Genomic DNA, 115343 nt, shown 5'->3' with positions numbered 1-115343 from the left:
TCCCTGAAAATGAACGCATTTTGCAGGAAGCTATCAATCAAAAAAGCACCCGCTGCGAAAAGGGAATCCATCAGTATTTAGACAATTGACACTCTCAACCTACAAGGCAATGCGCAGCCTCCGCGATGCAGTAGTTATTCCCTATGTGCTGAAAGCCGTTCCCTGTATTTTCCTCTGGATAGCCCTGCAATGGGATTTGTGGAGCGGCAGGCAGACTGTTTAGCCTATCTTTGCCGCCAACACAAATCAATATCAATTTTCATTAGCTCATTTTACAAAATGTCATACCCCATTCTGCAACTGCAAGCCAAAAAGGAACGCGCCGTGCTGCTGCGCCACCCGTGGATTTTTTCGGGGGCGGTCAAAAAGCTACCCAAAGCTGCCAACGGCGACATTGTGGAAGTGCGCACCGCTGAGGGACAAACGCTTGCATGGGGTTTCTTTTCGCCTGAAAGTCAGATAGTTTGCCGCTTGTTTGCCTTCGTGGAAGGGCTGAACGGCACAGGCAAATGGGCAGGCTACGAACGCAATCCTGCCGCGCAGTTTGATGCTGCCTTTTGGGAAAGCAAAATCAGCCGCGCTGTGGCTTTGCGCCGCCGCCTGATTGACAGCCAAACCACCGACTGCTACCGATTGCTGCACGCTGAGGGCGACTTTCTGCCCGGCGTGATTGCCGATGTGTACGGCGATACAGTCGTGCTACAAATCCTCATCAAAGGAACAGAAAACCTGCTGCCCGCATTGGAGCAGGCGCTGCGCAACAATGGTTTCCGCTATATTTTCCTGAAGGGCAAAAGCAGTTCGCATCACTTAGAAGGGCTGCCACAGGAAAACCGCTGGCTCGGCGAACCGCGCCCTGCACTGCCGATTGAGGTAAAAGAACACGGAGTGAAATTTTTCGTCAATCCTGAAAAGGGACAGAAGACCGGCTTTTTCATAGACCAGCGCGAAAACCGCCAACTCCTGCGTGGTTTTTCACAAGGCAAGCGCGTACTCAATACCTTTGCTTATACGGGAGGATTCAGTGTTTATGCACTTGCAGGAGGCGCTACCGAAGTAGTTTCGGTGGATATTTCCAAAGAAGCAGTCACTTTGAGCGAGGAGAACGCTCGTCTGAATTTTGGAGCGCAGGCAGCCCACAAAGCCCTCGCGGCCGATTGTTTTGACTACCTGCGGCAGATGGAAGAAGATTTTGACATCATCGTATTAGATCCGCCCGCCTTTGCCAAAAACGCCCGCGCCGTACCTAATGCAGCGCGTGGATACAAAGATCTTAATTATTTGGCATTCAAGAAAATAAAGCCACAGAGTTTACTCTTTACTTTCTCTTGCTCGCAAAACATAGACAAAGTGCTGTTCCAAAAAATTATCTTCGGTGCGGCCGCTGATGCAGGCAGGGAAGTGCGGATTTTGCAACATTTGGAGCAGCCTGCTGACCATCCTGTCAATATTTACCACCCCGAAGGCGAATATTTGAAAGGCTTGATGCTTTGGGTGGAATAATACTAAAATGAATTTTGCCTCAGTACTCTCTGCGTAAAACTCGGCGTTCTTAGCGGTAAAAAAGACTCTACCGCAAAGAGCGCGATGATTTTTCGCAAAGTACGCGGAGAAGTATTACCTATTAGATTCACAATGGTATTATTAAGTATGGCAGCAAGCCTACAAACGCGCTGTGATCTGCGAGGGATCGAGCAAGCCCTTCACGTCATAAACTACTGTTTGTGGGTGCCGGTGTGCGGATATATCGAGTGCGAGGAACTCTCTATGCGCTACCGCCAGCACGATGGCATCGTATGTCCCTGTAGGCTGTGCGGTTAGTTGGATGCCATATTCGTGCTGTACTTCGGCAGGATCTGCCCAAGGGTCGTGTACGGCGACTACTGCCCCAAACTCCTCCAACTCCCGAATTACGTCTATCACCCGCGAGTTGCGAATATCGGGGCAGTTTTCCTTGAAGGTAACTCCCAGTACAAGTACTTTTGCATCCTTGATATTCAGGCTGTTATGAATCATCAGCTTGATGATTTTTTGTGCAATGAACGCGCCCATGTTGTCATTAATGCGCCTGCCTGCAAGGATCACCTGCGGGTGGTAGCCAATGCTTTCGGCTTTGTGCGTGAGGTAGTAAGGATCTACTCCGATGCAGTGTCCGCCAACTAATCCCGGGGTAAAGGGCAGAAAATTCCATTTGGTGCGGGCGCTTGTCAGTACGTCTTTCGTATCAATGCCTAAGCGGTCAAAAATCAGCGCCAGTTCATTGACAAAGGCGATGTTGATGTCGCGCTGTGCATTTTCGATTACTTTGGAAGCCTCTGCCACTTTGATAGAAGGCGCCAGATGCGTCCCTGCATCAATGATGCTGTCGTAAAGCGCTTGGACTAACTGCGCGGTTTCGGGGGTGCTGCCGCTGACAACTTTCTTAATTTTTCGGATCGTATGCTCTTTATCGCCCGGATTGATGCGTTCGGGAGAGTAGCCGCAAAAGAAATCAACATTGAACCGCAGCCCGCTGTACTGTTCAAGGATTGGCACACAATCCTCTTCGGTGCAGCCCGGGTAAACGGTGGATTCGTAAATTACTATGTCGCCTTTTTTGAGCGCTTTGCCTACGGTCGTGCTGGCAGCCATCAGGGGTTTGAGATCGGGTTTTTTATAGGCATCTATGGGTGTTGGCACGGTAACGATGAAAATGCGGGCATCCTGCAAATCGGCAGGATCGCTCGTATAGCGAAGAAAAATAGCGCTTTGCAAATCTTCCTTATCTACCTCCAGTGTGCTGTCTATGCCCTCATTGAGTTGCTTGATACGGTTTTTATTGATGTCGAAACCAATCACAGGCTGTTGCTTGCCAAACTCGACGGCTAAAGGTAAGCCTACATAGCCCAAGCCGATAACGGCGATCGTGGTTGTACAAGGGTTATCTATCTGCATATAGCTATTGCTGGTTATAAAATTGACAAATGGTTGAGCTTACATATTGCAACTGCGCCTCGCCCATTCCCGGCCAGAGTGGGAGGCTGAGGCAGGTGGCTGCCAGTTGCTCTGCGATTGGAAAGTCGCCTGCCCGAAAACCTAAATCGCGGTAAGCAGGCTGCAAATGCGGTGGGGTCGGGTAGTGGATGAGCGTCCCGATCCCGTGTGCGGCAAGATAATTTTGCAGGGCATCGCGTTGGGCAGTCCGCACCACATAGAGATGGTACACATGGCTTGCCAGAGGATGTACGGCAGGCAGTATCAGGTCGCCGATGCCTTGCAGGGCAGATTGATAGAAGGCTGCAATTGCCTGCCGCTGGGCCGTCCATTTGTGCAGCGAGCGGATTTTGACTGAAAGAAAAGCCGCTTGCAGCTCATCCAGCCGCATATTGTAGCCAATTTCTTGGTGGATGTACTTGCTTGGTGAACCGTAGTTGCGCAGGTTGCGTATTTTTTCGGCAATCGCCTCGTCATCGGTCGTTACAGCGCCTGCGTCGCCCAGCGCTCCCAGATTTTTGGCAGGGTAGAAGCTGCTTGCGTTGGCATGCCCCCAACTGCCTGTTGGTTTGCCGTCAAAGGTTGCCAGATGTGCCTGCGCGTTGTCTTCCACTACTTTGAGTTGATATTGTGCTGCAATATCTATCAAATCCTGCATGGCACAGGCTTGTCCGTAAAGATGCACGGGAATTATTGCCCGCGTAGCGGGAGTAATTGCCTGTGCGATCTGCTGCGGATCTATGTTGCAGGTAATCGGATCGGGTTCAACAGGTACAGGTATTGCACCGAGGTGGCTTACTGCCAACCATGTACCGATGTAGGTATGTGCAGGCACAATTACCTCGTCGCCTGCGCCAATACCGCAGGCTTTCAGTGCCAAAAAGAGCGCATCCAATCCGCTGCTCACACCGATGGCGTGCGAAACACCGCTCAACTGTGCATAGGCTGCTTCAAATGCAGTAAGCTCGCTGCCGAGCACAAATCGGTTGCGGTTGTACACCCGCTGAAATGCTTCGGTCATTTCGCTCTGTAAGGCGCTGTGCGCAGGTTGCAGATTGAGGAAAGGTACTTGCATCTATACAAAGCAGTTGTCTAAAAGCGGATAGTTTGCCGTCGCAATTTCGTAAAAGTCGTGTGTGATTGTCCTGCCGCCGAAGCCCTCTTTCCACTCGGTCAAACCTTTGTTGATGAGTAGCCCCTGATTTTCGTTGGAAATACCAAAGCTAAAGTAACGACAATAGCGATAAGTTTCGCGTATGAGCTTTTCAAACAGCAGATCTAAACAACCGGAGTTCATCTGTGAGGGGTTGTTGGCGATGTACTGCGCATGTGCTACCCGATCGTTGAGGAAGATAGTACAACCTGCTGCCGGCTCACTTGCTGTGAGGTAGATATTGTGCTGGATAATTTGTCTGGGAAAAAGGCGGGCCAAATGTTGAATCTCGTCTAATGTATGCACAGGCGAAAGCCCGTGCCTGATGCTTAGGTTAGGAATCAGGACTTGCTCCCAGAAGGGGGCAAGCTCTTCGTACCCTGAGCGGATAATCGCCTGCTTTTGGGCTGCTTTTTTGGCGGCGCGTACCCGACGCTGCTGCCAAGGCAGTTCGGCGACGCTGTTATCAACTACGGTAGCAAAATCTCTGCGGTAGAGTACTGCCTGCAACCGAAATAAGATCCAATCAATTTCATTGGCAGGGTAGCGGTGGTAGATCGTAGGAATTAGCTTGAGGTGGCACTTTTGAATGTTTTTTTCACAAAGAAAGGCAAGTATTTCGCGCATCATCGCTACTACTTGGGGCATAGTAGCGGCACGGTCAATGACCAAACCGCCGTAAGATAAGCCTTGATGACTGAACAAGCCCTCTGCTGTCAGGTTGGCAGGAAGCACTGCCCGCAGCGAATTGCCTTCAAAAACCATCAGGGAATAATCCTCAAAGCGGCTGCCGTGATAGGCAATAAAATCCCTGTGGAACAGGAAGGAAGTGTTTTTAGCTTGTGCTATAAAGTCATTCCACAGCTGCTGCTGGTCGGCATACTTGCACACTGTGTAAGGCATTGGCGAAACTAAGGCATATCGGGCACTACTTCCGCTTCGTCCAGAATGTAAATCAGGTAATCTACATCCGTTCCGTTGAGGCGGAGTTTTCCTTTGAAACTCACTGTTTTGCGGTTAATGCGCATCGGAGTTTTCATATAGACCTCCATTACCGATTCGGGGCCGCCCGCTCCGCCGCAGAAAAAGCAACTTTCGTAGGGGTAGCGCGAAAGCACAAGGCATTCGTTACCCACATCTACCGGCAACAAAAAACCTTTAATAACAACCTCCTTGCCTTCCAGTGCCTTCACAGCGTCGTCAAAGAGAGGATAGTTGAATTTTTGGTTGTATTTTTTGTTGAAGCGCTGCTCCCATTTGATTTTAGCTAGGGTTTCCCAAGTGAGCTTGATAGGCTGCATATTTTCCCCTGTGGAAGGCTTTTGCAAGGGCTTTGCCGAAGTCAGCAAAACAAGTGTCAGGGTTATGGAAAATGCTTTTACTATTTGGGTCATGCTTGTGTATAGATTAAGGATAACAAATTTACTAAGGTTGGCCGCTATTCGCCTTTGGCTAAAACCGATGAAATATCGGTTCGGTAAGCGCCAACAGCGGGGATCAGTGCAGTCAGCAGCCCGATGAGCAATGCTCCGCCCAAAACCAGCCATTCCTCTGCCAGAAAAATCAGTCCAGTAAACTCCGCCTGTTCTGCTTCCTCTCCCAAGTAGCCAATGCCTTCTGCCATTGCGTGTCCTAAAACAATGCCAAACAGGCTACCTGCCAGTGCGATCAGTAAACCTTCCAGTATAACCAGCGCAAAGAGAGTTTGTTGGGAAGCTCCCAGCGCTCGCATCACCGCCAGGTCGTAGCGGCGTTCTTTGAGTGCATTGTAAAGTGCAATAAAAATACTTAATCCTGCCACAGCGATAATGAGATACGAAAATCCCTGAGCAATAGTTACTCCTACTCCCAAAATGCGGAAGAGGCGTGCCACTTCTACAGCAGGCGAGGCGGCCTGTAAGCGACTTTGTGCGTTTACATAGCGCGGCAGCTGGATAGCTGCCATCGGATTCCGATACCTGATCAGCATGGCGGTCAGTTCTCGGCCTTCTTTGCCCGGAGGTAGCCCGTTGAGTGTATCGGGCTGATCGGTAATGATAGGCAAATGGGCGGTGCTGTCTGCCTCGCTGTGTTCTTCGTGTACGAGCCAAACGCTGCCGATGGTTGTCAGTATGAGGTTATCCAATACTGTACCCGAAGGTTGCATAATTCCTGTAACGACATACAAATGGTCGCTGTGCTCGTCGCCTACACTCTGGCCCATGCCATGCGCGCCTGCGAATCGGTCGCCAATTTTCAGCCCGCTTGCCCGCGCTACTTTGCTGCCTATTGTAGCCTCCATATCTTCTTTCCACCAGCGCCCTTCGGCTATTGCTGCCTTGTAATGCTCCGGATAGCGGCTGTCAGTACCGACAATGCGAAAGCCTTTGTAGCTGTCGCCCAGCGCCATAGGGATGCTGTGCTTCACCATCGGGTGGCGCACCAATGCGCGGGCTTCTTCCAATCCGATATTGCCCGTTGGATAGTCTATATGGAAAATAGCAGACAAAATCAGTTGCATGGGGCTGCCCTTCGAGCCAACTACCAGATCAATCCCCTTAGCGTTGCGGGTGAGCTTGTCCTCTAACTGATGACTTGCCAGCAACAAAAAGATGATAACGGCAATTCCCAGCGCTAAAATCAGTGTATTGAGCAAATTGCTCAGCGGTCGGGATTTAATGTATTGAAAGCTGATGAAAAACAGGTTCATAGCGGTGTTTGGTTAAAGGCTGCGATGGCGTGGGAAGAGGCTTTTGAGCCGCCCGTCATGCGTAGCGATAATGAGCGTGGCGTTATAGCGGGCGGCTTGCGAGCGGAGCAGATCTGCGACGGCGCGGCAGTTATCATCGTCCAGACTTGCCGTCGGTTCGTCTGCCAGTATCACTTTGGGTTGGTTAAGCATGGCGCGGGCAATGGCAGCGCGTTGCTGTTCACCTTGACTTAGTTGGTGCGGAAAGGCATCGGCGCGGTGGCTGAGGTTTAGCTCGGCAATGACTTCAACAATGCGCTTTCGGTCTGCGGGCAAGTCTGCAAAGTACTGCGCTGCTGCCAAGTTCTGCGTAAGCGTCAAGGACGGCAATAGGTGCGGTTGCTGAAATATCAAACCGATGGAGCGCCCTCTGAAGCGGTCTGCTTCGGCTTTGGACAGCTTGGAAAGGTCTGTACCTGCAATGCGGATTGTCCCCGAAGAGGGCTGTCTCAAACCTGCGAGCATATGGAGCAGCGTAGTTTTGCCGCTTCCCGATCCGCCAATCAGCAGGCTTGCCTCGCCTTGTTCTACCTGCCAGGGCGCAAATGTCAACTGCCTGCCCCCTTCGAAGATCATGGATAATTCGGTTGTTTCGATCATAGGTAAGCGCTTGCACGCAAAATTCATTCATAATCGCCATATTCCCTCCCGCAACATAGTTGCAAGCGCTTGTTTTCACACTTTTTAGTTCTTCAGGGCGCGGTTTTGCAACCCAAGTTGTTCTAAGGTTCGTGTATTTCGTAAATTTTTGAGCAAAAAACGGCATTATGAGTACTTTTAGTTATAAGAAATGCAAAAACAAACTTGTTTATTACATTAACTATTCAAGTGTTTATTGTATTTATACACTAAAAACACTGATTTTAGGTGAAAAATGTTTGTTTTTTATTAAAAATATTACGTAAACAAATTATTGTAATGATTTGCTATTAAAAGTTTCATTTTGTTACTTTGGGTCATCGCTAAACTAACTGAATACCTAACTGACTATGGATACTTTTACAGAAAATCATCGGGACGAATCAGTTTCTATGCATACTATCTTTGCTACTAGCCCTACTGATATCTACAAATTGTTAATTCCAAACCTGCTGTATGTTGGCGAGAATGCAATTCATATTTGCACAAAAATGGTACAGACAGGTTATGCAGGGCTGACATTTGAGTATTGGGTACGCGCCGTAGAATGGTTGATGCATCGGGCAGCAAATAACCTGTTTTTACCTGACGCGATTATTTGCGACTATACGATGAGTACAGAAGAGATCAGAGCTTTTCAGGAGCACCTCCGCCGGTCAGACTCGCTTCGCAGCATTCCTTTCATCTTATTGGCTGACAAGTTAGATAACCAAGCACGTCAGAAAGCAATCTTAGTCAGTGCAGACGATGTATATGGCTGGGATCTGGATCCTCAGAAATTGGATTTGCGCATTCGCTTCCTGAAAAAATACAAAAACATACAGGCAAAGGTAAAAGCAGCGGAAGAGTTGCCCGCAGAACCGAACCCATTGTTCAAAGATCGCTTCCGATGGTTTTTGAAGCGCACGTTTGATGTTCTGTTTGCAGGCACAGCGCTGCTGATCCTGTTGCCGTTTTTGGCGGTTGTAGCAGCCATCATCAAATTGCAAGAGCCAAATGCACCTGTTTTCTATATATCTAAGCGTGTAGGCACAGGCTACAAAATATTTGATTTTTACAAATTCAGAACGATGCGCGTTGGCGCAGACAAAGAACTTGACAAACTCAGCACCCTGAACCAATACGATGCAGACACTTCTAGCAAAAAAGCCAAGTTTGTTAAGATCAAAAACGATCCGCGCGTAACTCGCTTCGGTCAATGGCTGCGCAATACGAGTGTAGATGAGTTGCCACAACTCTGGAATATCCTCAAAGGCGATATGTCAGTTGTCGGTAATCGTCCACTGCCGCTGTACGAGGCAAAGACCCTCACACAAGACCGTTGGGCGATGCGTTTCAATGCACCTGCGGGACTGACCGGACTTTGGCAGGTAACCAAGCGCGGCAAAGGCGATATGTCGGTTGAAGAGCGCATCAACTTGGATGTGCGCTATGCCATCAACAATTCTTTTGCAGAAGACCTCAAGCTGATTTTAAAAACGATTCCTGCGCTGCGCCAAAAGGAAGACGTATAGCCAACAACTGCCAACTGAATCAACTAAACTTCATTCAATACGCACATGGAAAAATTCCCTTTGGTATCCATTATTGCACTTAACTACAACCAACTCGATCTGACGATGGATTTTATCCAATCCATGTCTTATCTGAGCTATCCCAATTATGAAATTATCATTGTGGACAATGGGTCAACGATAGACCCTACACAGCCAATTCACGATCGCTTTCCGCATGTGCGAGTGATTCGCTCGGCAAGTAATCTGGGCTTTACCGGTGGTCATAATTTGGGCATGCGCGAAGCTCGCGGCGATTTCTTTTTCAATGTCAATAACGACACTGAAATTTATCCCGATAATGCCGATCTGATCGAGCAACTGATAGCGCCGTTTCTGAACAATGAAAAAGTAGGGGCTGTATCGCCTAAGATCAAGTATTTTTCGCACCCCAATATAATTCAATATGCAGGCTATACGCCGATGAACCCTTTTACAGGGCGTGGCGGAGCTATCGGAGCTAACCAAGAGGACAAGGGACAATACGACCAAAGCGGGCCGACATGGTTTGCACACGGTGCTGCGATGATGGTCAGCCGCAAACTCGTTGAGCAGGTGGGTATGTTTTTTGAACCCTTTTTTATCTATTACGAGGAGTTGGACTGGAGCGCCCGCATCACCAAAGCAGGCTATCAGATCATTTACCAGCACAAGGCGGTTATCTACCACAAAGTTTCGATGACAGTTGGCAAGGACAGCCCTTTCAAAGCATATCTGATGACGCGCAACCGCATCTGGTACATGCGCCGCAATATTTCACAGGCACATTTGCTGCTCTTTCTGGCTTATTTTATTTTCCTCACCACACCTGTTACGGTGCTTAGGTATCTGAAAAACAGACAAACCGATCATCTAAAGTCTTTCTGGAAAGCAGTCGTATGGCATCTGGAAAGGATCAACCCCGCTAAACTACAGGCAGCCTAAAGGCTACAACACAACGATCATGTGTCTATTGACAACCCATCCACTTTCTTAACATACTTGCAAAAAAATGAATACATCACTCATAACCGGCGGAGCCGGATTTATCGGTTCACATGTTGCCCGCCATTGCCTTGCTTTAGGGCATCAAGTTGTTGTATTAGACGATTTGAGCGGAGGCTTTGAAGATCACATTCCACAGGGGGCTGTTTTCGTTAAAGGCTCTGTTACCGACCATGCGCTGATTGCGCGCCTTTTCGACGAGTATCGCTTTGATTACGTATATCACCTGGCAGCTTATGCAGCCGAGGGGCTGTCGCACTTCATCAGACGCTATAACTATACCACCAACCTGATTGGAACGGTGAACCTGATCAACGAATCGGTTAAGCACAAGGTGAAATGCTTTGTATTCACTTCGTCTATTGCTGTTTACGGTGCAGGACAGTTGCCGATGACGGAAGACATGATTCCCATACCTGAAGATCCTTACGGTGTTTCTAAATATGCCTGCGAGCTTGACCTGAAGGCTGCTCACGAAATGTTTGGTTTGAACTACGTGATCTTTCGCCCGCACAATGTGTATGGTGAAAACCAAAATATTGGCGATAAGTACCGCAACGTAATCGGTATTTTTATGAATCAGATCATGCAAAATGCGCCAATGACAATTTTTGGCGATGGCACACAGACCCGAGCGTTCAGCTACATTGACGACGTGGCAATTCCGATTGCACAATGTGTAAACGTTCCTGAAGCATACAACGAAGTTTTTAATATCGGGGCAGACAAACCTTATTCTGTCAATGAATTGGCGCATGTGGTTGCCCGTCAGTTTGGTGTACAGCCCGAAATCAAATATCTGCAGGCGCGTAACGAAGTGTTGCATGCGTATTCAGACCACAGCAAGGCGCATCGCATTTTCAAGCAAAGCACAGCCGTAACGCTCGAAGAAGGCATTGCACGCATGGCTGCCTGGGCCAAAGTAGTGGGCGCTCGCCAAACGAACGAATTTGGCAACATCGAAATCACTGAAAAACTACCTGAAGGCTGGGCGCAGCTCACCCGCCAGGTAAAAGCAGAGGCAATCGCCTGATCTGCCTGTTTCAAGCCCTTAGTTATAGATTTTATGCAAACTGTTTTCAGGCATACGTTCTCTATTGCTGCGCCCTTGCTATACAAACAGTCGCTCGTTTTGCTGCTGTTTATACTGATGGCGCATTTACCTGTTGCATGGCGCGCGCATCATACGGCAGACATCAATATGCACGTATTGCAAGCAGAAGCATGGTTAAACGGCAGAATGGATATTCCTTTCTACCAGCACGATATGGCCATCTATCAGGAAAGGTTTTACGTGGTTTATCCGCCGATACCTGCCCTGTTGTTGCTGCCGATGGTTGCGGTGGTAGGTGTATCTAATGTAACGGCGGTAGTGCTGGCTGCCCTTGCGCTATATCTGGCAATGATCTGGTTCGACAGACTTGCAACGGCACTTGGCGCAGACAGTAGCAGCAGGCAATGGTTGACGGTTGCGTTTTTTGCAGGCACTGCCGTTCCGCAAATGGTTTTGACAACGCACAATGTAATAGCACTTTCTCACATTGTTTGTGTTGCTTTTCTGCTGGGCGGTTTGCAAGAGTTTTTTGGTAAACAGCGCGTATGGTTAGTTGCCTGCTACTTTGGGGCAGCCTTCCTGTGCAGACAGCTGACAGCTTTTTACGGTTTATTTGTGCTGTTGGCGCTTTTTTCGAGCGCAGACAGGCAATGGTTCAGAACGGCACTTACGTATGCTGCTGTGAGTTTGCCCTTTATTGCGGTCTATCTGCTTTGCAATTATGCCCGCTTTGGTAATCCCTTAGATACCGGCTATCAGTACCTCAAATACGTAGGTATTCTTGGCGAACGCGTGCAGCAACACGGTGTATTCAGCTTTCACTACATGCCCTTCAATTTTTACTACCTGTTTCTCAAAGGACACGATGTGGTTTTTGGTGGGGCTGATGGGATGCAGCCGCAAGGCATGGATCTGTTTGGCACTTCGCTGACGGTTGCCAGTCCTTTCCTGTTTGCAGCTTTTTACCAACGCTTGCCGCGTATGCAGCTTATTGCTGCGCTAACGGCTGTAAGTATCATTACCTTTTTGTTGCTTGGCTACCACAACAACGGCTGGCATCAGGTGAATACCCAGCGTTTTACACTCGATTTCTTACCTTTGTTAATGATCCTTGTTATCAGCGGTTGGCATCGAATACCCGCTAAGATAGCTAAGGCACTGGTAGTTTACGCCGTTGTGCTTAATATAGGCTCTATTGTCTTTCACTACATCACCCGCAGTTGATTTTCAGCCAATTTCTTTTCTAAACGATGAACATTACTTCCATCATACAACAGCTTTTTCGCCCCCCCACATACAGCACGAAGTTGTCATTAGCTCCGAGCGAGGTGTTTTCGGATGAGGATAAGCGTAGCTTGCATATAGACTCGATTGATACAGTAGAAAAGCAGGCACAGACACAGGCTACGGCTGCTTCGCATCGGCCCGTGCGAGTACTCCATGCCATTCGGCAAGGGAGCATCGGCGGCGGCGAAAGCCATGTCATGGATTTGGTAACGCATTTGCAGCGTTCTGATTATCAGTCTGTTGTGCTTGCATTTACTCCCGGTGCAATGGTTGATCGCCTGCGGAGCTTAGGCCACAAGGTACACGTGATTGAAAGCACCCGTGCCTTCGATTTTTCGGTAGGCAGGCAGGTTAGCGAGTTGCTCAAATCTGAAGAGATAGACCTGATCCATATCCACGGAACCCGTGCATTTACCAATTTGCTGTTGCCAGCCAAGAAGTTGCAGATTCCGATTGTTTACACGATCCACGGTTGGTCGTTTCATCCCGATCAGCCGGCGCATATCTACTATGCACGGCGGTTTATAGAAGCATATCTGTGCAAGTCAGCCCGTCAGGTAATCACAGTTTCGGATTCAAATCATGAGACAGGAGTCCGGCTTTCACCGAATTTTCGCTCGGTTACTATTCGGCACGGCATTGATACCGTGCGATTTGATCGGAGGCAGGTCAAAAAAGATCTGCGCCCCGACCTTGGTATTCCTGCTGATGCGTTTTTGCTGGGCTTTATTGCCCGCATGACCAAGCAGAAGCAGCCGCTGCTGATGCTGAAAGCCTTTGAGAAAGCCTTGCAGCAAAGCGGAGGAGTCAACAGCCCTCTGCATCTGCTTTTTGTTGGGGACGGGGAGCTGCGCAGCGATGCAGAGGCACTTATCCGCAGTTCGGAATTGTTGCAGCAGAAAGTAAGTCTGCAAAGTTTCCGAACAGATATTCCCGAGTTGCTTGCCGCCTGCAATGTGTACTGTTTGCCATCCCTTTGGGAGGGCTTACCAATCGGTTTAGTAGAGGCGATGGCGATGAGTTTGCCTTGTATAGCTACGGCGGTAGACGGTACTTGCAATGCGATACAGCACGAGCAAAACGGGATACTGATTCAGCCCGGCTCTGAACAGGCTCTGACAGATGCTATTTTGCGCACTTCGGCAGACAGTACGTTGTGCGAAAGAATCGGCGCGGCAGCTCGCCAAACAGCAGAAGAGCAATTTAGTGTGTACAAAATGACGGCTCGCATTGCTGCGGTATACGAAAATATTCTTGTCAAAAAATCCTGATCTTGAAAAATACGCCAAAGGCTTTATCGGATACGTATCTTTTGAACTAACAACTACTACTATGGAACAGTTACTGCAAACTTTACCCACTACGCTGCCTTCCTATGAACGGGAGAGCGACCTAAAACGATTGAACTACATTTTGTGGCAAGCTGCCCGATTTGTGCCCAAAGACGGGCACATTCTCGATGTGGGCTGTGGCAACGGCATCGTCAGTATCAATCTGGGTGCAAAAGGCTACAACGTACTGGGAATAGACGTAAGCGATAAAACCATTGCTACGGCAGAAGCTCAAAATCCTTTTCCCAATGTTAGCTTTCGCGTACTGAGCGCCGAGCAACTGCGCGATGAAAATATCCGATACGATCTGATCGTTTGCAGCGAGGTGATCGAGCATCTGCACCAGCCTGAGAAACTGCTGACAGTGCTACATGACATCCTCAATCCGCAAGGTCGCTTGGTGGTAACTGTTCCCAACGGAAAGGGCCCGCGCGAGGTATTAGTTACACAGCCGATGCTAAAACTGCGCTCCAGTAATGGATTTCTGTGGAAAACTGTACAGCAGTTGAAAAAGGGTATGGGCTATCAGGGCTATACCATCCAGTCAGATGCCGATAACCTCGACCATGTGCAGTTCTTTTCCAAGCAGGATTTGCAGCGACTGGCGCATTCAACCGGGTTTACCGTAGAGGATTTTGGGGTTGCGAATTTCATAGCCGATGTTTTTCCCTTGTCTTTTATTGCCAATCGGGTGCGGGTGCTGCAAAAAATTGATTGTAACATCGCCGATCGTCTGCCCGACGTATGCTCCAGTGGTTTCTTTACGGTCTGGAAACGACAATAAGGAGGCAATGAATGGACATCATTCTTCAATGGTTGTTGTATTTGCTGCTGCCCGTACAGGCGCTGCTGGCGTTTTATCTCTTGCAGCCCCTTGTTGCAATGTTAGGCTACAAGGCTGCCCCTAAAAAAAATCTGCCACCTGCAACCGTACAGAAAAATTACCGCTTTGCTGCGATTGTTACGATCTATCAGGACAGTCGCTTTATCCTGCCCATCGTAGACTCACTGCTGAGGCAAACCTATCCGCATGTTGCTATTTACGTGGTAGCAGACGATTGCGCTGCCGACTTGCTGCCTGTTATCGCCGATTCGCGGGTGCGGCTGCTCGTGCCGCCTCAGCCGCTGCATTCCAAAGTGAAATCTATTGCCTATGCGCTTGCCAATTTTGGTACTACGCCCGATGCATTGGTGATTTTTGATGCGGACAATCTGGTACATCGCCGCTTTTTTGAGCGGATGAATACGTATTTCAACAAGGGTTATCGTGCCGTTATGGGGCATATCAAAGGCAAACAGCCTGAAGCTGCCTACGCCCGCATGGACGAGTTGGGCGAAATAATGAACAATTTTCTGTATCGAAAGGCTTCGATGGCGATGGGCTGCTCTTCTGCTATTGATGGTAAAGGTTTTGTTGTTGCCTATGAACTGTATCGGCAGATCAATTTTGGCAATATGCTTGGTGGCTTCGATAAAAAACTACAGTTGGAAGTAGTGCGCCAAACGCGCATTGCCTATGCCGACGAGGCAGTAGTTTACGATGAAAAAGTGAGCGACCCTGCGGCCTTTCAAAAACAACGGACGCGCTGGATCTACACTTATTTTCGCTATTGGGGCGAGGGGGCGCGTTTCCTGTGGGAGAGCCTGAGCCGCTTCAAGATTGGCAATATCTATTTTGGCTTGCTCATTTTGCGCCCTCCTGTTTTTATTTTGCTGGGTTGCTGGCTGATTATCAGTCTGTTGTACCTGCTTGGTGGCAGCTGGTTAGCTGTTGCTGGTTGGCTGTTGGCAATGGTGCTTTTTATGTTGGCGCACGTTGGCATTTTCGCCGTCGAAGGAGTGCTGCATGGCTTTTGGCAAGTTCTTGGGCACATTCCCAGCTTATTTCTCCGACAAGTGCGGGCGCTGCTCAAAATGGATCAGGCAAACCGCTCGTTTTTGGCTACAGACCATCATCAAGTACTTTTTATCGAGGATATAGAAAGGGTGCAGGGGAAAGAGTAGCCCTATACTTCCGAGAGTTTCGGAGAGAAAAGTTTTTCTAACCATGTGCCGCGGCTGATGCGGTAGAAGACAATCGGGAGAACAATTCCGCCAATTGTAATCAACACGAGCAACAATACGGGTTCTTTGATGCCCAGCAGCCGGCTTGCACCTACCCGCAGCGTAGAAATCACCAGAAAGTGCATCACATAAATATACAGCGAGTGGCTGCCGACATAGCGCAACCACTGCCAGAGGTTATGTTCTGCCAGCATAAAAGCTACCTGAAGAATAAGCGCTTCGCCAAATATTGAGACAACAAGAAAAACCGTGCGACCTGCCACGTCCATTTCTGCATGAACCATTGTTCCTGCATACAGTTCCAACCACAGGTATTGCGCTGCTATTGTTGCGGGCAGCAAAACCGCAAAACTTTTCCATGAGGCTATGCGTGCTGCAATTTCTTCGGTCAGTAGGTACTTACCGACTGCATCGCCGATGGCAAAGTAGATCAGGAAAAAGAAAATATCGTTTAGGGCAAACCAGCGCTGAACAAAAGTTGCACCTAGGTAGAAAAGCATCAGACCAATGGCAAGCATTTGTTTTTTGGACAGATTGCCTGCATAGATCAGGGCAGCATAAATCAGGTTGATTGCAAGCAGGGCATATAAAAACCAGAATTGCACCAGTTCGCGAGGCTGGTACAAAATATCGAGATAGCCCGACCAGTCTTGCTGAAAGTTGGTGTAAGGTGCAGCCAGTATCTGCACAGTTACCTGTATAGTTGTCCATATCAGGTAAGGATAGAGCAAGGTTTGCAACTTGTATCTTGTAAACGCAGTCCAGCCGCGTTTGGCGAGGCTGCTTCTCACAAAGATACCCGCCACGATGAAGAACATCGGCATTCGCAGATTGAAGGTGCTTTCCTGCAACAGATACGCTCCATAGGGCAAGTCGCTGCCGATGTCCATGTGCGACACACCTTCGTAGGCATGGCGGTAAACGACCATAATAATGGCTATCCCACGTGCGTAGTCTATCCAGTCTAATCGGCGCGTAGCAGTAGGCTTATTCATTGGGCACTTCGGGTTTTGCCGACGGGCGCACGTACACCTCGATATACGAAACCTGCGACTGTCGCGGTCCGGGGAAACTATCTATCCGTACATAATGCTGCCGCAAACAGCGCTGCACTTCCCATGGATAGAAGTTATTGAGTTTGGGGATGGCTTCAAACAATGCGATGTCGTAGTGTTGCTGTTGGATTTTACGGCAAAACTCATCTACCTGCTTGTTGAACATCCCAACCCCGAGATGATGCCACAGCGGAACGTTTCTTTCAGGCTCGTAGGGCATTTCATAGGCCAGCGGGGTGAGTTCGGTCATGTTGAGTACGCGCAGTTTTTTATTCTTCTCTCGTACTATCGGCAGTTGCATCAGGCGATTGATGCCTGCTGCGGTTGTCGGGTGCATCTTCATTTTTTCAAAAGCGCGGTAGCCTTTGATAGGCACCCATTCGGCCGCGGCCTTTGCCAGCGAATCTTCCACAGGGTCGGGGAGGATATAGGTGTTGCGCGAAATAATATTTTCACCCGTTACTACCGCCGTTTTGGGTGGGCTGATCAATGGCAGCAGGCGGTTGTTGATATGTCGCCAGTAGTAGTTGCCCCAGAAAAGCACTGTCATCAGGGCGATAATTGTGAAAGGAATCAGCCGATTGATATACGTACCAATATTCAGGTAAGAAAAGGCAAAGGCTACAGCAAAGCTGTGAAAGAAAATATGATTGTCCGGCGGAACATAGCTCGTAACCTGAAAAAGCAAAGCCTCTGTCAGGATGCCCATTGTCAGCAAGACGAAGACCATAAAGCGCTGATCGGATAACACTTCTGTCCACTTGGGCGCTTCTATGAGCTTATTGACTAATATGAGTAGAGTTACGAGCAGGTAGAATTTCTCCCACTTAGATCCGGTCAGAAACTCGGCTACAAAGTCGGGCAGCGCTACCCGCGAGTGATGAGGTGCTTGCCCGTAGTTGAACCAGTAGGTAAAGCCGCTTTCATAGAAAGGCAGGATAAAAAGACAGGCAAAGCCAATGTAGAAAAGGCTGAAGAAAAACAGCGAGCCAATCTGTTTATTGGCGATACTGTGGTACAAGAGCAGCGCCAGCGCGATGAGCAGCCCCATAGCCCCAGCATCTTGCTTGGTAAAAAACGACAGGAACAGGAAGAATGCGGCCGCTGCCAGATTCAGAAACGAAGGGCGCTGGAGCATATGCCGCAGCAGGAAGTACAGCCCTGCCAGTTGGAAAAAAATGACCGAATGGTTGTACCAGGGCCATATGTTGAGCAGGATATAGGAAAGACAGAAGGTCAGCACGGCAATAAAGCGCACCTGCGGCTGGATGCCCAGCGTATTGAGGATACCTCTGAAGATGATGCCGGACACGATATTGATAAAAACCTGCGTTTTTATCAGCGTTGTCATAAAAGGGCCGAAGATGAAAAAGAATGCGGCGGGCAGCAGCCAATAGCCAAAGCCGAGCGGCAATCCAAAGTCGCGATAAGGGATCTGCCCCAGATAAAGCCTGTAAGCACCCTCCCAAGAGAGGAAAATATTGATCCGATAGTTGTATTCGATCAATAGCGGGATGATAGAGAAAGCAATGATCAGCAGCAGTTCGGCAGTCAGGAAGAAGCCTTTGGTCAATCGTTGTTTATTCATTGGTCGGAGTGGTTTGTTTGTTGGTCAGGGTTAGCATTTTCAGGTAAATATTGCGGTAAGCAAGCCCAATTTTTCCGAGAATTGCCCGCAGGCGGACAGGCACTTGCTTTTGCAACACTTGGTAGGCAACCAAGGCTCCGCAGCTTGTTCCCGCGAGCAAACCAATAGCAGCTCCGCTTTTGCCCAGCAGCCGTATGAACAATATCTCAAAGCCAATGCAAAAAAAGGCGATGATGAGGTTGACGCGAAAGTTGAGTTCCGGCCTGCCTACGGCGTCGAGTGTATTGCCAAACTGCCGAAAGAAAGGAATAAAAAGCCCCGCGAGCAATATCCAGCGCAGGATTTCAGCCGCTTCGGTGTAGTCTTTGCCTGCTACAGCCCAAAGCAACATTTCAGGTATTAGCATAGCAAGCAGCGTAGCAGGCAGCAAAAAGACCATATTGGCTGCTACTGCCCACTCGAAAAGCTCAGCAACGCCCTGTTTGCCCTGTTCAGCCATTGCCTTTACCGTTTTTGGGAAAGAGATCTCGCTGATAGCGCCCGACGGCAGGTCAATCATATTAGTGATGCGCCCCGAAACGCCGTAGAGTGCCGTTCCGATAGGTCCGATAGCTGCTGCAATCAGGTAGCGATCGGCGCTGCGGTAGATCGTAGATGAGAGGTTGGTGCCGAATACATACTTGCCAAATTGCAACATCTGAACAATGGTCTGCTTGTCTAACAGCCTTGCAGCAGGCGGGCGGAGGTGTCTATGGGCAAGCCGGAAGCCCACAGCTGTTCCCCCGATAATACCAATCGTTTGTATCAGAATTAGCAGGCGAATGTCGGAAAGGGTGCTGTAGATGGCCAGTAGGGCTACGCAGAGCAAAACGGTAGCCTGACGGGTCAGGTGGATGAAGAAAATCGCCCGAAAATTTGCCTGTGTAAAGAAAAACACCTCGAAGTGGTTGAATACAACTAAGAGCAACATTGCGGGAATGTAGTAGATCAACAGACCGGAAAGCTCCGGTGCGTCCAACCATCGGCTTAGGGCAGGGGCAAATATGCAGATCAGCGCAATGGCAGTTGCCGAAAAGCCTGTATTGAGCCAAAAAGCTGCATCATATACCGATTGCTCGTTCATCTTCTTGCTGTTGATGAAAGCTACAGAGGCATTCTTAATCAGTGCAAGTTTGAGCAGTTCTATCATGCCCGCCGTTACCAGAAAAAGATCATAGATTCCTTGCTGCGCCTTGCTGAACAACCTGACTAATATAAGAAAAGACAGGATGGTGCAAAGTGCAACGGAGAGCCGCTGAGCCAGCGCAAATAAGCCGGACTTGATCCAGTAAGACTTGGACAGACGCATGAATAACGCAACGGGGTTATTTCACCTGTTCGATAGGTACACCTATGAGCTTTTCCAGATCGTATTTGGCCAAGAAGAATTCGCGTTCGGAGGTCAGCCTGCGGATCTGCTCGTTTTTGTAGCCGCGCAGCGCATTTTCATAATCCTCCAGCGAGCGTTCGCCGTTTTTGAACTGCTGTTCTATGCTCAGGTATTTGACATACGCATCTTCTGTAATTTCCTGTTGGAAGCGGAAAAGTTCGCGTGCGGTATAGTAGATCTGATACTTGCTCAAAGCGTCTGCCCGGATCTGGAGCTTGAGCAGGTTGTGGTCTTCCCGCGAAATCTCGCGCTCGGCTTTGGCGATTTTGACTTCATTCTTGTTGCGGCTGAAGTAATCCAGTCCGATAGCCACCCCAAAATTGTAGCGCGGAAAGAAGAAGTTTTGCGGCAGATCGGTATCTCGGCCAAAGGTTGGGCCGATGTTAAACTCGTTCAGGTTGCCAATGATGCGAAAAGCAGCCAGCCATCCGGAGCGCGCTATGCGCACGTTAGCGTCGCTTATTTCTTTGCGCAACATGCTGCGCCTAATGGCAGGGTTGTTCTGCCATGCAAGAAAAACAATCCGCTCTCTGATATTGGTTGTGTCCGAAATTTCAGGCAAAATGATTTTCTCGTAAACAACCTTAGGCGAGGAGACTGTCTGAGCGTAACTCAGCGATGTAAAAAGTGCGCTAATTGCATACAAGAGTAATCTGTTGTACCACATAGGGATAGAAGTTTGATTGTAAGAATAGGTTTAGGCTTGTGCAGGTTTCGGCGCTTGTTCAAGATAGCGCATTTTGGCAACTAACAGCAGCATGATGTGGAAGATGATAATATCTGATGACTGTGTAAGCTGCCCGATGGAGATACTGAAAATAATGGCAATAGCTACCCCATAGAAGGCGCGGGTCAGGCTTTTGCGGCATAAAAACAGTTGCCGGATGGCATAGATCATCACTGCAAGATAGGTTGCACAGCGCAGCAGTAAGCCGATCCAGCCGGTTTCAATAGCCGTCATGACGTAACCACTATCAGGCGGAAAGCCTGCCAGCGGGTGTTTGGGCTGTGTATCTTTGCCAAGGTCGCCGCTTGTACCAACGCCGCCGCCAATCGGATGACTCCAGATGTAGGGCTGTATGGCATGGCGATTGACTTCGCGCACGTTCATGGAAGCATCTTTTGTCGGCTTAAATACCGACCTGACACGGTTGATAATCAGGTTATTGTAGATCGGGACATAGAGGATGAATACCAGCATGCCCCCTGTCAGCACCATCATCGGCAGCACAATCTTCCGGTACAGATTGAGCAGCATCAACATAAAAATACTTACAAAAAAGATGGCGTAAGCTGTTCTGGTGCCGGAATAGAACAGGCACAGTACAAAAAATACAGCCATGACTAAAAGTATTGTTTTAACGCGCTTGCGGAGCGGAGCAAGCAGCAAGCCAAGGCAGGTAATAGCCGATACTGCCATCAAAATACCAAAAGACGAAGGATCGGTCAGGGTAGAAAAAATGCGGAATCGTCCGTCTATAAAATAAAGTTTCATTTCACGCGGGTGCGCTACCAGAAAGCGGTATTCGAAGTCCGGCAAGCCGAACCACTCGCAGTAGCAGCCGTACAAGCAGGCGATAAAAGCCGTTCCCAGCATGACTTTGAAAAGGGCGGTCAGTTTGCGCAGCGAGTCTATCTCGTAAAAAAGCACTGCTTGGAACAGAAACGTTATCACTGTGCGGCGCAAGCCGATCAGGTAGCCGGTATAGCTCATCAATTCGGGGTTCATCGCCTGAATGAATATATAGCCAATCCCTGCGCTAATCAGGACAGTAACCGGATTCCAAAAGGAGGCAAAAGGTTTGCCCGACTGCCGAATGCTGATAAAAGTACCCAGCGCCATGATAATGACAAGAGCGTCCGTAATGACTCCGTAGGGGATAGTTAAGCCCGTGTACCTGCTGATGACAGGGCTGTTGTAACTCACCAAAAAGCCGCAGGTAATGGCAAAAATGCGGTTGCGCAAACAAAAGAGCAGTACAAGTACGCCTATAGGCAGCGCTACGAGCGCCAGCGCTGCTGTCATACTGAGCCGATAAACAGCGGTCAAGCCCATCAGGACAATGCCTGTGGCTACAACCAGACCTAACCAGTTGTTGAGCTTTTCTACAATGATAAGCCTGTTAAAATACTGCTGAGACTGCCAAAGCCATGTTTTCCATAGGGGCGCTGTGGGCAAGTTTGCATTCATCTCTTAGAGAAAAATTATCTTGATAAAACTGTAAACCACAGCGAAAATAGCTGCTGCTATGGCTGCTGCCTGTGCCAGCAGTTCTCCTGCGCGTTTACTTTGATGATCTTGATCCATGCCGCTGATGCTTAATAGCCAATATTTTCAGGCGCTACCATATTGAGGACTGTCCCGAGGAAGGCCTCTTGTTTCTTGAGTTGCGCCAAGTGATTCATGTCGCGCTGGTCAGGTGCTTCTTCGGCAGAAATCACACAAACGATCATATCGACGTGCCGCTTAATTTCCCACAAGTCTGCGTGGTGTGCCATGTCTGCACACTCGATCAGAATAAAATCGTAGAGTTGTGCATAAAAACTGATCAGACGCTGTAGTTGTGCTGCCGAAGCAATTTCCCAGAGCGAATGATCGCCGCCCTGGCAGCCAATCACGCGGATCTGATTGCCATTGTCCGAAGAAGGGATGACGTTGTAGGAAAGGTTGATTTCTTTCAGAACATTCTCTATGCGTAGCTGTGCTTCATATATTTTGCTCAACTCGTTATTGGCAAAGTTGGCATCTATGATCAGCACCCTTTTTCCTGCCCGCACCAATGCGCCGGCAAGGGATCTGATGATTGTTGTTTTACCTTTGCCGCTTTGCAGGCTGCTAAACAGGCAGACCTTTTTTCCGGAAGATTCTATTTGGTAGCGCAGCAGGCGAATGTTTTCTTTGAACAACTTTTCAGTTGTTTGCTGCACAGCGTTGCGTCTTTTGAAATTGAGTCCTGCGGCAAGCACTTTGGCAGGTTCTTTTGTTGTTACCGAAGGTGATGCTTCTTTGGCTAATGGGAACTCAAACAAAGACTCAGGACTGTGTTGGCGCATGTTCAACACAGGCAACACGGCTATCAGCGGCACTTTGGTGCGCGAGGTAAATATAGAAGGCGTGCGGAGGCGGTTATCAATAAATTCAAGCAATACAATCACCATCAGCGCAATTAACAAAGCACCTGCCCCTGCAATGAGTGTGATGAGTAATCGCTTAGAACGTTGGGACTCCTGCGCGGGCTGCCCTACGATCACCTGCTTAATGCCGCTCATAAAGTTTTTGCCTTCCAGTACCTTATTGTAGCGTTGAAGGACTTCTTCGTATTCTTTGCTCGCCAGATCTAAATTTTCTTGTAAAAGTTTGATGCGGGCGCCCTTTTGGGCGAATGTAGATTTGGTGCCTGCAACAGCCTTAAGGCGATTATTGAGCGTTTCCAGCGTTTGTCTGCTGGTTGCTATCTGTGTTCGGTTCTCGCTCCGCTGATCGTAGAGTTCCTCTAAACGAGTTGTGGCATTGATCCCCGCGACAGGGCTTGCTCCAAGTCTGCTCAGTTCGGTATTGATCATAATGATCGAGTCTCTAATAGACTGGCTGTCAGGATTGCGTTTGCGGCGTTGCTCGAGTATCACCAGTGTCTGATTCAACTTGCGTATCGCCTGATTGCCGCTGGTAGAAGACTGGGCGTTTCCTTTGATATCTTCTTCCAACTTAGCAATTTTGGCTTCTACCTCAATCAGCGCCAACTCTGCCCGGCGGAGCTTGGTCTGTTCGTCGGTTATTTTTTCTTCTAAGCTGCTAATTTGTTTTAGTGCAGCATCCCCTTCAATATCTAAGTCAATCAAATTGGCAGTCCGCTGATATTCTTTGTAGGCCTCCATTGCCAGTTCTTTGGCTTGTTGCTTGGCTTTTAGTAAGCTATCTAAGCGCTCGACTGTTTCAGAGGCTTTGATGGTATTAACAGTATTGTTGTAGCGCGAAAATTCTTCGAAGATAGTATTTACGATAAAAGCGGACAGTTGCGGATTGTCTGTCGTAGCGGCAATGGTTACATAATCTGTAAAGCCATTGCGGTAAACCTGTATAACGTCCCTGAGCTGTTTTTCTGAGTAGCCATATTTTTCGAGGATTTCGAGCAGCTGCCGGTCTTCGGAGTCGCCCATATTTAGAATGCGCATGGCGGCTAAGCGGCTGCGGAATTGCTTTATCAAAACCTCTTTTTTAGCCGCATTGAGCAGCGGCTTGCCCTCTTTGGTCAGAGGGTTTTGGAAGGGAACAGGCTCGGTCAGATCGTTAATGATTAGCCGATAGCTCAACTGCCCGATAACGATGGGCGAGTTCAGGTTTTCGATCAGGTTGTTGAATTTCAGGTCGGTTTCGTAGAAGCCGCCGATCTTTTCTTCTTGCTCTAATTTATTGACAACAGTGAAGCCCGTAGCAATTTTGGTTGATGACTGATACAGCCTGTCGAAGCGCGCTGCCAAAAAGTAAGCCAAAGTCATTACCACCAGCGATAGTCCGATCAGCCAGAATTTCTTTCTGTAGAGCGCACGAAAAATGAGGTATAATTCCATAGGATAAGTACAATTTTTTATTGCTTAAATCAAAAATTGCAATATTTAAACCAAATATTACTTTGTATGCTCAAATGTAATAAAATAGCGATAAATATCAAGAAAAATATCGAAAAAAATATTCGTTTGCTAAGCCGAGCATTTGCTTATCGCCTTTGCTGTCGCCATAAGCATATATATAGGAGTATTTTGAGAGATCGAAAACTTGTTTGATTCGTGTAACCTTTTCCTCGCCATTGCAATTTTTTGATGCAAGTTTTCCGGTAATTTTATTGTTTTTTATAGCTAAAATGCTTCCTATAACTGAGATTCCCTCCAGATCTGCCCAAGGCTTAATCCAATTTTCGGCTGAAGCGCTGACGATTACTACAGTGTGTTTTTGTTCCAAGTGGCTGTAAATCCGCTCTTTTGCTTTGGGGCGGAGTAGCGCGGGCACGCGCTCTAAACTGTATTTAGTCGCCAGTTGCTCAAATGTTGCTACGGGCATTCCTCCAAAAAAGGCACTTAGAAAGGCCTCTTTTGCAGCCGTAGCCGATACCAAACCAATTTTATGTGCAGCAAGAAGTGGAGCAATTCGCAACAGGCGCTTCAAAAAGACGACCTCCCCGAAGGAATAGCGAGCAAAGTCGAAGAGTGTGTCTTTGCGAGTAATAGTACCATCGAAATCGAACAGCGCGAGCACTTTGCTGCCACCATCCGACCTGACTTGAGGGGTATTTACCTCCATAAATGTTATTTGTTTGTCAGTATCAGGGGTCAAGGTCGGAATTTTTCAGTAAAAACAAGGTGTGCTATCTTTTGTCACCTTGTTATATTGCCGCCTGATTTTGCGCTTATGATTGCTTTGTTCTGGTTTTGTCTCTTATTAATAGGCTATACGTATGTTGGCTATGGCGCTCTTTTGTGGCTGATAGTGAAGGTAAGGCGTTACTTGCATCCTGTGCGCCAAACGCCCTTGCTGCCCGATGCACAACTGCCGACTGTCAGTTTTATTGTCGCAGCTTACAACGAGCAAGACTATATTGTTGCAAAAGCCAATGATACTTTGTTGTTGGATTATCCGCAGGAGAAACTCCAGATCATTTTTGTAACAGACGGTTCAACAGACAACACGCCCACGCTGCTGCGGCAGTTTTCCGAACGGATCATGTGCCTGCACAAGCCTGAACGGGCAGGTAAAATAGCGGCAGTGCATCGTGCCATGCAGTTTGCTACAGGCGAAATCTGCATCTTTACCGATGCTAATACGATGCTCAATCGCGCAGCCATCCGCGAGATAGTGAAGCATTACCAACATGCCGATGTTGGTGCGGTAGCAGGCGAGAAAAGAGTTGCCGATGCGGGTGGGGCTACGGCAGGCGAGGGGATCTACTGGAAATATGAGAGTTTTCTCAAGTGCTTAGACTATGAGCTATACAGCGTGGTAGGCGCTGCGGGCGAACTTTTCTCCATCCGTCGAGAGCTGTACGAAGCCGTACCGCCCAATACCTTGCTGGACGATTTTATGATTTCAATGCGAGTGGCAGCCAAGGGCTATCGCGTAGCTTATGCGCCCGAAGCCTATGCGCTGGAGTCTGCCTCAGCTAATATCGGCGAGGAGATGAAGCGCAAAATCCGCATCAGTGCCGGTGGCATCCAGTCTATTGTATGGCTAGCTCCGCTGCTCAATATTTTCCGCTATGGCAGGCTCAGTTTCCAGTATATATCGCATCGGGTATTGCGCTGGTCGCTGACTCCGGTGGCGCTGCTGCTCGTACTGCCGCTCAATTGGTTGCTTTGGGATGCAGGGACTATTTATCAGTTGCTGCTTGCAGGTCAGGCGGCTTTTTATACTGCTGTAGTGATAGGCTGGCTGCTGGCTGCTCAAAATATCAAGATCAAAGCGTTTTTTATTCCTTTTTATTTTGCCATGATGAACTATTGCGTTTTTCTGGGGCTGCTGCGCTACCTGAGAGGTCGCCAGTCTGTCCTCTGGGAGAAGGCAAAACGGGGCTAACAAACAAGTGTGTTTATTGATTTTTGGCAATAGTTTTCTACACCTAAAATTTTTTAAATCTAATTTTTTATTTGAAAATTTATATTTTTGGGCAATATAGTTATATGTTTACCGTTCAAAAGTAAGGCAATAATGCGCCGGCAGACTTCACAAAGCTATGGTATGGCTCAAACGCACTTTGTCATGGTAACAACTTCTTTAGAGCAACAAATGGTAAAAAAAAGAATGTTTGAATGGAAATTACTTTTGCTTTCTATCCTGTTCATTGGAAATATTTTACCGGCGCTTTCCCAAAGATTAAGAGAGCAACGCACATCAGGCGGTATCGGATTTATGGAATTTCTACCTCCTGACTACAACAATGGTAATAAAAAACACCCGCTAATGATCTTCCTGCACGGCATAGGCGAACGTGGTAATGGCACTACAGACTTGCGCCGTGTGGTTACGAGAGGAACTCCTATAGGCTTGGCAGACAGCGGCAACGACATGACTTTTATGGTCAATGGGCAAACGTTCTCCTTTATTGTGCTTGCGCCGCAGCTATTGTCCCAGTACGGAAGTTGGCCCGCCTGGTATGTTGATCAGGTAGTAGAACATGCCAAGGCGACCTATCGGGTAGATGAGTCTCGAATCTATGTTACAGGACTTAGCCTCGGCGGCGGCGGCACATGGGACTACGTTGCCGCCTATCCGCAGAAAGTGGCGGCAATGGTTGCCGTCTGCGGCGCATCGGGCGCTAACACAACGAAAGTAAACGCTCTGGCAACCAATAATATCCCTATTTGGGCGACTCATGGTACAGCCGATAACGTGGTGCGCGTTGGGACGACACAGAACTGGATCAACAGCCTTAATAATCATCCGACTCCACCCAATCCCCGTCCCCGTCTAACACTTTATGAAGGTGCGGGACATAACATCTGGGGCATGACCTACAGCCTCAACCCTGCGGTAGTAGATCCTGTGGTAAAGGATATGCACGTGTACGAATGGATGCTGCGCCACAGTAAAGATAGGATTACTGCCAATGCAGGTCAGGATATGAAACTTAAGGCCCCTGTCAACAGCGTACAACTACGCGGTTCGGTAAGCGTACAAGGGACTCAATTATCAACCGTACAATGGACGCAGGTTGCAGGCAGTCCTGCTGTTGCAATTCAACAAGCCAATACACTCACGCCGACATTGTTGAATGTACCCGTGGGGACATTTACCTTCCGCCTGACGGTTACAGGTACCAACGGGAAAACTTCTTCGGATGAGGTAGTAGTAAGAGTTGAGCGAACCAATCTACTGCCAGTGGCTAACCCCGGTCCTAACAGAAGTGTTACTTTACCGGCCTTGCAAATCACTTTAGATGGCAGCCAGTCATACGATCCCGATGGCACAATTACAGCATTCCGATGGGAGCAGATCAATATCGGGACTCATCCAGAAGCCGTGTTGGTGAATTTTACAGGAAATAGCCAGCAAGGCGCTCCATGGAATAATACGCGTTCGGCTACGAGCAATGGTACTGTTATTAATAATTTGCTCAGCAGAAACGGACAGGCATCTCCCATCAATATTACGCTACAATCCAGCTGGGGCGGGTACAATGAGTTTGGAGCTACTGCCAATAACGCAGGTATCTTACCTGATAATGTCATGCGCTCGTGTTTCTGGTTTGAAACCGGTACGCATCCGCTGCAAGTCAGAGGTTTGAGAGCCGGCACGACTTATCGCTTCGGATTTTTTGCCAGCAGGGCAGGCAGCGGCGACAGAAATACCCGCTATACTATTGGTAATCAAAGTGTGGTACTTAATGCGAGCAATAATACCTCGCAGCTTGTATGGCTGAATAATATCCAGCCTAACAGCAACGGCGAGGTACAAATCGTGGTTGAAAAACTGTCAAGTGCGCTGTTTGGCTATCTGGGCGCATTGGTAATTGAGCCTGCACTGCAAGTACAAGGTAATCTGACCCCTGTTTTAACGCTTTCTAACCTTGTTCCGGGTACATTCAGATACAGACTCACCGTAACGGATAATGACGGCGCTACTAATGCAAGAGAGGTTGAGGTAGTAGTCGCAGGTACAAATCATCAGAATCGTCCCCCTGTAGTAAGCGCAGGTACTAATCGCAGTATCACGCTTCCCACCAACAGCACGACCTTAACAGGCACAGCATCCGATCCCGACGGTACAATAGCAACTACGCGCTGGACACAGGTATCCGGACCGAACACGGCGACGATTGCCAGCAACACAGCATTGAGTACAACAGTATCGGGCTTGGTACAAGGCACTTATGTTTTTCGATTGACAGCGACCGACAATGCAGGCGCAACGGCAAGTGCAGATGTAAGCGTTACGGTGAATCCTGCGCCTAATCGTCCCCCTGTAGTAAGCGCAGGTACTAATCGCAGTATCACGCTTCCCACCAACAGCACGACCTTAACAGGCACAGCATCAGATCCTGACGGGACAGTAGCATCGACTCGCTGGACACAGGTATCCGGACCGAACACGGCGACGATTGCCAGCAACACAGCATTGAGTACAACAGTATCGGGCTTGGTACAAGGCACCTACGTCTTCCGCCTGACCGCGACAGACAATGCAGGTGCGACAGCGAATGCAGATGTAACCATTACAGTCAATCCAGCGCCTAATCGCTCCCCGGTAGTGAGTGCAGGCAAGAACCGCACGATTAACACTAACAATGTAGTGCTCGGCGGTACTGTTTCCGATCCCGATAACAATATTACTTCGATCCTGTGGGTACAGGTTTCCGGTCCGTCTGGCGCAGTTATTACTACTCCAAACAGAGAAGAAACAACCGTTACAGGACTAACGCGTGGCGAGTACGTATTCCGCTTGTCAGCAACTGATGCGGGTGGTTTGTCGGCATCAGCAACAGTAACCATTACGGTCGATATTGTAATGGCTGCTAATCCCGACGACCCTACGCGCCTGCGCGACAAGCGTTATATTCAGAAAGTGCTGTCGCCTAACAACGATGGCATTGGCGATATATGGGTAATAAATGAAGAGGGCGAGCTTTCAGTTACCGTATTTGATCGCATGGGTAAAATTGTCTATCATGCGGACAGCTATAACAACGACTGGGATGGTGTATCCAAAGACGGAGTGCCACTGCCTTCCGGCACCTATTTTTATACGATTCGGGCAAAACGATCATCGAAGGTAATTAATGGCGCACTTAACATCGTGAGATAGTTTTTAGTGGATCATCGCACGCTTGAGAATAGTAGCAGCGCGGTAACACAGGTTTTCTACCTTTGCTAAATGTACAGCTATTTGTTCAGCACTGAATTGCTCCCATAGTTCTTTGCCGTTGCGGTGCGCAGCCAACTCTTGCGAGAGTGCGTGGAACTGTAGCAGCGAAATATTGGAGTGCATCCTATGCACAACACGTTTGAGCATACTAGGATCATGGCCTTCCACAGCCCTGCGATATTCGAGAGGGAACGTTTCTAAGGACTCCAGATTGAGGCGAATAAAATCGCGCATGAAATCCTCCTGCCCGATTTGAACAGTAAAAGGCGCAAGCGTAATCAGTTCGCTTTCAGCTTCGGCGCTTTGAGGCAAGTCGCCCGCCGGATCTTCGCTTGCCTGTCCGAAGTGTAAAGTGCTTACCCCCATATGATGCGCTAATTTATCAAACAACTCCTTGGGCTTGAAAGGCTTGGGAACGTATCCGTTCATGCCGCTGAGGTGCACTTTTTCCATTATGGCAGGCCCTGATTCGGCTGAAAAAGCCAGAATCGGTATGCGGGCGCTATACTTTCCTTCTTTTTTGCGGATGTTTTCAGCAATGGTATAGCCGTCTGTATCAGGTAGTTGCAAATCGAGCAGGATCAGGTCAAAAGTATCATTAGCGAGTTTTTCATAGAGTTGTGCGCCTGTTTCTGCAAAACTGTAATCAGCTTTCCAGTTTTGCAGGTACTGCCCTACGACCAACTGATTAACGTGATTGTCCTCTGCAATGAGAATTTTGCAGCCGCTCAAGTCGCGGGCAAAAATGTTATCTCTGTCTTCCGTAGGCGATAGTGGTATTTGCTGATCGGAAGCAAGCGGGAAGGTAAGTACAAAGCTAAAGGAAGAGCCTTTGCCTTCGCTGCTTTCTACTACCAGCCGACCGCCTTGTGCTTCTACCAGCAGTTTAGAGATAGATAGCCCCAGCCCTGTACCGCCATACTTTTTGCTGATTTCGGGTGAACCTTGTGCAAAGCGTTCAAAAATTCGTTTCTGTTGTTCACGCGGGATGCCGATGCCTGTATCGCTTACCTCAAAGCGGATAGTTACTGTGTCGTGTTGCAGGGTTAGCAATTGGGTTTTCAGGCAGACTGTTCCCTTTTCGGTAAATTTGATGGCATTGCTGAGCAGATTGCTGAGTACTTGCGAGAGCCGTACCGAATCGCCTATGACCTGCAAGGGAATACGCGGATCTAATTCCAGTTTCAGCGAGAGCGATTTTTCCTGTGCCTTCGCCTGAAAAAGTTGCTCCAGACCTATCAGCAGCTCCTTGAGGTTCATATGGAGCAGCTCCAGCTCCACTTTGCCCGATTCCAACTTATTGAAATCCAGTACATCGTTGAGAATCACCATCAGGTTATCGGCAGCAAACTTGAGGATTTTGATCTTGTCTAACTGCTGCGGGTCTGTTACTTCGTACATCAACAGGTTTGCCATCCCAATAACGGCATTCATTGGGGTGCGAATTTCGTGGCTCATGGTGGACAGGAACTGCGACTTGGCTGCAACTGCCTGTTCGGCTTCTTTTTTAGCCTGATTGAGTTCCATTTCGCGATGTTTGCGGTCGTTGATGTCCTGCAAAAGCCCCAGAATGCGCGTCACCCGTTCCTGATCTTTAGCGAAAACGGCGTGTCGGAGTTGTACCCACTTGTAGTCGCCTTGATCGGTTTGCAGACGAAACTCAACCTCTACGATGCCGACTCTGCCGCCTACTACTTGGCTGATTGCTCTTTCGACGCTGTCTCTGTCGTCTTTGTGTATTAGCTCAGCAATTTTTTCCAAGCGAAAAGGATTAAAAAAGCGTGCATTATTACCAAAAAAATCGCTTAGATGTTCATTTTGGAAGGTAAAAGAATTTGCTTTTACATCGTACAGAAATACCAGATCGGGAATGGCCTCAGCCACTTTGCGGATCAGCTTTTCCGTCTCTATCAGCGCTTGCTGTGCTTTCTTTACTTCTGTCAGATCTGTGATAACGGCAATAAAATAGGGTTCGCCCTGCGTACTGATGCGCGAAAGGGACAGTTTAGCCGGAAACTCTTCACCTTTGCTATTGCGCATCTGTACTTCCATAAAGCAAACCTGTGGGGATGATTTATTATCCCATGCAGGAATACGGTCGGACTGATGCCCTACAATAAACCCTGCAAGGTCTTTGCGGTGTTCGCGGACAAGAAAATTGACCAAATAGTGCAGCGGAACTTTGTGCGACGAGAGTTGTAGCAGGTTAAGCCCAGCGTGGTTCATCATGGTAAACCTGCCAAAACTGTCTAACGTACAGATGGCCTCCGATGCATTTTTGATAATAAACTCTAACTGATTTTTATTGAATTCTAACTGCTGGTTGGTTTCGCGCAACTCTTCCATGCTGGCCTTAAGCTCTTCCTGATAGTTGCTCAGATTTTCGTTCAGGTGGATGACCTGTTCGTACACATTGCGCGATTCTGCTTCTCTGGCAAACCACTCGCTCACATTGCGCACCCGCAGCATAATGCGATTGGTATTTGTGCGACGAGCACTTATCTCAACCCATATGATGTCAGTTTCATTGTTGGGAGGGCGTATCCGGCAAGTCTGTTTGAAAGGAATGCGGGTAGATAAGTTTTTTTGTAACTGTGTCAGGTCGTTTGGCTCAAAGCTATTCCAAAAAATATCGTTGTTATCTATGATAGCTGCCGCTGTCTGCTGCCAAATGCTTGTCACAGCACTATTTGCGTAAATAATTCGATTATCCTCAAATAGTAGGTAACTGTCGTCAGCAACATCCAAAATCTCCTGCTGTATGTTGAATGTCAATTCCATCGTCTGTTGGTATCTTGGAAAAGGCGGATATTAATCTACAAAAAATTTGAAAGTATTACCGGTTGGTTGATTTCATTTAAAAAAACATATGCTCTAATAACAAAAACTGACTGCTTATCAGCGCATTGGTGAATGTAATGATTTTAAGAGAAAACACGACGTTCTTATTTTTTTACAGCTATCTTTGTATGTTTTTATGCCGAAAGTGGCTGTAATTTATGCAATGCGCGACAAGTAAGCGCGATAATATTTATATGAAGAATAAAATTTTAGCAATCTATCGAAGCAATGAATTGTACCGTCAGGTACTGCTTTTTGGTATTGTTGGGGTGATCTCTGCGGCAAGTGAATTTGGGTTATTGATCCTTCTGGTAGAGAAGTTTGCATTGGGTTATATGCAGGCTAATTTTATAGCCTTTTCTTTGATTATTGTTGCCAATTACATAGCCAGCCGCTTGTGGATTTTTGGGGCAGGCTCTTTTTCCAAAGGGCTTGAGTTTATCAGTTTTTTTATTGTTGTACTGATCGGCTTGGGAATTAATCAACTGTCTATGTATTTCTGGGTGGAAAATTTTACATTGGACTACCGTCTTGCTAAGGTGCTTGCCCTTGCGCTGGTAGTTATCTGGAACTTTTTGGCAAAAAAGTACTTTGTTTTCAGAAGACGCAGATCCGGGGTAGCTGTTACCAAAGTAAGACCGTAGAACAAATCACAATTTTTTCATAACTTAAAGGCTCAATTTGATAATAGTTATGAAAATGGAAGCCAAAAGAATTAGTGTAACCCCTGAAGCTGTTGAGGTCATAGATCGGCTGCGCAAGGAGCACGGCCCGCTGATGTTTCATCAGAGCGGCGGCTGCTGCGATGGCTCCGCACCGATGTGTTTTCCGGTCGGCGAGTTCCGCGTCGGGGATAACGACGTGTACTTAGGCAGCATTGCCGGCTGCGAGTTCTACATGGCCGCCGATCAGTTTGAATACTGGCAGCATACACACCTGACTGTAGATGTAACGCCCGGTCGGGGGGCAAGTTTTTCACTCGAAATTCCGCTGGGGATTCGCTTTGTTATTAAGTCGCGCCTGTTCACCGAAGAGGAAGCTGCCAATCTGGAGCCGGTTCGCATGGGGGCAGCAGCGTAATCACATCTTCAATTTTTTGAAAAGACTTTCAGGTATCAGCTTGATAATGAGCATGATCCATCGCCACACCCAAAGGGTGTAGATGATGTTGGTTCGCTTTTGTAAAGCCTTGAAAATATCGTTGGCTACCTGCTGCGGCGAGGCTGTCAGCAGGGGAGGAAGCGTCAAATGTTCAGTCATTTTGGTGGCAATGAAGCCCGGCTTCACGGTGAGCACATGTACGCCGCTGTGTGCCAATCGGTTGCGCAAGCCCGAAAGATAGGCAGTAAAAGCTGCTTTAGCACTGCCGTAAATGTAGTTACTCTGTCTGCCGCGCTCGCCTGCCACCGAACTGATGCCGACAATACAGCCGCGTTTTGCCTGTTCCATGCTTTGGGCGACAAGGTTCAGGATAGAAACTGCGCCTGTGTAGTTTGTGTCTATGATCAGATGCGCTTCGGCAAAGTTTTGCGCGGCCTTCTCTTGGTTGCCCAGATAACCAAAAGCTGCAATGACAATCTGCGGCTGTGGATCTAACCGTGCCCAAAAGTCGGCGTGCGTGTCGTAGGCAATTGCATCAAAGTAAACCGCTTTTGCTGCTACGCCGTGGCGAATGACAATATCTGCCGCAAGGTTTTGCGCTGCCTCCAACTGCCGCGCAGCAACAATGACAGCATGTCCGCCTTGAGCAAAGCGGCGGGCGAGTGCTGTTCCTACATCGGAAAGCGCACCCAAAATCAGTACAGGGCTGTTCATAGTCCGACAAATAAACGCTTGGACTGCAAGGAAGCAAATTTTCCTTCAGGATTGTAAGTACGGACTATTCTGAGGAATTCTTCAATGTTCGGATAGCCTGCCTGAAAAACTTCAGGTTTCATGCGGGCATCTTTGGTCAGGTAAATACGTCCGCCAAAATCCAGTACAACGCGGTCTAATTCGTCCAGAAATTGGAACAGTCCTTTGCGCACAGGGAAATCCAGCGCAAGCGTATAACCCTCCATCGGAAAGGAAATGAGGCTTTCCTGCTTGCCGAACAGCTTCAGTACGGCTAAGAACGATCCCCAGCCTTTTTTGCTGATGCGCTGCAAAATTTCGGTCAAGCCGCGTTCCGATACCTCCAGCGGCAGTACAAACTGGTACTGTACAAAGCCACTGCGTCCGTACATGCGATTCCAATGGTGAATGGCATCCAGCGGATAGAAAAATCCGTCGTAAGGAATCATGCTATCCATCACACGGCGGTAGTTCTTGTGGTAATACAGAAAATTGAAGACGCGTACCGAGAAGTTGTTCAGCACAAATTCGGGGAAATGGAACGGCACGGTGAGTTTCATTTTGGGCGGCAGTTGCAGGTGCTTGTCTGCAGGAATGCTCTTTAGCTCATCGGCGGTGGCGTGTTCGCCCGACATCATAATGCTTCTGCCAAAGCCATCGCCGCTTTTGAGGCAGTCAATCCACGCCATTGAATAGGTAGCATGTTTGTATTGCTCAAATAAAGAAATGATTTCGCTAAGGTTGCGGGCTTTGATCTGTCGCTGACGGATGTAGGCTGTTTCTACTTTTTTGAGTTGGAAACATACGGTCAGGATTGCACCTGTCAGACCCATGCCGCCGCAGGTAGCAACAAAAAGGTCGGTGTGCTGTTCAGGCGAGCAGCGGATGATTTCGCCCTTGCCCGTAAATACGTCCATCCAGCGGACGTGCTGCCCGAAAGAGCCGTCCACATGGTGATTTTTGCCGTGTACATCGGAAGCTACTGCACCGCCGACGGTGATAAATTTAGTGCCGGGCGTAACAGGAAGAAACCAGCCCTGTGGTACGATAATGTCCAATAAGTCGGCAAGTGTAACACCCGCCTGACAGGTTATGATACCGTTTTTGACATCAAAGGCGGTAACCTTGTCAAACTTGAGCGCAGATACTATGCGGCGATCGGAAAGCGAAGAGTCGCCGTAGCAACGCCCGTTACCTCTGACAATGAGTTCGTCGCTGGTGTCAAAAGTCTGTTGCAAGGCTGCCACGTCTGCAAAGGAAGTTTCGGCGGTAGCTACCAGTGGGTAGTTGCCCCAGTTGGCTACTAAGTTTTTCATAGGGAAGTTTGTTTGTTGATGAGGTTTACACCAAAAGCGAGTCCAGCAGTCCGCGGTAGTAAATCAGCGCATAGAAGCTGAGCACCCAGCCGACCAAACAAGCCTGAATAAACCTGTCGCGATACAGAATTTTGACGGGAGAACCGGAATTGTTTTCCATGAAGGTAATCTGGAGATAGCGCAACATACCAGCCAACACAAAAACGAAAGTGTAGTATACCCGATGCGTGCCTAAGCGTTCTGTTACTTCCGGTGAAATGGTATAGGTCAGGTAGGCGACCAAAATAACGGCAGTAATCAGCCCTGTAGCAAGGTTGATAAACTCAAGGCTATACCCTTTAGAGGCTTTGCGAACATCAAGCCCTTTGGCGGCTTTGATTACCAGATCGTCGCGCCGTTTGGTAATAGCAAGGAATAGCGCCAACAGGAAGATCATAATAGTCAACCATTCGGACACATAAATATCTGTCAGTGCGCCACCTGCTTTTACGCGCAGTACAAAGCCCAGCGCAACAATAAAAATATCCAGAATAGAGATGTGCTTCAGCCCCATTGAATAGGCGACGTTCAATCCTACATATATCATAAGGATGAAAAGAAACTTGGTGTGCAGCCAAAATGCCAGCCCAAAACTGCCTGCTATCAGTAGGGCAAAGAGTACAAAAGCCATTGGCACTGAAACCGTACCTGCTGCCAACGGGCGTTTGCATTTTTCGGGGTGCTGCCGATCGGCAGCAATGTCCTGGTAGTCGTTCAGCACATAAATACTGCTCGCCGCCAGACTGAAAGCCAGCCAGCCCCAAAGCAAGGGTAACATTTTGTCTGTTTCATACAAACTACCCGCAAAAAATACAGGTAGGAACAAAAAAAGATTTTTGATCCAGTGCTTAGGTCTGAGCAGTTGCACATAAGCGCTTAGCGTTGCTGGATACCAATAGGGTTTTGCAGTGGCCTGAATCGCCGTCTTATGATTTAAGTCCATTTCTTTAAATAATAATAGTGAGACTTTACAAAGTACAATTGCGCAATATTGCAATTTTTTTTATGATTAATTGCTTATGTAATATATTAACCATATATTGCAAATATACGTAATAAAAATGAATCTTTAAAATTCGCAACACGTTTTTATACGCACTATAATGGCTTTTTTGCCTTTAATATGCTCAAATTAAAAAAATTAGTACACGTGTTGTTTTTTAATTTTTTTTTCATAATTTTACAATATGATTATTCTAATAGAGATAAATATCATGCCTATTAGGATAAAGTAATAGTAAATCGCAAAAAAGTGCAATTTGAAAATACAACTCTGATGAAACAGTTAATCTTCACACTAACGACATTCTTCGCTCTTGCACTCGGCAGTGTAGGTTTTGCGCAGACTACGGTATTTAATCCGGACGACCCGGTTGTTCGCTGTCCTTGTAACCCCTTGCCGCCGCAGCCTCCTAACGGACAGGTAGGTAAGTGGGTAGCTACGCGAGTTGTTAATTGGGCTAATGACGATTTCAAAGCTTATATCTATAAGGGTATGGCATTTCGCGTTAAGTTTCCGCGCAACTTCAAAACAGATCCGGCCGATAAACGCTACCCGATGATCGTATTCCTGCACGGTTTGGGCGAGCGCGGTCCTATCAGCGACAACGAGCGCCAGCTCCTGACCGGTGCTGCCCAGCGCCATCAGGCACAGATCAATAGCGGCGCGTTCGACGGTTTTGCTTTATTTCCTCAAAATACAAGTGGCAGATTTGGCAACGTTGCCATTATTGCTGAGTTAGTAGAAATTATGATTAATCAGGTGCGGATAGATCCTTTCCGTGTAACGGTGCACGGGCTTTCTGCCGGTGGTGCCGGTGTTTGGGACATTATTACCCGTCATTCGTTACAATTTGCAGGTGCAGCACCGATGAGTGCGGTAAATAACAATCCTGTTAATTTCCGTTTTTCGCCTATTTGGCATTTTCAAGGCGCTTTGGACAATAATCCGAAGTTGGCGGATGCATTGAACAAAGAAATTTCCATGAAGGCTGCCAATGCGAATTACAAACTGACTGTTTACCATGATCTGGGACACAATACGTGGAGCAGAGCTTACCAAGAGCCTGATTTTTTACCTTTCCTGAACAGGGCCAATAAAACAAATCCGCATGTGATTGCAGGACGACACCAGGTTTGTCCCGGTGAGCCTATCAATGTAACTATGGGCGTAACACCGGGCTTCAATGGCTATGAATGGCGCAGAAATGGAGTAGTGATTGCAGGGGCTACTACTAATACGCTGACAACAACCCAAGACGGCACGTACGATGTACGCGTTCTTCGCGGTACAGAGTGGTCTTACTTCTCACCTATTCCTGTTGTAGTTACGGTACGTCAGCCAACCCCTGCCGTTACGATCGGTGTTAGCAACAGTACTGTGTTGCCCGATGGCGCAGGTAGAACCAGAGCTACGCTTTCCGCACCGGAAGGCTACCAGTCTTACCTGTGGTCTAATGGTGCTACTACGCGTACCATAGAAGTAGGCGCGGGTACTTACACCGTGCGCGTTACCGAACCTGAAGGATGTATCAGCGCACCGTCTGCCCCTGTAGTGATCCGCTCGGCTAATGCTGCCGGCTCGCCTGCTGCTCCGACTAACTTTACAGCAACAACAACGAGCGAATCGGTAATTGAACTTAACTGGCAAGATGTAGCCGACAACGAGACAGGTTATGAACTGTATGTTTCTACAGGCCCCAACACAGGCTTTGAAATGGTTGGATTGCTTCCTGCCAACACGACGAGCTTTACACACACAGGACGCGAGGAAAACACAACTTATTTCTATCGCCTTCGCGCTATCAACGCCAATGGTTCACACCCTGTAGTAACAGCTTCTGCCACAACTTTTGCCGACAGACAGGCGCCAAGTACGCCGCAAAACCTGCGGGCAGGCTTGAAATCCCGCAACTTCATCACACTCCTTTGGGACGCCTCTACGGATAACGTAGGTGTAATGCTGTACGAAATTTTCCGCGACGGACAGTTGGTGGGCACTTCTACTAGTCCTTCCTTCACATCTGACAATCTGGTGGCATTTCAGACATATCGCTTTCAGGTACGCGCCCGCGATGTGGCAGGGAATCAATCGCCTATGAGTGCTTCTTTTGCTACCTCGGCAAGCAACGACGGTCTGTTTTGGTCTTACTATTCAGGGTTCTTTGGCAGCCTTCCACAAATCGAAGATGCTTTGCCACTCAAAACAGGTACTTCTCAAACCTTTGATCTTTCCTCGCGCGAAGAGCAGGAAGGCTTTGCTTTCAAGTTCGAAGGCTTTATTACAATCCCGACAACGGGCAGTTATACCTTCTTCACCCGCTCCAGCGATGGCAGTGATCTGTGGATAGATAACAGAAGGGTTGTCAATAACGATTTTAATCAGAATATGACTGAGCGCAGCGGTATGATCACACTAAATGCGGGTACTTATCCGCTGATGGTGCGCTTCAGAAAAAATACCGGCAACATTGGGCTGGAAGTGCGCTGGCAAGGCCCCGACATCAGCAAGCAGCTGATTCCTGCAAGTGCCCTGCGCGATAATTTCACCCCTACAGGCATTCCTGCAATGCCAACCAACGTTACAGCTACTGCCAACAGTCACAGCCAGATCACCGTCAACTGGACGGATAACAGCGACAACGAGTTAGGTTTTGAGATTTTCCGATCTACTAACAGTGTAGATGGTTTTATTTACGTAGGAAATGCTCCTGCTAATGCTACGTCCTATGTTGACACAGGTTTGGAGCCAAATACCACTTATTTCTACAGAGTCCGCTCGACTGCCACAACCGGCAACTCGGCTTTTGAAGTTGCTTCATTAGAATGGGCCTATTACGAGGGCGCTTTTACTAATTTGACGCAGGTGGCTGCTACATTACCACTGAGAACAGGCATTTCGACCAACTTCTCATTAGAACCACGTTCGGTTGCTACTAACTTTGCTTTTATTTGGACAGGCTTTCTGCAAGTGCCTGCGGCAGGTACATATACCCTGTTTACCCGTTCAGACGACGGCAGCGATTTCTGGGTTGGCACTACCCGAGTAGTCAACAACGACTTCAACCAAGGTATGACCGAGCGCAGTGGAACTTTTAATTTCCCTACAGCAGGTGCTTATCCGATCACATTGCGCTACCGTCAGGCAACAGGTGGCTTTGGGCTGGAAGTTCGCTGGCAGGGCCCGGGTATTGCCAAGCAACTGATTCCTGAGGCAAATCTGATTCGCGGTCTGAATCGCGCTACTACGCTGGCGCCCCCTGCTGCGCCGCCTGCCGCACCGGAAGGGCTGACAGCAAGGACGATCACCCCAACATCAATCGAGTTGATCTGGATGGATAACTCGACTAACGAAGAGCGATTCGACATCTTCCGTTCTACCGATCATGTGAACTTTACCAAAGTAGGACAGGTAAATGCCAACAATACAGAAGAGGCTTCTTATACCGATACAAATCTGGCAGGCAATACGCGCTATTATTATCAGGTAAAGGCAGTTAACATCGCAGGTGCTTCTGCGCCAACTACGGGCGACTTTGAAACAGGTAACAATGCGCCTGTGATAGAAGCCATACCTGCTCATGTGGCACGCACCGGACAGGCCTACAGCGTCTTCCTACGCGCTACCGATCCGGACGGCAACACAGTATCGTTCAGTGGTGTAGGTTTGCCTGCTTTTGCCTCGATCAGCAACACGGGCAACGGCAGAGCGACCCTGCAAATTGCGAGCAATAACACGGCTGGTGCATACACTATTCAGGTGCGCGCTACCGACAATCTGGGTGCGCAGAGCGATGCCTCTTTTGCATTGACAATCGGCGATAATCAACTGCCTGTGATAGCAGTTGCTCCTTCGGCAAATATTACAATGAACGAGGGCGATATTCGCACCATCACTATTGCTGCGAGCGATGCAGACGGCGATATACCTGCAATTTCAGCAGTAGATCTGCCTGCATTTGCAACCTTTACAGAGAGTGCGCCCGGCAGCGCTACGATGCGCCTTGCAACGCGATACATTGATCAGGGCAGCCATGCATTTCGCATTGTAGCAACGGATGCGGCAGGCTCACAGGTTTCACAAACGATCAGCGTTACGGTGAACGACGTGAACCCCAACTTCCGCGTGATGATCAATATTAACGGTGGCGGCGATGCACTGAACGTAGCGCCTGCGCCATGGAACAACCTGTCCAGAAATCCAACCACAGGCATGACCGTTAGCAATCTGCTGACAGATACAGGAGTAAATTCAGGCATCAGCCTGCATTTCCCTACAACATGGGGCGGAGCATTTAATGCAGGAGCAACGGGAACCGGCGATGTGCCTAACAGCGTATTGCGCGGCTACTATTGGTTCGGTATTTTCGGCGCACCTAATACGGCAACTATTCGCGTTACGGGCTTGCGCAGACAGCTGCCGCTTTCTTTCCGCTTTCTTGCCAGCAGCGTATTCAGAAATGGCGGCGTAACCGATAATGGCTCTACTGTATTTGCTATCGGTAACCGTTCGGTTTCTGTACGGGCAGAAGGCAATCCGGGCAACTTTGGTGCGCTGGACAACATCCTTGCAGACGACAACGGCGAGGTGTCTATCCAGTTGTCAAAAGATCCTAATAACTTGGAGCCAAGTGCAGGCTATATCAATGCCCTGATCATAGAATCTAACTACGACGGCAGCGTGCCTGATGTGCCATCCAACCTGCGTATAGCTGTTCGCCAGCAAACAAGCAGCCTGTTGGTTAGCTGGCAGGACAATGCCAACAACGAAGACGGCTACGAACTGTGGAGAGCAACTTCTGCCAACGGGCCCTTCGTCCTCATACACACCACAGCACCTAATCAAACTTCGTTTGATGACAGAACAGCCGTAGGCACTGCCTATTTCTACTACAAGGTGCGCGGCGTAAATATGAACGGGGCTTCCGCATTTACCAAAGTAGTTAGTATTGTTACGCCGAATTTTGCGCCGCGCTTCGACAATCTGAAAGATTTCCGCCTGCGCAATACCGAATCGGTTGCTTACGACCTCGTTGTGTTCGACAGTCCTGACGACAACGTTACTGTTACGATCGAAAACCTGCCTGCATTTGCTACCTTCAACGATTTGGGCGGTGGTAACGGGCAGCTGATTATCGCCCCTTCGCTCAGCGATATTGGTACTTACAAATCTATTACGGCAATTGCAACAGACAATAAAGGTGTGCAAACCCGTGAAACGTTTGAGATTGTTATCACCAATAGCAAACTGACGACTTACTACGTTAATATCAATGCCGTAATGCCGGCTCCTGCACCTTGGAATAATTTTACAAGGCTACCCCTGAACGGTGCAAGCCTGCAAAACCTCAAAGATGAATTTGGTAACAGCAGCCCGATAGATGTTACGCTGATCAATGGTTGGGTAGGTGCTAACAATGGCATGGAAGACCGGTTCTTGGGGGTTTCTTTCGGAGACAACTCAATGGAGCTGCCCGACGTGGTAATGAAAACTTACTATTTCGATCAGGTATGGGCACCTAACAGAGAGATTTCTATCAGCGATTTGCGTCCTGACAAGCGTTATAACCTTGCCTTCATGCTGAGCTGGAACACAGGCGGAGCTAACATAAACACGATTACGATCAACGGTGTTTCGCAAAGTGTGAATGCCACAGGCAACTATACCCGTTTCATTCGCTTCAACGATTTGCAGCCGGATGCCAACGGACGTATCCTGATCCAGTTCTCAAGAGCAAACATCACCACATGGAATGCCTTGATTATTGAGGAATTTGATGCGCAACCTGCCGTCCCTAATGTACCGACAAGACTTACAGCCGAAGCTGCTTCGCTGACAAGTGTACGCCTCAACTGGCGCAGCCATGGCGGCGGCCCTACGTTTTTCGAAGTATATCGCTCAGGACACCCAACAACAGGCTATGCGCTCATAGCTACAGTAGCTGGAAATACTACTACCTTCTTAGACAATAATTTGGTAAGCGGCCGCCGCTACTACTACCGCATCAGGGCGCTCAATGGCAACGGAAATTCCGATTACACAGGTGTGGTAAACGTAGTTACGCCTTCGCAGATCGTACACATCAACTTCAATCAAAACAACCAAAACAATGCTGCTGCACCTTGGCGAAACACAAACAATGTACCTGTAACAGGTATTTTGGGACGCGCCTTGCTGTCAAATATTTTGAATTCACAAAACGTAGCTTCAGGAATAAATATCCACTTAGACAACTACTTCGACGGATCTAATCCGTTTGGGCCTACGACGGGTAATAATAGCGGTATAGTTCCTGACAACGTCATGCGCACGTTCTACTTCACCGAAGTAGGCACCGAAGGTCGCCTGCGCCTGTCCGGCTTGGTTGATAACCAACGGTATAACCTGATTTTCTATGCAGGTACTACCTTCCAGAATTTCAACGGCAACACGATTTACACAGTACACGGCAATCGTCGGGTAGCGCTCAACCCGCAAAATAATACGACCGAAGTAGTGCGTATAGACGGCGTTGCACCTGTCAATGGTCAAATTCCGATTTCAGTAGTAGGCGCACCAACGATCCAGTACGGCTACATTAACGGACTGACTGTGCAGATATTCGACCCTAATGCACCCGATGCAAGCACCCCGATAGGTCGGCTAGAAGCCGAAGAAAACGCACCTGAAGGACGCAACAGCGGTGGCTTGGGCGACATGGGTGTAACACCGGAGGAACACGGAACGGTTTTTCCCAACCCCTTCACACAGGCGCTCAACGTTAAACTCAATATTGAGCAGGACCAAGAAGTTGCTTTCCACCTGTTAGATGGCGCAGGGCGTTTGATGATGACCGATACCCGCTACCTCTACAAAGGTTTGCAGGTAGCCCAGATAGATGTAGGCATGCTTGACCTGGCAAAGGGTATGTATTATCTGAAGGTAGAAACGACTGCCAACGGTAAAACTCGTACAGCCAAATTGGTAAGAGAATAGCTAAGGCCTCTTGCAGTAAATGACTCGCCGGGCAATCCTTAGAGATTGCCCGGATTTTTTTGTCTGCTCATTGTTTGTTTTATTGCCTCTCAATTCGATTTCGCCTGATATAGCCTAATAGATGAACTCATCCTATATTCCTGCATTAGACGGCACCCGTGCTTTGGCAGTGTTGTTGGTAATGCTGTTCCATTTCCACCACTATCCCTTCGGCGCTTTTGGGCTGGGAGTAGGCTGGGTAGGGGTACAGTTGTTCTTTGTACTCTCAGGCTTTCTGATTACGCGCATCCTGATCCATGAAAAGCAAAAACCGCTGGGAGCATACCTGAAGCGGTTCTACTGGCGGCGAACGCTGCGCATCTTTCCTGTCTATTTTGCTTATTTGCTGGGTGTTGCTGCGCTTTTCCTGCTGACAGGCGAGCCTGAGCCTTTTGGCAAATACGCTTTGTCGCTTTTTACTTATACCTATAATTTCAGCCGCCTTTTTACCGACTGGCAGCACAGCCCTATGCTGACGCATCTCTGGTCGCTTTGCGTAGAAGAACAATTTTATCTGATCTGGCCTTTTGTCGTCTATTTTTCTTCACAACAAAGCCTGAAGCAGATCGTAGTAGCGTTGTGGGTACTCTGTCCTGTATTGCGCTGGCTGCTCGCGGACTACCTGCAAACCTATCTTCCCGATGATGCGGCAGGAGAGGCCGTTTACTGGTTTACCTTCAGCCATTTCGATGCTTTTGCGACGGGTGCAGCCATACATCTGTTTGGCTGGCAGCAAAGCACACAAGCAGGTAGTTGTCTCATAGGCACGCTGTCTTTGCTGCTGGCAGCCGGGCTTTGCAATGATTACCTGACGGCAACGAATGCAGATCTAACCTCCTTAGGCTTTCCGATTGGTGGACTTGCCAATCTACAACATGTTTGGTCGTACACCTTGCTCAATTTTGCCTTTGCAGCATTTCTTGCCTGGCTAATGCAGCGTCAGGGGCGTACTTTGTTTGCACACCCTTTACTTGTCCGCGTCGGTCAGGTTTCCTACGGGATTTATCTCTTCCATTGGGCTATTCTCGGCATTTTTGCCAAAGTCTTAGCCGGTTTTTCAACAGGGGTGATCGCGAGCGCTGCTATGTTTACAGCCTACACAATCCTTGTTTATGTGGCTGCATGGCTGAGTTTTCGCTATTTCGAGTCATGGTTTCTGCGATTTAAGGGGCATTAATGCGGTAGTGCGCTTCTATTGGGTTGTGTTCCTGAGGGACAAAGGAAGGATGTGCCCGATAGTAAACAGGCTTCAGATCGGCACTGGCAAACTGGTAGTCAATCCTGATCGGGAGCGCCCATTTTCCATAGCGGAAAGACGTTCCCCAGCCGCTTCCTGCTTCGCAGAAGGCATCCGTCAAGCCGCTTTGCGAAAGTTGGCGGTAGGTGTAGGTCAACGCGGTCTCATTCAAATCGCCACAGAAAATGATAGGATAAGGGGAGCCACCCAAGAAGCGCGCTAAACTGTCCGCTTGCATTGCTCGTTCGCTTGCCAGATTAAAATATTGCTTGAAATGTATGCGTGTAAACTTATGCAAATCGAAACTGTGCGATGTCAAATGTGCATTGACAATGCGCAGCGTGTCTGCCTCAATCACGACATCAGCAAAAATAGCTATGTTGTCGCGTTTCTTTTTCAGTACAACTCCCTGTTTGACAATGGGATATTTGGAAAAAATCGCCATTCCGAAAAAGATAACGCCATTGTGCCGGTCGTTGGGTTCGGGAAATGCTATATGCGGATTATTACGGGAAATACTATAGCGGGTATTAAAAACTACTGACTTAGGATCATCATAAAATTCCTGCAAGCACTTGATGTCGGCTCGATGCGCTGCTACCCATTCTTTGATATATGCCGCATCTGCATTGGCCGCCTTGTCTGCATACGCGTCTGTATATAAAGTGTGATTATGAAAATGTCCGCTGTTAAATGATAGGACGTTAATACTTTTGTGAGCGTTCAATGCTACCTGAGCGGAAGGGATGCCGCTTTGCCAAAGCTTGGGCAGGTGAACGAACGAAAAATAAAGTAAAACCGTCAGCGGAAACCACGCCGTATGACTCTTGTAAAACGACGACAGTAACAGCCAACCTACATTAACAAACATCAGCGGAATGATTGTTAAGTTGAGCAGCGAAACCATCGGATAATTTACGGGCGAAATGTGGTTCGAATAGATCACGCAGATGCTGAAGACAAACAGCGCAATGGTTTTGAACCACCAGATGCGATGAATCCGATTTTTAAACGAACTTTTGGATGCGGTCGGCACAGAAGCAACAGGTTGCAAAGGATTTGAAGTTGGTTGAAGCGTTGGCGTAGTTCCTTATTTTGACCCAATTTAGCCATGTAATTTTTAATCCAAAAATTAACGTTTAAAAAATCTGAAAAATCTGATTTTGCCCTTTATCAAGTATTTACACGCAAGTAATACAGATAAAGACTCGAAAAAAACTTGTAAGATTATGGCGCTTTGGCAACTAATTTTAACCGAGCTGCGGCAGTTTTGGCGCGAGCCGGGCGCGCTTTTCTGGACGCTCGTATTCCCGCTGGGCTTGGCAGGTGCGCTGGGGCTTGGTTTCAGCAACCGCAGCGAGCCGATCTATGTCATTGCCATTGAGGTAGGGGAGATGCCGCCGCTGCTGCAAAGCCTTTACCAGTTGCCGCGCGAAGGTCAGCCACAGTTTGCTATCCGGCAGATGAGTGCAGAGGCAGCTATGACGGCGCTCAAACGCGGCGAAATACTGCTGCTCGTAGCCAAAGACAGCAGCGGCGATTTTACCTTTCGCTTCGATCCGGCCAACAGCGAAGCCCGGCAAGCCTTCAACGCGCTGGAAAATATGATACTCCGCCAAACTGCCACCACACCGCCGCTGACCATCGCCCCCGTAACTACACAAGGCTACCGCTACATAGATTTTCTCATACCCGGATTGCTGGCAATGAGTATTATGAATTCCTGTATCTGGGGTATCGGCTGGACGCTGGTCGAGTATCGCGTTAAGAAGTTGCTGCGCCGCATTGCTGCCACTCCTATGCGCAAAACCGATTTCCTACTGGCGCAAATGATTACACGCCTGCTGCTGCTGATGCTCGAACTGGGGCTGATGATTGGTTTTGCATACAGCTTTTTTGGGGTAGTCCTGCAAGGCTCGTGGGCGGCTTTTGCCCTGATTGTGCTGGCAGGTACGTGGGCTTTTTCGGGGCTGGCCTTCCTCATGTCCAGCCGAACGGCTAAGACTTCGATCGCCAACGGGCTGATCAACGCCATCACCCTGCCGATGACTGTTGTTTCAGGGATCTTTTTCAGCTATCAGGGTTTTCCCGAGCCACTGGTCAGCCTAATTAAGTGGCTGCCGCTGACGCTTCTGGCAGACTACCTCCGCAGCATTTTCAACGAAGGTTACGGATTGGCGCAGGTAGCCTTGCCCGCAACTGTTCTATTTGTTTTAGGCAGTATCTTGTTTACATTGGCCTTGCGCATCTACAAATGGCAATAGAGTACCGATTTTACCAACTTACTACATGATTAGGATTGATAAAAAACTGCTGAACGAACTAAGCAGACAGGCACGAGCCGCGCCGCGACTGCGGATGAACCACAATTTCCATACATCGCTTTCCGACCCGATCAATCGGATGCTCAATGCAATGGAGCCGGGAACTTATATCCGCCCACACAAACACGAAAACCCCGATAAACGCGAAGCATTTATCATCTTGAGCGGAAAAGTAGCCGTCATTACTTTCGATACAAAAGGAACGCCGCAGCAATGCAGCATACTAACAGCAGGCGGCGACTGCCTCGGGGTCGAAATTCCTGCGGGTACTTACCATACGCTGTTGGTCATGGAAAGCGGAACGGTTTGCTATGAACTCAAGGACGGGCCCTACGACGCAGCTACCGACAAACAGTTTGCCCCTTGGTCGCCTGCCGAGGGCAGCAGCGAATGTATCTCTTACCTCAACACGTTGGCAGATTGGGTACAAATTATCGCAGCACAGTAGTATTGTCCAATGTTCTTATTATACCATTATGAATCGCGTGATGGGTCAATCACCCCGACGGGGTTTAATATCGGTAGGATAACAATTGCCCTCTTTTCTCATTGCTCCATTGCACACATGGCTGTCCAAAAAGCAACACGGACTTTAGTTTGTGATTTGTTAATTACTTGATAATCAAATAGCTACAGACTAAAGTCATGCTGCATTCAGCCTTTTTAGGCAGCTTCGTATGCCAACTTCTTCGTTGCTCCGTTAAGAACTTCACAAATTACCTATTAGTCCATAAAAAAGTAGGGAGGCCATGGTCCTGAAAGTTCCAAATGAATGCCTTTGGGATGCAATTCGTGGCGAGCCTGTTGCAAAACAAGCCCTACTTTTTCGGTTTTTACCTGCGGCACGAGCATCGCAAAACGACCGATCATCTCGTTTGAACGCCCTGATAGCGCCCCGTGTACGAGCGGAATAGAGCGGATATAGCTAAATATTCCTTCGAGCCTGTTCACAAGTCCGGCAGTAATGGCAGTAGTTTCATAGGAAAGCAACCGACGGCAAATAGCTTCCCGCTTGCTTCGAAGTTCCTGCAACTGCGATGGAGGAGCGGTCAGGCTTTTCAGGTCTATCTGTTCCAGTTCAGGGTGTTTGATAGCCGTGTAAAAGGCAAATTCATCGGCCAAGTATAGGGCAAGATGCCAGCAATTGGTATTGCGAAAAAGATTGATCTTGTCGCTTATTTGCGGATATAGCGTTAGCAGATCTCTCAAAAAATGACCCGGGTCGCTCAGTGTAACGCCGGGAAAAACAGGTACTACACCCGTGTACTGCCCGGCACGCAACAGTACCTCCTGATGAAACGATGGATCAACCGCAGTGCCTGCTTTACTTACGATCAAATAAAGCGGCAAATTAACCTGGTTAGAAACAGCTATCAGATTAACCTTGCCACCGAAAGAGTCTAAGGGAAATGCAGCATCTGCAATTCCGTAAACATAAACAGAAGAGTAATGCAAAACCTGCTTGATTATCTGCTGTAAAAATAGCAGTTTGCGCTAAATATTGTGTACAGGTTTCCGATTATGGTCTGCCCCTGCGCATTTTTTGACAACCGGATTGTAACAAATTGATTTTTAGTAGCATCATGCCTATGTGAAACCATAAAAATGCCTTTAATGCCTTTCCGATTCCTCTTTCTCTTGGCGCTGATAATAAAGCTGTACTGTTCAGTTGCAGCGGCACAGCGCCTTGCAGTTTTATCTCGTAGGGATTGCATTGGGTAGCATTGAAATCATCCCTGTTCCTTTTTTTCTGCTTTGTGAGGCTGTCCAAAAAGCAACACGGACTTTAGTTTGTGATTTGTTAATTACTTGATAATCAAATAGCTACAGACTAAAGTCATGCTGCATTCAGCCTTTTTAGGCAGCCTTGATTGACCTATTATGCAATTCACAATGGCATAATCCCGATTTTGAAGACATAAGCAATCCCAAATCCTTTGCCTGCATCTTTTCCAGCCTTGGACAGTCTGGCAGATTAGTTGCAGCTATATTTACAAATAGAAGTTTATACCGACAAAAATGGTATATAAGACTACAAACGGCGACTTTCTACGAGCCGCGCACAGCGCGTTGCCAATTATTTAGTCAGTTGCGGCATCACAGTTAATCGCCTGCACGTCAAAGGCCTCGGCGATACGGCAACAGTCCGCCAACCTAGCCGAAGGGTTGTTTTCCGCCTTGCAGAGGAGTAAATGGACGACTTAGTTAGTACCCGAAAGGGTATATTCAGCTAATTATGCAACAAAATAGTACCCGAAAAGGTACGAAATAGTAAAAAATTGCTATTTTAGTACCCGAAAGGGTATCAATCAGACAGTTATGCAAATTCACGAACTGGTACGTCAAAAGCGCAAACAGGTAGGTCTTACACAGCCCGAACTGGCAATCAAGGCAGGCGTTGGTCTGCGCTTCATTCGCGAACTGGAGCGCGGCAAATCAACGCTACGATTAGATAAAGTCAATCAGGTGTTGCAACTTTTTGGCTATGAGGTAGGTGCGGTACTGCAAAAACGGGGCTAATCATCATGAGAACAGCACAGGTAAAGATATACGACCGCACAGCAGGCAGACTGATTGAAGATGAGGATGGTTATCATTTTCAATATGATGCAGATTATTTACAACTATCTGATGCGGTATCAATTAGTTTGACACTGCCTTTGCAGTCTGAGGCATTTCACAGCAAGGTACTCTTTCCTTTTTTTGACGGACTGATACCGGAGGGCTGGTTGCTGCACATTGTTGAAAAAAATTGGAAGTTGAATCCTCGCGACCGCATGGGGCTGTTGTTAGCATGTTGTCGGGATTGTATCGGAGCCGTAAGTATTGAAAATGATTCAATAGAAATTGCATGAAAAAATGTCTTTTTTGTTATCAGACAATAGTGGAAGAAACCGACAGTATATATCACAAATCCTGTTGCAAAAAAATTTTCCAACAACCACTGCCGCCTGTTTTGCCTTACACACTTGATGATATGGAGCAGATGGCTGTACAGTCAATAGCACGTCATATTGCCCTTAGCGGTGTACAGCCCAAATTGTCTTTAGAGCTGGAGAAGAAAACGCAGCCCGGTCGTCTGACTATTGTAGGTCTCTGGGGAAATTATATCCTGAAACCCCCGCATCAGATTTATCCACAACTTCCTGAAATAGAGGATTTAACAATGAAAATGGCAGCTGCGGCAGGTATCAGTACTGTGCCGCACAGTCTCATTTATCTTCAATCAGGTGAGCTTGCCTACATTACCCGCAGGATAGACCGCACTCGGGCAGGTAAACAACACATGGAAGACTTCTGTCAGCTTACCGAAAATCTGACAGAACACAAATACCGTGGCTCATATGAGCAGATAGCCAAAGCCATTAAGCGATTTTCTACCACACCGGGCTTAGATATTGTTAACTTTTTTGAGCAGGTGCTATTTTCTTTCCTGACAGGCAATGCAGATATGCACCTGAAAAATTTTTCACTCATCTATTTGCCTGATGCTATTCAGCTGTCGCCTGCCTATGATATGGTGGCTACTGCGCTTGTTAATCCTGCTGACAGTGAGGAGCTTGCACTTACACTCAACGGGAAGAAAAGAAAAATCAAAGCAAGTGATTTTGAATCGGCTTGCCGCAATTCAGGAATGACTGATAAGCAATATGCAGGCATGCTGAACAAAATGATGCAGGCTTATCCGAAATGGTTAAAGTGGATAGAGCAAAGTTTTTTACAAGATACGATGAAGCAAGCCTATAAAGACCTACTTATAGAACGTTGCACTCGCCTGCATATGCTTCATCAAAGCTGATAATCTTTACGAACAAGTTTTAACAAGCGATATTACCACTATCTAAACCTTTCAGCACTTTTAATCCATAAAATAGCCGTATTAAACGTCATTATCCGATAATTTAGCACCTTAACTATTGTTTTGACAATAATTTATGTGTTTAAACAACAAAAATTAACGTTAAAAAGTGTTAAAAACCGTGATTTGGGTTTGAATTTTAGTGTGAGGGGGGATATTATTGCGTATTCAATTCCTGCGCAAGAATGAATAACCTTTTTGCGCCGTGGGCTTTAACAATGGCGTATCAATTTTAAACTTACTTAAAAATGAAAAAAGCAATCTTGCTGTTGACCTTGTCAATGGGTCTGTCTTTTGCGTCGTATGCAAACAACTCTACTAATCCTGTGAAACCTGTTAATGAAAAGGCTACTTCTGTTGTAACAACGGAGAAAAGTACTCAGCAGAAAACAGCTGCATATGGTGATTTTGCAGTTTATTGCAGGATATACGATTCTAATGGGAAATTAATCAAAGAATGCTGGCTCTGTGATTGTCCTGCACCCAAGCCAAAGCAAAAACTATAGATGAGTATTAACCTGTAGTGCATTTCCCAAAGAGAAGCGTAGCTTTTGCCTACGCTTCTCTCCTTCAATAAACTTATTCAACTCTTACCAACTAAAACCATGAGAAAGATACTTCTCTCTGCCATATTGTTGTTTTTTTACACAACAATATTATCGGCGCAATGCTATGAATATCGGGTACTTAATCAAGACCAGGGAAATATTATTTCAGAAGCTAAACTTACGGTTTGTGGCAATGAGGTAATATACGAGCGCATACAAAAAGCCGAGCGGAAAAAAGTTGCCAGTGCAGTCATGCATTTATACTTTGAAAATGTCCGCCACTATTACAACAATGCTACGCAGGAGCATATCGTGCAGCGGATTCTTCAGGACGGAACAAAATTAGTTAGCCGCTTTACTTCCAAGCAATTGCCGTGGGTTCTTTCCGGCGGCGAAACTCGTAAAATTGATGGGGTTGCCTGTCAGAAGGCTACGTTGCTTGACCCTAAGTCCGATGAGTTGATAACAGTGTGGTATGCGCCTGAAATTCCTATCAGCTTCGGCCCGCACAGTTTTCATTCGCGTACCGTATTTCTACAAGGTCTTCCCGGACTGATTATGGGAATCAGTTATGGAGGAACCATGACTGGTTTTGAAATACTGCTGGCAGATAAAAAAAAGATGCCCGAACGCACGTTAAAACCCAACTGGGACGGCATTGAAGTACCGCATACGCTAATTGAAAGAGACGATCCGCCGAAGTCGGAGGTTAACAAGTACAAGAAAGCAACAAAATAACTTTTGCGCGTGCAACGGCGCGTGCAACGGCGCGTGCCTCAATAAGAGTTCATTGACGAGAAGCGATTTTACAACTTACTTTGATATTTCTATTATTTGGTAATTTTAACTAAAACCATGAAAAAATTCTTCTCTCTTTTGCCTTGTTATTTGGTTTTGTAACAATGCTTAGGGCGCAATGCCGCGAATACCGCGTACTTAACCAATTTCAGGGGACAACCATTTCAGAAGCTAAACTTACGGTTTGTGGCGATGAGATCTTGTATGAACGTATTCAGAAAACAGAACAAAAGAAAGTTACTTAAGTTACTTATGTAACTACTTATTTGTACTTTGAAAATGTCCGCCATTACTACAACAATGCTACGCAGGAGCATACGGTGCAGCGCATTTTATCAGATGGAACCAAGTTAATCAGCCGCTTTACTTCTAACTCATTGGACTGGGAACTTTCAGAGGGCGAAACGCGCACAATCAATGGAGTGGTTTGTCAGAAAGCCATTTTGCATAGCGAATCTGATGTAGATGATGTAAGAATTGTATGGTATGCGCCTGATATTCCCATCAGTTTTGGTTCTCATGATTTTAGGTCTCGTGTAGCATTTCTGCATGGTCTGCCCGGTTTGATTATGGGCATCGGTTATGAAGGGCAAATGGGCGGTTTTGAAATTTTGCTGGCAGATGAAAAAACTACGCCCGAACGAGCGTTAAAACCCGATTGGGACGGCATTGAGGTTCCCCGACAGTTGATTGAAAGAACTGAACCGCCAAAGTCGGAGGTGAAAAAATACAAGAAAACATCGGGATAACCAACAATAAGTAAATTTTTCCATGAAAGCTATCTTTTACTTAGCGCTCAGCTTATTGCTGGGTGTTCCTTCTCTACTTTTTTCACAGGTAATCATCAGCGGTCAGGTTACTGATCAGGAAACGGGGCAGCCCGTCGGCGGCAGCGTGATTAGCGTTTTACCCGTGAACAGCAAGCAGGTGCTGGCATTTACCCAAAGCAATCCGCAGGGTAACTTTACGCTCAGCTATCAAAAAGAACCCCGAGTAATTATCCTGAAAATCAGGCATTTGAGCTATAAGGAATACGAGCAGACTATACTGCTTGCAGAGGCAGGCAAAGATACAATTCGTATCAAGGCTGTTCTTATACCGCGCTCGGTTGTGTTGGATGAAATTGAAATTAAGGCACCTTCGCCCATCATCGTCAAAAAAGATACAATTATCTACGACATTACGCATTGGCAGCAGGCAGGCGATGAAACGCTGGAAGATGTACTGCGAAAAATGCCCGGGTTCAAAGTTCGTGCAGATGGAGAACTGGAATTTGAAGACCGTCAAATAGACAAAGTACTCATCAATGGCAAAGAATTTAACAGTACCGGTGCGGCTGTTCTTACGCGGTCGTTAGATCCTTCGCGCATTGAAAACGTTGAAATCAGGAAGAAAGAGCAGAGTAAAAAACTCAAAAACAGTTTGTTGGACAGCAAAGAAATCATGGTGTTAGACATCAAACTGAAAGATGAGTTGGACAATTCGCTGTTCGGGCGTTTGCGGGCAACCGCAGGCTTGCAAAGCCAACGACTGTTGCCGGGCGCTTATGTAAACTTTTTCAGTATCAAAGAAAAGTCAGCGACACATTTTTTTGCTGAAAGAGATTTATTGGGCAATCAGGAAATTTCTATTTATGAAATTCGCAACATTGGCGATGAGGCAATGGGTAAATTATTTCAACTGCCTGCCGATTTTGCAGAACTGATGCAGCGCGAAGGTTACAATCAGACTTTGTACGGTTTCAAAGACTATTCGCGCAACGAGCGCAATATTGTGGGGCTTACTTCCAAATATTCATTTTCGCCGCAAGCCGATTTCTACATCGGCTCCTACAATACGTTTAGCCGATTGGGTATTGACCGCAGTTCTGAGTGGCGTTTTCTGCAAAGCGGAGCAGGCGCTTCCTTTGTGCAGCAGCAACTTTCCGAGGATTTGGAAAGCCTGAATAAATTGGAGTGGCGCTACGATACCGAACGCCTGAAAACCCGCATAGACATGAACCTGACCTACACAGACAAGAACCGCCGCACTGCCAATGACGAAACGCTGCAAGCCTTGTTTTATCAGTTCAGGCAAGAGACAGCGCGTTTTTCTGTGATACCCAATGCCCTGATAGAGTACGAGTTAAGCCCTTCGCTGGGTTTGCAATTCAAAACCTCTTATGCGCGGGTCAGCAGCCGTTTTGACCACAGGCTCAGCCACAACGACACTTCTTACATCCGCTTTTTGCAAGATGACACAGGTAGTCTGGTCAATAATTTTGGTCAGGATAGCCGACAAATCAGTCATATGCTGCTTTCTGAGGCAAAGGCACAGTACCAGTCGCGCATCGGTACTTGGAGCGCGGGCTTGCAGGCACAATACCAGCAGTTGGGCAGCGAAAAAAATGCTTTCAGTTTTAGCGAAAACGGACGCAGTTTGTTACCGGCTTCCATATTCAGCGGGCGGCAACTCACCCTGAGCTATACCAAATGGCAGCCCTATGCCAGCCATGAAGCCTCTTTCGGTCGTTTGCGCTTTGAGCAGCAGTGGGGGCTGGGGCTGATGTCCTTTCCCGACAGCAGTGCGCAGATGTCGCGTATGGCAATGCCTGAATTCATGTTTTCCGGTATGTGGAATGGTTTCATCAATATAAATATGCGCTTCCAGCAAAGCCTGAGCGTATTCCCACTGGCAGCGCTGATGTTTGGGCACGACCTGCGCGACTTTCGGCAGATTACGCTCACCCGCCAGATGGCATTTGAGCCGCGACCGGAGCGAGTTGCCAATATTTCTTTCTACAAATTGATTCCCGAAAAAGGCTGGACTTTTTCGCTGGCAGGTGCGCATGGTCGCACATTTAAGGGAGAGCAGTTTTTGCTTGGCGCTGCGCCTTTCATTGCCGGATTTTACAACCAACTTCCGGGAGGATTTTACCTAAGCGAGTTTCAGGTAGATAAGCAGTTTAAAAAATCGCCACTCACTGTCAATACTGTTCACTCATTGATGCAGAACTACATGGAAAATATTGAGCAAGTAACGAATCAGCCTTATCGGGTTCTTACTTCGCGCAGGCAGCACGGTTTAAAGTTGGAGTACCGTTCGCCCCAAAAACGTTTTGGCTATGAATGGGAAAATAAAATATCGCGCTTTGGTTTCAGTTCGGACTTGGGCAACTTGCTAACGGTACAGCACATGTTTTCTTCCGCTCTGGAACTGTACTCCGAGTGGTTTTCCGAAAAGCTGATTGTAGAGCCTGCCGTGCGATATGTGCATTTTTCGGGTGCGCAACAAGCAAATTTTACCAACTTAGCCTGCACGGTTCGCTATCGGCTGGGTAAGATTCGCATTTTTGCCGAAGGTGATAATTTGCTCAACAATCGCACATTTATTCGTCAAGACCAGCAGCCGCTGTTGCTCAGCACAGATGCACAGGTAGTATTTGCCCGCTATGTGCGCATGGGACTCACCTGGACTGTAGATTAACCTGCCGCCATTTTATCTATTTCATACTGCTGAATTAGCTTATTAATTCAGCAGTATATTTTATTGTAGATACCTCAATTACTATTTTTCGGTATATTTAATCCACAAAACAGCCGTCTTAAGTATCATTATCAGATGATTTAGCACCTTAACTATTGTTTTGACAATAATTAAGGTGTTTAAACAACAAAAATTAACGTTAAAAAATGTTAAAAACCGTGATTTGGGTTTGAGTTTTAGTGGGGGGGGTATTATTGCGTATTCAATTCCTGCGCAAGAATGAATAGACTTTTTGCGCCGTGGGCTTTAACAATGGCGTATCAACCTAAATCAAATTAAAAATGAAAAAGTATCTTTTTTCTTTATTGGCTTCTCTGCTAATTATCTCTGCTTGTAACCAGTCCAATGAAATTGCGCCTCAGCAAGACTTTGCAAAAGAGATTATGCACATGAAAACTTCTTACAAGAAGGGACTTGTTACGGCAGCTTCAGCGCTTAAAAGTAATCTCATCCTTAACCCATCTAATGAATTACTGATCAATGAAAAAGGAATCGTCGGTGATGTATTGAATGAAATGAGAAACTCTTATTTTGTCGCATCTGATGAGTTTGTTACTTCGTTTTCAAGTTCTTTTGGCATAAGAACACTGTCAGCATACAGCGACTCCAAGGTGCCGCAATTTGTGAACAGCACAAGCCTAAGCCAACTTTACAATGAACAACAGATGAAATTGGTAAAACCTTTCTTTGAAAAGTTTTAGACAGTACAGGAAATGTATGATGCCAGAAAGTTGACATTAAATTTTCAGGAAAAAGTAGTAGTTTCCACACTCACCCGCGAAGAAAAGATTAAATTACTGTCAGTAAGCACATCCATATTGGCGCTTATTGAGTTCTTAGAAGAAGGCGGCTATGAACGGATTGCACACATTGTAAGTCAGGTCAAATATGGCGCTGATATACCTACTGCGCGTGTAGAGGGCTGTTCGGTTAACTGGGGTGATGTTGCAGCTAGTGCTGTAGCAGGTGGACTTATAGGGGGCTACCTTGGAGCCAAGACTGGTTGTACAGGTGGGATGGTGGCTGGCCCAATAGGTGCGGCAAGCGGGTGTGTTGGTGGAGCCGTCATGGGATTTGCATCAGGATTTACATACAGTGCGATTGGTGGAATTGCTGCAAGTTTGTATCGTACTTGTTTTTAACTCAACCTTACATTCAAAAGATGATGCAGTCAAAATTAAAGCAACTGTTTTTCAGTCAATGGTTTGATATTATTTGCATGTCAATCCTGTTTATGTGGCTAATGCCTCATGGCAGTTTTAACGTAAATGATGCAGGCTTTTACATTTCAATCGCACAAGCTGTTTTGACATCCCTCACGACCCGATACTTGTTAAAAAAGTACCAAAAGGACTACATGGGCAAAAAAAAATAACGCTCAAAGAATTATGTCGTAGTAAAATTATTCTTCCCCCTCATCTAAAAACCCTGCTGACTTCACTCAAAATACTGTTCATTTCTTTGGCATTATTGTCAATCAGACGAATCAGATAGCGCAGTTCGGCGGGGTCTTTTGGTGTTTCCATCCGCAGAATTTCCACCAAGCCCATGATGCGTACCAGCGGCGCGCGTACTTCATGTGCATTTTTGGAAGCGTAGTGAATCAGGCGCAGGCGGCGGTCATGTGCCTCGCTGCTTTTGCGTTGTACCTCTTCTTCCAACTGCTCGTTGAGCAAACTGATTTCTTCGTTAGCGCTTTGTAGCTCCGCATTGCTGGTGCTCAACTCTTTGTTGGTCTTTTCAATCGTCATTTGGAAGCGCGTGTATGCTTTTTTGATTGCATAGGCCAGATACAGCGATACTCCAATGTGAAGGACGGTATCCAGTACAATATTATCATTGTAATAATCTGTAATGACCGGTCCAAAAGCCTGATAGAGCATCAGCCCGCTGAGAGAGACGATGAAGATTGATGCCAGTACCCGCCGTTGCCAACCCGAACCGGCAAATACAATGACAAAACCGATATTGATAAAGTCAAGAGCAAGCGTACTGTTAAAGCCGTTGATGTAGAAAAAAATACCTACGTGTATTGCATGTATGATCAGCAGCGCGGGAAAATATATTTTTTCAAAAAGCTGATGTACCCGGATCAGGTAGATGCTGGTTGCGCTAAACAGTACGAGCAGTACGCTGCCCCATGTGAGTACAGAATAGTCCGAAACGAGTATGTCGCGCACTAAGTATATTGAATTACTGCCGATCAGCCCGATCATGAGCGCCTGCGTAATGTTACTTTCCAATTTAAGCTGCTGCTGTTCCAAGCGATGCCGAGTTTATAGGAAAATTCTTACTGCATCTTATTTAGATATAAATTAGCAGAAAGGCATCACAAGAACAAATAATCAGACAGGAATCGGGCAAAAAAGGAAAGAACTGTCCATTTTCGTACAATAAGTAGATCACTAATGTACACTTTTGTATGAAAAACAGACAATAGCTTAAATGCAATTAATTGATAATCAACTAATTGAACAATTTGGCATCTAAATAGCAATCATTATGCCAACAGATAATGATACCTAAACACAATCTGATTCAACCATGAAAAATATATTCACAACTCTCGCTCTTGTTTTGACTTTTGTAAGCGCTCAAGCCATTGCGAGCGATAAAAAACCCTTCGCTGGCGAAGCTAAAAATAATAATCCGAAAACGCAAATACTGACTTCGTCATTAGATGCTATTCAGGAAGAATTTCTGGCAGAAATACAAGCCTATGTGCACAAAACCTTTGAGGTACCGGCGCGTTCAGTAAATAATCTGAACAAGCCTCAGCACGAAGTTCGCGTATACGACTTATCAGGTAATCTGGTGTACTGCTGCAATGCAAACGAGCAGGCTGATCTGCCCGCAGGTTCCGAGTTGCTGACTGTACATGGCAACATTGCTTACTATATGTTGGTAAAGTAACCTGAAGAAATAATCAGTTGAGAGAGGCTGTCCAGAAAGGCTATATGTAGCACAGACTTCAGTCTGTAATCGTCTGATTATCAAGTATTTCAACGATCACAGACTAAAGTCTATGTTACTTTTTGGACAGCCTTTTTTTATTCAACTACATAGAGCGATCGAAAATATTGTATTTCAATATACAGTAGAAGGCGCGGACACCATCTTTCCAGCCGATTTTTTTGCCTTCTTCGTAGGTTCTGCCGTAGTAGGAGATGCCGACTTCGTAGATGCGGATTTTGGGGACGCGGGCAATTTTTGCCGTTACTTCAGGCTCAAACCCAAAGCGATTTTCCTTTAACTTGATTTTTTGGATAATATCAGTGCGGAACATCTTGTAACAGGTTTCCATGTCGGTCAGGTTCAGATTAGTGAACATGTTGGAAACGAAAGTGAGGATCTGGTTGCCGATAGAGTGGAGGAAAAACAGCACGCGGTGCGGATTGCCGCCCATGAATCGCGAGCCATAAACCACATCGGCAAAGCCGTCCAGAATAGGCTGGAGCAGCAGGTTATATTCCTTCGGATCATACTCCAAATCGGCATCCTGAATAATCAGATATTCGCCTGAAGCCTTGCTAATACCCGTGTGCAGCGCAGCGCCTTTGCCTTTGTTAATTTCATGTTTGTAGTATTGAATATCCATTTCAGGATTGGCTGCCATGTAGCGGAGGATAGCGCCTTCGGTATCGTCTTTGGAGCAGTCGTTGATAATAATGACCTCTTTGGCAATATCATTGGTGAGTTTGACACTCTTAATTTTATCCAGAATCAGATGAATGGTGCGCTCTTCGTTGTAAGCAGGAATAACGATGGAAAGTTTCGAAATTTTCATTTGAAAAGATATGAAGCCCTGTGAGTTACGGAAAAATGCCTGTAACTGCGCACAAAATAGGCTTGTACAGTGTATTTTTGCAATAGGATTCAATCGCTCAAATAACCGCTTTTATTATGGAAACCATGGAATTGGCTGCTTATATCTTCTTCATTACCTTATTTGCCGTATCTATTTCCGTAGGTATCTGGCTGGAAAGAGGCAAGTACAACGGTAAGGTATAATTACAGCACATAACGCTTCAAAGGCTTTTGTTGATCGGCAACAAAAGCCTTTTTTATTTTCTGCGCCGATTAAACCATCGCATTGCCAAATGGTCAAAGTCGGGCATAAATGCGCATATTTGTTAATGACACAACAGCAACACACTGCCCGATAAGTTTATGCGGAAAATTTTACTCTCGTTTGTATTTTATTATTTGATTAATGTGTTTGCCCTTGCGCAGGTTTCTACTATCAGCACCAAGGGGCGCGAGTTCTGGTGTAGCTTTATGCAGATGATTCCCAACGGAAACATCCAATACCAACTGGCGCTGACTTCGGAAACCAATGCGCAGGCGACTATTCGCATTCCGGGAATTAATTTTACTACTACCATAACCATTGTACCCGGCGTTACTTCGCAGCTTAATCTGACTAATCCGGCGATTGTTCCCAACGGCGAAGGGCTGCGCAACACAGGCATTCAGGTTACGGCAACGGCAGACATCAGCGTTTTTGCGACCTACCAAAGCAACGCACGGACGGAGTCCACGATTGTACTGCCTGTGCAGGCGCTGGGCAGCAACAGCGAATACATCGTAACGACCATCGCGCCGCAGTCGGGCAATGGCAACAGCAACCTTGTGATTGTCGCTACGCAGGATAACACCGCTATAGAAATCATTCCCTCTGCGCCTACGCTGGGCGGCAGAGCGCCCAATGTGCCCTTCCAAATTACCCTGAATGCCGGGCAGAGTTTTCAGATGATTGGCGCAAACGTGCCTCCCGGACAGCCGCGTCCTGATTTGAGCGGTACGGTTATTCGCTCTGTGCCGGGGACAAGCACCTGCAAACCTTTTGCGGTTTTTGCAGGGGTAACAGCAACGATTATTACTTTGCCGGGCTGTATTGCCAACTCGCTGCAACATTTGTGGGAGCAGCAATACCCTGTCAGCACATGGGGAACGCGCTATGCGCTTACGCCTTACACCAACGACCAAAACATTCGCAATCGCGGTTACATTTTTCGCATCATTGCCTCGCAGGACAATACGCGGATTACGCTGAACAACGGCGCAGCGCCGCAAACGATTACACTCAATCGCGGGCAGAATTACACCGCACTATCGGGTACTGCCGATGGTATAGACATTGCCCGCGGGCTGCTGATAGAAGCCGATAAACCAATTTCGGTAGCGCAGATTACGCTGAGTCAGGCTTGTAACGGCTCAGTTCCGCGGGCGGGCGATCCTTCACTGCTCATGCTCACGCCGCTGAATCAGGCGACGACCCGCGTAACGGTAACTCCCGCCCGTATGTTTGGAGGAAGTAACAACCCGAATCCGCAAAACGAGCGACACTTTATCAATGTACTGATGCGGACTGCTGCCACTGCTTCGTTTCGCATCACCAGCCCGACGGGTAGCATTGCGCCTTTTGCTTTCCAGCCCTTAGCGGCAGACCCTGCCTTTTCTTACGCCGTGATTGAAGTCGGAACAGGTGTTACGATTCCCAGCTACACGCTGCAATCTTCGGGAGACGGTTTCGGCGCATTTATCTACGGCTACAACGGGCCTGATGCATATGCCTATGCGGCAGCAGCAACATTTGAAAATCAGGAAGTTAATTTTAATATTGCCGCGCTGCCTGCCTGCGAAGGAACGCCGCTGACCTTTACGGGAAGAGGCACTGGCATCACCAATTACGAGTGGGATTTTGGCGATGGTTCGCCCGTACAGCGCGGGCAAACCGTGCGCTATACCTACCCCCGTGGTGGCATTTACAATGTGCGCATGAGGGCGGCTACGGGCACTGCCTGCGGCTTTACCGACATCGTTAAAGAAGTGCAGGTGATTGAGCAGCCGCGCCCCGATTTGGGCAGGGACACCACGATTTGTAATAATACTCCTATTTTGCTCAGCGGCGGAGGCATCATCAGCAATCCGGCGGCGGCGCGCCTGAGCTACCAGTGGAGTACAGGCGCAACTACGCCGACCATTACCGTTAGCCAACCCGGACGCTATATCCTCACAGTTACCAACTTTGGGCAGTGCGTCGGGCGCGATACGGTGGAGGTTCGCCGGCGCTTCGTGCAAAACGATTTGGGACAAGACCAGACCGTTTGCGCCAATATTCCCGTGCCTTTGGGATTTGCTCCGCAGCAGGGCATCACTTACCAGTGGACTCCTGCCGCAGGGCTAAGCAATGACAAAGTTTCCAATCCGATCTTTACTCCTGAAAATGAGGGTACTACGCCGCGTACCGTGCGCTACATCCTCACGGCAACCGATCCGCAAACCAATTGCAGCAAAGCAGATACGATAACCTTTACCATTCGCCCCAACCTGTTGCCGCGCCCTGCTACTCCGCAGCCTCCTGTGCGCCTTTGTGCAGGAGAACGCGCCCAAATCGGCACGGAATCAAGCATACAAGGCATAACGTACAGCTGGACTCCTGCCACAGGATTGAGCGATGCGACCGTAGCGCGTCCTTTTGTGCAAATTGACAACGTAACAGCGGACTCGGTGCGGACGCGCTACATCCAGACTGTTACTTTGGAGGGTTGCAGCTACCGCGATACCATTGATGTCATCGTTTATCGCCGTCCTGTTGCCAATGCAGGGCAGGATTTGCTGCTTTGTGCAGGGCAAACCATCAACTTAGGCGCTGCTCCTGTGGCAGGCTTGCGCTACCAATGGACTCCTGCCGAAGGGCTTTCCAGCGCCACTATCGCCAATCCGACCATCAGGGGAGAAAATACGGGGGATACTCCGATTCGCCGCAGCTACATCTTGCGCGTGAGCAACGCTGCGGGCTGTTTCAGCACTGATACGGTGCAGGTAACTATTTTTCCGCCTTTGAACACAGGACGCACCGGCAATTTGCGCGTCTGTTCGGGCGATACGCTGCGGCTGGGCGCTGCGCCTGTGGCAGGCTATACCTACCGCTGGTCGCCTGCGGCAAACCTGAGCGCCGATACCATCGCCAATCCTGTGTTCCGCCTCAACGTGCAAACGCGGCAAACGCTGACTTATATTCTCACAACTACTGCCAACAACTGCACGGCTACCGATACTTTCCGGATTGCTGTTGAACCGCGTTTTCCTAAGCTGAAAATCAGCGGCGAAACCGTACTTTGTCCGGGTTCGGGGCAGGTGCGCTACCGGTTAGACTCGGCGCAGGCGGGAGTGCAATACGCCTGGGCAGTTACAGGCGGCAGCATCCAGAGTGGACAGGGCAGCCGCGAAATCATTGTCAATTGGGGGGCGTTGAATCCTGCGGCGAGCATCATCGTAGGCTATGCCGACCCGACGGTGTGCAACAGCGGCGGCGACACGCTCCGCGTCAGCCTGACCCTGCAACTGCAAACGGGCAATATCCGCACCCTCGGCAGCCGCGATACGCTTTGCGTCACCCGCGCCCAAAATATCCGCTATCAGGTGCGCCCCAATGCAGGGGCTGTATTTACGTGGCAAACTTCGGCAGGTGGCGCGATTGTTTCAGGGCAGGGCAGCAACAGCGTTTCCGTCAACTGGACAGGCACGGGAGCGCAGTGGATTACAGTAACAGAGCGCCTAACAACGCCGCTGAGCACCTGTACAGGTGCATCCGACACCCTGCGCGTGCTCATCAATCCTGCACCCAATCCCGATTTGCAGGTGCAAGGCTTGGCGCAGGTTTGCGAAAACAGCACGAGCAATTACAGTCTGGCGGGTTTCCCCGGCTCGCGCTACGAATGGGAAGTCATCGGCGGCGCGATTGCAGGCAACCGCAACGGCAGCAGCATCACTGTTAACTGGGGAGCAGCGGCAACTACTCTACAGCCACAAGTCCGCGTCCGCGAAATTTCAGGCGACGGCTGCGAGGGCGAACTCATTACACTATCTGTGCAGATTGTACCGCTGCCTATTACGCGCCTCATCGCTTCGGATTCTATTTTCTGCCCGACTCGCACGCAAGGGCTGCGCTATGCCGTGAGCGGTGCGCAGGGCAGCAGCTTCAATTGGACAATCAGCGGTGGAACGATTACACAAATCGCTGATAATCAGCAGGAAATTGTAGTGAGTTGGGATACGCTGTCATTCCCCAAGCGCCTTTCGGTGATGCAGCGCAGCGCGGGCGGCTGCGAAGGCTTGCCCTTGGTTTTCAACATTTATTACGACAATCCGCAGTTGGAAATGCGCAACGTGAGTGTGCAGCAAGCCAACGAGCGCAACATAGAGGTACAGTTCCGCATCCGCAATGCGTTGGCTTTTCCGCAGAATTTTGTGCTTTCGCGTCGTCCTTTGGGGCAGATGCAGTGGGCAGTGGCAGGCACCGTTCGCCCGACTGACTCGCTCTTCACCGACTTGAACCTCGCCACCGACGAAAGCGCCTATGAGTACCGATTGGAAAAACAATCCGTCGGCTGGGCTTGCAACATCAACCCGACTGCCCCGCACAACAGCATTTGGCTGCGCGGAGCAGCAGACGAAGCCTCCGACGGCATAAGGCTGAACTGGAACGGCTACAGCGGCTGGCGCGTCGGGCAATACGAAATCTGGCGCAAATTGGACAACGAACCGGACTTCCGCCTGCTGACAACCGTTAACGGTAACGCGCTGCAATTCAACGATTTCAGCGGCAAAGAGGGCTTCACGCATTGTTTCCGCATTTTGGCGCGCGAAGCAGGTGGCAACCGCCACTCGTGGAGCAATGATATTTGCCTGACGTTCCGCCATCCGATTACCGTGCCTAACGTCATTACGCCTAACGGCGACGGCAGAAACGAAACTTTTGTCATCCCGAATCTGGAACCTTACACAGAAAACGAAATTTTTATCTACAACCGCTCCCATCAATTGATTTACAACCGTAAAAATTACCAACAGGATTGGAACGGCAACGGCTATCCTTCGGGCACTTACTACTACCTGCTCCGCGCCTCACGCCCTGCGGCAGACGGGCAAACGGTCGTAGAAGAGTTCAAAGGCTGGTTGCAGGTAATTCGGGAATAGGGGTGATATAGCATATCATAACGTTTGATATATCAGACATTTTATGTATTTTTGTTTGTTATATCAGACGTTATGCAATCCAAAGCAGTCATATTGCTGCCTACTGCGCGGCAGGTCTTAGAACAGTTTGGCGAATCTATTCGTCTGGCACGACTCCGTCGGCGCATCAGTGCAAGTTTACTGGCAGAGCGTGCAGGTATCAGCCGCTCTACCCTGTGGCAAATTGAAAAAGGAACGCCTACGGTTGCTATTGGGGCTTATATACAAGTGCTGTTCGTAATGGGGCTGGAAAAAAACTGGCTGGCAGGCATTACCGAAGACCCGCTGGGGCGAAAGTTGCAGGACATCGGTCTTGTTACCAAAAAACGCGCCCCCAAGCGCCCGAAAAAAGAGCAACAGCCATGAAGGAAATTCAGTGTAGCTCAGTTATCCGCACTCGCACCTTTACCTCGTCGCCCATGATCCAACTGCTTTTTCCTACCTGAAAATCAAGGCGGTTGAGGCTGAATTGTGCTGAAAAGATGCCACCCTGCGCTGTTTTTTGGTAACTAAAGGGAATAGTTAGTTTTTTGGTGATTCCGCGCATGGTGAGGTCAAATTCGCCTTCCCAGTTTTGTTTGTCTTTGCGCTTGATGCTGCGGGAATATATCCGAATATCAGGATATTGTGCGGCATGAAAGTAATCTTCCCTGAGTAGATGCCGATCGCGGGCGCGGATATTGGTATTGATGCTACTCACGACTACTCTGGCGGTAATGGTTGTGTTTTCAGGTGCTTGTTCGTCCCAGCGAAGGGTTGTGCTGACCTCATCAAAAGTACCTTCTACATTGATGCCTGCATTTTTGATTGTAAAACTGACATCCGTTTTGATTTTTGGGGCATCGCTCTGCGCAAAAGCATGGGCTGCAATCAACCCAACCAACGGCAGTAATAGCATAAGTTGCTGCATCATATAGGCAAGTGCTTTTGGCAATAAGCATGCATTAAAAACCTGTTGAGAAGCTAATTGTTTTGTTTAATAATTAACCTTATGTTAAATTTAGTTGAATGTCTAAAACATTTACACGAAACAGGCATTTCTTGTGTATGATACCATTATGACTTGCATGATAGGTCAATCGAGGCTGTCTAAAAAGTAACACGGACTTTAGTCTGTTATTTATTAGTTGCTTGATAATCAAATAGCTACAGACTGAAGTCTGTGCTACATTCAGCCTTTTTAGAGGGATGATTTCGATACTACCCGTTCCCTACAGGATAAAAAACTACATGGTAGATGATTCATTTTAGTATGACATCCTACAGAAGTAAAAAAAGTAGGTATATCTACAAGACATACCCACTAACAAGATAACCCTATGGTATTAAAGCAAGTTTGAAACAGCTCTTCATCAAATGACAGGCAAATTGTTCAACAGCGCCATCTCTTCCATTTGCCTTTAAAAATCATCTATTAGTTACTCGAGTAATTTTTTAAATGATTTTTGCTCAAAAATAGCCCTCAAAAATTCATTACCAAAATTTTGAGCAACTTTTTTTCTAAAAAATCATATCTTACTAGTGTAAGTTTAAGGAATAAAATTAAACTTTTTACTCGCTAAATAGCAAATATGACTTTTAACATTCGTGTACTTTAGTAATGAAACTTGAGTGCAGCAAAGATGGTACGCGGCCTGATGGGTCCATAAACAAAGCCTGCGTCGCGTTCGGGGCCTACTTCCAGATCGCGCTGGAAACTGTTAAAAATATTCTGTACCCCTGCGCTGAGTTCCATATGGCTGTGCCGTGCCAGTTTGAACTCTTTTGCCCACTTGAGATTCAGTTCAGTGAAACTCTGGGTGCGTACCAGTTCGAGGGTGCGCTCGTTAGGTACAGTCATTGGCCCTGTGAATACCCCCGTTAGGCTCAGTTGATGAGTCTTGAATACTTTGGTCGTAACCAGCGCATAGCCATAGATGTCTGGGGTGCGCAATATGCGATCGGTGAAAATTTCCTCGCCTGTCTCCTCGTCGCCGAGTACAGCTTCGGGCTGCGTGTAGCGTGCTTGTTGCAGTGTTGCCCCTGCCTGGAACTGCCAGCGGTTGCCAATGGCGTACATGGTCTCAAGGTTGATACCTGTCGTGTAGGCTCCTGCGCCGTTGCGTTTTTCGGATATAAATGCTGCCCCGCCCGGAGTAGTCTCACCCGAAAATTCCAGTACGAAAGGATTATTGAGGCGCGTGTAGAATGTTTCGATCAATAGTGAAAGCGGGCGCACCGGATTGCTCTTGGTCAGATCGAAAGAGGCGGTGAAACTGTTAGAAGTTTCGCTGCGCAGTTCGCTGTTAATGCGGATAAATTGTGCCGTACCACCAAGTGTTTTGATATGCAGATCTTCGTCGAAGGCTTGCGGCGGACGGAAGCCGCGTGCATAGCCCATGCGGATGCGCGAGAATTTGCCTGTTTGCCAAAGCAAACTCGTACGCGGGTTAAATACGGCAAAGGTGCGATCGTTCAGAGAAGGTTCTCCTACGCCAAAGTTGTAGTTGCCTTTGAGATTCATTACATCAAAGCGTCCGCCCGCAAGTATGGTAAGTTTTTCGAGTGGTTTCCACTCCAACTGGGCATAGGTTGCTGCACCGTTTACGCGCTGTGCGATGCTGCGCTCGTAGCCGGGCATGCGGTCGGTTACATCGTTGTGCTGAGCCTCTACGCCTGCTGTCAGGGTCATTCCTTTGTCGGTTTCGCCCATGCTGTGGGTTAGTTGTAAACCGCCGACCATTATTAGATCGGAGGTGTTGCCATAGAACAGCAGCGCTTGCGCACGCGCTTCGGGGTCTGGGGAGTTGCCGCCGCCGCCGTAGTAGCTGTCGCGGAAAGTCTTCTGTCCCGAAGCATAGACGGCGTAGCGGGTACGGAAATTAGCAGAGTAGCCCTCATAGGCGATCTGTCCGCCATAGACATTTTGGATGATTTGTTCGGCGATGTCGGCTTCGTGCGGGGCGCGGTCGAAAAGATTGCCGCCCCGGCGGCGCTCGCGGATATAGTGCATTTCCGCCGTGTATTTACCTCTGTTTTGTGTTTTCCAAAAAACTTTGCCACCTACTGCAACATTGCGCTGCAGCGTCAGTTCTGAAAAACCGTCGTCGTTCAGGTCGAGCGGATTGCGTGTCCGTGCCGAAGTAAATAAACTGATACCTTTATTACCGTCTTTGCTGATGCTTGCGCCGTTGGCGTTTACGGTATGTTCAAAAATTTGACCATTGATCAGACCAGAGTTAATGCCTGCTTCAAAGTAATCTTCGACAGGTTCGCGGGTGATGATATTAACCGTACCTGCAATAGCATTTGCACCATAGAGCGCCGAGCCACCGCCACGCACAACTTCTATGCGCTCTACCATCGCTACAGGGATTTGTTCCAAGCCGTAAACGCCGTTCAGGGCGCTGAAAATCGGGCGGCTATCTACCAGAATTTGTGTATAAGGGCCGCTCAATCCGTTCATTCTCAGTTGTGTAAATCCGCAGTTCTGACAGTTGTTTTCAATGCGCAAGCCGGGCTGGAAGCGCAAACCTTCTGATAGGCTGACCGCCTGCGCAGCATTAAAAATGCGCTGATCGCTGATGTTTACTACTACGGGCGCTGTGCTGCGGTCGCGTTCGTTACGCGTACCTGTAACCACCACGCCTTCCAAGTGCAGCACGTCGGTTGCCAACTGAATAGCAGCGGTTTCACCTGTTTTCATCTCCTGTGTTACCGACAGATAACCCACAGCGCGGATGATTACTTTGTAGGTGCCTTCTGTATTGACCTTGAGCGCAAAGTTGCCATTTTGGTCAGATACAGTGCCTGAGATATTACCCTGCGCGGCTAACTGAACAGTAGCGCCGGGAATCGGATCGCCGTTTGCTTCGGTGATTACACCTTTGATCGTGAACTGTGCCTGTGCCAAGGCAACAGGAATTACTATGCAGCAAATAAAAGCTGCAAAAGCTGCTATATATTTTTTCATGTTTGGAATGCCACAAATAAGTTAAAAGACAATGGAAAGCCGTTGTCAGGTTGATATGAATCGTAGGGGGAGCTTCAACTAAACTTGTGGCGGGGCGCGACCTGCATAGTAGATGCTGCAAGCAGAAAGGAGAGAACAGACATATACGAAAGTTTCGGCAGCCTGCGCAGTATAAGGAATGAGCAGGTTGAGTACCGGAGATACGGGTGGCTCAAACACCTGTCCATCAATAAGTTGAAGCAGCGCTAACTCCTTGTCGGTATGTTCGTGCGGTTTGGCAGGCGCTTCGTCTGTACTTCTTTTGTAGGGGTGCGCGTGAGAGACGATCTTACCGTCGGGCAGGCGATGCGAGTGCCTGTACATCACGCTGTTGAGCATGATGAGCGTCCAGAAGCCTAAAAGGATCCATACAACAGGTTTCTTTATCGCAACTCTTTCTCTCAAAACATTAAGAAACGCATATACGCAAAGATAAGGCGCTTGGTATTTTGTTTTTCCTATATTTGGCAAATTTTACGTCAAAACTTCAGCCATTTAATTCAACAATGAAAGCAAACATTCGTCGCAACGGTGTCATACTGACTGCTTTGGCGGTATGTGCACTAATTGCCTTCTTCTACTACCGCAGCAGCAGTTCAGGACAAGGCGGCTACTTGGTTACACAGGTCAAAAAAGGTGATTTTACGGTTGCCATCAATGCTTCCGGCGAGCTGGCTGCCAAAAAATCCGTAGAGATTATGGGGCCACAGGGGGTGAATGCCTTCGGCGTGTACCAGTTCAAAATCAGCAATATTGTACCCGAAGGAACATCGGTTAAGAAAGGAGACTTTGTTGCCGCATTGGACGGCTCGGAGCTGATCGGCAAAATGAAAGACCGCCAAAGCGACCTTGAGCGTGCCATGCTGCAATACACACAGGCGCAATTAGATTTTGAAAACAACCTGCTTTCGCTCAAAATTCTGTTGGGTAACAAGGCCGGGCTGGAAAATTTTACTTTGATCCCACCTACGCAAATACCTGATTTTGAGGTAGATGAAGCTACTGCTTTGGCACAAGCCAAAAATAATCGCGAGCGATTTATTGCATTGAAACGCCGCCGTTTAGAGGCTGACCGCGAAGTAGCCCGCGCCCGTGGCGATAACGGTGCAGATATTATGATCACAGGATCGCTCGGTTTCACCCAACGCGCCGCTACCATTGGCGATGCGTACACCAACTTTCAGAACCAGCAACTGGCTTCCGTGAATCTGACCGTTCCTATTATAGACTGGGGAAGGCAGCAGGCGCGTATCAAAACGGCACAAGCCAATGCCGAAGTGGTTAACTCGACCGTTTCGCAGGACGAATTGACCTTTGAACAGGAAGTAGTTCAGAAAGTGCGGCAGTTTCGCATTTTGCGCGAGCAGCTCAAAGTGGTCGGTCGCTCCGACGAGGTGGCGCAGCGCAGCTACGAAATCGCCCAAAACCGCTACCTGATTTCTAAAATCAGTATCAACGAATTGGTTAATATTTTGGCTGCGAAAGACGAAGCCAAGCGAGGCTACCTCAGCGCCCTGCGCAACTTTTGGACGGCTTATTACGAACTCCGCCAACTTACGCTCTACGACTTCCAGCATCGCGAACCGATCATTTGGGAAAAGCGTTAGCTGTTTTTATGCGATAAAAACAGCAGCGCGGTAAAATTTACCACGCTGCTGTTTTTTATCTACCGTATAACTTTTTGCCTGCCTCAAAGTACTTATCTCCCTTTTTCCAGAAAGGAATCTCTTGGGCATTGGCAATCATGCGCGAAGCATAGACGTAGGCAGAAAAGAATTTTTGCAAATAATCATAGTCTAAGTTATTCGCCTGATCGCCGGGCTGATGGTAGTACTTGTTGATTTCCTCGTCAAAAGCCGTAAAGCCAAGGCTAAACGTTGGTGCAGGAATCCCCACTGCGGCAAAGTTCACATTATCCGAGCGGTCAAAGAGGTTTTGTTCAGGGGCTGGGTCGTCGGTGGCTTCCAGTCCGAAAGCCTTGCAAGCCTGCTTGATATAGGTATCTGCCGTAGTACGGCTCAGACCGATGATCGTTGCAATAGCAGTGCTGTTGTAGCCTGCGTTATCGCTGTTGAAACAATATACCATCTGCTTGTGCGGCACGGGGCTGTTTTCTATAAACCACTCGCTGCCCAGCAATCCTTTTTCTTCGCCTGTAAAGAAAACAAACAGCGCCGAACGCTTAGTCGGATATTTAGCAAAGTTTTCGGCAACTGAAAGTACTGTTACCGTACCGACGGCATTGTCGCGTGCGCCATTGTAAATGGAATCGCCGTTTGCGTCGGGTCTGCCGATGCCTATGTGGTCGTAGTGCGCAGAGTAAACAACATACTCATTCTTTAGCTTAGGATCTGTTCCTTCTACGAAAGCAACTACGTTCGGGCTGGTCGCGCGTATGATCTCCATTCCTGTGATGGCAAGTTTGGCCTGATAGGCTGCTTCGGGTTTCATTTCGCCGGCTTCTTTCCAATCCGGATCGTTCAGCCAGAGGTGCGGGATACCGTCTTCTTTGCTATCGCCTTTGTCTAATACGAGTTGATCGCCGCTGAGGTAATTCACCAGAAAACGCCAAGGGATCATCGGGTTGTTATACAGTTCGATCAGGGCTGTTGCTCCTGCTTTGCTTGCGAGCATGTGCTTTTTACGCCCGTCGGCAAACCATTGGCGGGCATCTGTCCCCTCGCCTACTCCTGCTTTAACGACTACGATTTTGCCTTTTACATCGGCTTTGGCAAACTCCTCTTCCTTGCCGTACTCCATAAAAACCATGCCACCGTCTGCGGACATGTTGCCGCCTTCAATCGCTAACAAATGTGTGTTTTGCTCAAAGTTTTTACCATTGAAACTGAAGGCAATTTTAGCCTTCGATTTTTTCTGGGTTTTGAGTTTTACCTGCTGAAAATAGCTGCCCAGCGCAGGCAAAGTCTTTGCACCATAGCTCTGCAACTGCGCGGCAAGATAGCGGGCGGCAATCTCTTGTTCGGGAGAAGGTGTATTGCGCCCTTTCAGTTCGTCGGAAGCCAGAAAGCTAATGTGTGCTTCTATTTTGGCGCGGCTGATGGTTTGTTGAGCAAGTGTCAGGTCATTGTCCTTATTTTTCTGCGCGTAGGCGGTGGTAATACTCAAGGCAAACAGGTAAACAAGTAGATATTTGCAACTGTGTTGCATATTTTTTTTCAGCATAATTATTAAAATTTTAGCCAAGCGGAAATATAGCGGAAAAACCGCTGGTATCATGCAGCATTAGGTTTTATTTCCGGACAAAATCAATGGCATGGACTTACGCCTTTTCAATGTGCGTATCCATGCCATCGAGTCATAGGGCGAATGCTTTGTATTTTCTTACATCTCCGCCAGCAAACTAATCATAATCTGCATTTCCTGTGCGGTCAGGTCGGTTGAGCCGTTGTAGCCCACGCTCTTGAAACGTATTCTGCCTTGCTTGTCTATGACAAACTTGGTTGGGATGCCGCTGACCTTATACGAACCGATCACGCTGTTGTCTTCGTCCATCGGCACGTTGAAGTCATATGCTTTTTTAGTGATGAACTCTTCGGCTTGCTTTTTCTTGTCTTCTACGCGCTCCCAGCTATTGATGAAAAGGAACTGCACATCATCGCGACCTTTGAAACTGTCCTGTGCTTTTTTCATGCCGGGAAAGGACGCGATGCAAGGGCCGCACCATGTCGCCCAGAAGTCAATGACTACCACCTTGCCGCGCAAGCCTTCTAGCGATACGGTTTCGCCTGCCAAGTTGGTGAGCTTGAAGTTGGGCGCGGGTTCGTCAATCATTTTGGCGGCGATTTCTGCTACCATTTTCTTTTGGGCTTCGGCTTCTAATCCTTTCAAATAGTCTTCCCAGCCTGTTTCGCTGCCTTTGGCTTTAGCATAAATATTTTTCAGCGAAGCCTTAATGGCATCATTGCCTTTGTTTTCGCGCACCATTTTGGAAACGGTTTCCAATGCTTTGGCAGGTTCGCCTGCCGCTGCCAGTGCTTTGGCGTAGTTTTCAAGCAAGCTGCCGCCCATCATTCTTTCGGCAGGCAGAGCGGCTTCGAGCAGCGGGAGCGCTTCGGCAGGCTTGTTTTGCTGCATGAATATGCCGCCCGCGATTCCTTTTGCGTTGGCAAGCGCTGTAGTCATGCTCATGTCGGGCTTGGCTGCTGCGATGGCGGACTTTACTTGTTCATCTGCAAACGCTATCACACTTTGCACCAGCGGCAGCGCCAGATCGTATTGTGCATTTTTAGGCTGTGCCAGTATCTGCGCTGTGCTGTTATAAATTGATACAGTATTATTTTCCAATGGAATAGACTTGACAAGTTGTAAGCCTTCTTGCCATTGAGATTGGTTGACGTATTCCTGCACAACCATCATCGTCATGTTGGGGAATAACCTTTCGTCAATGCCGATCTTTTCGCGGAACTCTTTTAGTATAGCGAGTTTCTTTTCCAAATCAGTTGCGGAGCGGAAGGCGGTGAATAAATTCATTTTTGCAACTTCGCCTGTAGGGAAACGCTGCAAACCTTCAGCAGCCAGCCGCTCGGCATCTTCTTTTCTCTCCAGCATCTGGGCAATTCTTTGCGCCATGATGAACTCTCTTTCAATTCTGAAGCTGGCGGTTTGCTTGATGAGGTTATTGAAATCTGCCATGTATTTTTCGGCAGCATCTTTTTTATTGCTGCTTATCAAATTGCCCACCAGATGAAACAAGTATGGACTTTTGTTGGCAGGGAAACTCTGCATTTCGCGCTCAAATAATTGGTTGGCGAGGGCTTCGTTTCTGTCGCCAATCAAGCCAACGCCTGTCATTTCATAAAAAACGCCCATAGCACCTTGTGCATGAGGCAGCAAAGCGCCGTTTTTATCGGCTATGAGTGAGTAGTAACCCTCGCCGCCGTTGTTGTCCGCGTTGTCGGCAGTGCGCACGTCCCAGAAAATACCAACCGCGTTGGCAGGCGGCGTAAATGAACCTTCCCAAACGCCGTTAGTTTCTTTCATCTCTATCTGGATGCGCTCGTTGGTTTCGTCGGCGGCAATTGCATAGGCAGTTACAAATAGTTGAGTAGCGGTTTTGATAGGCCCTCCGGCAGCGGAGTAAGTAATTTTGACGATGTCGCCCTGTTTGATTTGGGCGGGCTGCACTTTCAATCTTTCGTATTGCGCCTGCGCTGCTGAAACTACCAGCAAAGCAACCCACAACGTTGAAAATAGCTTTTTCATGTGATCTAAAGTTTATGTTTTTAAGAACGAATAGGCTAAGGTACGGATTTGTCAAGAATTTTGTTCAGTCATGCGGAGAATCGCTTAGTTATTCGCCGCATTTTTGCGGAGAATAAGTTGTAGCTAAATTTGGGAAACGCTGATAAAGGTGGATTTCGCGAATTTTCGCAGATCTTTAGTATGTAAAGCGTCTCCTGCCATGTGAAAATACAATCAAAAAAATCTATGTACTGCCGGATAGCGGCAGATTTTTAGCCCGCTTGCAAAACGCGGCGAATGCCTACCTTTGCATGGTTGATTTGCTATCCTCAAACGAATTTAACCTCGGCATTCTCCGCGCAAGTCTTGGTGTCCTTTGCGGTAAAAAATTAAACCGCCATGGACGCAACGATTTGACGCAAAGCTCGCAAAGTATTAATTACATCAATTATGAAAAACTTAATCTTTCCAGCCCTCTTGCTGTTCGCCTTAGGCGCATGTAACCTGCCTTCTGCCGTTGTTACTCCGCCGCCCAAAGGCATTACGCGCTTCCAATTGAACATCAGCTATGCGGAAATAGCCGAGCGCACCGAAAAAAATGAGCGCTGGGATGTTGGCGTTACCGAAGAGCAAATGGCTCCCGATCCGTACTACATCATCACCATCGCCGGGCGGCAGGTTTACAAATCAGGCACATCAGATAATAAATTTATTACCCAATGGCTGGAAAAATCGGACGTAATAGACATGAAGCCGGGCGAAAAAATCACCATCAGCTTCTATGACTACGACTACTCCATCGCCCGCACGGGTATGCTGAGCAATCAGGATGACTTCATCGGCGCGATTGAACTAAGCATTGACGAACTGATTCAAGGGGCGCAATCAGGCAAAGAGTTCAGCGGCGGACAACTGAAAAAGTGCCGCATCAGCCTGCACAACCTATACCGCTAATAGGCTACACCCAAATCGCAGCCCAATTTGGCAATCAGTTCATCGCTGATGCAGCCCGATGCTTTGAATTGCGCCAAATAAGCCCGTAAACTCTCTTCGTTGAGGGTCAGATATTCGCCTGAGTCGTTGGTAAAGGTTATTTTATAGACAACCGACTCTTTAGCAGCGTACTAGGTGTAAAAATCGAGGATTGTTTTTGCGATAGCTGCGCTGTCGGGCAGTATTTGTACGGCGACTTCATTAGATAACTTATCAGACGATTGTTCGCAGGAAAACAGCAAGCCAACAGCAGCAAGAGTTGCAAGGAAAGTTTGTTTCATGGTATTTTTAGGTAGCAAAATAACCAATACTGAAATAAATCATCTACTGTGCAGTTTTTATCTCATAAGCATTGCATATTGATAGCATCGAATTTAACCCTGCCCCATTTGTTCTGAGGGTGTACCAAAAGTAACACGGACTTTAGTGTAATCTACTAATCATTTGATAATCAAATAGCTACAGACTAAAGACTGTGCTATATTCAGCCTTTTAGGAAAGCCTCGATTTACTCATCATGCAATTCATAATGTATTACTTCTCAAATAAGCATAACGAAGGCTACATAAAAAAGTGGTAGCAACACATTCAGGCTGTACTATTTGAGATTCGTCCAGCGGATAATGTAAATATCATACTCCGCACCATCGGACTCTTTTTCTACATAATCAACAGTTACGCCGAAAATATCTTTACACTTAAACCAATCCGGAAAGCAGATCAAGCTGTAATTTGCTGTTGAAGGTTTGTGTGCGGCGCATGGTGATACTGTTTCGCTCGTGTGGCACAATCTCCCAGCCTCGCCCCAATTTGCTACCCTACTGCATACTCTTCCTTTTTGTCCCGATAAATATCGAGGATGTCATTGATGAAAAGCGCGTACAGCGTTATGCCCTCAGTGGAATGGTTCATAACAGTTGATAGTTAATTGATGAAAGTAATGTATATAAACGCTACATAACCCCCCTAATCCCTAAAAATATTCCACAGCAACAAACCAACCACAGGCAGCAAAGCGACATAAAAAATCCAGCCCGGATCGTTGCCTTTTACGATGACTTCAAAGAACTGTGCAGCTGCTGTTCCGCCGATGATCGGTCCGACTATGGGTATCCATGCGTAGCCCCAGTTGCTGCTGCCTTTGTCAGGAATTGGCAGCAGGAAATGCGCCAGCCGTGGCCCCAAATCGCGGGCAGGGTTGATGGCGTAGCCCGTAGTGCCGCCCAGCGCCGAGCCAATTAAGACAACCAGCAGCCCCACCAGTAGCGGATTGATGCCGTCGGCGAGTTGGTTAGCGCCGATACCCATGATGCCCAACACAAGCACAAAAGTTCCTATAACCTCACTCAGCAGGTTGTTCAGCGGCTTATCAATGGCAGGTAAGGTAGCAAACACCGCTAATTTGGTGTCTTTATCTGCCGTAGCGGCAAAGTGCGGACGGAAATAGGCAAAGGTAGTGGCTGCCCCCAGAAATGCCCCGATCAACTGCGCCAGCAGGTAGGCAGGTACATCCGCCGTCGGGAAAGCGCCCGTAGCAGCCAGTGCGATCGTAACGGCAGGGTTCAGATGCCCGCCACTGATGCGCCCGACAACGTACACAGCCATTGCTACGGCAAGTCCCCAAGAGATTGTAATGACAATCCAGCCGCCATTTTGCGACTTGGTACGGGCAAGGGCCACATTGGCAACAACGCCGTTGCCAAACAGAATCAGGAGGAATGTGCCGAGCAGTTCGGCTGCAAATGTTGTCATAGTCTGAATTCATTTTACATCTGAAGTAAACAAAAAAACCTGACAGAAGCTATCAGGTTTTTTTATCCCCAAAATTTAACGTGTGAAATGAATCAAACTATGTTCAAAACTTCACAGCGTTAAACATTGTTCGACATAACCATGATTATTAGCCTGCGAGGTAAAACAGATTGCCGGCCACCCTGCGAAACTTCCCTATTTCCTCCTGAAAAACAGCATTTTGTGCTTTTACTTCTGCTAATTCTACGAGCGTTTTTTCCAACAATGCCAGCAGTTGCTCTGGCGTAGCATCTTTGGCAAAGGCAACCACCTCAGCGCTTGGCTTGAGCGCTGTCAGCGGCTGTGGCTGCGGAATGGCGGCTTCGGGCTGTGCGCTTTTTTTAGTGCTGCGGCGAGCCGTCGCCAGGTGCGATACCGTCATCCCGGCGTACTGCTGCAAACGCACCGACTGGTTGAAGCGGCTGCGGCAGGTATTGGAACAGAACTGCTGCTCTGCACTGGTAACGTACTGGATCTGCTTGCCGCAGTGCCGGCAATTCAATTGAGGCGCAAGGATAGATTTTGTGGTTTTCATGGCAATCTGCACTGTTTGGTTTTGCAAATAACGGCTTTGTCTGCCTGTTTGGTTTCCTGTAAAATCAAGTTCATTAAAAGATACAATCGTTGGTCGCGCTATGGTAATGCGGATCAGACTGGTAATTAGTCGGATCTGATTTTTACTGAAAAGAGACATCTCAAAAATTTTCAAAGTGGGCTTTTCAGCCTACATTGATCCACTCCATGATACCTTTGGAGTCGTAGTCGTCGCGCTTTATTTCCAGCGCAATACCCGTCGCACTGGTATTGGTAGCGCTTGCTTTGTTGCGATTAGCCTCGTTGCGGCACTCTTCGGAGCAGTACTTGGCTGCCTTGCTTTTCTTCATGCTTTGCTTGCCGCAGTGCTGGCAGGTAATCAGATGCCCTTCGGCTGATTTGGCAGGCTTTACGCTTGCGGGTTTGCGGTCGGTTGCCTCTTCGCAGGGTTTTTCTACCTTGAGCAATACCTCGCGGCGTTCGGCAAACTGCACGGCGGCTTGCTTTTCTTCGGGCTGCACCTGCGGACGCACTACGCGGGGGGTAGGCTTCAGCGTTGCGTACTTAGCAGAATGCTCTTCGTCTTCAGGACGGATCGGCGGCGTGTACGGCGGGCGATATTCTGGCTGCGGCTGCAGTTGCTCATAGCTCGGTTCGTAGGCTGGCGGCGCGTAATGCTCGGGCTGGCGATACATGGTGTGCTGTACAGGCTCGCGGCGGAACTCATCTACTTCGCCGATACCGTATTTTCCCTTGGGTACGTCGCGCTGGGGCTGCACTTTAGCCTGCGGAGCATGGTGCTGCGCATAGTTGTTTTGCGGATAGCGCTCTTGTACCTGATAGCGCGGCGGGTTGTTGTAACCTCCCTCCCCTTGCTGACGGGGTCTTCTGTAGCGGCGCTCGTACTCGTCCATCTCGTCGAAGGTCGCTTCGTTGTCGTGCGTGATCTGGTGGGTGCTGTATGCCACCAGCAGCGGCAACATCCCCGACAAAATCAGAATAACGAAGTGGATTTCGTTCATCTCATCCCAATTCCAGCTCAGGTTCATGCGGCTGTACACGGCAAACGAAATCACGCAGGTCAGCAGCGCAAGGAACCAGGACAGCGCCACTTGGCGGCGAATCCCGAAAATGACGATGCAAAGCAGCAAAAAGGCGCTCAGGAATATCGCCGGAATGTGGTTGAAAGCTCCCCAGTCGGGGCGATACTGTAGCATGAACTTAACGAACATGCTTTGGAAATTGCTGAACTCAACTCCCAAACCAATCAGCAGGATTAGCGAGAGTCCGAGGTTTCTTCTGAGTTTTACATAAAGCTCGTTCATGGCTTGTGTTCAATAATTATAGTAATAAATGAATCAGTTACGGGGCAACGGTTGAGGTAAAGGGCTGCAAATCAGAAATTTTCTTGCCTGCAATATTTACTTATTGAATTTCATTGTTTATGTTTGCATTAATTATTGAACAAAGATAAAACACTTTTCTGGAAACAATCAATAGTTATTGAAAAATATTTTATTTAATTATTGAACGCTTATGGAGACAACCGTCGGACAACGCATTACCCTGCTGATAGACTACTACTGCGGAGGGAGTGAAAAGCGATTTGCTGAATCACTGGGGGTTAGCCCCGCTGTTATTAATAATTACACGAACGGCAAGCAACAGAGCAAACCCGGATTCGACATGCTGCACAAGATCTGCACCACCTACCCACAGGTACAGATCGAGTGGCTGATCAGCGGGCAGGGCAATATGCTCAAGCAGCCTACAGGAGAACGCACAGAAACCGCAATGCGCAAGGTCCCGCTGCTGGATGTAAAAGCTGCTGCCAACGGAAAGGGTGGCTATCTGCCCGAAAGCCCGTACATCGCTTCGGAGGAAATGATTCATCTACCACACCATTTGGTGCGCGGAGGCAGACATGTTGCCGTAACGGTTCGCGGCGACAGTATGTCCCCTACGCTGCAACACGGCGACATTATCATTTGCAAGGAAATTGAACCGAGCCGCTGGCACGAGCTGCCGCAGCAAGAGGTTTGTCTGGTAGAAAGCGAAGACAATGGCTTGCAGGTCAAGCGGATAGAAAATCGCTTACCGCACAAGGGCTACATTATCTGCCTGAGCGATAACCCCGAACATGCGCCTTTTCAACTCTCGCACGAACAAATCAGGCAGGTTTGGCAGGTTTGCTGGAGGCTTTCCGGCTATCTGGAACCGCCCGCTGCGTTGCGTGCCGTTGCGTAGCCAAATGAGCAGCGTTGCCTATTTTCGATGTGTGATCCACCTGATAACCGATGGGCAATATCAATAAATTTTATTGGTATGGGAACGTCCTTTCCGGGACACCAGACTGCAACACATCGGCTATACTTCCAACATCAAAAGCAAGTTCAACTACTTTCTCAACCTGCTCAAGTTCAGCCAAACACCTGCGCTAATGACTTTTGCTTTGGGAAACTATGCAACTGCCACTGAAGCCGTGTCAGATGAGGAGGTAACAGGGGAGATCATACAGCACCAGCGCAGACTGCCGCGCAACTGTACACGATGCTTATCTAATAGGCATTCGGGAGGCAGGCAACATCATGCAACTGTAGCCTCCGCCTCCTGCCTGTCAATTAAATTATTGCTTTTTAGTGCGCTCGGGTTTTACCTGTGCGGCCGTAACCATTTTCGGTTGTTTATTGCCCCATGAATTTTGGATATAGTTCAACACATCGGCAATTTCTTGGTCGGTCAGGTGATTTTGCGCGGGCATTTCGTTGTTGTATTTCACGCCATTAACGATCATTTCGCCCTTAGCGCCATGGATAATTTGACGGATGGCGCGGCGTTGGTCTTTCATCAGATAATCCGACTTGGCAAGCGGCGGAAATACGCCGGGAATGCCTTCGCCTTCGCTCATATGACAGTTTGCACAATTAATCGCATAGACAGATTCTCCGCGTTTCATGCTTTGCTTCATCGCATCATCCTGCAAAAGGGTGAACGAAAACAGGCTTAAGCCAATAGCGGAAAACGCAGCAAAAAGGAGTAGTTTTTTCATGGGGAATTACGTGTTTACACACTAAATTAACACAAAAAGCTAACCAAAAGTAGATAGCCTTTATGAACATATATTTCCTTACTCAATAAGCATTTCGTAAGTCTCTGCGATAAGCAAATAGTATTGTCATGCGAGATTTACTTCTGTACAACCAACTGAAGGTTACTCCCCTTTGTTATATTCCTTGACATTAACTGAGCCATCACTAAATCTTTCTGTAATTTTTAATTTTCCTTCAATTTCTTCGAAGTAAATTTTTTCATCCTCTTTTAATTCGCGCCAACGACCATAGATGTCTCCCCAAATAATTCTATGCCCTTTCATCTTAATCTTATATTCAAACTTTTTACCATCATCTTTTCTGACATAAGATACGTAGTATATGTCATCCTCAAATCGCACAAACATAGTTTTAGGCGGTCTTCCCATAATTGCAGCAATCGCATATCTTGCCACATCTTCCTTAGAAAAATCCTTTAAGACTACTTCATCAGGTTTTGGCTTTTCAACTATAATAGACTCTTGATTGCGTTCAGAGCCTGACTCTGTTGTTGCAGAACCTCCACAACTCACCAATAAAATAGCAACAAATAGAATGTAGGTGTTTTTTATATACTTCATCTTGATAAATCTTGAAATGATAGGATGCAATATACAAATAAAAATCTTTATACTAAATATAATGATAAAAATACAATGAAATAGGTTTATTTTTGATGGGTAATTGTATTTTAAATTAACCAAAAAACTGCGGCAGCATCGGGATGCAGATTTTACAGAAAAGCCGCCATTTGCTTTATTCATTTGTTAATCGTAATATTGCAATATAACAATAGATTGAGTTATGGGCGCAACCAAAACAGAACAGTTTACCGAGCGGCAAAACAGGGTGGCTTCTCTGCTCAAAGCGCTGGCGCATCCGGCGCGGGTAGCTATTGTGGAACATTTGCTCAAAGCCCAATCTTGCATTTGCAACGACTTGGTCAACGAGTTGCCGCTGGCACAACCGACCATTTCCCAACACCTCAGAGAACTTAAAAACGCAGGCATCATTCAGGGGACGGTAGCGGGCGCTTCGGTCTGTTACCGCTTGCAAGAGGAAAGCCTGCACGAATTGCAAGCCTTTCTGCAACAAATCACCGAGCGGCTGCACACGCAAAAATCCAACTGTTGTTAAAAATGTAACACAACCCTTAGGGTACGATACAGAACCATGACAACCGTCAAAAAAACATACCCCGTGCTGCACATGTCCTGCGCTTCGTGTGCGGCAAGCGCCGAAAGTATTTTGCAGGCACAGGAAGGCGTGGTAGCGGCAGCGGTCAATTTTGCCAACGCTTCGGCCGCGATTGAGTTTGACCCTGAAAAAATTGACAGCATCGGCTTGCAGAAAGCCCTGCAATCTGTCGGTTTTGACTTGGTGATTGACGAAAGCGAAGAAGCCCTCGCCGCACTGGAAACCCAACAACAGGCTGATTTTCAGGCATTGCAGCGGCAGGTAGCGCTGGCTATTGGGCTGGCTTTGCCCGTAGCGCTGATTGGGATGCTGGCGATGGATATGCCCTATACCAACGAAATTATGTGGCTGCTGACTACGCCCGTGATGTTGCTGCCGGGCAGGCGCTTTTTTGTTTCGGCGTGGAAACAGTTGCAGCACCGCACCGCCAATATGGATACATTGGTGGCGCTCAGTACGGGCGTTGCCTACGGGATGAGCGTTTTCAATACGCTGCTGCCGCACTACTGGCACGAGCGCGGATTGCACGCACACGTTTACTTTGAAGCCGCCGCCGTCGTCATTGCCTTCATTCTGTTAGGCAAATGGTTAGAAGAAAAAGCCAAACGCGGCACGGCTTCTGCCCTGAAAAAGCTGATGGGGATGCAGGCAAAGGTTGCCACGCGCCTCAACGAATACGGATTTCCCGAAACGGTGCGCATCAGCGACATCCAAACAGGCGATAAAATACAAGTAAAGGCAGGCGAAAAAGCGCCTGTGGACGGAAAAATTATCGAGGGTGAAATATTTATTGACGAAAGCAGTATGACAGGCGAACCGTTGCCTGTTTTCAAACAAGTCGGCGATACGGTTTGGGCAGGTACGCTCAACGGCAACCACCCCTTTGTGATGGAAGCCACACAGGTTGGCAGCCGCACGCTGCTATCGCAAATCATCCAAAAAGTGCAAGAAGCGCAAGGCAGCAAAGCGCCTATTCAACAATTGGCTGACCGCATTGCAGCGGTGTTTGTGCCTGCCGTTATCGCTATTTCGCTGCTGACTTTTGCGGTATGGTATGCCTTCGGCGAACCTATGCAGGGCTTATTTGCCGCTATCACCGTGCTAGTGATTGCATGCCCTTGTGCTTTGGGACTGGCAACGCCTACGGCAATTATGGTCGGCATTGGCAAGGGCGCGGAAAAAGGCATTCTCATCAAAGATGCAGCAAGCCTTGAAATTGCCAAAAAAATGGACGTACTGGTGGTAGATAAAACCGGCACATTGACACAAGGCAAACCAAAAGTAATTCATTATCAATGGTTTACAGATGCAGCTGAACAACAGCAACAGGCGGCTCTGCTGGCAGCTATTGAGCAGCAAACCCAACACCCGCTTGCCGAAGCAATTGTACACCATTTGGCAGAACAAGGCATTGCAGCAGCTACTATTTCAGGCGCTTTTGAAAGCATCGGCGGCAAAGGCATCCGCGCTACCATCAGCGGCGCGACTTACCACGTCGGCAATGCGCAACTGATACAGGAGGCGGGCATCGTCCTTCCCGACGACGCGCTGACAACCGCACAGGCAGCGCAAACGCAGGTGTTTTTTGCCGATAACAGCCGCTTGCTAGCCACATTTGCCTTGCAGGATTTGCCCAAATCCGAAGCCGCCGAAGCCGTGCGGCAACTGACAGTAATGGGCGTTGCCGTCCATATGCTCACAGGCGACAACCGCGCAACGGCGCAGGCAATCGCACAGGAACTGGGTATCCGACACTTTCAGGCTGAGGCGCTGCCCCATCAAAAAGCCGATTACATTGCAGCCCTGCAAGCGCAAGGTTATGTGGTAGGTATGGCAGGCGACGGCATCAACGACAGCGCCGCCCTTGCCCGCGCAGATGTGGGCATAGCTATGGCGCGCGGCGCAGATATTGCCATAGACGCCGCAGCTATAACCCTCATGCACAACGACTTGCGGAAAATTCCCGAAGCCGTTCACCTTTCGCAGCGCACAGCGGCTGCTATTCGTCAAAACTTATTCTGGGCATTTATTTACAACATCATCGGTATTCCGGTGGCTGCCGGGCTGCTTTATCCTTTCACAGGCTTCATGCTCAACCCCATGCTGGCAGGCGCGGCAATGGCGCTTAGCAGCGTGAGCGTAGTCGGCAACAGTTTGCGGTTGAAGTGGGGGTGATTGACCGAAGAGATATGCAATTATTTTAAAAACAGGATTTCTATATGAAAAAAACCGCGAATCATTGGCGCGTTGTATGGCATTGTTTCGAGCAGGCGACGCGCCCCCAGCCATAATTCAGCATAAAATTGTTATATTGTAAACGATATATGTATTAAATAAAAATAGCTTAAAACAACATTGATTTTATCGCTTTTTTGCCTAATTCAACGCTGAATATGCCTTAAAAACGTCTCCTTATAACTTTCGCCAATAGGCGCTTGATATTTTTTTGTCAAAAAAATCAGGTTGCCCTCTATATACTCAATATGGTCTATGGCGACAATAAAGGACTTATGCACGCGCGCAAAATTTGGCTTGGGAAGCAAAGTTTCCATTTTGCTCATCGTTTCGCGAACCATTAAAGCAGCTTGAATGGTATAAATTTTTAAATAGTTGCTCAGCGCTTCCACTAAAATTATTTCATTCAAGGCTATTTTATGAAGTTTCTTATCAGCTTTGAAAAAAAGATAGTGAGGCAAAGTTGTCTTTTCTTCATTTTCATGAAAAGACTTGCGAGCTTTGGCTATCGCGCGCGCAAAACGTTCAAAAGAAAAAGGTTTGAGCAAGTAGTCTGCTACGTCTAAGTCAAACGCATCAAGGGCATAAGCGCTAAAAGCGGTGGTTAAGATTACTTGCGGCGGATTTTTAATTGCACGAAGCATGTCTATTCCTGTGAGTTGAGGCATTTGTACGTCTAAAAACATCAAATCTACCTTGTGCGTTTGCAGCGCGCTAATCGCCTGCCAAGCGTTTGCGCATCTGCCTGCAAGGCTAAGACCTTCCAGTTGACCAATATAATTTTCTAAAACATCGCAAGCCAAAGGCTCGTCATCTACAATCAAACATTTCATCATTCTTGAAAATTTAAGTAAAAATTAACGCAATACTTATCGGTTTGTTTATCTACTTCCAAATTAAATCGCTCTTTTCCGTAGAGCAGTTCCAATCTTCTGTAAAGATTTTTCAATCCTATGCCTGTTTTGCCGGCAGGCGAAGGCAAGGCGATAGGCTCGGCAAAGCTGTTTTCTATGTAAAAAAACAACTCTTCGTCCGTAACCTGAATTTCTATAATAACATAGCCGCCGGCGACAGAGCGGTTTAGCCCGTGTTTGAAACTGTTTTCTACAAAAGGAAGCAAAGTCATCGGCGGAATTTTTTGGTCCTTAATTTCCCCTGAGATGTTCATAGAAATAGTAGCAGCGTCGCCCAAGCGGATTTTTTCAAGTTCCAAATAGCTTTTTAAATAATCAATTTCCTGTTTGAGATAAACCTTTTCAGGGTCGTCTTGCAACATGTAGCGCATCAATTGCGAGAGTTGCAAAACCACTTGCGGCGCTTTATCCGACTTGGCAAGCGTAAGCGCATACAAATTATTGAGCGTATTAAACAAAAAATGCGGACTGACGCGGTAGCGCAAGTTTGCTAATTCAGCTTTTATGACCAAATTTTCTACGTCTTTTGCTTGAAGCTGTTTTTCATACCAGTATTGTCCTAACGAAATGCCCGCTGCAATCAGCATAAACCAAAACATACCTACTAAATAGTTAATAAAATCGGAAGGTTGAGCGTCTAAATCGTAAATATTAGCTATAAAATTTTCCAATTCCATGTTACCGTAACTTGCTACTATCCAAAAAGCAAACATAAGCAACCATACATGCTTATATTTTTGATCTTTTTTTAAGCAAAAAGGTAAAATAGCTTCCGTCAGCAAGTAAAAAACGCTCGCCGAAAACGCCAGTAGAATAAACTGATAGCCTGCAAACGACTGCTTGCCAAAGTTGATAAGCCCGTTGAGCAAGTCGGGGAGCAGATAAATCAGCCAAAACGCCGCATGAAGCAATACTTTCCGTTTTCTCACGTATGAAAATTTTTTACCAAATTAAGCGATTATTTTCAAAGAATTTACTTCTAAAAATGCTTGTTTATCCCTGAAAAAGACGGTTTCATCACAATTTTTAGGCATACGGCGGCTTTGCAGGTAAATTTGAACAAACTAAAACTTGTAAGACCATGAAGTTATTAAGATTTGTTCTATTGGTTCTGCTGCTTGGGGCGGGTCTTCAAGCGCAGGCGCAAAACAAGCAAGTGATGATTATAACCACTATTGAATATTCGGATTTCCTTTCAGGAGCCAACTCTAAGATGTTTATCACCTTCCCTGAAGGCAACCAGCAAGAAGTGGAAATGAGAGGATTATTTTCTTTCGGAGGTTTTATCAGCGAAAAAAATATCAAAAGAAACGACAAAACTGTTGTTGATAAAATCAACGAATACCTCAGTCAAGGTTGGCAATTAGAACATGTCAGTTCCGCCATACGCAACGGACAGCAAGCGCAAGAAGGCATCATTTTCACACGCTACATTCTATCCAAAAAAACCAATTAAAGCTTCAAAAGAATATGAGAGTTTGTCTTTTTTTGGTAATTTTATTTTCATTTCGTTTGAGCTATGCTCAGAGTTCAGGCGATACGGTGCAATTATTGTTAGATTTGCCTGTGTTGGATTTTCCGCATCAGAGTTATGCTTCTCGCACTACGGGCAATTTCTTTGCAGGCTATGCTAACCCGAGCATGAAGCAAAGTTTGCAGATGAGTACCAATTTTTACAACATCGTACACCACGACATCAAGCGCCTTTTTAGAAAGGTAAACAACAATTTTTTGCGAAATTTATTGACCTATGGGGGCGTAACTGCTGTAGATTTATTAAGCGCTTACGTGCCTTTTGGTCATGCGTGGTTGCACGAGGAATATCACCGAGCCGTGCTGACGCGTCGCGAAGTAAATAGCGCCAACGAGGTAAATACTTTCCCTTTTGGAAAATCTGCCATCAAAGTTTACCGCATTACCGATGAGGATTTGAGACGGATGCACGACAATCACCAAAACGATTGGCGCAGATTGCAAACCGCAGGCGGCGAAAGCGAGTTGCACCTGATTCAAACTTTGCAAAGAAATGATTTTTTCTACAAACAAAAGATGCCTAACATACCCCTATATTGGATTCTTACTTTTGGTGTAGGAGAATACCTCAGAGCCTGCGCTCGCCCCGATATTGACGAAATCAATGATAAACTTAGTCAAGAAGAAGGGAGCGACATTGCCAATCGCGATTTTACCGGACCGGATTACACGGCTTGGGCATATTCGCTGTTTCGCCCCAACCTGCCTTATAGCGCCAGAGGCATTCACCCTTCGGGCGTAGGCGTCAATCGCTACATTAGGCAAGCCGATTTGACGCAAGAAGAGCGGGATTTCATTAGGAAGCAAGGCGCTTGGCAATGGATAAACTTTGTTTCCCCTACGCTTTTTGGAATAGAGCGAATTCGGCTCAAATCAAGCGCCGAGGGCGACCACTACGGCAACTTTGCCCTTAGAAGCATCGCTATCCCCTACGGAAACGATTTTATGATAGACCTTTGGTATCAATCGCCCAAAATCAACGCTTTTGCCGTGGTTCACAGCTATTTTAACAAAGATTCCTATTTCCCCGGCTTAGAGGCGGGCGTGGTGGATTACAAACTTTGGAATAATAAAATAGCCCTTAGCCCATCGGCGGCGCTTTGGTTGCAACCCAAAAATCTATCTTTCACCGAAAAAAGCGGCGAGCTGGGCGGCATGTTGAGGGTAAAAGTCCGCGCCAATGGGAAAACGTTTTGCCCTTACATAGAACTGCAAGGCAAAACCGCCGGCTGGCTCATGGGCGATGTGTTTTTAGAGCCTAATTTGAGCGTGAACGCGGGCGTGAATCTATTGGTGCGCAATTAGTTGGTTAAAAAACTATCAGATTTGAAAAGTTAATTTGTTCTTATCCTTTAAAATATGTTTGTCGCTGACGATGCCGCCCGGTGAGGCGGCGTTTGTCATATCATAACCATTATGAATTGCATGATGGATCAATCATCCCAGAGGGGTTTAATATCGGTAGTATAACAATTGCTCTCTGATAATCAAATAGCTACCGGCTGAAATCTGTGCTACATTCAGCCTTTTTAGACAGCCTCGTATCCTAACTTCTTCCTTTGCTCCATGAAAAGTTTCACCAATTGATATCATATATAGCTCCTGAGGAGCAGGGATGATTTCAATGCTACCAATATGTAATCCCTACGGAATAAAAACAGCATGGTAGGTGATTCATTTTAAGCATTAGTATTATTACTCCGTTAAATATCCAGATATACTGCTGTTTGGCAGCATCATCAAAAATGCGGATATAGTTCTCATCAAACGTGATTTCCGGCTCCCTGAATGTAAAAATATCAGTCATACAATAATCAGAGGTAGATTTTGCTAAAAATTCAATGAGCAGCGCGGAGGCAATCTACACGGACATAACGCTTGATACGGTCTTGATACTCGCCTATTGCCATACAAGTAACCACATTGGCGTACCGATCGTCGCGCGGTACTTCGGTGAGGGTTACGCGCACCTGTTGGTCTTTTTGCGGCTTAAAATTGCGGATGTTCTCATCTTCGCTGTACCAGGGTTGTACTACTTCGCCATTTTCCAGTTCCAGTACCATCGCTCCCCAAAGCCCTACGCCGCACATGTTGTAGCGAAAAGTAGCGTTGAGTTGGCAGCCCTCATCATCAGATGGCCGCATGGCGCTTTTATCACATTGCTTTTGCGATGAGGAAAGCAAAAGAACCGAAAGAATGGCTGTCAGCATATGTTTCATAGCTTAACTCAGGATTATTTTGAAGCGAAATTATACATAAAAAACGCTACCTATTGTCTTGGTATTCGCGCGGCGACTTGCCCGTCAGGCGTTTGAAAACATGAATAAAGAAGTTCAGGCTTCGGAATCCCGTTTGGTAACAGACTTCTGTAACGCTCCGTCTGCGGTCGCAGAGCAGGCGCTTTGCCAGTTCGATGCGCTGGTATTGGATAAACTCGACAGGGGTCAGTCCAAACTCTCGCTTAAAAGCACGGAAAAACGCGGCACGGCTCATACAAGCCATATCTGCCAACTTGTCTATATTAAATTGCCGGTGCAAATTTTTACGGATATAATCTGCCACAAAAGCCATCCGATGATTGCTGATTTTAGACGAGCAAGGCATCAGCAACAGTTTTCGCGCCTGCGTTTGCATTAGGCGAATCAATAATTCTTCCAGCGTCAGGTTTGCGATCAGATCTTTTACTGGGTGATTTTCTGTGGCTACCTGCATCAGTTTGCTGATATTTTCGGCAATTGGGCGATTGTTGGTCAGGTGATAGTCTTGCATGGAAAGCTGCCAGCAGTCCCCTTCTTCCGACTTAGGGAAGCGCTCGTTGAGCAGGTCGGTGATGCGCCGCACCCGCTCGGCAGAAATCACCAGTGCAATGCATTGCGAAGGGCTTTGTACTGATGCCTCAGGAAAGTCAATTTCCATGATTTCGCCCGGGGGAACAATCACCGACTCGCCAGGCAGGTAATCAAAGCCCGGATTGTTGAACAGGTGCATTACCTTTTTCCCCTTGAGCATAGAAGTAATCACCAGATCATCAAATCGCAGCGGGAAGCGCTCGGCACGGGCATGCGTTTCATACACATTCAATTCCATCGTATCCATTGTGAAGGCGCGGCGGTGTTCCACCAGCCTATTCAAAGACGCTTCGCGAGAGAAAGGAAGCGCAGGAGGAATAAAAACATGTTGAGCCATAGAGAAGTGTCGTTTTGTATGTGCCGTTTAGCGGTAAAACAGTTGATACGATTGTGCTATCAATTGAGACAATCGTGCAAGTACAACCCTAAGTTATTGATTTCTTTTGAGATTGGTAATAAAAACAGTAAAAGAAAATGGAAACAACAATTGCAGAAACTCCGAGCCGCATTTTGGAGCGGCCAACCTTCAAAGCCCGTTACGATCACTTCATTGGCGGCAAATTTGTACCACCTGCAAGTGGTGAATATTTTGACAATATTTCACCGATTGATGGCAAAGTATTTACCCAAGCCGCACGTGGTAATAAAGAGGACATAGAACGCGCATTAGATGCTGCTCATGCTGCTTTTCCTGCGTTTTCACGCACTTCGGCAACTTTCCGCAGCAATATGTTGCTGAAGATTGCGCAGATTATGGAAGACAATCTGGAATACTTAGCGCGTGTAGAAACGGTAGATAATGGTAAGCCGATCCGCGAAACACGTGCCGCCGATCTTCCGCTGGCGATTGATCACTTCCGCTACTTTGCAGGCGTTATTCGCGCCGATGAAGGCAGCATTGCCGAATTAGACGAACACACTGTTTCGATCAATATTCAAGAACCCATCGGCGTTGTAGGTCAAATTATTCCTTGGAATTTCCCTATTTTGATGGCCGCATGGAAGATTGCACCGGCACTGGCCGCAGGCTGTACCGTAGTTGTAAAACCTGCCGAGCAAACACCAACAGGCATTATGTGCCTCATGGAATTGATTCAGGATGTTGTCCCTCCGGGAGTAATCAATGTTGTTACAGGTTTTGGTCTGGAAGCAGGCAAGCCACTGGCAAGCTCGCCGCGTGTAGCTAAAGTTGCCTTTACAGGTGAAACCACTACAGGCCGCCTCATTTTGCAATACGCTTCAGAAAATATTATTCCCGTTACGATGGAACTGGGCGGCAAGTCGCCTAATATTTTCTTCCCAAGCGTTATGGAGGCAGACGACGAGTTTTTCGATAAATGTCTGGAAGGCGCTACTATGTTTGCCCTCAATCAAGGCGAAGTTTGCACTTGTCCTTCGCGGATTCTGGTACACGAAAGCATTGCCGATGCATTCTTAGAGCGCGTGGTAGAGCGCGTAAAGAAAATCAAAGTTGGTCATCCGCTCGACCCTGAAACCATGATGGGCGCGCAAGCCAGCAACGACCAATACGAAAAAATTAAAAACTACCTTAGCATCGGTGTAGAAGAGGGGGCAAAAGTACTTTGTGGAGGAGCGCCCCTACAAATAAACAGCGGCTTGGAAAACGGTTATTACATCGAGCCGACCATTTTCCTTGGCAACAACAAAATGCGCGTATTCCAGGAAGAAATCTTTGGCCCTGTTACTTCGGCAACTACCTTCAAAACCACCGAAGAAGCCATCCAAATTGCCAATGAAACTCTGTACGGACTTGGCGCTGGCGTTTGGACGCGCGATGCACACGAAATGTACCAAGTGCCGCGTGCCATTCAGGCGGGGCGCGTATGGGTGAACTGTTACCACGCTTACCCTGCGCACGCACCGTTTGGCGGCTATAAGAAATCCGGCTTCGGCAGAGAAACACATAAAATGATGCTGAACCACTACCGCCAAAACAAGAACATGCTCATCAGCTACGACAAAAATAAACTCGGTTTCTTTTAGTCGTTTACTGCCTACTGTGTGAGTTGTTTGTTAGCAGCCACCCTGAATTTTCGGGGTGGTTTTTTTTTGGCCAACTATTGCTAAAACTTAATGGTTCAGCCGATTGTCCTACATATTTAACACAACCTACCAATAAAATTTTCCATTATTTAATCTTAATGCGCCAAAAAAGCATCCCAAAGCTTGCAATGTTAAAAAATAATCAACTTTACTTTGGCACATATGTAAAAAAATAACAACATCATACCTTGCGGCGCATTTACCTAAACGCGCCATGAAACATCATTTACACTACCGCTTTAAACCCCTGCAAAGCGCAGTTCTGCTACTGTGTACCCTGCTTTGCAACGGTTATCTTTTTGCACAATCCAACACATCCATTCTGGGTTCTATTCGCTCCAAGAGCAACGAAGCGCTGCCCGGCGCTAACGTATCCGTTAAAAACGAAGCCACAGGCTTTACCACGGGTACTGTTACCAATGCCGAAGGTCGCTTTGTTATCAACCAGCTACCCTTGGGTGGCCCTTATACCGTTACCGCACAGTTTGTAGGCTATGGAACGCTTCAGAAAACAGGCTATATCCTGCGCGTAGGCGAACAGCTGCGCGTTGATTTTGAGCTGGAAGAAAAAGCATCTGAGCTTCAGACCGTAGAGGTAACAGCCTCAGAAGACAACATTGCGCGGGTATCGCCGCTGGGCGCAGCAACCCGCCTCGGCGTGCAGGAAATCAAACACATGCCTACCAACGGACGCAGTTTTCAGGATTTGGCAAACCTTAGTCCGGTAGTAGGTTCCGGAGCTACCTTTGCCATCGGTGGGCAGCGCGAAAGCTCAACGGCAATTACATTAGACGGCGGCAACCAACGCTACATGATGAACGGCGGCTTGATTTCTTCCATTACCGTTTCGATGGAAGCCATCCGCGAATACGAAGTAACCAACAACAGCTACAACGTACTGGAAGGCAGACAAGGCGGCGGCTCGGTCAATGTAATCACCAAAAGTGGTACAAATAATCTGACAGGCAGCGCTTTCTACTACCTCCGCAACCGTAACCTAACCCGCGATAAAAATTTTCTCAACCAGCCCATCAGCGATTTTCAAATCCGGCAATACGGCGCTTCGCTTGGCGGAGCAATCATTAAGGACAAACTGCACTTTTTCGCGGCCTTTGACTTTGAAGACCGCACCGACCCGCCGCTGGCAATTATTGACGTGCGCGACAATACCACCGAGCGCATCGCCCAGATTTCACGCGCCAATTTAGACCGCTTGCTCACTATCTTACAAGACCAGTACGGCGTAGATAGAAATCAGCAGCAAACAGGACTCTTCCCGCGTGAAGCTGTGAACCGCACCGTTTTTGCCCGCTTAGACTGGCAGATTAACGACAAACACCGCCTCACTTTCCGCAACAACGTACTGTGGGCATATGCGCCGCTGACGGTAGGCCCTTCGGGCGTAGATCCTACGATGATTTACGAAAGCTACGGCAATACGCGCATTTGGTCTTATTCGGGCTTGGCGCAGTTGCGCTCCGTACTCAGCTCGCGCCTGACCAACGACCTGAAAGTGCAGTACCTGGCCGCACAGCGCAACTTTGAACCCAATACACGTGCCCCGCGCGGCTGGGTCAACGTTACTTCACAAATTGAGGGCGTAGGCACGGTATCGCGCGTATTCCAATTTGGCGGCAATCGCATCGCGCCGGAAGAACAAGGCGAGCGCCAGCTGCAATTGGTCAATAATGTGTACTGGCAAAAAGGCAGGGTTTTCTTCACCCTTGGAACAGACAACATTATCACTTTTACCAATACGCTCAACACGAACGAACAAGGCGGCTTGTTTGAATTCCCAAGTTTGGATGCGCTTGCCAATCGCCAACCCAACCGCTATACGCGCTTAGCGCCTATCAATCCACAAGGAGGCTTTGCTTCTTTCCTGAAAATGACTTCTGCCGATGTGGCGCTGTATGCGCAGGCCGACTACAACCCTACGCCAAAGCTGAATATTCAAGGCGGGCTGCGCTGGGATGCTACCTTGTTTTTGACGCGCCCTGAGCGCAATCCATTGCTGGAAAATACGCTGGGGCAGCGCACCAACGTTATCGCACGCGACCTGAACAATATTCAACCGCGTTTGCAGATTACCTACGACTTTGCAGGCGACCAAACCTCAGTGCTGAAATTTGGCGCAGGCTCTTATGCAGCCAATATTGTACACTGGGCACAGTTGAGTAACATGCAGCAAACAGGCACGCGACTGACCGATGTTGTGGTAACGGGAGCAAATGTTCCAACCCCGGACTTCATCCGCTACCGTCAAGACCTCAACAGCATACCGGGTGCGGAACTTGCCGGACAGAGCGTTCCCTACATCAACATAATCGGCGACGGTTTCCAAGCCCCTACCACATGGAAAGGCAACCTATCTTTCCGCCAGTTTTTTGCAAGCAAAGTTTATGTAGGATTTAATGCCTATTACGGACGCACGATTAACAACTATGTGTATGTGGACAGGAATCTGCGCAGCGCCCCTGCCTTTACGCTTGCTAACGAAGGCAACCGCCCCGTATTTGCTCCATTAGACCGAGTAGCGCGCGCCAACCCAGCCCGCCCGGGAGCTATTCCGTATCCTATCGGCAATCCGCGCGATGTCAATCAAGACCCGCGCTTAGGGCGCGTGTTGGAACTCAACGGCTTGTCTAACGTATGGCAGCGCGGCGTTATTCTGGAAGCGGGGCTTCTGCTGCCCAAAGGCGGAAGCATCAACGCTACTTATACTTACAACCAGACAGAAGACAACAACTCCTACAACTGCTGCATCGCCCGCACTTCGGCGCTGACACAGATTATTGGCGACCCGCGCAATCTGAATGAAAACAGGGGCAACTCTGGCACTGACTTCCGTCATAAAATCGTGCTGTTTGGCACTTCGCCGCAGATGTACGGCTTCCGAATTGGCTTCCGCTATGTGGGTATTCAGGGTAACCCGTGGACACCTATCGTATTTGGCGACATCACGGGCGACGGCGTAGGCTTACTCATCAATACCAACAAACGCGCCTTCCTGTTTGACCCTGCTGTTGTGCGCGCCAATCCTAATATGACTCCTTTCGAGCGCAATCTGGCAGATGGTATGGAAGCCGTACTCAATAATCCTGATAACATTGCTGCGGAACTGCTGCGCAATAATCTGGGAAATTTTGCTCCGAGGAATGCTATATTTAACCCGATGGCACATAATTTAGACGTGCGCCTGTCCTATACCTTAGACAAGCAAACGTTCAAATGGTTGGGCAGCCAGAATATGGAGGTAATAGCCGAGTGCTTTAACTTCCTGAACTTCCTGAAATCTGACTGGGGGCGCAATAAAATTGTACCGGGCGGCAACCAGGTACTTTTGCAAGCGCTGGGCTTAGACCCTCTGGCAGAAGCACAGGGACGCATTCAGTATGCCTATAATGTCAATCGCGCATTTGGTCAGGCGACGGCTTTCTCTAACCTGCCCTACCAGATTCAGATAGGCATTCGTTACGGGTTCTAAGTTCATATCCAAAAAAACAGCAGCGTGGTAAATGTTACCACGCTGCTGCAAAAAATCAACAAACCCAAAAGCGCTGCTCTTTATCAGGAAGCCTTTTCATCTGTGGCTTCTATTGTGGTTTCATCTCTGTCCTTGCCGTTTTTTTGGACAATCATTTGTTGCAAATACGCCACTATCTTGTAAGGCTCTCCGTTCAGGTTCATAATTGGGTTATAGCTCCCACGAACGATAACCTCCTGCCCCGCTTTGTTGCGCAATTTAAACTCTCCTTCTTGCGCTTTGCCGCTGCGAAGATTTGTCCAGAACATAGCGTATTCACTGGTTTCCGCCTCTTGTTTGCCCATAAATAACTTGTGATGCCGACCCATTATTTCGTTGATGCCATAGTCGAGCAAGTCAAGGAAGTTATCGTTGGCTTGGGTCAGATGTCCTTTCATGTCAAACTCGGCTACTGCAAACGAACGGCGGATAGCGTCTAACTGACCGGAAACATCCAGATTGACCATTTTTTGTTGGGTAATTTCCTGTGCGAGTTTAATGACTTTCACCGGTCTTCCGTGTCTATCCATCACGGGCATGTAGCTGGCGCTAAACCATTTTTCCTCTCCGTTCTTTGCCAACCGCTTAATTTCGCCTATGAACGGTCTGCCGAGCCGCAGGTTGTCCCATAACTTGACATATTCGGGCGAATTGGCCTCTTTGGCATCTACAAACAGGCGGTGCGGCTTCCCTACAATTTCCTCTAACCGATAACCCATTGTTTCAAGGAAATTGCTGTTGGCATCAATTACAAGCCCTTCCATATCAAACTCAACGGTAGCCATAGTGGTATTGATGGCAGCCATCAGTCCGTTGAGGTTCATGGCCGTGCGCTGCATTTCTTCTTGGTTGGCTTGCAATTCTTCTAAGTTCTGGCGAATTTCCTCTTCCTGGGTGCGCAATTCCTCTATTTGTTGTAGGGTTTGCGCTTCGAGTTCTTTTTGTTTGGTGATGTCTTTGATGAAAGCCGTATAAACCGATTCGCCGTTAAATTCCGACTCGCTCAGCGTCAGCAGGATAGGTATGGTTCTTCCGTCTTTATGGCGGGCTTCTACCTCACGACCGATGCCGATAACCCTCTTCTGGCGGGTGGTTGCGTAGTTGTGCAGGTAGCGGTCGTGCTGGGCGGCATGGTCGCTGTGCATCAGTATTTTCACGTTTTTGCCAATAACTTCGTTGCGCTCGTAGCCCCACATTTTTTCGGCTGCCGAATTGAAGAAACTGATGATACCGGTTTTGTCGATGGTAATTACCGCATCAACGCAGCCTTCCAAAATGTTGTTGAACTTTTGGGCAATTGCTTCGGCTTCGCGTTGCTTGTCTTGCAGCGCTTCTTGGATGGCGAGCAGCTCCTCCAAGTTTTGGCGAATTTCTTCTCCTTGGGTTTTAAGCTCTTCGTTGTTTTGCTGAATTTCCATCATCAATATTCGCTCGGCGGTGATGTCTTGCGCAATTTTGATAACCTTCTGCGGTCTGCCCAAGTAATCTACAATCGTATTGTAATTGCCTCGCAACCATACCGTTTTTCCTGATTTGGTAATGCGTTCGAATTCGCCGTCGTTGAAACCTGCTTGCCCGCCGAGTTTTTCCCAGAAGTGTTTATATGCTTCTGAAGCCCGTTCTTTAGCCGATACAAAAATGCTGTGGTGTTTACCTTGTATTTCCTCTAATGAATACTCCATCAGTTGCAAGAAGTTATCGTTAGCCGTGAGGATATTGCCCTTCGTATCGAACTCAATAATGGCATTGGCGTGATTAATCGCCTCCATTTTGCCGCTTAGGTCAATGGCTTGTAATTTATTTTGCGTTATATCTGATTGAATGGCGATAAACTTGCTCAGTTGACCTTGCTCGTCAAAAATAGGATTAACGGTTAGCGAAATCCAGTAAGGTCTGCCGTCTTTGGAATAATTAAGGATTTCTTCTTGAAAAGCGCGCTTAGTTTTAAGTTTCTGGCTGATGCGCGCCACCGTATTGGGGTCGGTATCGGGGCCTTGCAAAACATGTCCGGGTTTTTTACCGATAATCTCATCGGCTTTATAGCCGGTCATGCGCTCAAAGCCGCGATTGACATATTCGGTAATGCCGTTGGCATCGGTAATGATAACCGAATTATCGGTATTATCGGCTACCAAAGAAAGGCGTTGATAGTAAATTTCTGCTTGCTTGTTGGCGGTAATGTCTTGACCGAACATCAGCGCCTTGCGAACGTTACCGCCCGCATCTTTAACGGGGCTGAAAACTGTTTGCAACCATACCTGACGGCCGTCTTTTCCGTTGAACAAATAGTTGCCGATTTGCGAAATGCCGTTTTGAACCTGCTTCCAGATTTGCTCAAAATTGCCTGTTTTGGGGCTTGACACAAAAAAGGATTGCAATTTTTTGCCCCGCAATTCTTCAGGCACGAGACCCAACGATTCGGCAAAACGAAGGTTGGCAGAGGTTATCATGCCTTGAGTATTAAGCTCTACCATGCAAAGCGTGAGGTCAATGGCGGCAAACAAGCCGTTCATCTCCATTTCTTTGCGCTGCATTTCTTCCTGTGTGGCTTGCAACTCCTCCATGTTTTGGCGCATTTCTTCTTCGGCAGAGCGCAGCTGCTCGGTTTGCTGCTGCGAAATGCGCAACAAATATTGCGTGCGCTTGCTGACCTGCGCGTTGGCAATTGTAGAAGCAATATTTTCACCCAGTTTTTGTATAAAATCTACCTGATAGGGCTGAAAAGGTTGAAAAGCCGCCAGTTCAATCATGCCGACCACTTTTTCATTTACTTTGAGCGGCACAATCAACAGCGTACTGGGGCTTTCTTGCCCTAATCCTGAACTGATGGTAGAGTAGTTTTTGGGCAGCGCATTGTATTGAATGTGTTCTTTTTCCAAATAAACTTGCCCGATAAGCCCTTCGCCTATTTCAATACGCTTTTGCAGGAATTTGCGGCGGTCGTAGGCATAGCAGGCGACCATCTCAATAAACGGCTCGCGCCCGTCTTCTTCATTGACAATAAAAAGCCCGCCTTGGTTGGCGTTTACGTATTTGACTAAGTTGGAAATAATGCTGTTATATAGCAAGTCTAAATCGTGCGTACCAATCCGCAAGATTTCGACAAATTTTGCCAATCCTTCATTAGCCCATTGGCGCTCTACCTCTTTGGCGGCAATGCGCTGCATCTCTTCGCGCATTTTGAGCAAAGCGCGAGTTAAGTTAGATGGTTGGTTGGTTGCCAAATCGGCGATGGCGTGTTGTGCTTCGTCTAATTTTCCATGGGTGATAGCTTCTACAAACTTTGCAGCCCGTTCGGCTTCTTTTGTGAGTCGTTCGGCCGTTTGCTCGGCTAAACGGAAAGATTGCATCCGCTCTTTTCCTATGATACTAAATAGCATGCCGGTGAGATTTTTACAGTTTTATATTATTTCTGATGAAGGAAACTGTTAATTTCAAAACAAAACGTCTTCACAATGAATTTATTATGTTTTGTAATTGGTCGGCTAAGAAGCATTTAAAGGAAATACATTGTTGAACCCGACTCAAGCAAACTCAATTTTACTGATTAAAAAAAATTAGCAAATATCTAAAAAAATTGATTAATGCTAAAACGAATCATCTACCATGCAGTTTTTATCCCGTAAGGATTGCATATGGGTAGTGTTGAAATCATCCCCCCTTTTTTCTGCTCTGTGAGGCTGTCTAAGGAGGCTGAATGTAGCACAGGCTTCAGTCTGTAGCTGTTTGATGATCGGTTATTTAGGAAATCACAGACTAAAATCTGTGTTACTTTTTGGACAGCCTCGATTGATCCATTGGGCAATTCATAATGGTATAAAATGGCGTAAAATAACTGCTCAAAATGCTGACAACATTTGAACAGTTCAACAAAAAGCGTTCTTTGTATCGCCAATAAAACGGCTGCGTAAGTTCTGCCAAGCCGGTTGTTTTCCAGAAAACCTCTGCGCGATGACTTTCGATGTAGATAAAAAGTGGGATAGTGTGCGATGCTTTTTTAGCAGCGTGGTAAATGTTACCACACTGCACCCACACTGCACCCGCGCTGCACTCGCGCTGCACATCTCAAAATTTAATTTTTCTGTGCCTACAATAATTGATAAACAGCCTCGTTTTAGTCTATTGGGGCATATCAAATCAACAACGTACATGCGCTTATATCTAAGTATTTTAGCCTGATTTTGAGCACTTTTACTTAGGCAAAATAAGTAGTCCTACTTATACCTTTCAATATTTTTGAAGTAGATCTTTGTAACAGTTCGGACATTCTGTCTTTTGCTAATTGCACAGAGTTTTTTAGACAGCCTGCCAAGGAACTACCATCCTTAACCTACGAATTTTTACTATGGAAGCCAGACGGGATACCATCATATTGGAATTGATCAAATATTTAGTCAATTCGGAGAAGCAACTACCCAAAGACATTAGCACTGCTTTCGGTCATCAGCCGTCAGCCGCAACTATAACCACAGCTCATGTAGATACAAGCGAAATTGCGCGCTACCAACAACAAACCAATTACAAGTTGGATGAGTTGAAGCGAAGCATCGAGTTGCTGCATGAGCAACTACAAGCACTCAGCAAAGGGAATAGCAACGGCAATGGACACCATCACGAGCCTTATGCGGCGGCAATCTCGTCATCAGCATCAACTACTACAGATAGTTTTTATCAGGAACTGGTACAAGGCTATGCAGAAACTGCCGAAGAGAAGTTGCAATCTTTCCTTGGAGGCGGGCTGATCGCACAAAACAACAGCGAATTCTTTCTCTGGTCGGGCAACTGGAAAAACCGCATCTGCATTGTCTCGTTGCAGGCAGAAAACAACGCTGTCAGCCATCAGGTACTTGCTGTAATCGGCAGCGAAGCCGTCTTGAGCATCAATTCCGAAACGGAGCAAGCTGAAGACATGCTCTTGCAAATCAACCGCAAAATTACCGAGTACCACCTGCGCCATCCGTCGCTGCCCCCAAAATTGAAGGTTGGGGTTTGTCTGATTGACAAACGACAGGCAAAGGTATTTTTTGCAGGTGCTCGTATGCACTTAGTACAGGTAGGCGAAGAAGGAGTAGCTGTGCACGAAGGCAGTAAATCTTTTGCTGGCACGGCTTCTAACAGTTTTTCAGGACATCAGACAAACATCAGACGAGGCACTTCTTTTTTCTTGTACGGCAACAACGTCAGCAGCGATCTGGACAAACTGCTCAAAAAAATAGCGGAAGAAAGCCCTCAGGACAAGAAAGCACAATTAACTAAATGGCTTGCCAAAAAGAACAGCAGCGATGCGATCATCGGTTTTAGTTTCTAATCCATCACAAACACCTCACTTATGAATCCGGACAACTTTAATCCGATATTTAGTTTCACCCCCAAACCTTTGGTGCAGGAACAAAAAAAGTCCGTCAGCGAGCCGGGGTTTGATACGCCTTTTTTTGAACCCCAGATCAGACAAGAGCCTGTCAAACAGCCTGCGGCTTTCACAACGCCCGCTACAACACCCGAAATCAACGGCAGTACTCAGGCAAACGATGCTATCCTCAACAAAATCAATGAACTAGAGACGCTGATCCTGCAAAGGCAGCAACCTGCCACAAGCGGCGAACAGAACGAAGAAATGATCAACCAACTGCGGGCACACACCCTGCAAATTGCCAAACTGACCAAAGAAGTAAAGTTATTGGAACACAAAGGCGATGCAGACGAGCTGAAAAATGAGATAAAAATGCTTTCTTCCCAGTTGCGCAGCACCAACCTATACCTGTCTAAGATAGATCGCAAGGTAGATTACATCATGAACGCTATAGGCTCGCTGCAAGAAAATGCAGGCGAAAGCGATTCGCATCAAGAGCTTATTCAAAGCGTGCGCACACAGGCGCTGATGCTTTCCAAATTAGAGCGCAAAATTAACGAATTATTGTACCATCAAAGCCGATAGGACACCATGGAAGGAGCAATCAAACAGGAAGCGCAAATTGGCAAACAATTAAAAGCCTTTACCGCTACCCACCACGATCAGATAGAACAGAACCCCCTCACCAAAGCTATTGTGGAGGGAACGATTACCAAAGAAGACTACACACATCTATTGCGTAAATTCTATGGTTTCTACAGCGCCTGTGAGCCTCTTTTGGAGCAATCTACCCTCTGGAAACAGATGGGTTTTGACATTGCTGCACGCCGGAAAACTCCCAAACTCGTACAAGATCTACACTTTTTGGGTGCTGATCTGGCAGATTTGACCATATGCCAAGACTTGCCGCCGCTGCAAACGGATGCTCAGCGCATTGGCTTTCTCTACGTAGTAGAAGGATCTACACTGGGTGGACAGTTTCTCAGCCGCGCGTTGGCCAAAAAATTCGGTTTCACCGCCGAGCAGGGCGCCGCCTATTTCAACAGCTACGGCACAGAAAACTTAGGCTATATGTGGAAAGAGTTCCAGATAATGCTCAACCAATTTGCAGACCGCCATCCGGAAGCCCATCAGGAACTGCTGGAAACAGCTTCACTTACCTTTCAGAAATTAGACAAATGGCTTTCCGCCTGAAACACGCAACATTCATACAACTATTCAAATCACTTAACCGGCTTATTTAAATATGAACAATGGATTGTCCCTTTCTCCCAGAGAAGTAATTGAGACCGAGTGCGACCGATATAATTTTGAAACGCCCGGCAAAATACAATCGCACGGCGCGATGCTGGTCTTGCAGGAAACCAGCCTCACCATTACGCAAGTCAGCCAGAATACTAATCGCATTGTGGGCGTAGATGCACAGCAACTGATCAACCAACCGATCATCAACTTTTTGGATCCTGCCAGTATCGAAGCGCTGCAAAGGGCAGTGCGCTCTACCAACCTGAGCATGGTAAACCCCGTCCGGCTGAACTTTCGCGGTAAGGTTTGCGACAGTATTCTGCTGCGCCACCAAGGCTTGCTCATCATCGAGCTAGAGCCTGCCAATCAGGCGATAGACAATGTAGATGCCTACCAAATGGCAGCGATGAGCGCTATGGAAAAGATTCAGAGTGCAGTTTTCGTCGAGCAACTGATTGATATCGCCACCAACGAAATCCGCGATCTGACCGACTTTGACCGCGTCATGTACTACAAGTTCGACGAAGACTATCACGGTCAGGTAGTAGCCGAAGCAACTGTTCGCGGAGCAGATTCCTTTCTGGGGCTGCGTTTCCCTGCTTCGGATATTCCGTATCGGGTGCGCCGCCTGTATATGAGCACAAACTGCCGCTACCTGCCCGATCTGCACGAGCCGCAAGTGCCTCTCGTACCGGAGATTAACCCGCTGACGCGCAAGCCTTTAGACATGACCCCGACTATTTTGCGTGCCGTAGCCCCTACACACATAGAATACATGAAAAATCTGGGCATTAACTCGTCTATGTCTTTCAGTATCGTGAAAGATGGCAAGCTCATCGGCATGTTTGCCTGCCACCACTATTCTGGCAAATTGGTGCCTTATGTGAACAGATTGGTATGCGAACAAATCGTAGAGATGTTCGTGATGATGCTCAGCCAGCTGGACGACGAAAGCTCTCAAGCCAACCGCCTGCGCAAATTCAAAACCAGCGCGCAGCAAGCAATCCAGAACGGACAGTTGCAACAAGCTATAACTCCGCTGCTCAGCATGGTTAATGCCGATGGTGTGGCTATATACAAAAACGGACAACTGACGCTCGGCGGCTATACGCCGACTGCCGAAGAAATAAAGGCGCTCGTCAGCCTACTGAGCAATCCGTCTTACAATATTCTGTATCAGGAAGATGCTCGCGGTCTGTTTGTAACCAGCAAACTGTCCCATGTACTGGTTGGCGGCGAACGGATAAAAGATGCTGCAAGCGGCGTATTGGCAGTGCCTATTTCGCGCAGTCAAGGTGATTTTATCCTCTGGTTCCGTCCAGAGCGCATACTGGCAGCTACTTGGGCAGGCAACCCCGATCAGGCAATGCACATTGACGAAAAAACCATGCGCGTATCGCCCCGTAAATCGTTTCAGGCATGGCAAAAAAGCGTGGAATTGAGTTCGGAAGCATGGAAGTCTTACGAAACTCAGATGGCCGCAGAACTGCGCGATGCGCTGATTCAATAGCAGAAATTAAAACAAAAAAGACACCAGTATGACCTATTTTGATGAACCATTTCTGCAAATAAAGGCTGAAAAGTCCGTTGCCACTATGGAATGGAAGGGGCTTGCTAAGTCAGATGCCTATCGAAAGGGGTTTGAACAATACCTCAAACTGCTCATAGAAGGCAAGCATTCGCACTGGCTGTTGGACTTTACCAACGGCAAAGTCATTGATGTAAAAGACCAAAAATGGACAACCGACGAATGGCTGCCCGGCGCAGTTGCCGCCCTGAGAGGAAACATTCAGAAAGTGGCCATCATTCTGTCTAACGACGTATTCAACAAGGTTGCCAGCCGCGTAATTGCCACAACCATCGCTAAACTCACCGAAGCGGAAATTGCCTACTTCAACGACAAACGCGATGCGATGGATTGGCTGTTGCAAGAGGAAACCGTAGCGGTTTAAACAATATTCGCATTCTTTTCTAACCACGCGTTTTATGGACGAACATAATAATTACCTGAAAATCCAAATCTATGATGAGATGTTGGTCATGGAATGGGTTGGGCACATTGATACGATTGATTACAGGTTGGGCCATCAGGTATTTCTTAATACCGCGCTGGAAACCAAGAGTAACTGCTGGCTGCTGGACTACAAACGAAGTGGCGACATCACCTATCAGGACAGCGAGTGGACAGTAGAATACTGGCTGCCGCAGGCATTGGAAGTTGTAAAAAATGCAAATAAAATATCGGTTGTTGTACCGAATAACATTTTCAATAAGATTCCACTGCGGATTGTTGTCTCAAAGATTGCAGAAGCACATCCTCGTACCAGCATTGCGTTTTTTAACGATACTGAAGAGGCCAAGGCATGGTTGCTATTGGAAACTTCTACAGTAACAAAGGCATCCTGAATAGTTAGTGAATCAAAACGCGAATGCAACCTATATCCCCTGTGCAAACAGGGGATACAGATTGGGTCTGCATCTTGCCATGCATTTCTTCAAAGGCAAAATCTGTACTGAGAGGTTCATGTAAACCGATGAGCCAGCAAGGCATAGTAATAAATTACATCAAAAGCAACGGCTAACTGCTACCTGACATGCTGGTAAAGAAGTCGCAAATTAAAAAGCACATGAAACAGACTGTTACTGATACCTCGCATCTGCATCAGGATCTGCTTGCGCTGCTTGCCGCTAAGGAGGAGGAGATCAAGCGCTTACGACAGGAAAACGCCTACCTCAACGAATACATAGAAGAACAGAAACTTATCTCTCAGAAAAATTACGAGAACTACGAATCCATTTTAGCACAAGCCAACCAGCAAAAACAGGAGCTGGAACAAACCATGGCGACTTTGCAGGAAAGCAAAGACGAAATGGATATGCAGCGTACTTACTTAGAAGCAACCATTGCCGAGTTGGAGCAAACTCTCAAACAGCTGCAGGAAACCAACGAAGAGATAGAAATGCAACGCGGCTACTTAGAGGCAACCATCGAAGAATTAGATAAAACCAATTCGAAAGTAGCGGCCAGCATCAACTACGCCCAGCGCATCCAAAAAGCCATTTTGCCGTCTTTTGCGCACTTGCAAAGGTTTCTGCCCAATAGTTTCGCCTTTCTTAAGCCAAAAGATGTGGTATCGGGCGACTTCTACTGGTACAGCATCCACGGCAACCAGATCATCGTAGCTGCGGTAGATTGTACCGGCCACGGCGTTCCTGGCGCACTGATGTCAATTATCGGGCACAGCCTACTCGATAAAATAGTTAACGTATTGAAGATATTTTCCCCCGATCGGATTCTGTATGCACTCAACTTGAGCCTGAACGACATGCTCAACCAAGATGAAACCAATAACAAAGACGGGATGGATCTGGCAATTTGTAAAATAGATCTGGCCAGTAAAACCCTCGAATATGCCGGCGCAAGAAATCCGCTGATACTTTTTCAAAATGGAGAAATGCGGGTAATAAAAGCAGATCGCATGAGCATTGGCGGCTGGCATAACTACAATTCTCATCAGTTTACAAAGCATTCTTTTTCATTGCAAGAAACAACCACTTTGTATATGTTCTCCGATGGCTTTGCAGACCAGTTTGGGAGCGGCGATACACGGGGAGAAATTAAAAGATTTGGCTCTGCCAAATTCAGGGAAATGCTTGCCTCTTTCCAGCAACAACCCATCAGCGAGCATCCGAAACTACTGGAAAATGCACTGAAAGAATGGAAGATGGGCTACCCGCAAATTGATGATATTCTGGTAGTTGGCATCCAAATACAAGTCTGAAAAAACGAGTAATCCTACTTATTAAAAATAGGTATTCATACACATAAAAAATTATTTGAATTAACCTATTTTTGTTCATAAGGATTTTTAAAAATCTCACTTTTTAAACCAAAATGGAGAACCGAAACGGTCTTATTATCGGACTTATTAGAAAGTTAACTGACTACGGCGATTATCCGCAGAATATTTCTTCGGAAGCACTTGCATCTATTTTTTATGAAAGTAAGCATACAACTGAAAATTTGATTACAGATCAATGCAATAATAACTTCTACGATTATGCATACAATAAAATATGTACGGATCAGGACTTATTAAAAGATATTTTTTCTGAAAGTCATACTATCAATTTCAGTAGCGAAAACAATTATAATACGATCATATACGTCACTCAAAAAATGGGCTTAATCCTCTTGTTTACAGGAAGTTATAAAGGCAATCAGCAGCCCGGTATATTGATGAGTCTATTTCTACGCCTACTCATAGAAAAAGTTTTTGAATCATCTTTTTTTCAAATTGATAAAAATAAATATCAACCTGATTCGTTTAATAGTAAAATAGCAGAACTCTTTGAAGAAGCACAACATTTAAATTATGAATTAGCAGTTTGCGCCATCGAACCTTTTTGGGCAAAGATGACCTATTATACTAATTCGATACCGCTTTATTATTGTTCAAAAGAAAACTTATCAGCTGTAGCCATCAACAGCGAATATACTTCTCCAAAATCTCATCAAAATGAATTTTATAAAGCGTATCCAATAGATTATATTAAAAACAGCGCATTTTATCTGCCTACTTTTGCACTCGAAAAAGATGAATCGTTGCAACCTTTGGTGTTCAATTTCAGAGAGTTATTGCCGGAAATAAGCAAATTTGACATACACAAACAGCAAAAAGAAATAAAGGCATTATTTCAGTCGGCAACAGCCGAGCAGCAGCAAAGTTTTGCAGGAAATTCAATGCTGATTTTTAAAATGTAATTTTTAAATCACTCTAAAATTACCTGTACAATGCAAAAATCAGCTTATTCAGACTTGCCGGAAGAACAGCAGAAAATAGCAAACGATTTTTATCTGTCCTATGAAGATAAATATGGAAGTATTTATGTGAGCAAACAGCAACAACCGACTATTTTTATTTGTCAGGTTCGCACAACTCATATTTTTGACCAGGACTTTAAAAAGTTGCTGCATCAGTGTACAATGCTTGCACAAAAAACAGGCTGTGAAAAGTTTATTATAGACATGCGCAAGCTGCACATACTGCAATATAACTCTATGGAATGGTACTATCTGCACTGGAAGCAGATGATGTATCGGGAGTTTCAGCTCGGTGTGCATCGCAAGTTGTACCTGATGGAACCTTGGCTGTTGGAATATATAGAGGATTGTCGCAAAGAAATTTACAAAAAGTCGCCGAGCAATATTTGTCATCATCTGGACATCCGTGCATGTACCGATTTGCTACAAGCCATTAACCAATAAAACGATATGCCATTGTCAGAAATAATCCTGCAAAATCAGGCACAGCGTTTTGAATTATTAGCTGCCCTTTACGCCCGTACACAGGTAGGGAGCAATGCACTCTGCGACTTGGGGCGGGTCGCTATGGAGAAGGGGATGAGCCAGCACGAGTTTGCACGTGCCTTTGAGTACCTACTCAACGAAAAGCTCATCAGCAACCCTATCAACGGCAGCTTTTCTAAAATTACGCATTTAGGGATTAAGGCTGTGGAAGATGTGTTCAGGGACACCAGTAAACCCTCGAGCTATTTTCCGCCTTATACCAAAATGATAAAATAAAATCAATTTTTTAAACTAATTAGTTAAATTTTAAAATTTAAAGACCATGACAAATCTTATTTTTGACAAGCAAACAGAGCGTTTCAACCTGTTATTCGCTCTCTACAAAAAGTCTAACGCAAATGCTGAAATGTCTTTCAACATGCGTGAACTGGCCAGTCAAAACGGAATGGGCTACCATGCCTTCCGCAGCGCCTACGAGTATCTGGTAGCAGAAGACCTGATCCAACCTCGCCACTATTCGGGCGGCAGCGAAGGACAAGACAGCTACTACTACTATTCGTCTATCACAACAAAGGGAATGAATGCGATTGAGGAGACTTTCCGCAATATGCACCAAGATTCTACCTACTTCCCAGCTTATCACCGTATGATGCATTAATCTGACCTTCAAACTATCATCGTTTATGGCACACATTCGCCTGAGAATCAACCAGAAAGAATACGAACTGGAAGGCAGCGAAGAGTTCATCCTCAAGATGGAACCCAAACTGACTGAGTTTTTGGAAAAACACTTGGAAGATTCGCCTACTGCTGCAGAAAACGTTGCTGTGCTCAAACGCCCGGCAGATATGCAAGTAGCTGCACCACCTATTACAGGGGCAGCAACAGGGCAGGTGCGAAATGCAGTAAACGATGCATATATAAAGGATTTTTTAGACAGATACAATAACTTCAACAACCTGATTGCCGGTAAGAAGTAAGTAGATAGAACTGTTTTTAGCAGCGTGGTAAATGTTACCACGCTGCTTTTTTTGCAGGAAAGCGCATAAAGAACTAATTTCGTAAACTTCATATAATCTGGAACGGATGAAAGTTATCGCCATCATCAACCACAAAGGCGGCGTAGGCAAAACCACAACGACGCTCAATCTTGGAAAAGCGCTTTCCCTCAACAGCAAGAAGACACTCATTATAGATATTGACCCGCAGGCAAATCTTTCACAGGCAATAGGAATAGAAGAGCCGGAGCAAAATATTTATCAGGCAATTTGCGAAAACGAGCCGCTGCCTGTTATGCACCTGTCGGAAAACTTAGATCTGGTGCCTGCCGATCTGGATTTGTCGGAAGCAGAGGTAAAGTTGCAGGCAGACGTAAACGGTTATTTTCGCCTGAAAAATGCCCTCCGCCCCATCAAAGATACCTATGATTTTATCCTGATTGATTGCCCGCCTTCCTTAGGCATTCTGACGACCAATGCACTCATCGCAGCTACCGAAGTAATGATCGTTGTGCAGTCGGAATACCTTGCGGTCAAAGGCTTACAGACCATTCTGCGGCTGGTAGAGAGCATCCGCGAAAACCTGAACCCAACCATTGAGGTAGCAGGCTTGCTCATTACGCAAATGAATAAGACAGTTTTCCGACAGCACATTGCCGAAACTGTCCGCGATATTTATCAGGGCAAAGTTTACCAGACAGCAATCCGCCAAAACATCAGCTTAGCCGAGGCAACCTCCGCAGGCAAAGATATTTTTCAATACAGTCCACGCTCGGCAGGTGCGGAAGACTACGCCGCCCTCGCCAAAGAAATCATCGGTAAATAAACCAGCAGCAAGTACACAAGGCACATGGCAAAAAAAGCATTCAAATTCGATAAATTAGTAGAGCAGGCGGAAAAGCAGAACCAGCAGTCGCTGGAATATATCCGCGAACATATTGTTATTGAAGAGCAGTTTAAGCACTTTATTCCGCCACTGGCAACCGACGAATTCCTCCAATTGGAAGACAATATCCGCAAGGAAGGCTGCCGCGATGCACTGATCGTATGGCAACGCGACGGCAAATACATCCTCATAGACGGACACAACCGCTATCAGATCTGCACGACCTATAACCTGCCGTTCCGCGTACAACTGATCAACTTTGCTGACGATGAAGCTGCCAAAGACTGGATGATCAACAATCAGCTTGGCAAGCGCAACGTTACCGAAGAAACCAAAGCCTACCTGCGTGGTCTGCAATACAAACAGGAAAAACGCAAAATAGGCGGCACAGGCAGCAATCAGTTCCAAAAAAGCGGCGAAGGCGAACGCACCGCCGAACGGTTGGCAGAGCAGCATCAGGTATCGGAAAAAACAATCCGCAGCGACGAAAAATTTGCCGAAGCCTTAGACAAACTCACCCAAGGCAATGAACAACTTAAGTGGGATTTGCTCAACAAGCGGGTTAAATTCAGCAAGCTCCAACTCATTAATCTGGCCAACAACGATGAGCTGCTCGCAGCAATGGGAGCATATCTCGCTAACGGCAGCAGTTTTTCGGAAGCCTACAGAAAAGCCAATGACAAGCCGGGCAGCACAGACAAAATAGCTGCCGCAAATATTTCTCCGCCCATAGAAGATACTCGCGCAGCAGCCGAGCAAGTCAAAGCCAATATTGTCAAACTATTAGGACAAGCCGTTAAAAAACGCAATAAAAGCGCACTGGAAGAAGCTAAAGCCTTAATAGATGCCTTAGAAAGCCTTTTGTAGTATATTTTTGCGGGTAACTAAACTTTATTACCCAATGCGACAATTTCTCTTGTTTCTTCTACTTGTTTTACCTTACTTAGCACAAGCACAATCGGGAGACTCTGTTAAAATTCTCAATACGATTGCAGACTCGCTGTATATTGAAGAAGTAGAAAATGTAAAAGGTTTACCTGCAAAAGTATTACATGCAGAACCACTCTATATTGATCTGATCCGCGACTTGGGCGCACGCAAAGGAGAGGCAGAATGGAACGTAGCCTACGGAATGACTGACGTAACCAGTTTTACTCGCTACGAAGGACTGATAGAATACGAGTTTGCACCTATTAACCGACTGGGACTCGAAATCGAAGTCCCTTTTTCTATTTACAAAAACAACCCGACAGATAACTCTATAGAAATACCTTCCGACCGGATAGAAGCTCTCAAGCTGGCTGCTCAGTGGTCGTTTTGGGTATCCGATCGGCACGATGCTACAGCGGCAATCGGCTACATACACGAATTTGAGTTAGCAGACCTCAACGCAATCAACAGGCGCAACTTCTACAAAGGCAATCTCTACAATCCCTTTTTCATCATCGCCAAAAGATGGACAAATAACCTCCACTCGCTGATCTACACAGGGCCGCGAATCCTTCAAGAGTTTGGTAAAAAGGCACAGACCAAGTACGATATCAATACCAACTTCCACTACATGATTTCCGGTACGCGCAACTTTGTCGGGATGGAAGTCAATAAAACCTTTACCAACCAAGGGCTAAAAGTAATTATGCGCCCGCAAATCAGGCTTGGCATTACCGACAACTTCCTTATTGGTTTGGTAACGGGCATCCCCATGCACAACGGACAAGAGCGCTTTAGCAGTTTTGTGCGCATCATCTACGAACCGCACCACCACAAATAGCGGCTTAGCGTTTTTCTACAACATCGCCAACAATTACATAGCCAAGTCGGGAGGCAAAATCTGCTTCGCTGACAGCCTCGCCCGTGGCCTCGCAGTAAGCCTGATAGGTTGCCTGAAAGTCGGCATAAGGCATTGTAAACTTGGGCTTGGCAGCAGCAAAAGGGATCTCAGCCTGTCGCTCGAGTACTTGTCCTGACAAACTGGTTGCCTTTGGGGCAAAGTCGGACGTTTGCTGCGCAGCCTGTCTGATAGGTGCCTGCACCAACAGGGCAAGCGACTTGCGCTGCGACTCGCTGCGGCGAAACTCGATTTCGGGCAGCCACCAGCCATTGACCAGAGCGGCGTAAATATAGTTTGCCATGCTTTGTATTGGACGGGATTTGGGCTGCTGTTTTTTGCCGCGATAGTGCTCCTGTGCTATTGTGATGCAGGTTTCTACATAAAAAACATCCCAGATATAGTCATCTTTTAAGGGGGCGGCAAGATTGACCCAATCGCGGATGCGGATTACATCGCGTTCCTGAACACCATAGCGTCGCAAATCATTTTCCCACTCGTAGTGCGAAACAGGTATAAGAATCCGCTCTTGCTGCGAATCGTTTTTAAAATGGAAGCGAATGCCCTGAATAGCTTTGCCGCCCTTGCCGCCGCGCAAAATTTCGTACTCAAACTCAACCCATGTGCCTTTAAATTCTTCGTGTACAACATCCAGTACTCGAGCCTTGAAATTATTGAACCGTCCTTCGTATTGGTTTTCGCAGCCAAGCGCTTTTTTGAGATCTTCTACGCTGAAATCAAGCAATCCGCCGCGCTGTTTCCATTGCTGCTCGCGGATGAGCCAATACATGAGGAAAGAGTACTCGCTCCGAAAAGTGCGCAATAGTTCTATATCACCTTTGGTAAAGCCTGTTTCCAACTTGACCAGAATCGCCTTCAGATACTCATTGAGGCGCACCTGAAAGTGTTTTTCTTTGTATTTAATTACGGGAAAAGGGTTAAATGTAACGGCATATTTCTCGTTAAAGTGCATTTGCATAAACTCTTTATCTAAGCGAAAAACGCGCTTTTGCAACACTTCAGCAATGCGTGTAAACTCCTGATGTGCCTTCTTCTGAATCACTTTTCTGTCTGTGCTTTGGGTAATAAATTCGTAGGGTATCTCATAGTCTAATCTGTCGGGTTCTGCCAGATGATTAAAATTGAGCACCTCCATATACAACCGTTGCTCGGCCAGTTTCAACTCTGTATTAACTCCTATAAGTATATTTGGATGAAATACAGTATAGTGGATCGGATGTTTCTTTTTGTCTTTCATGTAAATCTTATTGACAACTCAAGCGCATTTCTGTATTCGATTCTCCCAAAAACGCATCCGAACTTACTTGATAGCTGCTACAAATCAAAATTTTATGTAGCAGAAAAAGTAAAAAAATCAATGCACAAATTTGTAGCAGCTACCAGACTTGTCAAGGGGATAAGAAGCAGTCAAAGAGGGTATTATGCACAAATTTGTAGCACTTAAAATTTTGCTATCAAGAGTTCAGCAGGCACGTGTGCGGGCAACCGACAATGCACAAATTTGTAGCACTTAAGGACTTACAGCGTAAGTAAACTTGTAGCACCCGACACCATTCAACAGCTTTGCACAAATTTGTAGCAGTTAAAACTTTGACTACATTATTAACAAAATCACCAAAAATGATATGCACAAATTTGTAGCAGTTAAACCCTCAAAATACACTATTTTGTAGCAGTTAAAGGGCATCAAATGCACAAATTTGTAGCAGTTCGGGGTCATTTATGCACAAATTTGTAGCAGTTAAGCCGCTTAAAAAATTGAAAATGAAGCACTTAGGCGTGCTCTAAGAAAGTAAGGAAGATAGTTATTATAAGATAGCTGTGAATAGCTTTTTTTTATGAATATTTTTTTGATTGTTTATTACGAAAAACGCCTGCCCTACATGCTGTAGGGCAGGCGTTTTTCAATCAACTTAAACAAACTAACAAGTTGAAATTATTTTTCGAAGACTGTGTTCAAAGTCAGTTCAATATCGTCATAAATCATTTTATCGCCCAGATCATCGAAGAAAGAGCCTGAGCCGTACCTAATATCCCACTTAGAGCGGTCAATCTTGAAAGCTGCCGTAGCCATTAATTTGTTGCCTTCTGTCTTAGTTTCGGCGTCAAACTCTACGTGCTTAGTAATGCCTTTGATAGTCAGGTTACCGGCGATGCGGTAGGTCTGCTTGCCGTCTTTCACTGCGCCGGGATTGGCATTCTTAATTTTGAAAGTAGCAGTCGGGTGCTTGTCCACAGAGAAAAAATCATCGCTCTTCAAGTGTCCGATAAACTTACTGTTGGTTTCAGCGTCTTTGATGTCTTCGCAAACAATGGAAGTCATGTCAATAAAAAATTCACCACCGGTAATTTTGCCATTTGCCATTTCCAGAGAGCCGCCGGATATTTTTACTGTACCGTTGTGCTGACCTGTGATTTTCTTACCTACCCAACCGATAGAAGAAGCACGCGTATTGATTTTGTATGTTTCTTGAGGGGCGGTAAAAGCTACCAGTGCCAAAACTGCTAATGCAAAAGCTCCTGTCAAAAACGTGTTTTTCATGTTGAACATTTTTTAAGTGAAAACCATCGTTGTTTAAACATTAATTGTTCCAAAATGTTTGCTTGTGCCAAAAAGTCAACTGAGACAATAGAAAAAGCGCCTCATCTATAGAATGAATGATAAGGCGCTTTAATGTGATGTTACCGATGGCTGCATAAGTTAATCAATTAGATAAAACCAATCCCAGTCGGTATCGGAGGAGTCAATAAGACCCTCATTCAATAAATGTAACATAGGTGAAAAACGATTAAAAAGTGAACACTAAGTAAATAAACGTATGTGAAGATAATATATTGCATCAGAAAGTAACGAATGTGTGCAAAAGCACCTGTAACAACGTAAATCAGTATTGTAAGTTCTCGATTTGTAATATGTTATCAATAGCAACTTGCTGTAATAGCTCTCGAGCGGAATTGGCGGGTGGCTTGTTTGGGCAGAGAATGGCAGAAAATTGTCGGTATATGTCGGCAGGCTTTCCCCCAGCGAGCGCCATCTCTCTGATCGGTGGGCTGCTTACTGACTTAGATAGTTTTGTACCGTCTGCCGCTCGCAGCAGCGGGTGATGATGAAAGGCAATAGTGGCGAAGTGGTTTTTACCTAAACATTGGGCCAAGTAGCACTGCAAGGCAGTGGAGGCAAGCAGATCCTGACCGCGTACTACGAAGTTTACATCAAAATGACAATCGTCTATGACAGAGGCAATTTGATAGGCCGGCAGTTTGTCTTTGCGCCTGACAACCGGATGGCGCATCAGCCGATAGGGAATCAGGGGCAGAGAAGCCTGATGGGTCGCTGTCAGAAAGCTAATTGTTAACTCAGGCGGTGTGTATAGCCTCCAAACGGCTTCAGGGGTGCTGAAAGGCTGCCGATTGCTTAAGCAGGTGCCCGGATACATGCCATCGGTGGTGGCAGCTTGCCATCTTTTTCGCGAACAAGTGCAGGTAAACAAGTACGGCTGCAATGCGTCCAGCGCCTGTCTGTACAGGTCTATGCGGTGTTGCTGACTCCAGTTTGCGTAAAAATCAGCGACACTTTGCGGCCCCAGATCGTAGTCTAACTCCAACCAGTCGAGCGTGTAGAAAATATCTTCCAAATAGGCTGCCCGAAAGCGCTCATTGTCCAGATCGTCTATACGCAACAGGATGCTTCCGCCTTGCAAACGAGCCAGCAGCCATGTCAGGATAAAGGAAAAGACATTACCTATGTGCAAATAGCCGCTCGGTGTAGGTGCAAAACGCGTCAGTAGCATTGATGGGATGCAGCAAATAACTATTAAAAAACATTTTTGCTTGTAAATATATTGTTCTACAGCTATATTTCTTTTTCTAATCTGTCTTGTTTTGCATCGAGCCTTGCTGAGATTACTGTACGACATGTGGGAGAACCTCTCTAATATTGGGCGCTATCACCCGCGACCGGTATGGCACAGCGAGGCGGAGTAGCAGTTACGCGCTTTGTGCGCATGGGCAAGCAACTCACATTAGTGCGCATAGACGACCGCAGTGCGCAAAAGCAGGCCGAACAAGTGATTGCCAAAGCGCTTCAATCGGCGCAGGAGGCAGCAGAGGCTAAGTCTCAGTTTCTATCAAAGGTCAGCCACGAAATCCGCACCCCCCTCAACGCAATGGTTGGGCTGAGCCGCCTGATGATCGAAGAACCTGCTACAATCAGTTCACAAAACATAGAAGTGATTTATCATGCTTCGGTGAGTTTGCTGGAAATGGTCAATGAGATCCTGAACTTCTCTAAACTAGAGACGGGTGTCGAAATACTCAACGAGCATCCGACCGATTGGCGGGAGGTGCTCAATAAAATACTGACCCGCATTCGCTGGCAGGCAGAGCGCAAAGGGCTGCAACTGTACTACGAAGCAGATCCGGCGATTCCTGCGCAACTCGTACTGGATAGTTTGCGTTTTGAGCAAGTGATTAATAATCTGCTGTCTAATGCGCTTAAGTTTACTGAAAAAGTTTATGTGAGTATTCAGATAACAGGAACTCCCTTAGCGGGAAAACGTTATAGGCTATATTTCCGCGCAGCAGATACGGGCATTGGTATTCCTGATGAGAAAAAAAGTATTATTTTTGAGAGTTTCAGACAAGCCAGTCAGGAAATTGCTTATAAATTTGGTGGTACGGGCTTAGGGCTTGCCATTACTAAGCAGTTAGTAGAGATGATGAACGGCAGCATCTCTGTAG

Annotated in this window: 95 protein-coding genes and 1 pseudogene (1 of these 96 running past the window's edge); 56 read left to right on the top strand and 40 right to left on the bottom strand. The window is 47.1% G+C overall.

Annotation, left to right across the window (positions count from 1 at the left end; genetic code table 11):
- The 3 genes in view from ACWIP2_RS03805 to ACWIP2_RS03795 are tightly spaced (at most 56 nt apart) and all read left to right on the top strand, a layout consistent with a single transcriptional unit that may run on beyond the window.
- A protein-coding gene (locus ACWIP2_RS03805) for a glycosyltransferase family 2 protein (RefSeq protein ID WP_448518574.1) crosses the window boundary here: on the top strand, positions 1-89 show its 3' end. It extends 1459 nt beyond the left edge of the window; the window shows 89 of its 1548 coding nt (coding positions 1460-1548); the start codon falls outside the window, past its left edge; its stop codon occupies positions 87-89.
- Positions 86-223 (top strand): hypothetical protein, encoded by a 138-nt coding sequence (locus ACWIP2_RS03800; protein WP_448518573.1) that lies wholly within the window; start codon positions 86-88, stop codon positions 221-223. The genes ACWIP2_RS03805 and ACWIP2_RS03800 overlap by 4 nt, the downstream gene beginning before the upstream one ends.
- 56 nt (positions 224-279) lie before the next feature.
- Entirely contained in the window at positions 280-1503 is a 1224-nt protein-coding gene (locus ACWIP2_RS03795) for a class I SAM-dependent rRNA methyltransferase (RefSeq protein ID WP_448518572.1), read from the top strand.
- A 159-nt stretch (positions 1504-1662) separates the two neighbouring features.
- Here ACWIP2_RS03795 and ACWIP2_RS03790 read toward each other — a convergent pair whose 3' ends face one another.
- The 6 genes from ACWIP2_RS03790 to ACWIP2_RS03765 are packed head-to-tail and all read right to left on the bottom strand — an operon-like array spanning position 1663 to position 7430.
- Positions 1663-2934 (bottom strand): nucleotide sugar dehydrogenase, encoded by a 1272-nt coding sequence (locus ACWIP2_RS03790; protein WP_448518571.1) that lies wholly within the window; start codon positions 2932-2934, stop codon positions 1663-1665.
- A gap of 4 nt (positions 2935-2938) precedes the next feature.
- Complete coding sequence (locus ACWIP2_RS03785) at positions 2939-4048, bottom strand: DegT/DnrJ/EryC1/StrS family aminotransferase (RefSeq protein ID WP_448518570.1); 1110 nt, start codon at positions 4046-4048, stop codon at positions 2939-2941.
- Positions 4049-5029 (bottom strand): hypothetical protein, encoded by a 981-nt coding sequence (locus ACWIP2_RS03780; RefSeq protein WP_448518569.1) that lies wholly within the window; start codon positions 5027-5029, stop codon positions 4049-4051.
- Positions 5030-5037: 8 nt separating this feature from the next.
- Positions 5038-5520: a DUF3299 domain-containing protein gene (locus ACWIP2_RS03775; protein WP_448518568.1), complete on the bottom strand. Its 483-nt coding sequence runs from the start codon at positions 5518-5520 to the stop codon at positions 5038-5040.
- A 44-nt stretch (positions 5521-5564) separates the two neighbouring features.
- Positions 5565-6815 (bottom strand): ABC transporter permease, encoded by a 1251-nt coding sequence (locus tag ACWIP2_RS03770; protein WP_448518567.1) that lies wholly within the window; start codon positions 6813-6815, stop codon positions 5565-5567.
- Between the two features lie 12 nt (positions 6816-6827).
- Positions 6828-7430, bottom strand: coding sequence for an ABC transporter ATP-binding protein (locus ACWIP2_RS03765; RefSeq protein WP_448518566.1), 603 nt, complete (start codon positions 7428-7430; stop codon positions 6828-6830).
- Positions 7431-7984: 554 nt separating this feature from the next.
- Between ACWIP2_RS03765 and ACWIP2_RS03760 the strand changes: the two genes are divergently transcribed.
- The 7 genes from ACWIP2_RS03760 to ACWIP2_RS03730 all read left to right on the top strand — a co-directional run bounded on the left by ACWIP2_RS03760 (position 7985) and on the right by ACWIP2_RS03730 (position 15706).
- The gene (locus ACWIP2_RS03760) at positions 7985-9007 is read left to right on the top strand and encodes a sugar transferase (protein ID WP_448518565.1); all 1023 of its coding nucleotides are present in this window, start codon (positions 7985-7987) and stop codon (positions 9005-9007) included.
- Positions 9008-9052: 45 nt separating this feature from the next.
- Entirely contained in the window at positions 9053-9970 is a 918-nt protein-coding gene (locus ACWIP2_RS03755; protein ID WP_448518564.1) for a glycosyltransferase family 2 protein, read from the top strand.
- A 67-nt stretch (positions 9971-10037) separates the two neighbouring features.
- The gene (locus ACWIP2_RS03750) at positions 10038-11063 is read left to right on the top strand and encodes an NAD-dependent epimerase/dehydratase family protein (RefSeq protein ID WP_448518563.1); all 1026 of its coding nucleotides are present in this window, start codon (positions 10038-10040) and stop codon (positions 11061-11063) included.
- A 33-nt stretch (positions 11064-11096) separates the two neighbouring features.
- A complete protein-coding gene (locus ACWIP2_RS03745; RefSeq protein ID WP_448518562.1) occupies positions 11097-12308 on the top strand; it encodes a hypothetical protein in 1212 nt (403 codons plus the stop codon).
- 26 nt (positions 12309-12334) lie between these two features.
- Positions 12335-13642: a glycosyltransferase family 4 protein gene (locus tag ACWIP2_RS03740; RefSeq protein WP_448518561.1), complete on the top strand. Its 1308-nt coding sequence runs from the start codon at positions 12335-12337 to the stop codon at positions 13640-13642.
- A 61-nt stretch (positions 13643-13703) separates the two neighbouring features.
- The gene (locus tag ACWIP2_RS03735; RefSeq protein WP_448518560.1) at positions 13704-14486 is read left to right on the top strand and encodes a class I SAM-dependent methyltransferase; all 783 of its coding nucleotides are present in this window, start codon (positions 13704-13706) and stop codon (positions 14484-14486) included.
- 11 nt (positions 14487-14497) lie between these two features.
- On the top strand, positions 14498-15706 hold the full coding sequence (locus ACWIP2_RS03730) for a glycosyltransferase (RefSeq protein WP_448518559.1): 1209 nt from the start codon (positions 14498-14500) through the stop codon (positions 15704-15706).
- 2 nt (positions 15707-15708) lie between these two features.
- On the opposite strand, the gene ACWIP2_RS03725 is transcribed toward ACWIP2_RS03730, so the two are convergent.
- The 7 genes from ACWIP2_RS03725 to ACWIP2_RS03695 form a co-directional block, all read right to left on the bottom strand.
- Entirely contained in the window at positions 15709-16761 is a 1053-nt protein-coding gene (locus tag ACWIP2_RS03725) for an acyltransferase family protein (protein WP_448518558.1), read from the bottom strand.
- Complete coding sequence (locus tag ACWIP2_RS03720; RefSeq protein ID WP_448518557.1) at positions 16754-18409, bottom strand: hypothetical protein; 1656 nt, start codon at positions 18407-18409, stop codon at positions 16754-16756. Before ACWIP2_RS03720 ends, ACWIP2_RS03725 begins: the two co-directional genes overlap by 8 nt.
- Positions 18402-19757: an oligosaccharide flippase family protein gene (locus ACWIP2_RS03715; protein ID WP_448518556.1), complete on the bottom strand. Its 1356-nt coding sequence runs from the start codon at positions 19755-19757 to the stop codon at positions 18402-18404. The genes ACWIP2_RS03720 and ACWIP2_RS03715 overlap by 8 nt, the downstream gene beginning before the upstream one ends.
- A 16-nt stretch (positions 19758-19773) precedes the next feature.
- On the bottom strand, positions 19774-20505 hold the full coding sequence (locus tag ACWIP2_RS03710; protein WP_448518555.1) for a TolC family protein: 732 nt from the start codon (positions 20503-20505) through the stop codon (positions 19774-19776).
- Between the two features lie 30 nt (positions 20506-20535).
- A complete protein-coding gene (locus ACWIP2_RS03705; RefSeq protein WP_448518554.1) occupies positions 20536-22029 on the bottom strand; it encodes an O-antigen ligase family protein in 1494 nt (497 codons plus the stop codon).
- A 128-nt stretch (positions 22030-22157) separates the two neighbouring features.
- Positions 22158-24407 (bottom strand): exopolysaccharide transport family protein, encoded by a 2250-nt coding sequence (locus ACWIP2_RS03700; RefSeq protein WP_448518553.1) that lies wholly within the window; start codon positions 24405-24407, stop codon positions 22158-22160.
- 97 nt (positions 24408-24504) lie between these two features.
- Entirely contained in the window at positions 24505-25134 is a 630-nt protein-coding gene (locus ACWIP2_RS03695; protein ID WP_448518552.1) for an HAD family hydrolase, read from the bottom strand.
- 108 nt (positions 25135-25242) lie between these two features.
- Here ACWIP2_RS03695 and ACWIP2_RS03690 point away from each other — a divergent pair, with 108 nt between their 5' ends.
- Both ACWIP2_RS03690 and ACWIP2_RS03685 read left to right on the top strand, forming a co-directional pair.
- Positions 25243-26403 carry a glycosyltransferase family 2 protein gene (locus ACWIP2_RS03690; RefSeq protein ID WP_448518551.1) on the top strand — a complete coding sequence of 387 codons (1161 nt, stop codon included), beginning with the start codon at positions 25243-25245 and terminating at the stop codon, positions 26401-26403.
- Positions 26404-26586: 183 nt separating this feature from the next.
- Positions 26587-29628, top strand: a complete 3042-nt coding sequence (locus ACWIP2_RS03685; protein ID WP_448518550.1) for a PKD domain-containing protein — start codon at positions 26587-26589, stop codon at positions 29626-29628.
- Between the two features lie 3 nt (positions 29629-29631).
- Here the strand turns inward: ACWIP2_RS03685 and ACWIP2_RS03680 are convergent, their stop codons facing one another.
- On the bottom strand, positions 29632-32469 hold the full coding sequence (locus ACWIP2_RS03680) for an ATP-binding protein (RefSeq protein ID WP_448518549.1): 2838 nt from the start codon (positions 32467-32469) through the stop codon (positions 29632-29634).
- A 254-nt stretch (positions 32470-32723) separates the two neighbouring features.
- Between ACWIP2_RS03680 and ACWIP2_RS03675 the strand changes: the two genes are divergently transcribed.
- Positions 32724-33173, top strand: a complete 450-nt coding sequence (locus ACWIP2_RS03675) for a GtrA family protein (protein ID WP_448518548.1) — start codon at positions 32724-32726, stop codon at positions 33171-33173.
- Positions 33174-33228: 55 nt separating this feature from the next.
- On the top strand, positions 33229-33609 hold the full coding sequence (locus tag ACWIP2_RS03670; RefSeq protein WP_448518547.1) for a DUF779 domain-containing protein: 381 nt from the start codon (positions 33229-33231) through the stop codon (positions 33607-33609).
- Here the strand turns inward: ACWIP2_RS03670 and ACWIP2_RS03665 are convergent, their stop codons facing one another.
- The 3 genes from ACWIP2_RS03665 to ACWIP2_RS03655 are packed head-to-tail and all read right to left on the bottom strand — an operon-like array spanning position 33610 to position 36660.
- On the bottom strand, positions 33610-34344 hold the full coding sequence (locus tag ACWIP2_RS03665) for an SDR family oxidoreductase (RefSeq protein WP_448518546.1): 735 nt from the start codon (positions 34342-34344) through the stop codon (positions 33610-33612).
- A complete protein-coding gene (locus ACWIP2_RS03660; protein WP_448518545.1) occupies positions 34341-35678 on the bottom strand; it encodes an FAD-binding protein in 1338 nt (445 codons plus the stop codon). Before ACWIP2_RS03660 ends, ACWIP2_RS03665 begins: the two co-directional genes overlap by 4 nt.
- A 25-nt stretch (positions 35679-35703) precedes the next feature.
- Positions 35704-36660: a UbiA prenyltransferase family protein gene (locus ACWIP2_RS03655; RefSeq protein WP_448518544.1), complete on the bottom strand. Its 957-nt coding sequence runs from the start codon at positions 36658-36660 to the stop codon at positions 35704-35706.
- 333 nt (positions 36661-36993) lie between these two features.
- Here ACWIP2_RS03655 and ACWIP2_RS03650 point away from each other — a divergent pair, with 333 nt between their 5' ends.
- The gene (locus tag ACWIP2_RS03650; RefSeq protein WP_448518543.1) at positions 36994-43692 is read left to right on the top strand and encodes a fibronectin type III domain-containing protein; all 6699 of its coding nucleotides are present in this window, start codon (positions 36994-36996) and stop codon (positions 43690-43692) included.
- Between the two features lie 121 nt (positions 43693-43813).
- On the top strand, positions 43814-44908 hold the full coding sequence (locus tag ACWIP2_RS03645) for an acyltransferase family protein (protein ID WP_448518542.1): 1095 nt from the start codon (positions 43814-43816) through the stop codon (positions 44906-44908).
- Here the strand turns inward: ACWIP2_RS03645 and ACWIP2_RS03640 are convergent.
- On the bottom strand, positions 44895-46022 hold the full coding sequence (locus ACWIP2_RS03640) for an endonuclease/exonuclease/phosphatase family protein (protein ID WP_448518541.1): 1128 nt from the start codon (positions 46020-46022) through the stop codon (positions 44895-44897). The two genes, ACWIP2_RS03645 and ACWIP2_RS03640, sit on opposite strands and share 14 nt — an antisense overlap.
- A gap of 175 nt (positions 46023-46197) precedes the next feature.
- Here ACWIP2_RS03640 and ACWIP2_RS03635 point away from each other — a divergent pair, with 175 nt between their 5' ends.
- Positions 46198-47232 carry an ABC transporter permease gene (locus tag ACWIP2_RS03635; RefSeq protein WP_448518540.1) on the top strand — a complete coding sequence of 345 codons (1035 nt, stop codon included), beginning with the start codon at positions 46198-46200 and terminating at the stop codon, positions 47230-47232.
- A gap of 25 nt (positions 47233-47257) precedes the next feature.
- Positions 47258-47740, top strand: coding sequence for a WbuC family cupin fold metalloprotein (locus tag ACWIP2_RS03630; protein WP_448518539.1), 483 nt, complete (start codon positions 47258-47260; stop codon positions 47738-47740).
- A gap of 275 nt (positions 47741-48015) precedes the next feature.
- Here the strand turns inward: ACWIP2_RS03630 and ACWIP2_RS03625 are convergent, their stop codons facing one another.
- A complete protein-coding gene (locus ACWIP2_RS03625) occupies positions 48016-48747 on the bottom strand; it encodes a GvpL/GvpF family gas vesicle protein (RefSeq protein ID WP_448518538.1) in 732 nt (243 codons plus the stop codon).
- A 590-nt stretch (positions 48748-49337) separates the two neighbouring features.
- Here ACWIP2_RS03625 and ACWIP2_RS03620 point away from each other — a divergent pair.
- The 10 genes and pseudogenes from ACWIP2_RS03620 to ACWIP2_RS03575 all read left to right on the top strand — a co-directional run.
- Positions 49338-49484: pseudogene (locus tag ACWIP2_RS03620) on the top strand (hypothetical protein); the annotation flags it as partial.
- 127 nt (positions 49485-49611) lie between these two features.
- The gene (locus ACWIP2_RS03615; RefSeq protein ID WP_448518537.1) at positions 49612-49812 is read left to right on the top strand and encodes a helix-turn-helix transcriptional regulator; all 201 of its coding nucleotides are present in this window, start codon (positions 49612-49614) and stop codon (positions 49810-49812) included.
- A 5-nt stretch (positions 49813-49817) separates the two neighbouring features.
- Positions 49818-50147, top strand: coding sequence for a HipA N-terminal domain-containing protein (locus tag ACWIP2_RS03610; RefSeq protein WP_448518536.1), 330 nt, complete (start codon positions 49818-49820; stop codon positions 50145-50147).
- A gap of 101 nt (positions 50148-50248) precedes the next feature.
- Positions 50249-51091: a HipA domain-containing protein gene (locus ACWIP2_RS03605; protein WP_448518535.1), complete on the top strand. Its 843-nt coding sequence runs from the start codon at positions 50249-50251 to the stop codon at positions 51089-51091.
- Positions 51092-51399: 308 nt separating this feature from the next.
- Positions 51400-51657 (top strand): hypothetical protein, encoded by a 258-nt coding sequence (locus ACWIP2_RS03600; RefSeq protein ID WP_448518534.1) that lies wholly within the window; start codon positions 51400-51402, stop codon positions 51655-51657.
- A gap of 99 nt (positions 51658-51756) precedes the next feature.
- Entirely contained in the window at positions 51757-52437 is a 681-nt protein-coding gene (locus ACWIP2_RS03595; RefSeq protein WP_448518533.1) for a GLPGLI family protein, read from the top strand.
- A gap of 326 nt (positions 52438-52763) precedes the next feature.
- Positions 52764-53246, top strand: a complete 483-nt coding sequence (locus ACWIP2_RS03590; RefSeq protein WP_448518532.1) for a GLPGLI family protein — start codon at positions 52764-52766, stop codon at positions 53244-53246.
- Positions 53247-53268: 22 nt separating this feature from the next.
- Positions 53269-55962, top strand: coding sequence for a hypothetical protein (locus tag ACWIP2_RS03585; RefSeq protein ID WP_448518531.1), 2694 nt, complete (start codon positions 53269-53271; stop codon positions 55960-55962).
- Positions 55963-56303: 341 nt separating this feature from the next.
- A complete protein-coding gene (locus ACWIP2_RS03580) occupies positions 56304-56723 on the top strand; it encodes a hypothetical protein (RefSeq protein WP_448518530.1) in 420 nt (139 codons plus the stop codon).
- A gap of 12 nt (positions 56724-56735) precedes the next feature.
- Positions 56736-57164 carry a hypothetical protein gene (locus ACWIP2_RS03575; protein ID WP_448518529.1) on the top strand — a complete coding sequence of 143 codons (429 nt, stop codon included), beginning with the start codon at positions 56736-56738 and terminating at the stop codon, positions 57162-57164.
- A gap of 273 nt (positions 57165-57437) precedes the next feature.
- On the opposite strand, the gene ACWIP2_RS03570 is transcribed toward ACWIP2_RS03575, so the two are convergent.
- Entirely contained in the window at positions 57438-58286 is an 849-nt protein-coding gene (locus tag ACWIP2_RS03570) for a histidine kinase dimerization/phospho-acceptor domain-containing protein (protein ID WP_448518528.1), read from the bottom strand.
- Positions 58287-58566: 280 nt separating this feature from the next.
- Between ACWIP2_RS03570 and ACWIP2_RS03565 the strand changes: the two genes are divergently transcribed.
- Entirely contained in the window at positions 58567-58935 is a 369-nt protein-coding gene (locus ACWIP2_RS03565) for a hypothetical protein (protein WP_448518527.1), read from the top strand.
- Between the two features lie 145 nt (positions 58936-59080).
- Here ACWIP2_RS03565 and ACWIP2_RS03560 read toward each other — a convergent pair whose 3' ends face one another.
- A complete protein-coding gene (locus ACWIP2_RS03560; protein WP_448518526.1) occupies positions 59081-59809 on the bottom strand; it encodes a glycosyltransferase family 2 protein in 729 nt (242 codons plus the stop codon).
- A gap of 383 nt (positions 59810-60192) precedes the next feature.
- Between ACWIP2_RS03560 and ACWIP2_RS03555 the strand changes: the two genes are divergently transcribed.
- Positions 60193-65007 carry a T9SS type B sorting domain-containing protein gene (locus tag ACWIP2_RS03555; protein WP_448518525.1) on the top strand — a complete coding sequence of 1605 codons (4815 nt, stop codon included), beginning with the start codon at positions 60193-60195 and terminating at the stop codon, positions 65005-65007.
- Between the two features lie 72 nt (positions 65008-65079).
- Positions 65080-65412 (top strand): helix-turn-helix domain-containing protein, encoded by a 333-nt coding sequence (locus ACWIP2_RS03550; RefSeq protein WP_448518524.1) that lies wholly within the window; start codon positions 65080-65082, stop codon positions 65410-65412.
- 7 nt (positions 65413-65419) lie between these two features.
- Here ACWIP2_RS03550 and ACWIP2_RS03545 read toward each other — a convergent pair whose 3' ends face one another.
- The 3 genes from ACWIP2_RS03545 to ACWIP2_RS03535 all read right to left on the bottom strand — a co-directional run bounded on the left by ACWIP2_RS03545 (position 65420) and on the right by ACWIP2_RS03535 (position 69442).
- The gene (locus tag ACWIP2_RS03545) at positions 65420-65959 is read right to left on the bottom strand and encodes a YceI family protein (RefSeq protein ID WP_448518523.1); all 540 of its coding nucleotides are present in this window, start codon (positions 65957-65959) and stop codon (positions 65420-65422) included.
- Positions 65960-66640: 681 nt separating this feature from the next.
- On the bottom strand, positions 66641-68998 hold the full coding sequence (locus ACWIP2_RS03540) for a TonB-dependent receptor (protein ID WP_448518522.1): 2358 nt from the start codon (positions 68996-68998) through the stop codon (positions 66641-66643).
- Between the two features lie 78 nt (positions 68999-69076).
- Positions 69077-69442 carry a hypothetical protein gene (locus ACWIP2_RS03535; protein ID WP_448518521.1) on the bottom strand — a complete coding sequence of 122 codons (366 nt, stop codon included), beginning with the start codon at positions 69440-69442 and terminating at the stop codon, positions 69077-69079.
- Between the two features lie 101 nt (positions 69443-69543).
- Here ACWIP2_RS03535 and ACWIP2_RS03530 point away from each other — a divergent pair, with 101 nt between their 5' ends.
- Positions 69544-70644, top strand: coding sequence for a TolC family protein (locus tag ACWIP2_RS03530; protein ID WP_448518520.1), 1101 nt, complete (start codon positions 69544-69546; stop codon positions 70642-70644).
- 55 nt (positions 70645-70699) lie between these two features.
- Here the strand turns inward: ACWIP2_RS03530 and ACWIP2_RS03525 are convergent, their stop codons facing one another.
- Complete coding sequence (locus ACWIP2_RS03525; RefSeq protein WP_448518519.1) at positions 70700-72220, bottom strand: M28 family peptidase; 1521 nt, start codon at positions 72218-72220, stop codon at positions 70700-70702.
- A gap of 159 nt (positions 72221-72379) precedes the next feature.
- Positions 72380-74260, bottom strand: a complete 1881-nt coding sequence (locus tag ACWIP2_RS03520; protein ID WP_448518518.1) for a redoxin domain-containing protein — start codon at positions 74258-74260, stop codon at positions 72380-72382.
- Between the two features lie 429 nt (positions 74261-74689).
- Here ACWIP2_RS03520 and ACWIP2_RS03515 point away from each other — a divergent pair, with 429 nt between their 5' ends.
- A complete protein-coding gene (locus ACWIP2_RS03515) occupies positions 74690-75193 on the top strand; it encodes a hypothetical protein (protein ID WP_448518517.1) in 504 nt (167 codons plus the stop codon).
- A gap of 170 nt (positions 75194-75363) precedes the next feature.
- Here ACWIP2_RS03515 and ACWIP2_RS03510 read toward each other — a convergent pair whose 3' ends face one another.
- The 4 genes from ACWIP2_RS03510 to ACWIP2_RS03495 form a co-directional block, all read right to left on the bottom strand.
- Positions 75364-75513, bottom strand: coding sequence for a hypothetical protein (locus ACWIP2_RS03510; RefSeq protein ID WP_448518516.1), 150 nt, complete (start codon positions 75511-75513; stop codon positions 75364-75366).
- Between the two features lie 685 nt (positions 75514-76198).
- Positions 76199-76984, bottom strand: a complete 786-nt coding sequence (locus ACWIP2_RS03505; RefSeq protein ID WP_448518515.1) for an MIP/aquaporin family protein — start codon at positions 76982-76984, stop codon at positions 76199-76201.
- 148 nt (positions 76985-77132) lie between these two features.
- The gene (locus ACWIP2_RS03500) at positions 77133-77717 is read right to left on the bottom strand and encodes a hypothetical protein (RefSeq protein ID WP_448518514.1); all 585 of its coding nucleotides are present in this window, start codon (positions 77715-77717) and stop codon (positions 77133-77135) included.
- 25 nt (positions 77718-77742) lie between these two features.
- Positions 77743-78882: a hypothetical protein gene (locus ACWIP2_RS03495; protein ID WP_448518513.1), complete on the bottom strand. Its 1140-nt coding sequence runs from the start codon at positions 78880-78882 to the stop codon at positions 77743-77745.
- 211 nt (positions 78883-79093) lie between these two features.
- On the opposite strand from ACWIP2_RS03495, the gene ACWIP2_RS03490 reads away from it, so the two are divergent.
- Positions 79094-79804, top strand: coding sequence for an XRE family transcriptional regulator (locus ACWIP2_RS03490; protein ID WP_448518512.1), 711 nt, complete (start codon positions 79094-79096; stop codon positions 79802-79804).
- A 379-nt stretch (positions 79805-80183) separates the two neighbouring features.
- Here the strand turns inward: ACWIP2_RS03490 and ACWIP2_RS03485 are convergent, their stop codons facing one another.
- Positions 80184-80606, bottom strand: a complete 423-nt coding sequence (locus ACWIP2_RS03485) for a c-type cytochrome (RefSeq protein WP_448518511.1) — start codon at positions 80604-80606, stop codon at positions 80184-80186.
- Positions 80607-80768: 162 nt separating this feature from the next.
- Entirely contained in the window at positions 80769-81410 is a 642-nt protein-coding gene (locus tag ACWIP2_RS03480) for a hypothetical protein (protein WP_448518510.1), read from the bottom strand.
- Between the two features lie 40 nt (positions 81411-81450).
- Here ACWIP2_RS03480 and ACWIP2_RS03475 point away from each other — a divergent pair, with 40 nt between their 5' ends.
- A complete protein-coding gene (locus ACWIP2_RS03475) occupies positions 81451-81783 on the top strand; it encodes an ArsR/SmtB family transcription factor (RefSeq protein WP_448518509.1) in 333 nt (110 codons plus the stop codon).
- A 36-nt stretch (positions 81784-81819) separates the two neighbouring features.
- Positions 81820-84018, top strand: coding sequence for a heavy metal translocating P-type ATPase (locus tag ACWIP2_RS03470; protein WP_448518508.1), 2199 nt, complete (start codon positions 81820-81822; stop codon positions 84016-84018).
- 206 nt (positions 84019-84224) lie between these two features.
- Here ACWIP2_RS03470 and ACWIP2_RS03465 read toward each other — a convergent pair whose 3' ends face one another.
- The gene (locus ACWIP2_RS03465) at positions 84225-84911 is read right to left on the bottom strand and encodes a LytR/AlgR family response regulator transcription factor (RefSeq protein ID WP_448518507.1); all 687 of its coding nucleotides are present in this window, start codon (positions 84909-84911) and stop codon (positions 84225-84227) included.
- Complete coding sequence (locus ACWIP2_RS03460) at positions 84911-85921, bottom strand: sensor histidine kinase (protein ID WP_448518506.1); 1011 nt, start codon at positions 85919-85921, stop codon at positions 84911-84913. The genes ACWIP2_RS03465 and ACWIP2_RS03460 overlap by 1 nt, the downstream gene beginning before the upstream one ends.
- A 152-nt stretch (positions 85922-86073) precedes the next feature.
- Here ACWIP2_RS03460 and ACWIP2_RS03455 point away from each other — a divergent pair, with 152 nt between their 5' ends.
- Together ACWIP2_RS03455 and ACWIP2_RS03450 are read left to right on the top strand one after the other, a co-directional pair.
- Positions 86074-86448 (top strand): hypothetical protein, encoded by a 375-nt coding sequence (locus ACWIP2_RS03455; RefSeq protein ID WP_448518505.1) that lies wholly within the window; start codon positions 86074-86076, stop codon positions 86446-86448.
- A 14-nt stretch (positions 86449-86462) separates the two neighbouring features.
- On the top strand, positions 86463-87830 hold the full coding sequence (locus ACWIP2_RS03450; protein ID WP_448518504.1) for a hypothetical protein: 1368 nt from the start codon (positions 86463-86465) through the stop codon (positions 87828-87830).
- A gap of 533 nt (positions 87831-88363) precedes the next feature.
- Here ACWIP2_RS03450 and ACWIP2_RS03445 read toward each other — a convergent pair.
- Both ACWIP2_RS03445 and ACWIP2_RS03440 read right to left on the bottom strand, forming a co-directional pair.
- Positions 88364-88744 (bottom strand): hypothetical protein, encoded by a 381-nt coding sequence (locus ACWIP2_RS03445; RefSeq protein ID WP_448518503.1) that lies wholly within the window; start codon positions 88742-88744, stop codon positions 88364-88366.
- A gap of 46 nt (positions 88745-88790) precedes the next feature.
- Positions 88791-89711, bottom strand: a complete 921-nt coding sequence (locus ACWIP2_RS03440) for a helix-turn-helix domain-containing protein (protein WP_448518502.1) — start codon at positions 89709-89711, stop codon at positions 88791-88793.
- A 137-nt stretch (positions 89712-89848) separates the two neighbouring features.
- Here ACWIP2_RS03440 and ACWIP2_RS03435 point away from each other — a divergent pair, with 137 nt between their 5' ends.
- Positions 89849-91378 carry an aldehyde dehydrogenase family protein gene (locus tag ACWIP2_RS03435; RefSeq protein WP_448518501.1) on the top strand — a complete coding sequence of 510 codons (1530 nt, stop codon included), beginning with the start codon at positions 89849-89851 and terminating at the stop codon, positions 91376-91378.
- A gap of 274 nt (positions 91379-91652) precedes the next feature.
- The gene (locus ACWIP2_RS03430) at positions 91653-94925 is read left to right on the top strand and encodes a carboxypeptidase regulatory-like domain-containing protein (protein WP_448518500.1); all 3273 of its coding nucleotides are present in this window, start codon (positions 91653-91655) and stop codon (positions 94923-94925) included.
- 83 nt (positions 94926-95008) lie between these two features.
- Here the strand turns inward: ACWIP2_RS03430 and ACWIP2_RS03425 are convergent, their stop codons facing one another.
- A complete protein-coding gene (locus ACWIP2_RS03425; protein WP_448518499.1) occupies positions 95009-98344 on the bottom strand; it encodes a PAS domain S-box protein in 3336 nt (1111 codons plus the stop codon).
- A 965-nt stretch (positions 98345-99309) separates the two neighbouring features.
- On the opposite strand from ACWIP2_RS03425, the gene ACWIP2_RS03420 reads away from it, so the two are divergent.
- From ACWIP2_RS03420 to ACWIP2_RS03350, 15 genes are all read left to right on the top strand, one after another.
- A complete protein-coding gene (locus ACWIP2_RS03420) occupies positions 99310-100272 on the top strand; it encodes a hypothetical protein (protein ID WP_448518498.1) in 963 nt (320 codons plus the stop codon).
- A 21-nt stretch (positions 100273-100293) separates the two neighbouring features.
- Entirely contained in the window at positions 100294-100899 is a 606-nt protein-coding gene (locus tag ACWIP2_RS03415) for a hypothetical protein (RefSeq protein WP_448518497.1), read from the top strand.
- 6 nt (positions 100900-100905) lie between these two features.
- Positions 100906-101508, top strand: a complete 603-nt coding sequence (locus ACWIP2_RS03410; RefSeq protein ID WP_448518496.1) for a biliverdin-producing heme oxygenase — start codon at positions 100906-100908, stop codon at positions 101506-101508.
- Positions 101509-101560: 52 nt separating this feature from the next.
- Positions 101561-103069, top strand: a complete 1509-nt coding sequence (locus ACWIP2_RS03405) for a GAF domain-containing protein (RefSeq protein ID WP_448518495.1) — start codon at positions 101561-101563, stop codon at positions 103067-103069.
- A gap of 28 nt (positions 103070-103097) precedes the next feature.
- Positions 103098-103511, top strand: a complete 414-nt coding sequence (locus ACWIP2_RS03400; RefSeq protein ID WP_448518494.1) for an STAS/SEC14 domain-containing protein — start codon at positions 103098-103100, stop codon at positions 103509-103511.
- A 34-nt stretch (positions 103512-103545) separates the two neighbouring features.
- Complete coding sequence (locus ACWIP2_RS03395; protein WP_448518493.1) at positions 103546-103965, top strand: hypothetical protein; 420 nt, start codon at positions 103546-103548, stop codon at positions 103963-103965.
- Positions 103966-104186: 221 nt separating this feature from the next.
- Entirely contained in the window at positions 104187-105341 is a 1155-nt protein-coding gene (locus ACWIP2_RS03390; RefSeq protein WP_448518492.1) for a SpoIIE family protein phosphatase, read from the top strand.
- Positions 105342-105454: 113 nt separating this feature from the next.
- A complete protein-coding gene (locus tag ACWIP2_RS03385) occupies positions 105455-106324 on the top strand; it encodes a hypothetical protein (protein WP_448518491.1) in 870 nt (289 codons plus the stop codon).
- A gap of 30 nt (positions 106325-106354) precedes the next feature.
- Entirely contained in the window at positions 106355-106828 is a 474-nt protein-coding gene (locus tag ACWIP2_RS03380) for a hypothetical protein (protein WP_448518490.1), read from the top strand.
- Positions 106829-106834: 6 nt separating this feature from the next.
- The gene (locus ACWIP2_RS03375) at positions 106835-107146 is read left to right on the top strand and encodes a hypothetical protein (RefSeq protein ID WP_448518489.1); all 312 of its coding nucleotides are present in this window, start codon (positions 106835-106837) and stop codon (positions 107144-107146) included.
- A 46-nt stretch (positions 107147-107192) separates the two neighbouring features.
- Complete coding sequence (locus ACWIP2_RS03370) at positions 107193-107528, top strand: hypothetical protein (protein WP_448518488.1); 336 nt, start codon at positions 107193-107195, stop codon at positions 107526-107528.
- Between the two features lie 25 nt (positions 107529-107553).
- On the top strand, positions 107554-107850 hold the full coding sequence (locus ACWIP2_RS03365) for a hypothetical protein (RefSeq protein ID WP_448518487.1): 297 nt from the start codon (positions 107554-107556) through the stop codon (positions 107848-107850).
- 106 nt (positions 107851-107956) lie between these two features.
- Positions 107957-108694, top strand: coding sequence for a ParA family protein (locus ACWIP2_RS03360; RefSeq protein WP_448518486.1), 738 nt, complete (start codon positions 107957-107959; stop codon positions 108692-108694).
- A 24-nt stretch (positions 108695-108718) separates the two neighbouring features.
- Positions 108719-109621, top strand: coding sequence for a hypothetical protein (locus tag ACWIP2_RS03355; RefSeq protein ID WP_448518485.1), 903 nt, complete (start codon positions 108719-108721; stop codon positions 109619-109621).
- Positions 109622-109655: 34 nt separating this feature from the next.
- Positions 109656-110525: an HAEPLYID family protein gene (locus ACWIP2_RS03350; protein WP_448518484.1), complete on the top strand. Its 870-nt coding sequence runs from the start codon at positions 109656-109658 to the stop codon at positions 110523-110525.
- A 4-nt stretch (positions 110526-110529) separates the two neighbouring features.
- On the opposite strand, the gene ACWIP2_RS03345 is transcribed toward ACWIP2_RS03350, so the two are convergent.
- The 3 genes from ACWIP2_RS03345 to ACWIP2_RS03335 all read right to left on the bottom strand — a co-directional run bounded on the left by ACWIP2_RS03345 (position 110530) and on the right by ACWIP2_RS03335 (position 114394).
- Positions 110530-111840 (bottom strand): RepB family plasmid replication initiator protein, encoded by a 1311-nt coding sequence (locus ACWIP2_RS03345; RefSeq protein WP_448518483.1) that lies wholly within the window; start codon positions 111838-111840, stop codon positions 110530-110532.
- A 699-nt stretch (positions 111841-112539) separates the two neighbouring features.
- Complete coding sequence (locus tag ACWIP2_RS03340) at positions 112540-113145, bottom strand: YceI family protein (protein ID WP_448518482.1); 606 nt, start codon at positions 113143-113145, stop codon at positions 112540-112542.
- A 343-nt stretch (positions 113146-113488) separates the two neighbouring features.
- A complete protein-coding gene (locus ACWIP2_RS03335) occupies positions 113489-114394 on the bottom strand; it encodes a glutamate--tRNA ligase family protein (RefSeq protein WP_448518481.1) in 906 nt (301 codons plus the stop codon).
- 171 nt (positions 114395-114565) lie between these two features.
- Between ACWIP2_RS03335 and ACWIP2_RS03330 the strand changes: the two genes are divergently transcribed.
- Positions 114566-115343 (top strand): sensor histidine kinase (locus ACWIP2_RS03330; RefSeq protein WP_448518480.1); only part of this gene is annotated, 778 nt, incomplete at its 3' end.

Source organism: Rhodoflexus sp. (genome assembly GCF_053489755.1).
Note: the sequence above shows the minus strand (reverse complement) of the source record. Positions and strands in the feature narration are given on the sequence as shown.

Coding starts and splice junctions, on each gene's coding strand:
- ACWIP2_RS03795 (WP_448518572.1), top strand. CDS start 280: ATGTCATACCCCATTCTGCAACTGCAAGCCAAAAAGGAACGCGCCGTG.
- ACWIP2_RS03790 (WP_448518571.1), bottom strand. CDS start 2,934: ATGCAGATAGATAACCCTTGTACAACCACGATCGCCGTTATCGGCTTG.
- ACWIP2_RS03785 (WP_448518570.1), bottom strand. CDS start 4,048: ATGCAAGTACCTTTCCTCAATCTGCAACCTGCGCACAGCGCCTTACAG.
- ACWIP2_RS03780 (WP_448518569.1), bottom strand. CDS start 5,029: ATGCCTTACACAGTGTGCAAGTATGCCGACCAGCAGCAGCTGTGGAAT.
- ACWIP2_RS03775 (WP_448518568.1), bottom strand. CDS start 5,520: ATGACCCAAATAGTAAAAGCATTTTCCATAACCCTGACACTTGTTTTG.
- ACWIP2_RS03770 (WP_448518567.1), bottom strand. CDS start 6,815: ATGAACCTGTTTTTCATCAGCTTTCAATACATTAAATCCCGACCGCTG.
- ACWIP2_RS03765 (WP_448518566.1), bottom strand. CDS start 7,430: ATGATCTTCGAAGGGGGCAGGCAGTTGACATTTGCGCCCTGGCAGGTA.
- ACWIP2_RS03760 (WP_448518565.1), top strand. CDS start 7,985: ATGGTACAGACAGGTTATGCAGGGCTGACATTTGAGTATTGGGTACGC.
- ACWIP2_RS03755 (WP_448518564.1), top strand. CDS start 9,053: ATGGAAAAATTCCCTTTGGTATCCATTATTGCACTTAACTACAACCAA.
- ACWIP2_RS03750 (WP_448518563.1), top strand. CDS start 10,038: ATGAATACATCACTCATAACCGGCGGAGCCGGATTTATCGGTTCACAT.
- ACWIP2_RS03745 (WP_448518562.1), top strand. CDS start 11,097: ATGCAAACTGTTTTCAGGCATACGTTCTCTATTGCTGCGCCCTTGCTA.
- ACWIP2_RS03740 (WP_448518561.1), top strand. CDS start 12,335: ATGAACATTACTTCCATCATACAACAGCTTTTTCGCCCCCCCACATAC.
- ACWIP2_RS03735 (WP_448518560.1), top strand. CDS start 13,704: ATGGAACAGTTACTGCAAACTTTACCCACTACGCTGCCTTCCTATGAA.
- ACWIP2_RS03730 (WP_448518559.1), top strand. CDS start 14,498: ATGGACATCATTCTTCAATGGTTGTTGTATTTGCTGCTGCCCGTACAG.
- ACWIP2_RS03725 (WP_448518558.1), bottom strand. CDS start 16,761: ATGAATAAGCCTACTGCTACGCGCCGATTAGACTGGATAGACTACGCA.
- ACWIP2_RS03720 (WP_448518557.1), bottom strand. CDS start 18,409: ATGAATAAACAACGATTGACCAAAGGCTTCTTCCTGACTGCCGAACTG.
- ACWIP2_RS03715 (WP_448518556.1), bottom strand. CDS start 19,757: ATGCGTCTGTCCAAGTCTTACTGGATCAAGTCCGGCTTATTTGCGCTG.
- ACWIP2_RS03710 (WP_448518555.1), bottom strand. CDS start 20,505: ATGTGGTACAACAGATTACTCTTGTATGCAATTAGCGCACTTTTTACA.
- ACWIP2_RS03705 (WP_448518554.1), bottom strand. CDS start 22,029: ATGAATGCAAACTTGCCCACAGCGCCCCTATGGAAAACATGGCTTTGG.
- ACWIP2_RS03700 (WP_448518553.1), bottom strand. CDS start 24,407: ATGGAATTATACCTCATTTTTCGTGCGCTCTACAGAAAGAAATTCTGG.
- ACWIP2_RS03695 (WP_448518552.1), bottom strand. CDS start 25,134: ATGGAGGTAAATACCCCTCAAGTCAGGTCGGATGGTGGCAGCAAAGTG.
- ACWIP2_RS03690 (WP_448518551.1), top strand. CDS start 25,243: ATGATTGCTTTGTTCTGGTTTTGTCTCTTATTAATAGGCTATACGTAT.
- ACWIP2_RS03685 (WP_448518550.1), top strand. CDS start 26,587: ATGGTAACAACTTCTTTAGAGCAACAAATGGTAAAAAAAAGAATGTTT.
- ACWIP2_RS03680 (WP_448518549.1), bottom strand. CDS start 32,469: ATGGAATTGACATTCAACATACAGCAGGAGATTTTGGATGTTGCTGAC.
- ACWIP2_RS03675 (WP_448518548.1), top strand. CDS start 32,724: ATGAAGAATAAAATTTTAGCAATCTATCGAAGCAATGAATTGTACCGT.
- ACWIP2_RS03670 (WP_448518547.1), top strand. CDS start 33,229: ATGGAAGCCAAAAGAATTAGTGTAACCCCTGAAGCTGTTGAGGTCATA.
- ACWIP2_RS03665 (WP_448518546.1), bottom strand. CDS start 34,344: ATGAACAGCCCTGTACTGATTTTGGGTGCGCTTTCCGATGTAGGAACA.
- ACWIP2_RS03660 (WP_448518545.1), bottom strand. CDS start 35,678: ATGAAAAACTTAGTAGCCAACTGGGGCAACTACCCACTGGTAGCTACC.
- ACWIP2_RS03655 (WP_448518544.1), bottom strand. CDS start 36,660: ATGGACTTAAATCATAAGACGGCGATTCAGGCCACTGCAAAACCCTAT.
- ACWIP2_RS03650 (WP_448518543.1), top strand. CDS start 36,994: ATGAAACAGTTAATCTTCACACTAACGACATTCTTCGCTCTTGCACTC.
- ACWIP2_RS03645 (WP_448518542.1), top strand. CDS start 43,814: ATGAACTCATCCTATATTCCTGCATTAGACGGCACCCGTGCTTTGGCA.
- ACWIP2_RS03635 (WP_448518540.1), top strand. CDS start 46,198: ATGGCGCTTTGGCAACTAATTTTAACCGAGCTGCGGCAGTTTTGGCGC.
- ACWIP2_RS03630 (WP_448518539.1), top strand. CDS start 47,258: ATGATTAGGATTGATAAAAAACTGCTGAACGAACTAAGCAGACAGGCA.
- ACWIP2_RS03615 (WP_448518537.1), top strand. CDS start 49,612: ATGCAAATTCACGAACTGGTACGTCAAAAGCGCAAACAGGTAGGTCTT.
- ACWIP2_RS03610 (WP_448518536.1), top strand. CDS start 49,818: ATGAGAACAGCACAGGTAAAGATATACGACCGCACAGCAGGCAGACTG.
- ACWIP2_RS03600 (WP_448518534.1), top strand. CDS start 51,400: ATGAAAAAAGCAATCTTGCTGTTGACCTTGTCAATGGGTCTGTCTTTT.
- ACWIP2_RS03595 (WP_448518533.1), top strand. CDS start 51,757: ATGAGAAAGATACTTCTCTCTGCCATATTGTTGTTTTTTTACACAACA.
- ACWIP2_RS03585 (WP_448518531.1), top strand. CDS start 53,269: ATGAAAGCTATCTTTTACTTAGCGCTCAGCTTATTGCTGGGTGTTCCT.
- ACWIP2_RS03580 (WP_448518530.1), top strand. CDS start 56,304: ATGAAAAAGTATCTTTTTTCTTTATTGGCTTCTCTGCTAATTATCTCT.
- ACWIP2_RS03575 (WP_448518529.1), top strand. CDS start 56,736: ATGTATGATGCCAGAAAGTTGACATTAAATTTTCAGGAAAAAGTAGTA.
- ACWIP2_RS03565 (WP_448518527.1), top strand. CDS start 58,567: ATGAAAAATATATTCACAACTCTCGCTCTTGTTTTGACTTTTGTAAGC.
- ACWIP2_RS03560 (WP_448518526.1), bottom strand. CDS start 59,809: ATGAAAATTTCGAAACTTTCCATCGTTATTCCTGCTTACAACGAAGAG.
- ACWIP2_RS03555 (WP_448518525.1), top strand. CDS start 60,193: ATGCGGAAAATTTTACTCTCGTTTGTATTTTATTATTTGATTAATGTG.
- ACWIP2_RS03550 (WP_448518524.1), top strand. CDS start 65,080: ATGCAATCCAAAGCAGTCATATTGCTGCCTACTGCGCGGCAGGTCTTA.
- ACWIP2_RS03545 (WP_448518523.1), bottom strand. CDS start 65,959: ATGATGCAGCAACTTATGCTATTACTGCCGTTGGTTGGGTTGATTGCA.
- ACWIP2_RS03540 (WP_448518522.1), bottom strand. CDS start 68,998: ATGAAAAAATATATAGCAGCTTTTGCAGCTTTTATTTGCTGCATAGTA.
- ACWIP2_RS03530 (WP_448518520.1), top strand. CDS start 69,544: ATGAAAGCAAACATTCGTCGCAACGGTGTCATACTGACTGCTTTGGCG.
- ACWIP2_RS03525 (WP_448518519.1), bottom strand. CDS start 72,220: ATGCTGAAAAAAAATATGCAACACAGTTGCAAATATCTACTTGTTTAC.
- ACWIP2_RS03520 (WP_448518518.1), bottom strand. CDS start 74,260: ATGAAAAAGCTATTTTCAACGTTGTGGGTTGCTTTGCTGGTAGTTTCA.
- ACWIP2_RS03515 (WP_448518517.1), top strand. CDS start 74,690: ATGAAAAACTTAATCTTTCCAGCCCTCTTGCTGTTCGCCTTAGGCGCA.
- ACWIP2_RS03510 (WP_448518516.1), bottom strand. CDS start 75,513: ATGAAACAAACTTTCCTTGCAACTCTTGCTGCTGTTGGCTTGCTGTTT.
- ACWIP2_RS03505 (WP_448518515.1), bottom strand. CDS start 76,984: ATGACAACATTTGCAGCCGAACTGCTCGGCACATTCCTCCTGATTCTG.
- ACWIP2_RS03500 (WP_448518514.1), bottom strand. CDS start 77,717: ATGTCTCTTTTCAGTAAAAATCAGATCCGACTAATTACCAGTCTGATC.
- ACWIP2_RS03495 (WP_448518513.1), bottom strand. CDS start 78,882: ATGAACGAGCTTTATGTAAAACTCAGAAGAAACCTCGGACTCTCGCTA.
- ACWIP2_RS03490 (WP_448518512.1), top strand. CDS start 79,094: ATGGAGACAACCGTCGGACAACGCATTACCCTGCTGATAGACTACTAC.
- ACWIP2_RS03485 (WP_448518511.1), bottom strand. CDS start 80,606: ATGAAAAAACTACTCCTTTTTGCTGCGTTTTCCGCTATTGGCTTAAGC.
- ACWIP2_RS03480 (WP_448518510.1), bottom strand. CDS start 81,410: ATGAATAAAGCAAATGGCGGCTTTTCTGTAAAATCTGCATCCCGATGC.
- ACWIP2_RS03475 (WP_448518509.1), top strand. CDS start 81,451: ATGGGCGCAACCAAAACAGAACAGTTTACCGAGCGGCAAAACAGGGTG.
- ACWIP2_RS03470 (WP_448518508.1), top strand. CDS start 81,820: ATGACAACCGTCAAAAAAACATACCCCGTGCTGCACATGTCCTGCGCT.
- ACWIP2_RS03465 (WP_448518507.1), bottom strand. CDS start 84,911: ATGAAATGTTTGATTGTAGATGACGAGCCTTTGGCTTGCGATGTTTTA.
- ACWIP2_RS03455 (WP_448518505.1), top strand. CDS start 86,074: ATGAAGTTATTAAGATTTGTTCTATTGGTTCTGCTGCTTGGGGCGGGT.
- ACWIP2_RS03450 (WP_448518504.1), top strand. CDS start 86,463: ATGAGAGTTTGTCTTTTTTTGGTAATTTTATTTTCATTTCGTTTGAGC.
- ACWIP2_RS03445 (WP_448518503.1), bottom strand. CDS start 88,744: ATGAAACATATGCTGACAGCCATTCTTTCGGTTCTTTTGCTTTCCTCA.
- ACWIP2_RS03440 (WP_448518502.1), bottom strand. CDS start 89,711: ATGGCTCAACATGTTTTTATTCCTCCTGCGCTTCCTTTCTCTCGCGAA.
- ACWIP2_RS03435 (WP_448518501.1), top strand. CDS start 89,849: ATGGAAACAACAATTGCAGAAACTCCGAGCCGCATTTTGGAGCGGCCA.
- ACWIP2_RS03430 (WP_448518500.1), top strand. CDS start 91,653: ATGAAACATCATTTACACTACCGCTTTAAACCCCTGCAAAGCGCAGTT.
- ACWIP2_RS03425 (WP_448518499.1), bottom strand. CDS start 98,344: ATGCTATTTAGTATCATAGGAAAAGAGCGGATGCAATCTTTCCGTTTA.
- ACWIP2_RS03420 (WP_448518498.1), top strand. CDS start 99,310: ATGGAAGCCAGACGGGATACCATCATATTGGAATTGATCAAATATTTA.
- ACWIP2_RS03415 (WP_448518497.1), top strand. CDS start 100,294: ATGAATCCGGACAACTTTAATCCGATATTTAGTTTCACCCCCAAACCT.
- ACWIP2_RS03410 (WP_448518496.1), top strand. CDS start 100,906: ATGGAAGGAGCAATCAAACAGGAAGCGCAAATTGGCAAACAATTAAAA.
- ACWIP2_RS03405 (WP_448518495.1), top strand. CDS start 101,561: ATGAACAATGGATTGTCCCTTTCTCCCAGAGAAGTAATTGAGACCGAG.
- ACWIP2_RS03400 (WP_448518494.1), top strand. CDS start 103,098: ATGACCTATTTTGATGAACCATTTCTGCAAATAAAGGCTGAAAAGTCC.
- ACWIP2_RS03395 (WP_448518493.1), top strand. CDS start 103,546: ATGGACGAACATAATAATTACCTGAAAATCCAAATCTATGATGAGATG.
- ACWIP2_RS03390 (WP_448518492.1), top strand. CDS start 104,187: ATGAAACAGACTGTTACTGATACCTCGCATCTGCATCAGGATCTGCTT.
- ACWIP2_RS03385 (WP_448518491.1), top strand. CDS start 105,455: ATGGAGAACCGAAACGGTCTTATTATCGGACTTATTAGAAAGTTAACT.
- ACWIP2_RS03380 (WP_448518490.1), top strand. CDS start 106,355: ATGCAAAAATCAGCTTATTCAGACTTGCCGGAAGAACAGCAGAAAATA.
- ACWIP2_RS03375 (WP_448518489.1), top strand. CDS start 106,835: ATGCCATTGTCAGAAATAATCCTGCAAAATCAGGCACAGCGTTTTGAA.
- ACWIP2_RS03370 (WP_448518488.1), top strand. CDS start 107,193: ATGACAAATCTTATTTTTGACAAGCAAACAGAGCGTTTCAACCTGTTA.
- ACWIP2_RS03365 (WP_448518487.1), top strand. CDS start 107,554: ATGGCACACATTCGCCTGAGAATCAACCAGAAAGAATACGAACTGGAA.
- ACWIP2_RS03360 (WP_448518486.1), top strand. CDS start 107,957: ATGAAAGTTATCGCCATCATCAACCACAAAGGCGGCGTAGGCAAAACC.
- ACWIP2_RS03355 (WP_448518485.1), top strand. CDS start 108,719: ATGGCAAAAAAAGCATTCAAATTCGATAAATTAGTAGAGCAGGCGGAA.
- ACWIP2_RS03350 (WP_448518484.1), top strand. CDS start 109,656: ATGCGACAATTTCTCTTGTTTCTTCTACTTGTTTTACCTTACTTAGCA.
- ACWIP2_RS03345 (WP_448518483.1), bottom strand. CDS start 111,840: ATGAAAGACAAAAAGAAACATCCGATCCACTATACTGTATTTCATCCA.
- ACWIP2_RS03340 (WP_448518482.1), bottom strand. CDS start 113,145: ATGAAAAACACGTTTTTGACAGGAGCTTTTGCATTAGCAGTTTTGGCA.
- ACWIP2_RS03335 (WP_448518481.1), bottom strand. CDS start 114,394: ATGCTACTGACGCGTTTTGCACCTACACCGAGCGGCTATTTGCACATA.